Annotated in this window: 100 protein-coding genes, 1 tRNA gene, 1 other RNA gene, 2 pseudogenes and 1 CRISPR repeat array (1 of these 105 running past the window's edge); of the genes and pseudogenes, 75 read left to right on the top strand and 29 right to left on the bottom strand. The window is 39.4% G+C overall.

The annotated features are described in order from the left end of the window. The 5 genes from HSP_RS0108690 to rdgB all read left to right on the top strand — a co-directional run. Positions 1-89, top strand: the 3' portion of a protein-coding gene (locus HSP_RS0108690) for an OmpA family protein (protein WP_007524601.1). It extends 763 nt beyond the left edge of the window; the window shows 89 of its 852 coding nt (coding positions 764-852); its start codon lies beyond the left edge, outside the window; it ends in the stop codon at positions 87-89. 92 nt (positions 90-181) lie between these two features. Next, positions 182-1,000: a pyridoxal phosphatase gene (locus tag HSP_RS0108685; RefSeq protein ID WP_007525209.1), complete on the top strand. Its 819-nt coding sequence runs from the start codon at positions 182-184 to the stop codon at positions 998-1,000. Next, positions 1,000-2,727, top strand: a complete 1,728-nt coding sequence (gene narQ, locus HSP_RS0108680) for a nitrate/nitrite two-component system sensor histidine kinase NarQ (protein WP_010129892.1) — start codon at positions 1,000-1,002, stop codon at positions 2,725-2,727. The genes HSP_RS0108685 and narQ overlap by 1 nt, the downstream gene beginning before the upstream one ends. 55 nt (positions 2,728-2,782) lie before the next feature. Further along, the gene (locus tag HSP_RS0108675; RefSeq protein WP_010129891.1) at positions 2,783-3,316 is read left to right on the top strand and encodes a GNAT family N-acetyltransferase; all 534 of its coding nucleotides are present in this window, start codon (positions 2,783-2,785) and stop codon (positions 3,314-3,316) included. Between the two features lie 10 nt (positions 3,317-3,326). Further along, complete coding sequence (rdgB, locus tag HSP_RS0108670) at positions 3,327-3,917, top strand: RdgB/HAM1 family non-canonical purine NTP pyrophosphatase (RefSeq protein ID WP_007524636.1); 591 nt, start codon at positions 3,327-3,329, stop codon at positions 3,915-3,917. 29 nt (positions 3,918-3,946) lie between these two features. Here rdgB and HSP_RS11260 read toward each other — a convergent pair whose 3' ends face one another. The 3 genes from HSP_RS11260 to HSP_RS0108655 are packed head-to-tail and all read right to left on the bottom strand — an operon-like array spanning position 3,947 to position 5,153. Continuing rightward, positions 3,947-4,099 carry a YoaH family protein gene (locus HSP_RS11260; protein ID WP_007525180.1) on the bottom strand — a complete coding sequence of 51 codons (153 nt, stop codon included), beginning with the start codon at positions 4,097-4,099 and terminating at the stop codon, positions 3,947-3,949. After that, positions 4,092-4,838, bottom strand: coding sequence for a tRNA pseudouridine(65) synthase TruC (gene truC / locus HSP_RS0108660; protein WP_007524921.1), 747 nt, complete (start codon positions 4,836-4,838; stop codon positions 4,092-4,094). Before truC ends, HSP_RS11260 begins: the two co-directional genes overlap by 8 nt. Before the next feature lie 3 nt (positions 4,839-4,841). Further along, a complete protein-coding gene (locus tag HSP_RS0108655) occupies positions 4,842-5,153 on the bottom strand; it encodes a YqcC family protein (RefSeq protein ID WP_007525159.1) in 312 nt (103 codons plus the stop codon). Positions 5,154-5,220: 67 nt separating this feature from the next. Between HSP_RS0108655 and trpCF the strand changes: the two genes are divergently transcribed. From trpCF to HSP_RS0108585, 15 genes are all read left to right on the top strand, one after another. After that, entirely contained in the window at positions 5,221-6,639 is a 1,419-nt protein-coding gene (trpCF, locus tag HSP_RS0108650; RefSeq protein WP_007524966.1) for a bifunctional indole-3-glycerol-phosphate synthase TrpC/phosphoribosylanthranilate isomerase TrpF, read from the top strand. Between the two features lie 46 nt (positions 6,640-6,685). After that, positions 6,686-7,062: RNase P RNA component class A (rnpB, locus tag HSP_RS11095), an RNA gene on the top strand. 74 nt (positions 7,063-7,136) lie between these two features. Beyond that, positions 7,137-7,760 carry a DUF1007 family protein gene (locus HSP_RS0108645; RefSeq protein WP_007524347.1) on the top strand — a complete coding sequence of 208 codons (624 nt, stop codon included), beginning with the start codon at positions 7,137-7,139 and terminating at the stop codon, positions 7,758-7,760. Continuing rightward, positions 7,751-8,749: a nickel/cobalt transporter gene (locus HSP_RS0108640; RefSeq protein ID WP_007525362.1), complete on the top strand. Its 999-nt coding sequence runs from the start codon at positions 7,751-7,753 to the stop codon at positions 8,747-8,749. The genes HSP_RS0108645 and HSP_RS0108640 overlap by 10 nt, the downstream gene beginning before the upstream one ends. Positions 8,750-8,849: 100 nt before the next feature. Beyond that, a complete protein-coding gene (locus HSP_RS0108635) occupies positions 8,850-10,295 on the top strand; it encodes an alanine/glycine:cation symporter family protein (RefSeq protein ID WP_007524748.1) in 1,446 nt (481 codons plus the stop codon). Between the two features lie 162 nt (positions 10,296-10,457). After that, entirely contained in the window at positions 10,458-12,251 is a 1,794-nt protein-coding gene (lepA, locus tag HSP_RS0108630; RefSeq protein WP_010129889.1) for a translation elongation factor 4, read from the top strand. Positions 12,252-12,344: 93 nt separating this feature from the next. Beyond that, on the top strand, positions 12,345-13,301 hold the full coding sequence (gene lepB / locus HSP_RS0108625; RefSeq protein ID WP_007524376.1) for a signal peptidase I: 957 nt from the start codon (positions 12,345-12,347) through the stop codon (positions 13,299-13,301). A 108-nt stretch (positions 13,302-13,409) separates the two neighbouring features. Beyond that, positions 13,410-14,081, top strand: a complete 672-nt coding sequence (gene rnc, locus HSP_RS0108620) for a ribonuclease III (protein ID WP_007524262.1) — start codon at positions 13,410-13,412, stop codon at positions 14,079-14,081. 48 nt (positions 14,082-14,129) lie between these two features. Next, positions 14,130-15,035, top strand: coding sequence for a GTPase Era (gene era, locus HSP_RS0108615; RefSeq protein WP_007524849.1), 906 nt, complete (start codon positions 14,130-14,132; stop codon positions 15,033-15,035). A gap of 23 nt (positions 15,036-15,058) precedes the next feature. Beyond that, positions 15,059-15,787 (top strand): DNA repair protein RecO, encoded by a 729-nt coding sequence (gene recO, locus HSP_RS0108610; protein WP_007524640.1) that lies wholly within the window; start codon positions 15,059-15,061, stop codon positions 15,785-15,787. Between the two features lie 128 nt (positions 15,788-15,915). Then, positions 15,916-17,139, top strand: a complete 1,224-nt coding sequence (rhlB, locus tag HSP_RS0108605) for an ATP-dependent RNA helicase RhlB (RefSeq protein ID WP_007524614.1) — start codon at positions 15,916-15,918, stop codon at positions 17,137-17,139. Between the two features lie 10 nt (positions 17,140-17,149). Beyond that, on the top strand, positions 17,150-17,590 hold the full coding sequence (locus tag HSP_RS0108600) for a hypothetical protein (protein WP_029495359.1): 441 nt from the start codon (positions 17,150-17,152) through the stop codon (positions 17,588-17,590). Between the two features lie 27 nt (positions 17,591-17,617). Next, entirely contained in the window at positions 17,618-19,102 is a 1,485-nt protein-coding gene (locus HSP_RS0108595; RefSeq protein WP_007524575.1) for a helicase HerA-like C-terminal domain-containing protein, read from the top strand. Between the two features lie 31 nt (positions 19,103-19,133). Next, entirely contained in the window at positions 19,134-19,892 is a 759-nt protein-coding gene (gene udp, locus HSP_RS0108590; RefSeq protein WP_007524307.1) for a uridine phosphorylase, read from the top strand. Positions 19,893-19,977: 85 nt separating this feature from the next. Continuing rightward, entirely contained in the window at positions 19,978-20,445 is a 468-nt protein-coding gene (locus tag HSP_RS0108585; RefSeq protein ID WP_007524532.1) for a hypothetical protein, read from the top strand. Between the two features lie 40 nt (positions 20,446-20,485). On the opposite strand, the gene HSP_RS0108580 is transcribed toward HSP_RS0108585, so the two are convergent. Next, positions 20,486-20,944 (bottom strand): MarR family winged helix-turn-helix transcriptional regulator, encoded by a 459-nt coding sequence (locus HSP_RS0108580; RefSeq protein WP_007525552.1) that lies wholly within the window; start codon positions 20,942-20,944, stop codon positions 20,486-20,488. A 151-nt stretch (positions 20,945-21,095) separates the two neighbouring features. Between HSP_RS0108580 and HSP_RS0108575 the strand changes: the two genes are divergently transcribed. Further along, complete coding sequence (locus HSP_RS0108575; RefSeq protein ID WP_010129888.1) at positions 21,096-21,935, top strand: ABC transporter six-transmembrane domain-containing protein; 840 nt, start codon at positions 21,096-21,098, stop codon at positions 21,933-21,935. Positions 21,936-22,048: 113 nt separating this feature from the next. Here the strand turns inward: HSP_RS0108575 and HSP_RS0108570 are convergent, their stop codons facing one another. Beyond that, positions 22,049-22,534: a hypothetical protein gene (locus HSP_RS0108570; protein WP_007525212.1), complete on the bottom strand. Its 486-nt coding sequence runs from the start codon at positions 22,532-22,534 to the stop codon at positions 22,049-22,051. Between the two features lie 203 nt (positions 22,535-22,737). Here HSP_RS0108570 and HSP_RS0108565 point away from each other — a divergent pair, with 203 nt between their 5' ends. Further along, on the top strand, positions 22,738-23,415 hold the full coding sequence (locus HSP_RS0108565) for a TIGR02117 family protein (protein WP_007525373.1): 678 nt from the start codon (positions 22,738-22,740) through the stop codon (positions 23,413-23,415). A gap of 114 nt (positions 23,416-23,529) precedes the next feature. Here HSP_RS0108565 and tsf read toward each other — a convergent pair whose 3' ends face one another. The 5 genes and pseudogenes from tsf to ytfE form a co-directional block, all read right to left on the bottom strand. Then, positions 23,530-24,381, bottom strand: a complete 852-nt coding sequence (gene tsf / locus HSP_RS0108560) for a translation elongation factor Ts (protein WP_007524524.1) — start codon at positions 24,379-24,381, stop codon at positions 23,530-23,532. 88 nt (positions 24,382-24,469) lie between these two features. Continuing rightward, positions 24,470-25,180, bottom strand: a complete 711-nt coding sequence (rpsB, locus tag HSP_RS0108555) for a 30S ribosomal protein S2 (RefSeq protein WP_007524596.1) — start codon at positions 25,178-25,180, stop codon at positions 24,470-24,472. Between the two features lie 259 nt (positions 25,181-25,439). Further along, entirely contained in the window at positions 25,440-27,221 is a 1,782-nt protein-coding gene (locus HSP_RS0108550; RefSeq protein ID WP_007525157.1) for an ABC transporter ATP-binding protein/permease, read from the bottom strand. A 128-nt stretch (positions 27,222-27,349) separates the two neighbouring features. After that, positions 27,350-28,702, bottom strand: a pseudogene (locus HSP_RS11005) (TonB-dependent siderophore receptor); the annotation flags it as partial. Further along, on the bottom strand, positions 28,690-29,256 hold the full coding sequence (gene ytfE, locus HSP_RS0108540; RefSeq protein ID WP_010129884.1) for an iron-sulfur cluster repair protein YtfE: 567 nt from the start codon (positions 29,254-29,256) through the stop codon (positions 28,690-28,692). The pseudogene HSP_RS11005 and the gene ytfE, both read right to left, overlap by 13 nt. Before the next feature lie 326 nt (positions 29,257-29,582). Here ytfE and HSP_RS11550 point away from each other — a divergent pair. From HSP_RS11550 to cas2, 10 genes and pseudogenes are all read left to right on the top strand, one after another. After that, positions 29,583-29,783: pseudogene (locus HSP_RS11550) on the top strand (hypothetical protein); the annotation flags it as partial. Between the two features lie 132 nt (positions 29,784-29,915). After that, the gene (locus HSP_RS0108530) at positions 29,916-32,408 is read left to right on the top strand and encodes a CRISPR-associated helicase/endonuclease Cas3 (RefSeq protein WP_010129883.1); all 2,493 of its coding nucleotides are present in this window, start codon (positions 29,916-29,918) and stop codon (positions 32,406-32,408) included. Between the two features lie 8 nt (positions 32,409-32,416). Further along, complete coding sequence (gene cas5c, locus HSP_RS0108525; RefSeq protein ID WP_007524461.1) at positions 32,417-33,148, top strand: type I-C CRISPR-associated protein Cas5c; 732 nt, start codon at positions 32,417-32,419, stop codon at positions 33,146-33,148. Further along, entirely contained in the window at positions 33,145-35,181 is a 2,037-nt protein-coding gene (cas8c, locus tag HSP_RS0108520; RefSeq protein ID WP_007524562.1) for a type I-C CRISPR-associated protein Cas8c/Csd1, read from the top strand. The genes cas5c and cas8c overlap by 4 nt, the downstream gene beginning before the upstream one ends. Positions 35,182-35,203: 22 nt before the next feature. Beyond that, complete coding sequence (gene cas7c / locus HSP_RS0108515) at positions 35,204-36,043, top strand: type I-C CRISPR-associated protein Cas7/Csd2 (protein WP_007524600.1); 840 nt, start codon at positions 35,204-35,206, stop codon at positions 36,041-36,043. 13 nt (positions 36,044-36,056) lie between these two features. Beyond that, entirely contained in the window at positions 36,057-36,713 is a 657-nt protein-coding gene (gene cas4, locus HSP_RS0108510) for a CRISPR-associated protein Cas4 (RefSeq protein ID WP_007524822.1), read from the top strand. Positions 36,714-36,738: 25 nt separating this feature from the next. Continuing rightward, entirely contained in the window at positions 36,739-37,002 is a 264-nt protein-coding gene (locus tag HSP_RS0108505) for a hypothetical protein (RefSeq protein ID WP_010129881.1), read from the top strand. A 3-nt stretch (positions 37,003-37,005) separates the two neighbouring features. Next, positions 37,006-37,947: an LPO_1073/Vpar_1526 family protein gene (locus HSP_RS0108500; RefSeq protein ID WP_007524278.1), complete on the top strand. Its 942-nt coding sequence runs from the start codon at positions 37,006-37,008 to the stop codon at positions 37,945-37,947. A gap of 143 nt (positions 37,948-38,090) precedes the next feature. Further along, positions 38,091-39,104, top strand: coding sequence for a type I-C CRISPR-associated endonuclease Cas1c (gene cas1c, locus HSP_RS0108495; RefSeq protein ID WP_007524424.1), 1,014 nt, complete (start codon positions 38,091-38,093; stop codon positions 39,102-39,104). 3 nt (positions 39,105-39,107) lie between these two features. Beyond that, positions 39,108-39,401: a CRISPR-associated endonuclease Cas2 gene (gene cas2 / locus HSP_RS0108490; RefSeq protein ID WP_007525467.1), complete on the top strand. Its 294-nt coding sequence runs from the start codon at positions 39,108-39,110 to the stop codon at positions 39,399-39,401. Between the two features lie 190 nt (positions 39,402-39,591). After that, a CRISPR array of direct repeats spans positions 39,592-40,424; the repeat unit is 32 nt; unit sequence GCAGCCGCCTTCGGGCGGCTGTGTGTTGAAAC. Positions 40,425-40,520: 96 nt separating this feature from the next. On the opposite strand, the gene HSP_RS0108480 is transcribed toward cas2, so the two are convergent. Beyond that, positions 40,521-41,222, bottom strand: coding sequence for a 3-deoxy-D-manno-octulosonic acid kinase (locus HSP_RS0108480; protein WP_029495358.1), 702 nt, complete (start codon positions 41,220-41,222; stop codon positions 40,521-40,523). Between the two features lie 97 nt (positions 41,223-41,319). On the opposite strand from HSP_RS0108480, the gene folE reads away from it, so the two are divergent. Beyond that, entirely contained in the window at positions 41,320-41,976 is a 657-nt protein-coding gene (gene folE, locus HSP_RS0108475; RefSeq protein ID WP_010129876.1) for a GTP cyclohydrolase I FolE, read from the top strand. A 64-nt stretch (positions 41,977-42,040) separates the two neighbouring features. Beyond that, positions 42,041-42,832: a tRNA pseudouridine(38-40) synthase TruA gene (gene truA / locus HSP_RS0108470; protein ID WP_010129875.1), complete on the top strand. Its 792-nt coding sequence runs from the start codon at positions 42,041-42,043 to the stop codon at positions 42,830-42,832. Positions 42,833-42,888: 56 nt separating this feature from the next. Here the strand turns inward: truA and hpf are convergent, their stop codons facing one another. Further along, complete coding sequence (gene hpf, locus HSP_RS0108465) at positions 42,889-43,173, bottom strand: ribosome hibernation-promoting factor, HPF/YfiA family (RefSeq protein ID WP_007525155.1); 285 nt, start codon at positions 43,171-43,173, stop codon at positions 42,889-42,891. Between the two features lie 161 nt (positions 43,174-43,334). Between hpf and HSP_RS0108460 the strand changes: the two genes are divergently transcribed. From HSP_RS0108460 to HSP_RS0108400, 13 genes are all read left to right on the top strand, one after another. After that, on the top strand, positions 43,335-44,276 hold the full coding sequence (locus tag HSP_RS0108460) for a Kdo(2)-lipid IV(A) acyltransferase (RefSeq protein WP_010129873.1): 942 nt from the start codon (positions 43,335-43,337) through the stop codon (positions 44,274-44,276). Positions 44,277-44,399: 123 nt separating this feature from the next. Next, the gene (gene dapA / locus HSP_RS0108455; RefSeq protein ID WP_010129872.1) at positions 44,400-45,287 is read left to right on the top strand and encodes a 4-hydroxy-tetrahydrodipicolinate synthase; all 888 of its coding nucleotides are present in this window, start codon (positions 44,400-44,402) and stop codon (positions 45,285-45,287) included. Between the two features lie 134 nt (positions 45,288-45,421). Further along, entirely contained in the window at positions 45,422-47,086 is a 1,665-nt protein-coding gene (gene cydC / locus HSP_RS0108450; protein WP_010129871.1) for a heme ABC transporter ATP-binding protein/permease CydC, read from the top strand. A gap of 72 nt (positions 47,087-47,158) precedes the next feature. Continuing rightward, positions 47,159-47,794: a high frequency lysogenization protein HflD gene (gene hflD, locus HSP_RS0108445; RefSeq protein WP_007524721.1), complete on the top strand. Its 636-nt coding sequence runs from the start codon at positions 47,159-47,161 to the stop codon at positions 47,792-47,794. 25 nt (positions 47,795-47,819) lie between these two features. Further along, positions 47,820-49,190, top strand: coding sequence for an adenylosuccinate lyase (purB, locus tag HSP_RS0108440; protein WP_010129870.1), 1,371 nt, complete (start codon positions 47,820-47,822; stop codon positions 49,188-49,190). Positions 49,191-49,322: 132 nt separating this feature from the next. Continuing rightward, positions 49,323-50,132: a formate dehydrogenase accessory sulfurtransferase FdhD gene (fdhD, locus tag HSP_RS0108435; protein WP_007525287.1), complete on the top strand. Its 810-nt coding sequence runs from the start codon at positions 49,323-49,325 to the stop codon at positions 50,130-50,132. A 102-nt stretch (positions 50,133-50,234) separates the two neighbouring features. Further along, a complete protein-coding gene (gyrB, locus tag HSP_RS0108430; protein WP_010129869.1) occupies positions 50,235-52,664 on the top strand; it encodes a DNA topoisomerase (ATP-hydrolyzing) subunit B in 2,430 nt (809 codons plus the stop codon). Between the two features lie 205 nt (positions 52,665-52,869). Next, positions 52,870-53,838, top strand: a complete 969-nt coding sequence (gene mdh, locus HSP_RS0108425) for a malate dehydrogenase (protein WP_010129868.1) — start codon at positions 52,870-52,872, stop codon at positions 53,836-53,838. A gap of 14 nt (positions 53,839-53,852) precedes the next feature. Then, entirely contained in the window at positions 53,853-54,140 is a 288-nt protein-coding gene (citD, locus tag HSP_RS0108420) for a citrate lyase acyl carrier protein (protein ID WP_010129866.1), read from the top strand. Positions 54,141-54,148: 8 nt separating this feature from the next. Then, the gene (gene citE / locus HSP_RS0108415; protein ID WP_029495355.1) at positions 54,149-55,024 is read left to right on the top strand and encodes a citrate (pro-3S)-lyase subunit beta; all 876 of its coding nucleotides are present in this window, start codon (positions 54,149-54,151) and stop codon (positions 55,022-55,024) included. Between the two features lie 12 nt (positions 55,025-55,036). Further along, positions 55,037-56,539: a citrate lyase subunit alpha gene (gene citF / locus HSP_RS0108410; RefSeq protein WP_007524939.1), complete on the top strand. Its 1,503-nt coding sequence runs from the start codon at positions 55,037-55,039 to the stop codon at positions 56,537-56,539. A 26-nt stretch (positions 56,540-56,565) separates the two neighbouring features. Then, complete coding sequence (citG, locus tag HSP_RS0108405) at positions 56,566-57,936, top strand: triphosphoribosyl-dephospho-CoA synthase CitG (RefSeq protein ID WP_007525194.1); 1,371 nt, start codon at positions 56,566-56,568, stop codon at positions 57,934-57,936. Positions 57,937-57,956: 20 nt separating this feature from the next. Further along, positions 57,957-59,411 (top strand): anion permease, encoded by a 1,455-nt coding sequence (locus HSP_RS0108400; RefSeq protein WP_007525284.1) that lies wholly within the window; start codon positions 57,957-57,959, stop codon positions 59,409-59,411. Positions 59,412-59,463: 52 nt separating this feature from the next. Here the strand turns inward: HSP_RS0108400 and HSP_RS0108395 are convergent, their stop codons facing one another. The 4 genes from HSP_RS0108395 to xseB form a co-directional block, all read right to left on the bottom strand. Continuing rightward, the gene (locus HSP_RS0108395) at positions 59,464-59,976 is read right to left on the bottom strand and encodes a hypothetical protein (RefSeq protein ID WP_007525386.1); all 513 of its coding nucleotides are present in this window, start codon (positions 59,974-59,976) and stop codon (positions 59,464-59,466) included. Positions 59,977-60,098: 122 nt separating this feature from the next. Further along, entirely contained in the window at positions 60,099-60,683 is a 585-nt protein-coding gene (gene lpcA / locus HSP_RS0108390; protein ID WP_007524368.1) for a D-sedoheptulose 7-phosphate isomerase, read from the bottom strand. A 36-nt stretch (positions 60,684-60,719) separates the two neighbouring features. Further along, complete coding sequence (gene ispA, locus HSP_RS0108385) at positions 60,720-61,607, bottom strand: (2E,6E)-farnesyl diphosphate synthase (RefSeq protein ID WP_007524174.1); 888 nt, start codon at positions 61,605-61,607, stop codon at positions 60,720-60,722. Positions 61,608-61,609: 2 nt separating this feature from the next. After that, positions 61,610-61,843, bottom strand: coding sequence for an exodeoxyribonuclease VII small subunit (gene xseB / locus HSP_RS0108380; protein ID WP_007524374.1), 234 nt, complete (start codon positions 61,841-61,843; stop codon positions 61,610-61,612). A 182-nt stretch (positions 61,844-62,025) separates the two neighbouring features. Here xseB and HSP_RS0108375 point away from each other — a divergent pair, with 182 nt between their 5' ends. Together HSP_RS0108375 and pgeF are read left to right on the top strand one after the other, a co-directional pair. After that, on the top strand, positions 62,026-62,415 hold the full coding sequence (locus tag HSP_RS0108375) for a RidA family protein (RefSeq protein WP_007524446.1): 390 nt from the start codon (positions 62,026-62,028) through the stop codon (positions 62,413-62,415). Between the two features lie 33 nt (positions 62,416-62,448). After that, positions 62,449-63,198, top strand: a complete 750-nt coding sequence (gene pgeF / locus HSP_RS0108370; protein WP_010129865.1) for a peptidoglycan editing factor PgeF — start codon at positions 62,449-62,451, stop codon at positions 63,196-63,198. Between the two features lie 82 nt (positions 63,199-63,280). On the opposite strand, the gene tadA is transcribed toward pgeF, so the two are convergent. From tadA to pnp, 4 genes are all read right to left on the bottom strand, one after another. Beyond that, a complete protein-coding gene (gene tadA / locus HSP_RS0108365) occupies positions 63,281-63,796 on the bottom strand; it encodes a tRNA adenosine(34) deaminase TadA (RefSeq protein ID WP_050801707.1) in 516 nt (171 codons plus the stop codon). Positions 63,797-63,861: 65 nt separating this feature from the next. Then, positions 63,862-65,682 (bottom strand): DEAD/DEAH box helicase, encoded by a 1,821-nt coding sequence (locus tag HSP_RS0108360; protein WP_010129862.1) that lies wholly within the window; start codon positions 65,680-65,682, stop codon positions 63,862-63,864. A 191-nt stretch (positions 65,683-65,873) separates the two neighbouring features. Beyond that, positions 65,874-66,809, bottom strand: a complete 936-nt coding sequence (gene nlpI, locus HSP_RS0108355; RefSeq protein ID WP_010129861.1) for a lipoprotein NlpI — start codon at positions 66,807-66,809, stop codon at positions 65,874-65,876. A 51-nt stretch (positions 66,810-66,860) separates the two neighbouring features. Then, positions 66,861-68,999: a polyribonucleotide nucleotidyltransferase gene (pnp, locus tag HSP_RS0108350; RefSeq protein ID WP_010129860.1), complete on the bottom strand. Its 2,139-nt coding sequence runs from the start codon at positions 68,997-68,999 to the stop codon at positions 66,861-66,863. A 262-nt stretch (positions 69,000-69,261) separates the two neighbouring features. On the opposite strand from pnp, the gene HSP_RS0108345 reads away from it, so the two are divergent. The 6 genes from HSP_RS0108345 (at position 69,262) to HSP_RS0108320 (ending at position 80,261) form a co-directional block, all read left to right on the top strand. Continuing rightward, positions 69,262-69,897 carry a LysE/ArgO family amino acid transporter gene (locus tag HSP_RS0108345; RefSeq protein WP_010129859.1) on the top strand — a complete coding sequence of 212 codons (636 nt, stop codon included), beginning with the start codon at positions 69,262-69,264 and terminating at the stop codon, positions 69,895-69,897. A gap of 18 nt (positions 69,898-69,915) precedes the next feature. After that, positions 69,916-72,165: a DNA topoisomerase IV subunit A gene (gene parC / locus HSP_RS0108340; RefSeq protein ID WP_029495351.1), complete on the top strand. Its 2,250-nt coding sequence runs from the start codon at positions 69,916-69,918 to the stop codon at positions 72,163-72,165. Positions 72,166-72,293: 128 nt separating this feature from the next. After that, positions 72,294-73,625 carry a chromosome partition protein MukF gene (gene mukF / locus HSP_RS0108335; RefSeq protein ID WP_010129857.1) on the top strand — a complete coding sequence of 444 codons (1,332 nt, stop codon included), beginning with the start codon at positions 72,294-72,296 and terminating at the stop codon, positions 73,623-73,625. Between the two features lie 57 nt (positions 73,626-73,682). Beyond that, complete coding sequence (gene mukE, locus HSP_RS0108330) at positions 73,683-74,399, top strand: chromosome partition protein MukE (RefSeq protein WP_010129855.1); 717 nt, start codon at positions 73,683-73,685, stop codon at positions 74,397-74,399. Positions 74,400-74,468: 69 nt separating this feature from the next. Continuing rightward, positions 74,469-78,965 (top strand): chromosome partition protein MukB, encoded by a 4,497-nt coding sequence (gene mukB, locus HSP_RS0108325; protein ID WP_010129854.1) that lies wholly within the window; start codon positions 74,469-74,471, stop codon positions 78,963-78,965. Positions 78,966-79,079: 114 nt separating this feature from the next. Beyond that, positions 79,080-80,261 carry a sugar transporter gene (locus HSP_RS0108320; RefSeq protein WP_029495349.1) on the top strand — a complete coding sequence of 394 codons (1,182 nt, stop codon included), beginning with the start codon at positions 79,080-79,082 and terminating at the stop codon, positions 80,259-80,261. Between the two features lie 39 nt (positions 80,262-80,300). On the opposite strand, the gene HSP_RS0108315 is transcribed toward HSP_RS0108320, so the two are convergent. Continuing rightward, positions 80,301-82,022, bottom strand: a complete 1,722-nt coding sequence (locus tag HSP_RS0108315) for a DUF3413 domain-containing protein (protein ID WP_010129852.1) — start codon at positions 82,020-82,022, stop codon at positions 80,301-80,303. A gap of 9 nt (positions 82,023-82,031) precedes the next feature. Beyond that, positions 82,032-82,259, bottom strand: coding sequence for a YejL family protein (locus HSP_RS0108310; RefSeq protein ID WP_010129851.1), 228 nt, complete (start codon positions 82,257-82,259; stop codon positions 82,032-82,034). 194 nt (positions 82,260-82,453) lie between these two features. Here HSP_RS0108310 and HSP_RS0108305 point away from each other — a divergent pair, with 194 nt between their 5' ends. From HSP_RS0108305 to HSP_RS0108285, 5 genes are all read left to right on the top strand, one after another. Further along, positions 82,454-82,888, top strand: a complete 435-nt coding sequence (locus HSP_RS0108305; protein ID WP_010129850.1) for a MarR family winged helix-turn-helix transcriptional regulator — start codon at positions 82,454-82,456, stop codon at positions 82,886-82,888. Positions 82,889-83,054: 166 nt separating this feature from the next. Continuing rightward, positions 83,055-84,251 (top strand): efflux RND transporter periplasmic adaptor subunit, encoded by a 1,197-nt coding sequence (locus HSP_RS0108300; protein ID WP_010129848.1) that lies wholly within the window; start codon positions 83,055-83,057, stop codon positions 84,249-84,251. A 12-nt stretch (positions 84,252-84,263) separates the two neighbouring features. After that, positions 84,264-87,386, top strand: coding sequence for an efflux RND transporter permease subunit (locus HSP_RS0108295; protein ID WP_010129846.1), 3,123 nt, complete (start codon positions 84,264-84,266; stop codon positions 87,384-87,386). Positions 87,387-87,563: 177 nt separating this feature from the next. Continuing rightward, complete coding sequence (glmU, locus tag HSP_RS0108290) at positions 87,564-88,931, top strand: bifunctional UDP-N-acetylglucosamine diphosphorylase/glucosamine-1-phosphate N-acetyltransferase GlmU (protein WP_010129845.1); 1,368 nt, start codon at positions 87,564-87,566, stop codon at positions 88,929-88,931. 165 nt (positions 88,932-89,096) lie between these two features. Beyond that, positions 89,097-90,608: a glycosyltransferase family 9 protein gene (locus HSP_RS0108285; protein WP_244263566.1), complete on the top strand. Its 1,512-nt coding sequence runs from the start codon at positions 89,097-89,099 to the stop codon at positions 90,606-90,608. Positions 90,609-90,643: 35 nt separating this feature from the next. Here the strand turns inward: HSP_RS0108285 and msrB are convergent, their stop codons facing one another. Further along, entirely contained in the window at positions 90,644-91,039 is a 396-nt protein-coding gene (gene msrB, locus HSP_RS0108280; protein WP_007524291.1) for a peptide-methionine (R)-S-oxide reductase MsrB, read from the bottom strand. Positions 91,040-91,286: 247 nt separating this feature from the next. Here msrB and gapA point away from each other — a divergent pair, with 247 nt between their 5' ends. From gapA to yedE, 8 genes are all read left to right on the top strand, one after another. Then, complete coding sequence (gene gapA, locus HSP_RS0108275) at positions 91,287-92,291, top strand: glyceraldehyde-3-phosphate dehydrogenase (protein ID WP_010129843.1); 1,005 nt, start codon at positions 91,287-91,289, stop codon at positions 92,289-92,291. Positions 92,292-92,487: 196 nt separating this feature from the next. Beyond that, entirely contained in the window at positions 92,488-93,540 is a 1,053-nt protein-coding gene (locus HSP_RS0108270; RefSeq protein ID WP_010129842.1) for a rod shape-determining protein, read from the top strand. 99 nt (positions 93,541-93,639) lie between these two features. After that, entirely contained in the window at positions 93,640-94,701 is a 1,062-nt protein-coding gene (gene mreC / locus HSP_RS0108265; protein WP_010129840.1) for a rod shape-determining protein MreC, read from the top strand. A 2-nt stretch (positions 94,702-94,703) separates the two neighbouring features. Continuing rightward, positions 94,704-95,189, top strand: coding sequence for a rod shape-determining protein MreD (gene mreD / locus HSP_RS0108260; protein WP_010129838.1), 486 nt, complete (start codon positions 94,704-94,706; stop codon positions 95,187-95,189). Positions 95,190-95,193: 4 nt separating this feature from the next. After that, positions 95,194-96,534, top strand: a complete 1,341-nt coding sequence (locus HSP_RS0108255) for a replication-associated recombination protein A (RefSeq protein WP_029495345.1) — start codon at positions 95,194-95,196, stop codon at positions 96,532-96,534. Between the two features lie 20 nt (positions 96,535-96,554). Beyond that, positions 96,555-97,340 (top strand): zinc ABC transporter permease subunit ZnuB, encoded by a 786-nt coding sequence (znuB, locus tag HSP_RS0108250; protein ID WP_007524645.1) that lies wholly within the window; start codon positions 96,555-96,557, stop codon positions 97,338-97,340. Positions 97,341-97,481: 141 nt separating this feature from the next. After that, positions 97,482-98,282 (top strand): class II glutamine amidotransferase, encoded by an 801-nt coding sequence (locus tag HSP_RS0108245; RefSeq protein WP_007524100.1) that lies wholly within the window; start codon positions 97,482-97,484, stop codon positions 98,280-98,282. A 243-nt stretch (positions 98,283-98,525) separates the two neighbouring features. Then, positions 98,526-99,587, top strand: a complete 1,062-nt coding sequence (yedE, locus tag HSP_RS0108240) for a YedE family putative selenium transporter (protein WP_010129835.1) — start codon at positions 98,526-98,528, stop codon at positions 99,585-99,587. A gap of 99 nt (positions 99,588-99,686) precedes the next feature. Here the strand turns inward: yedE and ushA are convergent, their stop codons facing one another. Further along, positions 99,687-101,336, bottom strand: coding sequence for a bifunctional UDP-sugar hydrolase/5'-nucleotidase UshA (gene ushA / locus HSP_RS0108235; RefSeq protein WP_010129833.1), 1,650 nt, complete (start codon positions 101,334-101,336; stop codon positions 99,687-99,689). Between the two features lie 45 nt (positions 101,337-101,381). Then, complete coding sequence (locus HSP_RS0108230) at positions 101,382-101,747, bottom strand: diacylglycerol kinase (protein ID WP_007525465.1); 366 nt, start codon at positions 101,745-101,747, stop codon at positions 101,382-101,384. 244 nt (positions 101,748-101,991) lie between these two features. Here HSP_RS0108230 and sstT point away from each other — a divergent pair, with 244 nt between their 5' ends. The 3 genes from sstT to apaH all read left to right on the top strand — a co-directional run bounded on the left by sstT (position 101,992) and on the right by apaH (position 106,191). Beyond that, positions 101,992-103,206, top strand: coding sequence for a serine/threonine transporter SstT (gene sstT, locus HSP_RS0108225; protein ID WP_010129831.1), 1,215 nt, complete (start codon positions 101,992-101,994; stop codon positions 103,204-103,206). Positions 103,207-103,351: 145 nt separating this feature from the next. Then, positions 103,352-105,328: an exoribonuclease II gene (locus tag HSP_RS0108220; RefSeq protein ID WP_010129830.1), complete on the top strand. Its 1,977-nt coding sequence runs from the start codon at positions 103,352-103,354 to the stop codon at positions 105,326-105,328. Between the two features lie 50 nt (positions 105,329-105,378). Further along, positions 105,379-106,191 (top strand): bis(5'-nucleosyl)-tetraphosphatase (symmetrical) ApaH, encoded by an 813-nt coding sequence (gene apaH, locus HSP_RS0108215; protein ID WP_010129828.1) that lies wholly within the window; start codon positions 105,379-105,381, stop codon positions 106,189-106,191. Between the two features lie 44 nt (positions 106,192-106,235). Here the strand turns inward: apaH and HSP_RS0108210 are convergent. The 4 genes from HSP_RS0108210 to HSP_RS0108195 form a co-directional block, all read right to left on the bottom strand. Beyond that, a tRNA-Val gene (locus tag HSP_RS0108210) sits at positions 106,236-106,312 on the bottom strand. A gap of 193 nt (positions 106,313-106,505) precedes the next feature. After that, positions 106,506-107,294, bottom strand: coding sequence for an enoyl-ACP reductase FabI (locus HSP_RS0108205; RefSeq protein WP_007524796.1), 789 nt, complete (start codon positions 107,292-107,294; stop codon positions 106,506-106,508). Between the two features lie 133 nt (positions 107,295-107,427). Beyond that, complete coding sequence (cmoA, locus tag HSP_RS0108200) at positions 107,428-108,153, bottom strand: carboxy-S-adenosyl-L-methionine synthase CmoA (RefSeq protein WP_010129827.1); 726 nt, start codon at positions 108,151-108,153, stop codon at positions 107,428-107,430. Continuing rightward, positions 108,153-108,941: an alpha/beta fold hydrolase gene (locus HSP_RS0108195; RefSeq protein ID WP_010129826.1), complete on the bottom strand. Its 789-nt coding sequence runs from the start codon at positions 108,939-108,941 to the stop codon at positions 108,153-108,155. The genes cmoA and HSP_RS0108195 overlap by 1 nt, the downstream gene beginning before the upstream one ends. Positions 108,942-109,058: 117 nt before the next feature. On the opposite strand from HSP_RS0108195, the gene seqA reads away from it, so the two are divergent. The 4 genes from seqA to aroC form a co-directional block, all read left to right on the top strand. Beyond that, a complete protein-coding gene (gene seqA, locus HSP_RS0108190; RefSeq protein WP_010129824.1) occupies positions 109,059-109,634 on the top strand; it encodes a replication initiation negative regulator SeqA in 576 nt (191 codons plus the stop codon). 2 nt (positions 109,635-109,636) lie between these two features. Further along, positions 109,637-111,055 (top strand): o-succinylbenzoate--CoA ligase, encoded by a 1,419-nt coding sequence (gene menE, locus HSP_RS0108185; RefSeq protein WP_010129822.1) that lies wholly within the window; start codon positions 109,637-109,639, stop codon positions 111,053-111,055. Continuing rightward, entirely contained in the window at positions 111,052-114,399 is a 3,348-nt protein-coding gene (gene mscK, locus HSP_RS0108180; RefSeq protein ID WP_010129820.1) for a mechanosensitive channel MscK, read from the top strand. The genes menE and mscK overlap by 4 nt, the downstream gene beginning before the upstream one ends. A 9-nt stretch (positions 114,400-114,408) precedes the next feature. Next, the coding region (gene aroC / locus HSP_RS0108175; protein WP_010129819.1) for a chorismate synthase at positions 114,409-115,343 on the top strand (935 nt) is incomplete at its 3' end.

Below are 115,343 nucleotides of genomic sequence, written 5' to 3'. Positions count from 1 at the left end.
TAACACAACAAGAAGGTGCTAACGTTGCAGGTCCTAATGGTCCAGCGCCACTTTACCAAACTCCGGCTTACAACAACGGTAATAAATAATTTACAGGGTATTGAATACTCAGTAGAATGAGAAGGGTAGCGAAAGCTGCCCTTTTTTATTTCTTGTTAACTATCAGAATAAGGAACGATTTATGCAATATCAGGCTATCGCATTTGACCTTGACGGCACTCTACTTTCTCCGAATGCCACAATTTTAGCTTCTAGCAAAGAAGCTATTGAGAAAGCGCGAGCTAAAGGCATTAAGGTCTTTTTTGTGACAGGACGCCATCATACGGCTGTGCGACCTTATTATGCAGAAATTGATTTAGATACACCGGTTGTTTGTTGTAACGGCACTTATCTTTACGATTTTAAACAAGAAAAAGTATTAGCAGGCAATCCGCTTTCACCTACACTTGCCTCCTCCTTAATTAACAGTGCGCAAGCACAGGGCATTCATACAGCAGTTTATTTTCGTGATGCAATGACCTATGAACAGTTAAATCCACATTTTACCAAATTCCAAAAATGGGTTGCGAGTTGCCCTGAAGCGGTTCGCCCAGATGTCCATCAAGTAGAAAAATTCCAACAAGAAATTGATAAAGGTATAACAGTTTGGAAAGTGCTGATTAGTGATCCTGATTTAGCTAAAATGCGTGCTTTTGTTGAAACCTTGCCAACCGATCAAGTTAGTGCTGAATGGTCTTGGGTTGATAGAGTTGATATTACCGCGGTTGGTAATGGCAAAGGCACGCGATTATTAGAATTGTTAGAAATGGAAAATATTGATCCGCAAGCGGTTGTTGCTTTTGGCGATAACTTTAATGATATTTCTATGTTACAAGCGGTCGGATTAGGAATTGCAATGGCAGGTTCTGAAACCGATGTTCAAGCTGCTGCTAAACAAACTATCGGACCAAATAGTGAAGATAGTATTGCTCAAACCTTAAAAACGCTTTTTGATCTCTAATGCGTAGCGTACTTACTCAGTCTAAACACTCGATTGCTTATCGCATTGGGCGTTATTTCTTTATTATGATTGCCTTTGCTACACTGATTAGTGTCATCTCTTTTGGCATTATGTGGAGCAACCAATCCGATGCTAGCCTGATAAACTTATCAGGCTCTTTGCGTTTCCAAAGCTACCGTTTTTTATATGAAATGGATCAATACCCTGCACGGTTACCTGAACGCTTAGCTGATTATCAAAACGACCTTCAACAATTAGAAAAACGTGCCTTTTCCTCAAGTTGGCTTGTTTCAAGTGAAATGCAAGAGAGCTATAAAGAGCTTAAAGCAGACTGGCAAGAAATGGCAGATTATATTCTTAAACAGGATAAAGCCAGTTATTCTGCGAATATTAGCAATTACGTGGATAAAGCCGATCAATTTGTTGTGGCATTACAAAAACAAGCAGAGCGCAAACTAGATATTGCGATTGGCATTATCGTGCTTTCTATGTTGCTGATTGTCGCGCTCGCTTATTATGGCGTATGGTACACACGTCGCCACGTTATTCGACATTTAGATAAATTAGTTACAGCCAGCCAACAGGTGCAAAATCGAGATTTTAACCACATTCAATTAGCAACGGATGAACCGAATGAATTGGGCGTTTTTTCTCGCGCATTTACTGAAATGGCCGATGAACTCAGCCGTTTTTACACCTCATTAGAAGATAAAGTGCAGGATAAAACTCGTCGTCTTACGGCAGTAAACCGTTCATTGATGGTGCTTTATCATTGTTCCCAAATTTTAACTTCTAAACCAATTAACCAAAGCTTATTGAAACAGGTATTAGAAACGGTTTTAAATAATGAGCAGCTTATTGGAATTGGTATTGATGTTTATGGCGCAGATTATTGGAATGTTGAATTAGATAACGATCTGTTAAAAGCATGGCGTTATCATGAAATTGCGATTGAGAATGAAAAAGTTGCGATGTTGCGCTGGAAATCCTCATTGCTTTGTCCAGATGAGCGTTTAATTCACAGTGTCGCAGAAATGATTGGACGTAGCATTTATGTAGTACAAAATCATAAACAGCAACAACAACTGATTTTAATGGAAGAGCGGGCGATCATCGCGCGTGAGTTGCATGATTCTTTAGCACAATCGCTTACGTTCTTGAAAATTCAAGTGAGTTTATTAAAACGAAATTGTGAAGACCCGCAAAAGTTAGCGAATCAAAAAGCAATTTTGTCAGACTTAGAACAAGCGTTAAATGGTGCTTATAGCCAATTAAGAGAGCTACTTTCTACATTCCGATTAACGATTGAAGAAGCAAATCTTACACGGGCATTAGAAAATGTTTTGGATAGCTTACGAAGCCGAACATCAGCAAAAATAGTGCTAGATTGTCGATTGCCATCGTTAATGTTTAATGCTCAACAACAAGTGCATGTGCTACAAATTGTTCGTGAAGCCGTTACCAATGCAATTAAACATGCAAACGCTTCATTGATTGAGGTTATCGCAGAGATTAACGCTGATGGAGAACCTTGTCTGATTATTCGCGATAACGGTAAGGGAATTGGCCAAGCGATTGAGCCTAGTGGACATTATGGGCTCATGATTATGAAAGAGCGCGCTTCAGAGCTTAATGGTGAGTTAAGTATTGGTGATCGTCCTGAAGAAGAAGGCATATCAGGCACGATGATAAAAGTTGTCTTGCCAAATTTAGCGAGCAAGCGGTAGGATTTTTTTGGATTTTTGCAAATTGAGATAAAAGAGATAAGGAGAGAAAATAACCATGCAAATTCGCAAATCAACAGAAGCGGATTTTGAAGCCATTTTAGCTATTTATAACTTAGCGATTCCAACTAAACAAATCACGGCGGATTTAACTTTCGCGACCAAAGAAAATCGCCGTGCGTGGTTCGATTTTCATTTAACCAGTGAGAAATATCCTATTTGGACAGTGGAAGATGAAACTGGTGTTGCAGGTTGGTTTAGTTTTTCTCCGTTTTATGAGCGCGCAGCATTTGCACCAACTTCAGAAATCAGCATCTATTTGGCTGAAGAGGCTAAAGGCAAAGGCTATGGCTCTCAAATTATTGAATTTATGCAAGCAGAAATGCTTAACCATGGCATCCATACTTTGATGGCATATGTGTTTGAATTAAATGAAGTCAGTCAGAATTTGATGAAAAAGCATGGTTTTGCTGAATGGGGGCGTTTTCTCAATATTGCAAATATGAAGCAAACAGAGCAAGAACCTGATTGCTGGCGAACATTATTGATGATGTCTTACCAAAAAGGCATTGAAACTCAGAAAAATGAATAAGGAAAATCCAATGGATAAAATGAAAGTAGTACTTGCCACAGGAAACCAAGGCAAAGTCAAAGAGATGGCAGATGTGCTAGGAAGTTTTGGCTTTGAAGTGTTGGCACAAAGTGAATTTAACTTAGATTCGCCAGAAGAAACCGGGTTAACTTTTGTAGAAAATGCATTATTAAAAGCACGTTATGCTTCTAAAATGACTGGTTTACCTGCGATTGCCGATGATTCCGGCTTAGCTGTTTTGGCATTAGGTGGTGCACCAGGGCTTTATTCTGCGCGTTATGCAGGTGAAGAGGCCGATGATGCACAAAATCGTCAAAAACTTTTACGAGAAATGACAGATAAAACAGATCGCCAAGCAAAATTCGTCTGCTGTTTAGTTTTCTTACGCCATGAGACAGACCCGAACCCAATTATTGCATTAGGCGAATGTCAGGGTGAAATTTTGTATGAAGAACGCGGCGAAAATGGCTTTGGTTATGACTCTCTCTTTTTCTATCCACCTAAAGGATGCACTTTTGCAGAGTTGTCATCGGCAGAGAAAAAATCGGTGTCTCACCGTGGGAATGCCTTAGCTTTATTAAAAGCACAATTAAGCCGTTAATCAAAAACGCCGTTTATCGGCGTTTTGTTTTATGGCTTATTCGCTTGATGTTGCTCGCGTAAGCGATTGGCAATAATTTGAATTGCTTCGCCCATTGGAATGCCTTGTTGGGCAAGCTTTTGAATCTCTTCTACGGCAGCTTGTTGCTGTTCATGTGTGAGTGAAAGTAACGCGTCATCCATTTAATGCTCCTGATAAAATATGCTGAATCGGCCAATTAAAATGTTGGCAAAGTTGTTGCCATTGTTCATCTAGTGGGGCGCAAATTGTAATTACTTGTTGCGTTTTGGGGTGCTTAAAACTTAGCTGATAAGCATGCAACATTAAACGTGAGCATCCAGTATGTGTAGTTAATGCGCGATTTTGGTGTAAATCGCCATATTTACTGTCGCCCATAATCGGATGAAACAGATGTTTCATATGCCGTCTGAGTTGATGTTTTCGTCCAGTTTTTGGGAAAAGTGCGACCAAACTATAACGAGCAGAACTATGTTTTCCCGCTGGATAAGGCATTTCGACTTTTGCAAGTTGTCGATAAAAAGTGACCGCTTGCTGAGCCTCTTTCTCTTGGCTGAATTTATCCGCAATCTTATCTAAAATCACTTTCAGCGGATAATCAATTTCGCCTTCTCCCTCTAAATAGCCACGCACAACCGCCAAATAACTTTTTTGTGTTTGATGCTGTTCAAATTGTTCGCTCATTAAGCGTGCCATTTCACTATTTAGCGCAAAAAGCAATACACCTGAGGTTGGGCGGTCTAAGCGATGAATCGGAAAAACATGCTGACCAATTTGATCGCGCAATGTTTGCATGGCAAATTGGGTTTCATGCTTATCTAACCAACTGCGATGAACCAACATTCCCGCCGGTTTATTGATTGCAATCAGCTCCTCATCTTGATAAAGAATATCTAACAGCATGGCTTAATCTTTCAGCAATAATTCAATGGCTAGCACAGGTTGTGTAATCGCACTTAGATAGATTTCGTTTTTTAATGCTTCTTCCAAATAAGGCGTAATAGCAAAATTACGAGGCAATGTGGCTTTAGCTTCTAATAAAGCATGCATGCGAGGAATAAAGATCCATTGTAGCCATTGTGTTGGGCTTAATGATTCTACACAAAACGGTTGAGTACTTGCTAAAGCCTCTGCGCTTGGGGCAATCGACTCCCATTGTTTATGCGCTTTTAAGGCTGTTTCTAAATCAATTAAATGTTGTTTTAAACGAGATTCCATATTTTCTATTTTAAATGAGTAAGGTAATATTGAACGCAATTTTAACACTTTTAAGCAGGTTCGACTAATGCAACAATTACAAACACAACCAACAATCTTACAAAAAATTGTGCAAGATAAAGCGATTTGGGTAGCGCAGAAGCAACAAGCATTCCCGCTTTCCGAATTTCAAGCGAAAATCACAAAAAGTGAACGTAACTTTTATGCGGCAATGAAGCAAGGCACGCATGATGTACCCGCGTATATTTTAGAGTGTAAAAAAGCTTCACCGTCAAAGGGCTTAATTCGTGCTGAATTTGATTTAGATGCGATTGCGCAAGTGTATAAACATTATGCTACTGCAATTTCCGTACTGACCGATGAACAATATTTCCAAGGCGATTTTGCTTATTTAAACCAAGTTAGTGCGCAAACCAGCCAGCCGATTTTATGCAAAGATTTCATGATTTCTGCTTATCAAGTCTATTTAGCGCGTTTTCATCAAGCCGATGCGATTTTATTGATGCTTTCAGTATTAGATGATGAAACTTATCGTGAACTAGCAGACGTAGCACACTCATTAGGTATGGGCATTTTAACGGAAACCAGTAACGAAGCCGAATTTGAACGGGCATTAGCATTAGGTGCAAAAGTCATTGGGGTAAACAATCGTGATCTTCATACACTAACCATTGATATGAATCGCATTGTACAGCTTGTTGAAAAATATCAAGCACAAATTCCGTCTGATGTTTGTTTAGTCTCGGAATCGGGGATTTATGATCACCAACAAGTTAAAACAATCAAGCCATTTGCCAAAGCATTTTTGATTGGCAGTAGCTTAATGGGAAGTTCAGATCTCAATAATGCAGTAAGAAATGTGATTTATGGTGAGAATAAAGTTTGCGGGCTTACTCGTATTGAAGATATTCAAGCGGTTTATCAGTTAGGTTATTTATATGGCGGATTGATTTTTGCAGAAGGTTCACCGCGTCAGCTTTCACTACGCCAAGCACAAGAGTTAGTTGTGCATGCACCACTGCGCTATGTGGGCGTATTCCAAAATCAAGCGGTCGAATTTGTTGAGAAAATTGCAAAACAACTTTCGCTATTTGCGGTGCAGCTTCATGGTGATGAAGATGAGATCTATATTGCCGAATTAGCCGAAAAATTAGGCGAAGGTATTCAAATCTGGAAGGCATTATCAGTATCAACAGAAGCTGGCCAAATTCACTTTACGGAAAACCCTCGCGTGAGTCGTTATGTTTTAGATTCACAACATGGCACACAACAGGGGGGGACGGGCAAAACGTTTGATTGGTCGCTTATTCCGCAAAGTCTTAAAAATAAAGCTTTATTAGCGGGCGGAATTTCGCCTGATAATATTGAGCAAGCCTTAGCACAAGGCTGCTTAGGGGTTGATCTCAACTCTGGAATTGAACAAAATAAAGGCGTAAAAGATCTGGTTAAATTGACCGCTTGTGCAATTCAACTTTTGAAAGCTTAAAAATCTACATATAGCTATTTCAATCTAGATTCGCTATACTAGCGCCCGAGTTGGTTAGACAATCGCTGGTTTATTGAAGCCCTTAACCGTGTTCGCACGACCTAGTGGGACAAGTAAACGAGAGGAAAGTCCGAGCTACACAGGGCAGAGTGCCAGATAACGTCTGGGCGGCGTGAGCCGACGACCAGTGCAACAGAGAGCAGACCGCCGCGTAAGCGGTAAGGGTGAAAGGGTGCGGTAAGAGCGCACCGCGTGAGTGGTAACATTTCACGGCAGGGTAAACTCCACTCGTAGCAAGACCAAATAGGAACTCAATGGATGGCCCGTCCAGAGTTCGGGTAGGTTGCTTGAGCACAATAGCGATGTTGTGCCTAGAGGAATGATTGTCCACGACAGAACTCGGCTTATCGACCAACTCACTAGATTTCAGCGAATCGTTTTTAAACGGTTCGCTTTTTTCTTATCTAGCCGATTAAAATCACCAAATGGGAATAAAAATGAAATTTCGCGCAATTTTTGCATTATCTAGTTTATGGTTTGCTACAGAGGCAAGCGCCCATCCTCATTCGTTTTTAGATATTCAAACAAAAGCACTCATGCAAGAAACTCAACTCACAGGGTTTCAGATGCATTGGACTTTAGATGAAATTGCTTCCGCTGAATTAATTTACGAAGTAAAAAGCAGTAAAAATCCAGAGGAAACCAAAAAGAAGATCACTCAAGAGATGATTGATACGGCAAAAAATGAGCATTATTTTAGCTATCTTTATAATGCTAACGGAGAGTTGCAGAAATTTACGGATAAACCAACAGACTATGCATTTGAGATTGCGCAAAACCGCATTGTGTTTAGGGTGAAATTTTATTTAGAAACGCCGCAAGAATTAAAAAATGCGCCAGCCACACTGATGAGTTATGAGCCAACTTATTACATGGGCATTGAATATAATCGCCATAGTGATGTCAGTATTAGTAATAGCGCATGTCAGATTCGTATTGAACAGCCAAAAGTCGATCAATCGCTGCGCCTTTATGCGTCTAATTTAGATAAAAATGAGACACCTGATGATCTTTCATTAGGGCGTCAATTTGCACAACGAGTAATAATGGTATGCGAGTAAAAACAGGATTAAGCGTCATTTTGTTATTGATAATAGCTGTCGGGCTTTATTGGCTCTATCCGACATTACTTTATCAGGTGATGGAATGGCAAAAAAGTTTTAACTTAAGCTTATCTTCCGCCTTACATGCCTTAAAAGCGCATGAGCAGCAAGCAGGCTGGACATTAGCTGGAATTAGCTTCCTCTATGGCGTTTTTCATGCGGTTGGACCTGGACATGGTAAGGTAATTTTAAGTAGCTATTTATCATTGGAAAATACAGCAATCAAACATGCCATGAAAATTAGTTTAGCATCAGCGTTGGTGCAGGGCTTAGTTGCGGTTTCATTGGTTTCTGTGATTGTAGTGGTATTTACCTTATCTAGACAGTATTTTAACTTAACATTGCTTTGGGTTGAGCGGATGAGTTTTGCTCTGATGTTACTTTTCGGGCTTTATTGGGTTTATCGCGCTTATCAAGCTCAGCGTAAAGCGAGCACTCCTAAAATGCAGTTCCGTCATTTCACGCCTTTGCAAAAAAATGTGCAAAATCGACCGCTTGTAACACGCTCTTCTTTGAATATATCGTCATCTCATGATAGTTGTGGTTGTGGCCATCAACATTTGCCTTCTCAAGCAGAACTTCAGAAGCCACAAGACTGGCGGACATCATTAATGTTAATTTTCAGTATTGGTATTCGCCCTTGTTCTGGTGCCATTTTAGTCTTATTTTTGGCCTACACATTAGATATTTATGCTTGGGGAATGCTTTCTGCGATGGCCATGGCGTTAGGCACTGGTATCACACTTTGCTTGTTCGCTTTATTGGTATTGGGACTTAGACAAAAAGCTGTTTCTTTAAGTCGCTTTTATTTTTCCACAAAAACAAACCGCCGTTTGCTTTCGATAATTAAGTTTGGACTAGGTTTATTACTTGTTGTCATGGCAATATTGTTACTGCATAGCAGCTTTTTAACAGAAAATGTACCAAATACGTTTTTTAAACGCTAGCTGACTTTTTTATGAATTAGATTTAAAAAACTTTTCAAATGTTGAAAATTCGTTACAATGCAAAAAGTTCATTTTTTAGCATTTAACATAGTGAGGTCTTATGGATACCATTATTTCAGGGTTTGAAAATCTATTAACCTGGTTCGTAAATACCGTAGATGGGCCACTTTGGGATATAACTATTTTGTTACTCCTTGGTGTGGGAATGTTCTTTACCATTACGACCGGCTTAGTGCAGCTACGCTTGTTGCCTAGAAGTATTCGTGAGATGTGGGGGGGGCGCGCTGCAGAAGGCGATTCGTTAACACCATTCCAAGCTTTCGCAACAGGGCTTGCTAGCCGTGTAGGTGTGGGTAATATTGGTGGGGTAGCGACTGCTATCGCATTAGGTGGGCCAGGTGCGGTATTTTGGATGTGGGTTACGGCATTTATTGGGATGAGCTCAGCATTTGCAGAATCAACTTTAGCGCAGCTTTATAAAACGCGTGATCCGAATGGGATGTTTCGTGGTGGGCCTGCTTACTACATCACTCGTGGTTTAAAATTTAAACCGATGGCAATTGCTTTTGCGGTAACTTTAATTTTTACTTTCGGTTTTGCATTCAATGCAGTGCAATCTAACTCCATTGTTGCCGCAACAACCAACGCATGGGGCTGGAAAGGCGAATATGTTGGTGCTGTTTTAGTAATCTTAACTGGCATCATTATTGCTGGTGGGGTAAAACGCATTGGGCAAGTTTCTTCTAGAGTTGTTCCTATGATGGCGCTGTTTTATTTAATTATCGCAGTGATTATTTTAGGAATGAACATGAGTCGTGTGCCTGCTATGTTCAGCTTAATTATTGATAGCGCTTTTGATTTCTCTGCGGTAGCTGGTGGAATGTTCGGTAGCTTAGTTTCTAAAACGATGCTGATGGGGATTAAACGTGGTTTATTCTCTAATGAAGCGGGTATGGGTTCTGCACCAAACTCAGCAGCAACTTCAGATGCAAAACACCCAGTAAGCCAAGGCTTAATCCAAATGCTTGGTGTATTTGTGGATACGATGGTCGTTTGTAGCTGTACTGCAGTCATTATTTTAATGTCAGATAACTATGGCAGCCAAACCTTAAAAGGGGTTGAGCTTACCCAAACGGCATTGCAATATCACTTAGGTGATTTCGGCGTACACTTCCTTGCTTTTATTCTCTTACTATTCTGCTATACCTCAATTATTGGGAACTATGCTTACGCAGAAACCAACATTCGCTATATCAGAAACAAAGCATGGTTTGTTTGGAGCTTTAGAGCAGTTGTATTATTCTTCGTTTACTTTGGTGCAGTACGTGATGGCGGGATTGTTTGGGCATTTGCTGATACCATCATGGCATCAATGGCTGTTATTAACCTCATTGCGATTTTAATTTTGTCACCATTAGTTTGGCGTGTATTAAAAGATTATCTACAACAAGCTAAAAATGGCGAAGAACCAGTCTTTAGAATTGAAGAACATAAAGATCTAATCCATCGCGGCGTTGACCCGTTAGTTTGGAAATCTAAAGAATAATTTTATCAAGCGGTTAATTTGCAAAAAAATCTGACAAATTAACCGCTTGTTTCATTTCTCCCCTTACTCTTCCTTTCCAAAGCCTTTAATTTCAAGTAAAATCACCCGATTAAATTTTTGGCTTATTAAATAATTAACAGGACATTTTTTGCCCTTATGAACATGAAAAATATTCGTAACTTTTCAATTATCGCGCATATCGACCACGGTAAATCAACTTTATCAGACCGTTTAATTCAAACCTGTGGTGGTTTATCTGACCGCGAAATGGCAGCGCAAGTATTAGATTCAATGGATCTTGAGCGCGAACGTGGTATTACCATCAAAGCACAAAGCGTAACCTTAAATTATAAAGCGAAAGATGGTGAAACCTATCAGCTTAACTTCATCGATACTCCAGGACACGTGGACTTTTCCTATGAAGTATCTCGTTCATTAGCGGCTTGTGAAGGCGCATTATTAGTTGTTGATGCAGGGCAAGGGGTAGAAGCGCAAACCTTAGCAAATTGCTATACCGCAATTGAAATGGATTTAGAAGTGGTGCCAATTTTAAACAAAATTGACTTACCTGCAGCCGATCCTGAACGTGTAGCGGAAGAAATTGAAGACATCGTTGGAATTGATGCAATGGAAGCGGTACGCTGTTCGGCAAAAACAGGTGTTGGTATTGAAGATGTGTTAGAAGAAATTGTTCACAAAATTCCTGCACCAGAAGGTGATCCAGAAGCACCATTACAAGCACTGATTATTGACTCTTGGTTTGATAACTATTTAGGCGTGGTGTCATTAGTTCGTGTGAAAAATGGCGTGATTAAAAAAGGCGATAAGATCAAAGTGATGAGTACAGGGCAATCGTACAATGTTGATCGTCTTGGTATTTTCACACCTAAACAAGAAGATACCACCGAACTTAAAACTGGTGAAGTGGGCTGGGTTGTTTGTGCAATTAAAGATATTTTAGGGGCACCAGTAGGGGATACCTTAACCCATCATCACAATTCAGCAACAGAAGTCCTGCCGGGCTTTAAAAAAGTTAAACCGCAAGTTTATGCAGGTTTATTCCCAATTAGCTCAGATGATTATGAAGCTTTCCGTGATGCGCTTGGCAAATTAAGTTTAAATGATGCTTCATTATTCTACGAACCAGAAAACTCCACGGCATTAGGCTTTGGTTTCCGTTGTGGTTTCTTAGGCTTATTGCATATGGAGATCATTCAAGAGCGTTTAGAGCGTGAGTATGATTTAGATCTCATTACAACAGCACCGACCGTAGTTTATGAAGTCCTACAAACCAATGGCGAAAAGGTGTATGTCGATAGCCCAGCAAAATTACCACCAATTAGCAACATTAGTGAAATTCGTGAGCCGATTGCTGAATGTAATATGCTTGTGCCACAAGAGTTTTTAGGTAATGTGATTACGCTTTGTGTGGAAAAACGTGGTGTACAAACCAACATGGTTTATCACGGTAACCAGATTGCGCTAACGTATGAAATTCCAATGGGCGAAGTGGTATTAGATTTCTTCGATCGCTTAAAATCTACCTCTCGTGGTTATGCTTCGTTAGATTATGGTTTCAAACGTTTCCAAACGGCGGATATGGTTCGCGTAGATATTATGATCAACGGCGATCGTGTTGATGCATTAGCGCTGATTGTGCATAAAGATAATGCACCATATCGCGGACGCGAATTGGTGGAAAAAATGAAAGATTTAATTCCACGCCAACAATTTGATATTGCGATTCAAGCGGCGATTGGGAACCATATTATTGCGCGTTCAACCGTAAAACAATTACGTAAAAACGTATTAGCAAAATGTTATGGTGGTGACGTAAGCCGTAAGAAAAAACTCCTTCAAAAACAAAAAGAGGGTAAAAAACGCATGAAATCACTCGGTAACGTAGAAGTTCCGCAAGAAGCGTTCTTAGCGATTCTTCATGTTGGTAAAGATTAGTGATTTAATCTGGAATTTCCCCTTATGCAAGCGGTCAGATAAGATGCAAATTTTGCAAATTGACCGCAATTTTTTGATAAAAGGAGACCCATTATGGGAGTAGTTATACCGGTAGTATTTATTGGTGTATTGTATGGAATTTGGAAATGGTTGGATTCACTACAAATTCCAAACGGCATTTCGATTATCCTTGTTGGCCTCGTGATTATTTGCGGTGGTTGCTGGTTATATGAGAAATGCAGTAGCGCTAAAGAGAAGAAAAACGGCATCAGCGAATTTTTTAGTTCGCTGTTTGGGGTGTTAACGTTAGTCACCATTTTACGTTCTTTCATTTTTGAACCCTTTCAAATCCCAAGTGGTTCAATGGAGCCTACGTTGCGTGTCGGTGATTTCTTGGTTGTGAATAAATTTTCTTATGGCATCAAAGATCCCATTTGGCAAAATACGCTAATTGAAACAGGACGTCCCGAACGTGGCGATGTAATTGTTTTTAAAACACCTAAACAAGCTTTATTAGAAAGTTCTCCACAGCAACGTTCAATTATAGCGAAAGAATTGGATGCGAAAGGCGATAATATGTCGGGTGTGGATTACATTAAGCGTATTGTCGGAATCGGTGGCGATAGAGTTAAATATGATGAAGCGAATCAATCTTTAACTGTAACGCATAAAGATGGTACGGTTAAAGTATTCCAATACGAAGGTGCAAAAGCTAATCCAGATTTCTTCTATCGTGGCGAAATGCAAATTGAGAAAACTGAAATTGGCGACATTACACATCAAATTCTCAACCACCCTAACGCATTCCATTACGCGCCTTACTTCTTCCAACAAGAAGGCCAGCCAACGAATGAATGGTTGGTGCCGGAAGGATATTATTTTGTGATGGGCGATAACCGCGATAACAGTGAAGACAGCCGTTTTTGGGGATTCGTACCAGAGAAAAATATTGTAGGTAAAGCGACATTTATTTGGTTAAGTTTAGATAAAAAACCAAATGAGTTCCCGAAAGGTTTACGTTTTGAGAGAATGTTTACCTCAATTCAATAATTAACAAGCGGTTAAATTTGCAAAATGTTTTGCAAATCTGACCGCTTTAAACCTTTGAAGGGCAAGCAATGCCCTTTGTAACAAAAACTTGGGAAATCCCAAAAAATTATGCAATTAGAACGATTACAGAAAAAATTGGGTTATCAATTTGAAACCCTTGATTACCTCACTCAAGCCTTAACCCACCGCAGTGCGGCATCAAAAAATAATGAGCGTCTTGAATTTTTGGGCGACTCCATCCTGAATTTTGCTATCGGCAAAGCGTTATTTGACCAATTTCCAAAAGCTAATGAAGGCGAGTTAAGCCGAATGCGTGCGACTTTAGTGCGTGAACACACTTTAGCAATGATTGCGCGTGAATTTAACTTAGGAGAATTTCTAAAATTAGGGCCGGGCGAGTTAAAAAGTGGAGGCCATCGTCGAGAGTCCATTTTAGCGGACTGTGTAGAAGCCATTATTGCTGCGATTTATCTTGATAAGGGAATTGAGCAAGCCATGCAGAAGGTATATGACTGGTATGCGGGATTCCTTGCAGAAATTAAACCGGGCGAAGCACAGAAAGATCCTAAAACGCGTTTACAAGAATTTTTACAAAGTCGGAAACAGCCTTTGCCAATCTATGAAGTGATTGATATTAAAGGCGAAGCGCATAATCAAACTTTTAAAGTAAGCTGCCAAGTTACCCAGCTTGATATGCTATTTATTGGTAGTGGGACAAGTCGCCGTAAAGCGGAACAAAATGCGGCGGAACAAGTGCTAGCGGCAATTACGAAAAAATAATCCATAATTGCCCGACTAAGTGGGCAATTGAATGAATAGGAATACAAAATGACAGAAAATCAAAAAACTTATTGTGGCTTTATTGCCATTGTTGGGCGTCCTAACGTAGGGAAATCGACCTTATTAAATAAAATCCTTGGGCAAAAGATCTCAATTACTTCACGTAAAGCACAAACGACTCGCCACCGTATTGTCGGCATTCATACTGAAGGCGCTTATCAAGCGATCTATGTGGATACGCCAGGGTTACATATTGAAGAAAAACGTGCAATTAACCGTTTAATGAACCGTGCAGCCAGTTCTGCTATTGGTGATGTGGATTTGATTATCTTTGTGGTTGAAGGAACCAAATGGACTGAAGATGATGAAATGGTACTAAACAAATTGCGTGCAGCCAAAGCGCCTGTTGTGTTAGCGATCAACAAAATCGACAATGTAAAAGAAAAAGATGAATTATTGCCACATATTACCGAATTATCACAAAAATTTGATTTTGTTGAGATTCTGCCGATTTCAGCTCAACGTGGTAAAAACGTTCATATTCTGCAAAAAATTGTGCGTGATTCTTTACGTGAAGGCGTTCATCATTTCCCAGAAGAATATGTAACAGATCGTAGCCAACGCTTTATGGCATCGGAAATTATTCGTGAAAAATTGATGCGTTTTACAGGAGAAGAATTACCTTATTCTGTGACGGTAGAAATTGAACAATTCAAAGTTAATGAGCGTGGTGTTTATGAAATTAACGGCTTGATTTTAGTTGAGCGCGAAGGGCAGAAAAAAATGGTGATTGGTGCTAAAGGGCAGAAGATCAAAACCATCGGTATTGAAGCGCGTGCAGACATGGAACGTTTATTTGATGCTCAAGTACACCTTGAACTTTGGGTAAAAGTAAAATCTGGTTGGGCAGATGATGAGCGTGCTTTACGTAGCCTTGGTTACATGGACGAATAGTACCCTCTGAATCGGAACTTGGTATGAATGAAAGCATTCCGTTAGAACGTGCTTTTGTGTTGCATCGACGAGAATATAGCGAAAGTAGCTTGCTCGTCGATTTCTTTACGGAGCATCATGGGCGTTTAACTTTATTGGCTAAAGGGGCAAGACGAGGGAAATCTCCGTTAAAAGCCGTATTGCAGTCTTTTACGCCTCTGCTTTTGCGTTGGACGGGAAAGGGCGAGTTGAAAACGTTAACCAAAGCGGAAGCTATTTCAATGACACTGCCGATGATGCCAATGGCTTTATATAGTGGTTTTTATGTCAATGAAGTGCTCACTCGGGTGCTAGAAAATCAAACGCCTTACCCGCAGTTATTTCAGCAGTATTTGCAATGTTTAACGAGTTTAGCGGTGCAACCTAATCAACTTGAACCGACTTTACGAACTTTCGAATTTCATACGTTAAAAGCGTTAGGCTATGGCGTTGATTTTACGCATTGTGCGGCGACTGGCGAACCTGTTTTAGCGAATATGTGGTATCAATTTCGAGAAAACGAAGGATTTATTGCTTCACTTTTACAGAACAATTTGAGTTTCTTAGGTAAAGATTTATTGGCTTTTGAAGCCTTAGATTTTAGCGAGAAATCCACACAACAAGCAGCAAAGCGGTTTACCCGAATGGTATTAAAACCTTATTTGGGCTCACAGCCATTAAAAAGTCGAGAGCTCTTTCAAACTATTTTGCCGAATAAGTTAAAAAGCGGATAACAACAGGCTTTCTAAAGCGTTTAAAAAGCGGTCTGATTTGCAAAAAATGTTGCAAATTCGACCGCTTTTTTCGCTTTCTGTGGCGCTTTGTGGTATCTTTCCAAGAATGATATTAAGAGGAAATATTTATGTCTAAACACCTCACTGAAACACGTTTTTCAGATTTACCGATTCATGAAAAAATTGTCGCTTCACTGAATCAAAGCGGCTTTGAATTTTGCACACCGATTCAGGCGAAAACATTGCCTATTACTTTATTAGGCAAAGATGTCGCAGGACAAGCGCAAACTGGTACGGGAAAAACCATGGCATTTTTAATTGCCACCGTCCATTATTTATTAACGCATCCTATTGAGAAAAAAGCCAATCAACCGCGCGCGATAATTATGTCGCCTACTCGTGAGCTGAGTATTCAAATTGCGCATGATGCTGAAAAATTACTACGTGATACTGGGCTACAATTAGCACTTGCTTATGGTGGGGAAGGGTATGATCAGCAAGTGAATACGATTACGCAAGGGGTTGATATTTTAGTAGGGACAACTGGACGCATGATTGATTATGTCAAACAAGGGATTATTAACCTTGATTGCGTACAAGTTATTGTGCTTGATGAAGCGGATCGTATGTTCGATTTAGGTTTTATTAAAGATATCCGCTATTTAATGCGTAAATCACCGAAGCCGGAACAGCGTTTGACTTTACTTTTCTCAGCTACACTTTCACCAAGAGTTAGAGAGTTAGCTTATGAAGATATGCATGAAGCGCAATATGTTGAAGTCGAACCATTGCAGCGCACAGGGCATCGCATTAAAGAAGAATTATTTTATCCATCTAATGAAGACAAAATGGCGCTTTTGCTAACCCTTTTAGAAGAAGAATGGCCAGAACGTTGTATTATTTTTAGTAATACGAAACATAAATGTGAAGAAATTTGGCGTTATTTACAAGCAGATGGGCATCGTGTTGGATTATTAACGGGAGATATCCCTCAGAAAAAACGTGTAGCGATCTTGGAAGGATTTACCGCGGGCAATGTTGATATTTTGGTTGCAACTGATGTCGCTGCGCGCGGATTGCATATTCCGCAAGTAACTCATGTATTTAACTACGATTTACCAGATGATCGAGAAGACTATGTTCATCGTATCGGGCGAACAGGGCGAGCAGGCGAGAGTGGTCATTCAATTAGTTTTGCTTGTGAACGTTATGCCGTGAACTTACCGGCGATTGAAGAATATATTGGCCATGCCATTCCGGTTAGTCAGTATGATAGCCAAGCGCTATTACATTTACCGAAAGTTTCACAACCACGGACAAGAAGTTATTCTCCAAATAAACGCAAACGTTAATAACCGCTTTATGCTTAGAAAAAGATGGATTTTAGGGATTTTGTTCTCTTTCTTGCTTAGTGCATGTGGAACAGCCAATTTGGATACTGTGTTAGAAGATTTAAATAACTTAGATAAGTTATTCGAACCAGAAGAGCGTCAAGGTGTCCCTGTTTTGAAAGAAAGTCCGCAACAAAATGCGCTGGTGAAAAAATCAAAGAAAACTCGAGCCAAACGAGTTCCTAATACGACAACAGAAAATATGGTAACAACGGTCAGATTAAATACTGCCCAATGCAGTGAACCAGATGATTGGTATTTAGACGGCTATCGGGTAGGGAAATCTTTCCGTTATCAAAAAGAGGCAATGTATCAACAGCGTGTGAACTATTGTCGCAATACGCTTTCTCATACGCATCAATACCAACAGCAGTGGGAAAACGGCTTTAAATATGGCATTAAAAAGGCATAGCCTTTTAAAACTACAAGAGAATCAATTATGGCACACTATGGCATCGCTCAAAGTAAAAATGGGCAAATTATTTCATTAAATTCTAAAATGGCAAACCGTCATGGTTTAATTACTGGTGCAACAGGAACGGGTAAAACAGTCACGTTACGCAAATTAGCAGAGGCTTTTAGTGATGATGGCGTACCAGTTTTTTTAGCAGATGTGAAAGGTGACCTTTCAGGCCTTGCACAAGCGGGCGGATTTAGTGGAAAAGTTGCAGAACGTATTAACCAATTTAATTTAGGCGGAGAGGATTATTTAAGCGGTTATCCAGTCTCTTATTGGGATGTATTTGGTGAAACAGGTATCCCATTAAGAACAACGATTTCTGAAATGGGGCCGATGTTGCTTTCTCGCTTACTTAATTTAAATGACACACAAGAAGGTTTATTAAATTTAGTTTTCCGTGTAGCTGATGATAAAGGCTTATTACTCATCGATCTGAAAGATTTGCGATCAATGCTTAAGTTTGTTGCAGATAATGCTAAAGCGTTCCAAGTGGAATATGGCAATGTTTCAGCCGCGAGTATTGGTGCGATTCAACGTGCATTATTAACCCTTGAAAATGAAGGTGCAGAGAAATTATTTGGCGAGCCAGCATTAAATTTGCAAGATTGGTTACAAACCCGAGATGGCAAAGGCGTTATCAATATTTTAAATTCAGAAAAATTAGTGAACTCTACGCGTATGTATGGTGCGTTCTTGCTTTGGTTTATGGCTGAGTTATTCGAAACGTTGCCGGAAGTAGGCGATTTAGAAAAACCGAAATTTGTACTATTTTTTGATGAAGCGCATTTATTATTTGACGGTGCGCCAAAAGTATTGGTAGATAAAATTGAGCAAGTTGTTCGCTTAATTCGTTCTAAAGGTGTGGGTGTTTATTTCGTAACACAAAATCCGCTAGATTTACCTGAATCAGTATTAGGTCAATTAGGTAACCGTATTCAGCATGCGTTAAGAGCCTTTACTCCACGCGATCAAAAAGCAGTAAAATCCGCTGCCGAAACATTCCGTGCAAACCCTGGCGTGAATGTTGTAGAAGCGATTACCACTTTAGGTGTTGGTGAAGCGCTTATCTCAATTTTAGATGAAAAAGGAATGCCAACACCAGTAGAAATTGCTATGGTTTACCCACCGAAAAGTCAGTTGGCACCATTGAGTAATGAAGAGCGAAATGCCTTAGTAAAACAAGATGATTTATATGCATATTACAGCCAATATGTTGATAATGAGTCTGCTTTTGAAGTATTAAATGGTCAGCAACAAGTGGCAACAGCAGAGAAAGTGGAAGAAGAGGATGAAGGATTCTTAGGTGGCATGCTTTCTTCAATTTTTGGTACCAAAAAGAAAAAAGAACAATCGCTAGCGGAACAAATGGTAAGTCAGGTAGCCCAACAAGTAGGACGTAATTTACGTAATCAGGTTACTAAACAGATTATGCGTGGAATTTTAGGCGCAATTACTAAGAAATAATTTTAATCGATCGAAAATAAGGAGATTGACTATGTCAGATGTATTTCATCTTAATTTAACTAAAGCGCAATTAAAAGGTGCAACATTAGCAATTGTTCCTGGAGATCCAGCTCGTAGCGAGCGCATTGCTAAACAATTAGATAATCCTGAATTTTTAGCGAGCACTCGTGAATATAACTCTTGGTTAGGTTATATCAATGGTCAGCCGATTGTGGTTTGCTCAACGGGTATTGGTGGGCCTTCAACCTCAATTTGTGTGGAAGAATTGGCTCAACTAGGTGTTCGTACTTTCTTACGTATTGGAACTACTGGTGCCATTCAACCGCATATTAACGTAGGGGATATTTTAATCACTACTGCTTCAGTTCGTTTAGATGGTGCAAGTCAACATTTTGCCCCATTAGCGTATCCAGCGGCGGCAAACTTTGAATGTACAACGGCACTCTACCAAGCAGCAAAACAAAAAGGCGTAACGCCTTATGTTGGTATTACAGCATCATCAGATACATTCTACCCAGGTCAAGAACGTTATGACACTTATAGTGGTAAAGTTTATAAAGACTATCAAGGCTTGTTAAAACTGTGGCAAGATCTCAACGTAATGAACTACGAAATGGAGTCTGCAACTTTATTTACGATGTGTGCGGCTTTAGGCTTAAAAGCGGGTATGGTTGCAGGCGTGATTGTTAACCGTACTCAGCAAGAAATCCCAAATGAAGCGACAATGAAAGAAACTGAAGAAAAAGCAGTTTCTGTTGTTGTAGAAGCTGCAAAACAGCTATTGGGTTAACTTGAAATAACCGTTTGCAGTTTATTGCAAGCGGTTATTTTTTTCTTAAAATTTGCAAAAGGAATTTATTGATTAAGGAATGAGCATGAAAAAGAATTTAATATTGGCTTTGATCACAACCGTTTTATCAGCGACATTTGTTACAGAAGTATCAGCGATGTCAAGAGACACTCCAGAGATTATCCTCTCCGTTTTTGATAAAAGACAAAATCCCTCTCCAGATTTACATAAAAAAGAAATTTCTCGTTCAAATAAAAATGAGTTAGTGTGCTGGGTGGCGACAGGGATATTTGATGAGCAGGAAATTGTCACTGAAACTCTTGAAGCTGAAGGAATACATGAATTGTCTACAGATGATTTGAAAAACGCCAAATTGGTTTCATCTCCAGATAAAAAAGTCAATTCAGTTACTTATACTAATCCAAGAAAGACTCCGAATACAATGTCAAATTGTTGGGAATTTGAGCCGCAAGATCCGATTGGTAAATATGTTCTTACTGTGAAAATTGGTAAACATGAATTGGAAAAACAAGTTTTCTATGTTGGGAAATAATTTCTACCATTACAACTGCCATGTTTTAGATTTTCACAATCTATACATGGCTTTTTTTATTATCTTTCTTTAAGCGTAGTATTTCACTTTGGCAGATTTGGCTAAATTCATGCATTAGCGTAAATAATTGGGTCGTTTTTTCTTCACCAAAAGTTGCTAGTGCATTATCACACAATAGATTAGTATTCTGCATGACAGGTTCAGCTTGTATTTTACCTGAATCAGTTAAGCACATGATTCGTTCACGTTTGTCTGTTTCACTTATTTTAAATTCAATCCAGCCTCTTTCTCGATAATCTTTACAAATATTAAATACAGTTTGTTTTGGGAGGTAGTGAATATCGCAAATTTCCTTTTGTGTACATTGCTGATTAGGGGTAGAAGCAAGCGTATAGAGTACAGCAAAATGTGCATAGCTTAGTCCTAATTCGCTAATCCAACTGTCCATTACAGCATCTATTTCCCCAATATGTTTCCCGATAAGATCAAAACTATACATTAACATTCCTTACTCTTTTTGTATTCAATAAAATTGTAGCATGTTTATATAATCAAATAAATAGTCTTAAAATTTACTTGTTTTTGATTTTCAAATGGATTAGACTTTTTGGATTAGTAATTTTTAGGACTTTTATGGCGTTATGTGGAGAATGTTAACAAATATAGCTAAAACTCATCAAAGAAAATTATTGGTGACTTTGGGCTTAGTTGGAGCAGAAAATCTATTATTAATGATTTATCCAGTTTTTGGTGGATGGGTTATTAATGCGGTTATAGACGGCAATATTTTTCAATCATTAATGTATGGTTTAGTTGTGCTATTGATGTGGATGATAGGTGCATTACGGCGGGCAGTAGATACCCGCACTTTTACAAAAATCTATACTCAAATTGCTGTTCCTGTAGTATTAGAACAACGAGAAAAGCAAATATTACATTCGGCAATTACTGCTCGGGTAGCGCTGTCTAGAGAATTTGTTAATTTCTTTGAAGAACATTTACCAATTGCAGCAACGTCTATTGCTTCTATTTTGGGTGCTTGTGTAATGTTACTTGTTTTAGAGTTCTGGGCAGGTGTATTGGCTTTAATTATTTTGGCATTGTTTAGTTGGTTACTCCCTAGTTTTGTAGCAATGAGTGAATCACTTTACTTTCGTTTAAATAATCGATTAGAAAAAGATAATTACTTTATTAAGGAAGGAAAATCTAATCAGCTTTGGCGGCATTATGATTTAATGGCACGTTTTCGGATATTGATTTCTAATCGAGAGGCAATCGGGTATTTAGCTGTTGGCATTGCCATGAGTATACTTTTTGGATTTGCTTTTTCATGGATGGCGATTCAAGGCAATGTAAATGCTGGGCATATTTATTCAGTTAGCACTTATCTATGGATGTTTGCGATGAGCTTAGATGATGTCCCGAGATTAGTTGAACAATATTCTAACTTAAAGGATATTAGCGAAAGAGTGAATTTAGTAAAAGAATAAAAGAAAATAACCGCTTGAGATTATTTATATAGCTGTTACTGGTAAAGCAAAATAGAATATGACCATGTTAGAGAAGGCATATTCCAGAAACATGGTCATTTTAAGATGAAAAATTATTTTTTAACGTAGAAAACTTGTTTTTCTAATTCTTTTTCACCAATTTTAACGGTAAGAACATATTTACCGATAGGATCTTGATTGTCTAATAACCAACAGTTCATCATATATTTACCGTTTTCTATTGTTGGGCGAGTATAGGTGATGGTATGAACTTTTTTATCTGATGATGAAACTACTTTAGCGCCCTCAATGTTGTTTATGGTAAATTTCATTTTTGCTGGCGAGTGGAATATTTCTTTTACGGTTTCTTGTTCTGCAAATGTGCCCGTTGCCACCCAGCAGATTTGCTCATTTTTATTTGAACGAGAGAGTTCTTTTTTGTTTAAATCTGGAGATGGATCTTGTGTTTTATCGAAAACAGAGAGATAAATCGTTGGCAGAGCAGCATTTTCTGATTTATCTTCTTGAGTTGATGTTGATGCGGCAAAGGTTGCTGATGAAATCATTGCGACTAAAGCAAATGTGGAGATTTTTTTCATGTTAATTCCTTAGTTAATGAATAGATTTATTAGCCTACATATTATACCGATACAATTCATTTCTGCTACTATTAAATAGTCATTTTTGCTAATAGGAGAAACTAAGTAAATTGAATAGCAACTAGGTAAAATTTAATGAAAAAATGGCTAATTTGATGGAGAATAACAAGATGAAATCGTTAATTTTTTATAAAACCTAAATAATGTGTTTTTTAACTAAATTGCTTAAAAAAATCGGTAAGTGGCTGCTAATCTTTCTACTTTTTGTTTTCTCTTATCTTTTAGCCGCTTGGATTTTCGCTTCGTTACCGGTTAATCAGGCGCAGCCAAAAGGGGAAATTACGCTATTTTTAGTCAGTAATGGCGTTCATACTGATGTGGTTATGCCCTTGAAAAATGAGATTTTTGATTGGACTAGTGTTGTAAATCCAGTCGATACTATTACTGATGATGCCAATGTAGCCTATGTCGGGTTAGGATGGGGGGAGCGTAATTTTTATTTGTACACGCCAGAATGGAAAGATTTAAGTGTATCTAATGCACTTGGGGCATTAAGTGGGTTAAATCGCACACTGATTCATATCACATATTATAACTTTGAACCAAAAGAAGATGATTATATCGTGAAATTTTCTGCTACTTCTGAGCAATATCAACGGTTAACAAAATTGCTATCGGAGAGTTTTAAGCAAGAAGATGGGAAAACTATCTTACTTAAAGGTATTCATTATCAGTCTAATGATGCTTTTTACGAAGCGAAAGGGCGTTATCATTTATTTAATACTTGCAATACTTGGTTAAATGACCGATTAGTAGAAAGTGGGCTGAAAGGTGTTTATTGGACGCCATTTTCCTCACCATTGCTAGATTTGTATCGGTAGTTTCTAGTTTTCAAGCTAGCCTAATAGACCGAGCTGCTTGTAGTAGAGGTGGAGAAAAAGCAAAATAAAAAAGCAGATCACAATGATCTGCTTTTTTGTATTCTCTAGAGAAAATTAAGCGTTACCGCCAGTGATTTTTGCAACTTCTGCTGCGAAATCTTCTTCAACTTTCTCGATACCTTCACCAACTTCTAAACGGATGAAGTTAGAAACTTTAGTATTTACAGATTTTAAGTAGTCACCTACAGATTGTGAAGGATCCATTACAAATGCTTGACCGGTTAATGAAACTTCACCGGTGAATTTCTTCATACGGCCTTCAACCATTTTTTCTGCGATTTCTTTTGGTTTACCAGAGTTGATTGCGATGTCAATTTGGATTTGACGTTCGTGTTCTACTACATCTGCAGAAACATCTTCTGGGTTAACGAATTCTGGTTTAGAAGCAGCAACGTGCATTGCAACTTTTTTCAATTCATCTTCAGAACCTTCACCAGCAACTAATACACCGATTTTTGCACCGTGTAAGTATTGTGCGATTACTTGGCCTTCTAAGTATTGAACACGGCGGATATCCATGTTTTCACCGATTTTTGCTACTAATGCAGCACGTTTTTCTTCAAATTGTGCTTTTAATGCATCGATAGTGGTGCCTTTGTTTGCTGCAGCAAAATCAACAACTTCGTTTGCTAAGCCTAAGAAGCCAGCATCTTTTGCTACGAAGTCAGTTTCACAGTTCATTTCAACTAATACGCCGAAACCTGCGCCAACGCGTGCAACGATTACGCCTTCAGCTGCTACACGACCAGCTTTTTTAGCTGCTTTAGCTTGACCTGATTTACGCATGTTGTCGATTGCTAATTCGATATCACCGTTTGCTTCTACTAACGCTTTTTTACATTCCATCATGCCAGCGCCAGTACGCTCACGAAGTTCTTTTACTAATGATGCTGTAATTTCAGCCATTTTAATATCCTCAGAATAAATTTAGATAAGAAAACAGGGACGATATTTTGCCCCTGTTTTTGGTAAATGAAGGGCTAAAGCCTCAGAATTATTCAGCTGCTAATTCAGCTTCAACGTTTGAACCTTTACCTTCTTTGATTGCAGCTACAGCTGAATCTAAGTAAAGTTGGATCGCACGAGTTGCGTCATCGTTACCAGGAATGATGTAGTTTACGCCATCCGGTGTAGAGTTGGTATCAACGATAGCAAATACAGGAATACCTAAGTTGTTTGCTTCTTTGATTGCGATATGTTCGTGGTCTGCACCGATTACAAAAATTGCATCAGGTAAGCCGTTCATATCTTTGATACCGCCTAAGCTTAACTCTAATTTTTCTAACTCACGGGTACGCATTAACGCTTCTTTTTTAGTGATTTTGTCAAAAGTACCGTCTTGAGTTTGAGCTTCTAAATCTTTTAAACGTTTGATTGATTGACGAACAGTTTTCCAGTTAGTCAACATACCACCTAACCAACGGTGGTTAACGTAGAATTGTTGGCATTCTACTGCTGCTGCTTTAACTGCTTCAGATGCTGCACGTTTTGTACCAACGAATAATACTTTACCGTTGTTGCTTGAAATGCGAGTTAACTCAGCTAATGCTTCGTTGAATAATGGTAAAGTTTTTTCTAAGTTGATTACGTGAACACCGTTACGCGCACCGAAAATGAATGGTTTCATTTTTGGGTTCCAGTAACGAGTTTGGTGACCATAGTGAACGCCCGCGTTAAGCATATCGCGCATAGAAACTTGTGCCATAAGAATTTTCCTTTTATGTTGTTTGCCTTGCCACTTATGAAAGACAAGACGGGGTTTAGCCTCCACATATCCTAGAAAATCAACGATTTCTCGCACCCCAATCTCTAGCTGATGATATGTGTGTGTTTTAGTGTTAAAAAATAAATCCTGTTTAACGTCTATTAGATAGACGAAAAACGGGCGAAATTATGCCAAAAAAACAACCAAAAATCTAGTATAAATTTGCAAGCGGTCGAAAAAATTTGACCGCTTGTAAAAACTAAATCGCATAAGCGCATTCATAACGAGGCTTACCTAACATGAGCTGTTTATTATGGAAACTTTGTAAGGTACCACGATGACCAACACTGATGATAATACTCTCCGGCAACCAATGTTTTACGGTTCGATAAAGCACCGCCTCAGTTGGTTCATCTAAGGCAGAAGTGGTTTCATCTAGGAAAATCAATTTAGGTTTCGCTAGAATAATACGCACGAACGCAACACGTTGTAATTCACCGGGAGAGAGTGTTGCTTGCCAATCAGTCTCGATATCAAGTGCGTGTGTATATTTATCTAATGCACACACTTCCATCGCTTGCTTAATTTCAAAATCAGTTGCTTCAAGGTGAGGGTAGCAAATTGCCTCACGTAAGGTGCCTTGTGGCATATAAGGTCGCTGAGGTAAGAACAATTGCGAATCAGTACAAGTATGTTCAGCCTCACCAAACGTTTCAAACGGGTAGATACCTGCAAGTGCCTTTAACAAGGTCGTTTTACCGGCACCTGAGGCGCCTTGAATCAGCAATGCATCTCCTGCTTGTAACTCAATATTGATATCTTGTAGTAGCACTTTACCTTCAACATCTTTTAACCCAAAATTTTTAAGATGGAAGCCATTTGCACAAGGCATAGGTTTCTTTTCTGGTAGTGCATCTAGGTTATCTAAGGTTGTAAAAAAGCCATAAAGACGATTTAACCTGGCTTGATAAAGGGTAAATTCCTCATAAAACAGGCGGAAAAATGAGAGCGCGCGCATTAAACGGTTAAATGATTGAACCGTTTGGTGCATATCCCCAAGGCTGGCACTACCTGCAAAGAAGCGCGGCGCTTGTAGCATCAGCGGCAGGATCATTGCGATTTGCGTGACCCCAGTATTAAATCCATCTAATCCCAACATTTTGCGCACAATTTTCCAACGATTTTGAATAATTGCCTCAAATTTATGTTGCAAATGCGTCTGTTCTTTCTCTTCGCCTGAATAAAACGCGATACTTTCAGCGTTATCTTGAACACGAATCAGAGAATAACGATAATCCCCTTGTAGTTTTTCTTTATTAAAGTTGAGATTGATCAGTGGGCGACCAATCCAAATTGACAAGGTAGTAGCAATCAAAATAAAAAGATAGATAAAGAACACGACGCCTTTTGGTATTTCAAGGCCAAATAGCGGAAGAATACCTGAAAGCCCCCAAAGAATAATGGTAAATTCAATTGTCGCAACCACCGAATTAACGACACCGCGCACCATTTCAATGGTTCCTGAAATGAATGCTGTGGCATCTTGTTCAATACGTTGGTCGATGTTATCTGGTAATTCTTTCTCATATTGAACACGAAAGTAATTTTTGTTGTTTAACCAACGCAATAACATCTCTTTATTTAAACTTTCCAGCCATCGAATTTCAACCATTTGGGTCAGAAAATAGTTGAGAATAGAGTGAATGATTTTAGTGATGACTAAAAGTGCATTGATGCCCGCAAAGAACCAAAAGGCACTGGCATCTTTGTCTTGCAAGGATTTATATAATCCGTTGTAAAAAAAAGAATTAAGCACGCTAATGCGCACTTCAAGTAACACCATTAAGAGAAGTAATAATGCCAAGACGATGGCTTTAGGTTGATTAGCTTTTTGCCAACAAGGGCGGGTAATATGCCAGAATTTCTGCCCGAAGGGTGTTTGGCGGATTAGATAAGCGCTAATCACTAGCCCACATGAGGCATAAATAAGCGCCATTATCAGCCAAGAAAAACTTTGGTTGAGTTCAGTTTGCCAATTCATGAATGGTAGAATGTTAGATAAAATCTCTATGACAAAAGGTGCGCGCGAGGCACACCTTCTTGATTACGATGCAAGCGGTCGAATTTTCGTAAAAATTTACCAAAATGAGACCGCTTGTTTTTTTATGTTTAGAATGAATATTCCATATTTGCCCAGTAAGTACGTGGCATACCTAACACCGCAAAGCTGCGGTCATATTGTCCACGTTGAACTTGCCAGTAGTGTTTGTTGAAGGCATTTTCAACGCCACCACGGAAAGTTAGGCTTTGTTTATCACCCATTTTTACTACATATTTTGCGCCGAAATCTACAGTGGTGTAAGAAGGCAATTTGTAGTTTGCAGCTGTATCTTGGTAAGAGCTACCGTAGTATTGTAGTGCTGCATTTAAGGTTAAGTTTGGTACAAATGCAGGATCCCATTCAATAGCAGATTTCGCAATCCAGCGTGGGCTGGTTACTTGTACACCGTTAATAATCGTGTCTTTAAAGGTTGGGAAATCAAATACTTTCGCTTGGTTATATGCCATGCCGATAGATGGACGTAGGCTATTGTTTAACAAGCTTGCATAGGCATTGAATTCTACGCCACGATTACGTTCTTTTCCGTGTTCTTTACCTGCCAGTGATTTCATCGCCTTGGTATTACCACGAATGATGCCTGGACGACGGATTTCATAAACGCTTAAAGTGGTGGTTAGCCATTCATCCCAGTTTTTACGTACACCGACTTCAAGTTGTTTACTCACGCGTGGGCTATTCATTTCCCCAGTTTCTGGATCGGCATTACCTGGTTCTAAATCTTCTAAATAGTTACTGTAGAAAACGGTATCTGGATTTACACTATATGCTAATGCCACCATTGGGCTGAAACGGTTAGCTGTTAATTTTGTGCCATCAGTTTTGTCTAATTGCTTAATCCATTGGAAACGTCCACCCAGGGTTAAGCGAAGGCTATCTTCTATAAAACCAAGTGTGTCAGCAAACGCAAAGCTGCGAGCGGTAAGTTTGCTGTCGGTGTTTTGAGTGGTTGGCGCTAAACTAAAGCTTGAAGCAAGATTGCCAAAAGTTGGTGAATAAATAGAACCGCCAGAAATACGACCATTGGTTTTTGCACTATTATCGTGGTCACGTTGACGAACCACTTGATCATAAGAAAGGTTCCAGTTGTGAGAAACTAGGCCCGTAGCTAATTCACCTTGTAATTTCAGGTTGCCACTGGTTGTGCGGGTGCGGAAATCAAAGCCACGAATACCCGTTACATCAAAATTACCATTTTGTTTAATTGAAGTGATTTGACCAAATGCACCATCGTATCTTGATTCCATATGACCTAAACCACCTGAAAGCATCATGTTGTATGGTAAATCATATTCAAAGGTTCCCATCACAGTTTCATCACGCGTTGTTTGACCAATCCATGCTGGGTTTAAGTTAGTTTTGCCATTAGGGGCAGAAGGTACGGTATAGCTTAAGTATTGCAAGCACCTTCTGGCGGAGTAAGGTTATTCGTTAATTTTTGAATATCCTCTAAATCTCGGCCGGCTTCATCATGCTCAGATTCCATCACTGAAATTGGCATTGCAGCCATTGGGCCTCGACCAGATTTAATCAATGGGAATAACACTTGCTCTTCTTTCATCATATGATTTGTTAAATCATCATAAACTTTACGCACAATATAAGCTAAACCTTTCGGGCAGTTAGGATGATCTTGATGTACGCTTTCTACTTTTTCCGCCATCATAATCAGATCCGGTAATTGCTCACGGTGCGTGTTGTGATAACGCGGAATAATAAAATCAACAATTTCCGCTAACGGAGCTTCAGACCAGTTACGGGTTGATTCACTTGGCTGTTCCGCAATTACAGCAAGAGAAGCTTCAATCACGCTTACATCTAATCCTTTAGCTTGCGCTGCAGCAGCTAAAGTTTGTTTTCCACCACAGCAGAAATCCAACCCTAATTTTAAAAATAGAGAAGTTGAACGAGGTAATTTGGTGGCAATTTCACCTAAAGTTAAATCTTGATAGGACATAATCAGCTCCATAAAAGAAAGGAAAAATAGTTGAGTTATATATAAGGATTTTACGCCGAGAGGAAGAAAGAGAGAATAATCAAAAATGGGTATGTGTTCGTATTCTTTATTGACTAAAACGGATAATTTTGGAGTGAAATTCATAAACTTCAAACAATTTTAGAATTGCTATTGTCATTTTAATCTTAATGTTATATAAATTTGACTTAGACAATTACTATAATAAAAAATTCATGTTTAACGTATATTTTAAGGATTAAAATATGGACGAAACTTCTTCTTGCTATATTCAAACTCAATCATACTACGCCCATTCTGCGCAAGATAAACATCTTGACGGCACGTTCCACCTAACCATCCTAATGTGTGCCAAACACCGCAGCCAAAAGTTCGATGAGAGCCGAGGTCGTCTGAAAAACGGTAAATCCTACCGCGTCATCGCCACTTCATTAATTGAAGCCGGTGTGGATGTGGATTTCCCGCTGGTAATGCGTGCCGAAGCAGGCTTAGACAGCGTTGCCCAAGCCACCGTTATGCGCTTGACCGCTGACAACTTTTCAGACGACCTCATTCCACAGATTTTCGACTTTTCAACACTTCAAGCTAATTTATATAGCTTGTTCGTTAAATTTTGCGCGTTTTGAATTTGGAGAATCGATGTGAATTTCAACTATATAGCCCATGTCCGCAAAGCAGACGGGCAACCGCAATCTTTGCAAACCCATCTGACGGAAACCTCCGAGATCGCCAAATTATTGGCAGCCAAGCTGGATTTGGAGCAGGAGGGCGAGTTACTCGGACTCATGCACGATTTCGGCAAATATTCTCACAAATTCCAAAAATATATCCACGATGAAACTGGGTTGTTCAATCCTGACTTGGATGATGAAGAAAGTACGCCGAACGGCAGTAAAGTGGATCATTCCACCGCCGGTGCACAATGGGTTTACCGCGAATTGAGAAAAATTGGTGCAGAGCAGGGCATCGGCGAATTGTTCGGACAAATGCTGGGTTTATGCATAGCATCACACCACGGTGAAGGCTTGATTGACTGTTTGGATGGAGAGGGTAATCCGAAATGGATTGAGCGGTTTAATAAAACTGATGAACTGACGCATTTGGCAGAATGCGAGCAAAATGCCGATGAAGTCGTTCAGCAAAAAGCACATGAATTGGCAGGAGAAAACCTGATTCGCAACCTGCTCAAAGCAGTAAAACTGATACTTTCCGATTCAACGACTAATGACAAAATTAAAGAATTCTATCTCGGCTGCCTGACCCGCTTTTTATTCAGCTGCCTGATTGATGCCGATCGTATCAACAGTTCGGATTTTGAACGGGAAGCGCAAAAAGAAGTCCGTCGCTTGACGGAAAAACCTGATTGGCAAATGGTGATTGATCAAGTGGAAGCCAAATTAGCAGGTTTTCAAAACCGTTATCCTATTGACGAAATCCGCCGTCGAATTTCCAGCGACTGTCTAAAAAGAGCGGTCGACCCTCAAGGTATTTATACACTCACAGTGCCGACCGGCGGCGGTAAAACATTGGCCAGTCTGCGCTATGCCCTTCATCATGCGCAAAAGCACAATCTAGATCGCATCATCTACATCATTCCCTATACTTCCATCATCGATCAAAACGCCCAAGTCGTACGCGAAATTCTTGGCGAAGATTGGGTACTGGAACATCATTCTAATCTAGAACCCGAAAAGCAAAGCTGGCAGGACAAACTGCTGTGCGAAAACTGGGATAAACCCATTGTCTTCACCACGATGGTGCAGTTTCTAGATGCGTGGTTCGGCGGCGGTACGCGCGGCGCGCGCCATATCCACCCCATGACCAATAGCGTTTTGATTTTTGATGAAATTCAAACTTTGCCGGTGAAATGCGTCCATCTGTTTTGCAACGTATTAAATTGGCTAACGAAATTCGGTAAAAGCACGGCGGTTTTGTGTACGGCGACGCAGCCTTTGCTCGGCGAATTGGGTTTGCAGAATTTTCCTGAAGATAAAAGGGGAGCCATTACCGCACGTGGTTTGTTAAGATTGCCTGAAAACGCTGAAATCATGGGCAAGTATCAGGATTTAGATAAATTATTTGCTGATTTATCACGCGTAGAAATCCGATTCAACGAAAAATCAGGCGGTTGGAATGTGGAAGAAGCAGGCACATTTTTGCTGGAACAATTTCAGACGACCCCAAGCTGCCTGTTTATCGTCAATACAAAAAAATGGGCGCAGGAGCTTTATCAATATTGCCAAAAGCAGAATGTGCCGCCAGAGGCCTTGTTTCATTTAAGCACCCACCAATGCGCGGCGCACCGCAAAGCGATTTTTGACACTATCAAAGCTCGTCTAGAAAACAAAGAACCAGTTATCTGCATCAGCACCAAGTTGATTGAAGCAGGCGTGGATATTTCCATGGCTTGCGTGATTCGTGCTTTGGGCGGATTGGACAGCATTGCCCAAGCGGCGGGGCGTTGCAACCGGCATAAAGAAGTAGATAAAGGATTGGTTTATGTATTGAATTTACAGGAGACAGATTTCTCACAGATACTTCCTGACATTGCAGTTGGGAAGGAAAAAGCGGCAACTATTTTCAGAGAGTTTGAAGAAAAAGATATATTACAGCCCAAAGCCATGAGTCGATATTTTGAGCTTTATTTTTATAATCGTAGCGATGAGATGGTATATCTCATAAATGAAAAAGACAAAAATGATGGTTTACTGCACTGGTTAAGCGATAACTGCTTCAATGCCGGAGCAAAATTTAAAGGCTATTTCAAGAATGATATTTTGAGAAAGCGTGATTTATATCCGTTACTTATGCAGTCCTTTAAAAGTGCAGGACGTATTTTCCAAGTTATTGATGCTCCAACCCGCTCCGTGATTGTGCCGTATGGTAAAGGCAAGGAATACATCACTACTTTATGTGGGGCGTGGGATGTAAAAGAGATGAGTGAAGCAAAGAAAAAAGCCCAGTCTTACAGCGTGAACGTCTTTCCAAAAGTGTGGAATAAGTTACAAGAGAAAAAAGCTCTGCATGAAACCATTAAAGGTTCGGGCATTTATTATCTAGATGAATGCCATTACAACAATGAATTCGGCTTGTCTTTAGATAAGATAAGCGAAATGACTTGCTATATATCTTAAGGAGTAATATGGACTATAACAACCATAAATTCAGTTTCCGTGTCTGGGGGCGGCAAGCCTTGTTTACCGACCCCGTCACCAAAATTGGCGGCGAAAAATTCAGCTACCAAGTGCCGACATACGAAGCCATTAAAGGCATCGTTAAGAGCATCTATTGGAAACCCACCTTGATTTGGTATATCGACCGCATCCGTGTGATGAAACCCATCCGCACCCAAAGCAAGTCCACCAAGCCACTGGATTGGAACGGCGGCAATACTTTGGCGATTTACACCTTTTTGCAGGACGTGGAATACCAAGTAGAAGCCCATTTTGAATGGAATGATCATTGGGAAGAATTGGCAGGCGACCGCAATTTCGGCAAACATATCGCCATTGCCAGAAGAATGTTGGAACGTGGCGGGCGGCAGGATATTTTTCTTGGCACGCGCGATTGCCAAGGCTATGTCGAGCCATGCACTTTCGGCGAAGGCGAAGGGTTTTACGATGAAATCGATAATTTAGATTTTGGCCTGATGTTCCATAGTTTCGGCTATCCCGAAGAAACTGGAAAGCCTGAATTGGTCAGTCGTTTTTGGATGGCGAATATGCAAAATGGTGTGATTGAATTTCCAAGCATCAATGACACAGAAGGTCGTCTAAAAACTCGATTTATCCGTAAAATGAAGCCTGAAAAACCGTTTAAGCGCGGCGAGAATGTGGAACTGGTGGAAGATGAAGCCAAGGAGCTGGGGTTATGAGCTGGATGCAGAAACTTTATCAGACGTATGAATATGTCCAAGAACAAGGTTTGGATGATGAAGACTTGGCATTGCCGTTTCATATGTCTAAAGCGGTTCACTTAAGAGTAGTTTTAAATGACAAAGCGGAGCTTGTTCATGCAGAATCAATTAAAAGACAATTACCTATTCAGGCACCTGAAAACGTATTAAATAAAGCAGGTTCAACAATAGCTCCTAGTGCACTTCATGATAGTTTGAAATATATTGCTAAAACGGCAGAAAAATATCTGACTATTGAATATATTAGCGAAGTGGCAAAGAAGAGAGCTCCACAAAAAGGCGGAAAAAAATGGCAAGAATTTTTAGTAGGCTCAGAAGATAAGAAGCGACAATTTCTAGATAAACAAAAGCAAGAATATAAGGAAAGTTTTATAGCTTATGAAGAACAATTATTCAATTGGGTTCAATTTAGTAACCTACCAGAATTAAAAATTGTTTTGCAATATATTCAAAAAGGCTCATTGATTGAAGATTTGTTAGCGAAACAGATTTTTTCTTTCAAAGACAATATATTGTCGTCTGGAAAAAATGATCCTTTTAGCTTGACTGTTATATGGGCTGTTGAAATACCTAACGATCTACATTCTGATCTATGGAATAAGCCGCGGATACAGAATCAGTGGATTGAGTATCAAGAAAGTCTGATACAAAAAGGTCGCCATAAATCTTTATGTTGTATTACCGGAGATTTAGATTATCCGACTGAAGCCTATCCGAAAATAAACGGTAATGCCAAATTGGTTTCAGCTAACGATGATACCGGATTTACCTTTAGAGGAAGATTTTATGGTGATAAAGATAATGGAGCTAAATCAGAATTAGGCAGTCAGGCTGTGATACTAGGAAAAAATGCTTCACAGAAGGCATTTAGCGTATTGAAATGGATGATTAATCGACAAGGAATACGAAATGGTAAGCAAGTAATTTTAGCTTGGTCGAGCAATTGCATATCGGATGAAGATAAACTTCTATCAGATCTTTATCAAGACGATGTCGTTTATACTTCTTTATTTGCGAAAGATAATATTGATCATTCAGCTGATCTTGGTCTAAAAACTGTGGAACAATTAAAGAAAAAATTCCATGGCTATAAAGAAAAGCTGGCAGCTAATGAGCAGATTTCTTTATTAATGGTTGATGAGCCATCGAAAACGGGTGGCAGAATGTCTTTGACATTTTATCAAGAGAAATTAAGGGATGATTATTTCCGAGATTTAGACGAATGGCAGGATGATTTTGCTTGGTATCAAAAATATAAATCCTCTTGGATTTTTGCTGCACCGTCCTTAGAACGTATTGCAGAAGTAGTGTTAACCAAGACGGAGTTTGGAGATAAGGACAGAAAATCGAGAAGACAGCTTTATGCCCGCCTTCTGCCTGTGATTTCAGGTGGTAAATCGGTGCAGATCCCTTATGACTTGGTGCAAAAAAGTTTTCAGGTAGCCTGTAATCCTTTTGCAAATCATCGCCCCGAAGACGGAGAAAAAATCCGCTCTGAAAATTGGCAAAGAAACATCGGCGTCGCCTGTGCCTTATACAAAGGTTGGTACGCCCGTAAATATACATTACAACGGAGATATTCTATGAGTTTAGATACTAAAAACCGCTCGCGCGATTATTTGTATGGTCGATTAATTGCACAAGCAGAAAGCATGGAGTGGTATGCCTTATATTTGCAGAATGGCAAAAAAACACCGACTCGAGCAACTAATGCAGAACGTTATTTCCAGCAATTTGCACAAAGACCATATAGCACATGGAGAAATCTTGAAAGTGAGAAGTTGGTACCGTATAGAAATTATTTAACGAGTCAAGGAAAAGATTTCTATAAAGACGCCATTAGTGAAATTGTCGAGTTATTTGAAGTCAATGATTTCACCCGAGACGACAAATTAAGCGGTGAATTTCTTTTGGGCTATCACTGCCAAAAAATGGAAATAGCCCGCCGTATTGCCGAGCTTTCCGCCAACAAATCCAAAACTGATGAATAATCCAACTTAAAGGAAAACCAAAATGAGCTTAACCAAAAAAATCGACTTCGCCCTCATTCTGAAAGTAACCAACGCCAACCCTAACGGCGACCCTTTAAACGGCAACCGCCCGCGTGCTGATTTCCAAGGTTTCGGCGAAATGACCGATGTGTGCTTGAAACGTAAAATCCGCGACCGCCTGCAAGACGGTGGCGAGAGCATTTTTGTACAATCGGACGAAAAGAAAACCGATGGCATGACCAGCCTAGCCAACCGTGCTAAAGACAAAGATGTCGGCTTGGGTGCGGATGCCTTTAACGCCAAAAAAGCCAACAAAGATGATACCGCCAAGAAAGCCTGTGAAAAATGGCTGGACGTACGTAGCTTCGGACAAGTCTTTGCATTCAGCGGCGACGGCAGCAGCGGCATATCCATCGCCGTGCGCGGCCCCGTTACCATTCAATCCGCATTCAGCGTTGAGCCGATAAACATTACCAGCACCCAAATCACCAAAAGCGTCAGCGGCGAAGGCGATGGCACGAAAAAAAGCTCCGACACCATGGGCATGAAACACCGCGTCGATCACGGCGTGTACATTGCCTTTGGTGCGATGTCGCCGCAGCTTGCCGAGCGCACCGGCTTTTCAGACGACGATGCCGAAAAAATCAAAGCCGTACTCACCAAACTCTTTGAAGGCGACGCATCATCCGCCCGCCCCGAAGGCAGCATGCAGGTGTTGAAACTCATCTGGTGGGAGCACAACAGCAAATCAGGACAATACTCTTCCGCTAAAGTGCATGGCAGCCTGAAAGTGAATGCCGATGGTAGCTATGAACTGGAAAAACTTGATGGTTTAACTCCGCAAGAAATCGACGGCTTCTAAAATATTTAAAAAAATGACCGCACTTTCAACCGAAAGCCAAGGGGACAATCAGGACACGCGTCTGATTCCCCTTTCCGCCCTGCAACACTACGCCTTTTGTCCGCGCCAATGCGCGTTGATTCACAACGAGCAGGCGTGGGCGGAGAACTATTTGACCGCGCAGGGAAAGGCGCTGCATGAGCGGGTGGATTCGGGCGAGCCGGAAACGCGCAAGGGCGTGCGCTTTGAGCGGACGGTGCATGTGTCGGCGGAGAAGCTGGGCATCAGCGGCGTGTTGGATTTGGTGGAAGTGGATACAAAAACAGGCCGTCTGAAACCCGTGGAATACAAACGTGGCAAGCCCAAACCCGACCCGATGGACGAAATCCAGCTTTGCGCCCAAGGCTTGTGCCTGGAAGAAATGACGGGGCAAATCGTCTCTGATGGCGCGCTGTGGTATATGCAAACCCGCCACCGTATCCCCGTCGTGTTTTCAGACGACCTACGCACCCAAACTCTCGCCACCATCGCCGCCGTGCGCGAACTTCTAAACAGCGGACAAACTCCGCCGCCCGACTACGGCAAACGCTGCAAAGCCTGCTCGCTGGTGGAGATTTGCCAGCCGGAGTTGCTGGGGAAACGGGATAGGAGTGTGGGGTATGTAGCGGAGTTGTTTGGTAAATGCTTTTGATTTATTGGTATTTTTAGGAGAATATATGAAAATATTTTTCGTTATTGTTTGGTTGCTTTTGGCTTTTATTACAAATATTTTTGATAAGTCTTTTCTGGGATTGAATCCTAATAGCTGGTCCATGATATTTGGTGCTTTGTCGTTATTATTTGGAGCTAGTTACATGAGAGATAGATTTGTTAAAAATAATATAAGTGCTAATTTAAATGGAGATAATATACAAAATATTCAAAATTCTGGAAAAATTAATGGCAACATAAATATTAATCAAATAAACAAAAAGGATTAAAAAATGGTTTTGGGAAAAAAATTAACATTATCTCAGGGTGAAAATTCTGTATCTTTACAAAATCAAGGAGACATCACTGGTAATATAAATATTGGGCTTTCAGTTTCTGAAATTCAAAATCTATTTGAGGAACTATTTTCTGATAAGTTACCTAGCTTGATAGAAAATGCAAGATCTGAATCATATAGAGCCATTGCAGATTTAGCATTTAAATTCCATGAAAAGCTAAATTCAACTGTCGATGAGGCTGTAAGTGGTCGAATTGATGAAGAAATGGAGAAAAGATTTGCTTCTTCTGAAGTACAAAGTTTAATTAGTGAAATGGTTAACCAAGTTGGGACAAAGAATGATATTTCATTAAATGAGGTATTGGCAAATTTGTTAATGGATAAACTAAGTAGTAATAATAATGATTATTTAATCAATCAAGCTATATCATATCTAAAATACTTAAACAAGGATCAGGTGTTTTTCTTGTGTTTCATCAAATGCCTTAGAAAGCCTCTTTATGTTTCGGTTCAGCATGATGATGGAGAGTTTTATAGTGATTTTTTTAACGTTTATCAAAAGATTGTTAGTAATGTTAATTCAAAAGAATCCCAAACTAATTTAATACAACAGGCAAAGGAACTTTACAAGAAATATATAAACGGTATTTCAAAATTCTTTATGGAGAATATTTCTTCCCCTGTAAATATTGATTTACTCGCTTTGAATAATATGGTTTTTTCTGATAAATCTTATAAGATTAATACGTTAAAACTTTTGGGTGATTCTCTAGGCGTAAATAATTATAAAACAGAAAATATAAAAACTGACTTCCCAGATCTTATTGAGTTTATTGAATTTATGAAAATAGATGTTTCTGAATTTGACGCGTTAATTAAGCCATTAACTCCATTTGGAGAATGTATTGCGAAAAATTGCAATATAAAAATTGATTAAAAATCGTAGTGTGTATTTAGGCATGTATATTGATGGATTATTTGCTTTTTATTTCAAGCTATCTACAAGTATGATTTTTTAGACAGTCTAAATTGACAAGCCGGTTCAAAACAAAACTGCTGTCAAACCTTAAGGAGTTCTACATGCGCAAACTGCAAAACACACTCTATATCACCACCCAAGGCAGCTATCTGCATAAGGAGCGGGAGACGCTGGTGGTGGAGCAGGAGCGTAAGAAGGTGGCGCAGTTGCCGGTGCATTCCATCGGGCATATTTTCTGTTTCGGGAATGTGCTGGTATCGCCGTTTTTGTTGGGATTTTGCGGTGAAAATAATGTGAATTTGGCGTTTTTTACCGAAAACGGACGTTTCCTGGGACGGCTTCAGGGGCGGCAGAGCGGCAATGTGCTGTTGCGTCGGGCGCAGTATCGGGTGTCGGAGCAAAATCCCGTGCCAATTGCACGCAATATCATTGCGGCGAAGATTCAGGCGAGTAAGCGGGTGCTTCAGCGGCAGATTCGCAATTACGGCGAGAATGCGGCGATTCAAAGTGCGGTCGATGCTTTGAATATTTCGCTGCGGCAGTTGAAGGGCGCGGCCGAACTAGACGTGGTGCGTGGTATTGAGGGCGATGCGGCGGCGCGTTATTTCGGCGTGTTCGGGCAGCTTTTGAGCGAAAAAAGCGGTTTTTCTTTTGACGGGCGCAACCGCCGTCCGCCCAGAGACGGGGTGAATGCGCTGTTGTCGTTTGTGTACAGCATTTTAGGTAAGGATATCAGTGGCGCGCTGCAAGGCGTGGGGTTGGACCCTCAGGTGGGCTTTTTGCATGCCGACCGACCGGGGCGCGATAGTTTGGCGCAGGATATTTTGGAAGAATTCCGCGCGTGGTCGGCAGACAGGTTGGTGTTGTCGCTGATTAACCGAGGACAAATCAAACCGCAGGATTTTGTTACCGAGGCGAGTGGCGCGGTGAGCCTGAAGGCCGATGCGCGTAAGCTCTTGTTCCAAGCTTTGCAGGCGAAGAAGCAGGAGAAAATCGTTCATCCGTTTTTAGGCGAGGAAGTGGAAATCGGGCTGCTGCCGTATATTCAGGCCATGCTGTTGGCGCGGCACTTGCGCGGAGATTTAGCGGAATATCCGCCGTTTTTGATGAGATAAACTATGTTAATGCTGATTACTTACGACATTTCTTTTGACGATCCAAACGGGCGAGCACGATTGCGCCGCATCGCAAAACATTGCTTAGATTACGGCGTGCGGGCGCAATATTCGGTATTTGAATGTGATGTCACGCCCGACCAGTGGGTCATATTGAAAAACAAACTGTTGGAAACCTACGACCCCACATGTGACAGTCTGCGTTTTTATCATTTAGGCAGTAAATGGCGTAATAAAGTGGAACATCATGGCGCAAAACCGGCTGTTGATATATTTAAAGATATACTTGTCATTTAGTTCGCTAACCTATTGTTCTCATTAAAACCCTGATGGGATAGCGATCCTTATTTTCTTTAACAATTTGAATAAGTTAATAATTTGTGTAACAACTAAATGTTAGTTATACTTCCTGATACTCCTTATATTTTAAAGGATAGCGAAATACAGTAAATAACTTACTGATTTTTATCATCTTTTTATATAGGGAGCAGCCGCCTTCGGGCGGCTGTGTGTTGAAACTATAGCGAGCTACAAGAAAATACGAAAATCCCGAACGCAGCCGCCTTCGGGCGGCTGTGTGTTGAAACATTAAAAAAGCGGCTTGCCTCCGCTTTAGTCTCAAGCAGCCGCCTTCGGGCGGCTGTGTGTTGAAACACTTTACACCAGTAGTTGCTGGCGCTGGCGCAAAAGCAGCCGCCTTCGGGCGGCTGTGTGTTGAAACGATAGGGATGCAAAAAAGGCCACCAATACTCCGCACGCAGCCGCCTTCGGGCGGCTGTGTGTTGAAACTTTTAAATGGTAAACAAGGAGAATCCATATGGAAGCAGCCGCCTTCGGGCGGCTGTGTGTTGAAACCGTCATATAGCGATCACGCGCGTAAGAAGTTACCCGCAGCCGCCTTCGGGCGGCTGTGTGTTGAAACCGGAAACAATTAACGCTACTCTTGATCAAGATGCGCAGCCGCCTTCGGGCGGCTGTGTGTTGAAACTTCAATAACAACAGTTGTGATACGTTTTTGTTGGCAGCCGCCTTCGAGCGGCTGTGTGTTGAAACCGTATGAATGGGCTTTATCTGAATTAGTCAAAGCGCAGCCGCCTTCGAGCGGCTGTGTGTTGAAACTGGTTAGGCTATTACCATAGCCGCGCCCCTTGCTTGCAGCCGCCTTCGAGCGGCTGTGTGTTGAAACTTTATATCTTGCTCGCATCCAATCAATATGGGAAAGCAGCCGCCTTCGAGCGGCTGTGTGTTGAAACTTTGAGTAATGTCGAGCGTGCAAAGTTTGTCTCGCGCAGCCGCCTTCGGGCGGCTGTGTGTTGAAACTTGCCGATCAAGAGAAATTAAAAGCAATGTTTGATGCAGCCACCTTCGGGTGGCTATTTTTACTTAATTGATTAAGAAAGGAAAAACTATCTATATTTATTCCCCATACCCTTCACAAATTGCTTGCCAATCGGTTTCATTAAAATGAATACCTAAGCGGGTTTGCTCTTTGTGAAAAGAGCGAAGAAGGCGGTTGAGGTTGTCTTTTTTCCAAGCATCATTAGGTTGAATTTTACATTTGTCAAAATCAATCAGCCAACATTGACCTTTCTCATCAAGCAAGATGTTATGAATATTTAGATCAGTATGACAAACTTGGCGATCATGCATTGCACGAATGACCTTTCCAATTTGATGATATTGCGCAAGAGGAAGAGTAGCTTGTTGTAATAATTTGCTTAGGTCTTGCGTATTAGGAATCTTTTCAATCATAATTTCCGCACGATAATAGCAGTGATGTTTTTCAATTTGAAAAGCTATAGGCTGTGGAACAGGTAGCCCCCATTGGTGCATTTGTTTAAGTAAATCAAACTCTTGCGCTGCGCGAGTTTGAGCAAATGAGTGGAACCAATACTGATCTTTAACTAATTTACCAAATAATCCACCTCGATAATAATGACGTAAAACGATATCTCGCCCTAATTCGGGTTGCGCATTTAAAAACCAAGTAATACCGCGTCCTTTTGAATAGCCTAACAAGCGGTCAGATTTTTCAAAATTTTTGCAAGCAAAGAGTTGTTCGATAAATGACTGTTCGGCAGTGGGAACTAAATCTGAATTAAAGTGCGTGTAAATCATGTTATTAATATTATCTAAGCTGAATGAGCGCATTTTAGTGCTATTTTTTTTGATGTCAATTTGCTAGAATTCCGCTCTCAAATTTAGAGGAACCTGAATGAACATTATCTCCACTGAGGCGCAAAAAGTTCGCCAAGCATTGTTGGCTAAGGGCATTGAAACCCCAACAGTTGAATTAACTCAAGATAAAGATACTCGTCGTGCAGAAATTCAATCTCATATGCGACAGGTAATGGAATTACTTGGGCTGGATTTAACGGATGACAGTTTGGAAGAAACGCCACATCGCCTTGCAAAAATGTATGTTGATGAGATTTTCAGTGGGTTAGATTATGCAACATTCCCCAAAATTACGAATATTGAAAATCGCATGAAAGTAAGTGAAATGGTGTTGGTTGATGATATTACTTTGACTTCTACCTGTGAGCATCATTTTGTGACGATTGATGGTAAAGTTGCGGTGGCATATTACCCGAAAAAATGGGTAATTGGGCTGTCTAAAATTAACCGTGTGGTGCAATTTTTTGCACAACGTCCGCAGGTTCAAGAGCGTTTTACTGAACAGATTCTTACCGCATTTCAAACGATTTTAGAAACTGACGATGTTGCGGTTTATGTTAAAGCAACACACTTTTGTGTGAAATGCCGCGGGGTAAAAGATACAAATAGTTATACGATAACCTCGGCATTCGGTGGTGTTTTCTTAGATGATCGAGAAACCCGCAAAGAATTTCTTCAGTTAATTCAAAAATAATTTTGCAAGCGGTCTGATTTCGTTAAAAAATGACTAAATTCGACCGCTTGTTCGTTAAATAAAGATGAAAATAGCATTAGGCATAGAATATGATGGCGCGCGTTATTTTGGTTGGCAACGCCAAGATGAGGTTGAAAGCGTACAACAAACATTAGAAACGGCACTTTCAAAGGTTGCCAATGTACCCGTTGAGGTATTTTGTGCAGGTCGAACCGATTCTGGCGTGCATGGTACAGGACAGGTGGTGCATTTTGAAACCGATGCGATTCGTCCAATGCAAGCTTGGTGTTTTGGTACAAATGCTAATTTGCCAGATGATATTGCCGTGAAATGGGCAGTGGAAGTAGATGACTCATTTCATGCAAGATTTAGCGCAACGGCAAGACGTTATCGTTATATTATTCTAAATCAAAAATTACGCTCAGCCATTTTACCTAAAGGGGTATCGCATTATCATGTCGATTTAGATCATGAAAAAATGTATGAGGCAGGGCAGTATCTATTAGGTGAAAATGATTTTACCTCATTTCGTGCTGCGAAATGTCAATCACATACGCCGTGGCGAAATGTACACCATCTTCAGGTAAGCCGCCGTCAGAATTATATTATTGTCGATATTCAAGCTAATGCTTTTGTTCATCATATGGTCAGAAATATTGTCGGCAGTTTAATTGAGGTGGGTCAAGGTAAACAACCGCCTATTTGGATAAAATGGCTACTAGAGCAAAAGGATAGGACATTAGCGGCACCAACGGCAAAAGCTGAAGGGTTGTATTTAGTTGATGTGATTTATCCTGAACATTTCGGCTTACCACATAGTTCACTCGGTCCGTTATTTTTGCCCGATGAAGCATAAAAAACAGCTAATTAAGTAAACTCAATTAGCTGTTAATCAATTAGTTTAATGAGAAATTAATGTTCTTTTTTCTCTTTTAAGCGAATTAGTTGAGATTCTAATTTGGTTTGAACTTCATTGATTGCTGTATAGAGATCAGCATGCGTTGCTTTTGCAACTAAATCACCTAATGGAGAACCGATAGTTGCCTCTACTTCATAGTCATTAGGTTGTTTATGAATCATAAAGTGCGGATTGATGAGCTGGGTATGGAATTTATCCAGTTTTGCCAAACGATCTTCAATATGACTACGAATAGCAGGGGTAATGTCCATTTGTTTACTAGAGATATTGAGTGTCATAATGTTGCCCTCTTTATGATTAGGTTGTGTTTTGGTTTAGTTTTAAAGTATGCTTTTCATAAGAAAATATCAAGGCTGATTACTGAATAAAAGTGAATTTTGTGATCAAGTTAACATTTTTAAATGCCCTTAGCTGATAATCTGAACAAAAAGAGGGAATAATGGACAGCAAGAGTAAATTTCCGCCATTTCAATGGCATTTTCTTCATCCTCGTTATTGGGGATTATGGATTGGATTAGTTTTTTTCCGTTTGCTACTTTGCCTACCTTATCCAGTATTAGTCTTTATAGGTAAAGGATTAGGCAAGATCTTTGCTGCATTGGGATTTGGTAAACGTCGTATTCGTATTGCGCGCCGTAATCTTGAACTTTGTTTTCCGCATTATAGTCAAGCAGAAATTGATCGTCTGATCGACCAAAATATTGAATCTGTCGGCATGGCGATTATTGAAACTGGGATGGCTTGGTTTTGGTCCGATAAACGAATTCTTAAATGGTCTCGTATTGAAGGGTTAGAGCATCTGAAAAATCAACCTGAAGAAACAGGGATTATTTTTGTTGGAGTCCATTTTTTAACACTAGAATTAGGTGCAAGAATTGTTGGGTTACATCATCAAGGAATAGGCGTGTATCGCCCTAACGATAATCCGTTATTAGATTGGATTCAATTTCGCGGACGAGTGCGTTCAAATAAATCGATGTTAGATAGAAAAGATCTACGTGGCATGATTAAAGCGTTGAAAAAAGGCGAAACCATTTGGTATGCACCGGATCATGATTATGGTCGTAAAAATAGCGTGTTTGTTCCGTTTTTTGCAGTAAAGGATGCGTGTACAACGACAGGTAGTTATATGCTACTGCGTTCAGCACCAAATAGTGTAGTGGTGCCATTCTCTCCAATTCGTCATGCGGATTATTCTGGCTATACGGTAAAAATTTCCCCAATGGTTGATTTTAGCAATTGCCAAAATGAATATGATACGGCTATAAAAATGAATCAGCTCGTTGAGCAAGAAATTTTACAAGCACCAAGCCAATATATGTGGCTACATCGTCGCTTTAAAACTAGACCAGATATGGATTCACCAAGCCTTTACGATTAAAAATTTAGCACATCAATATTAATTGATGTTTGAAAAACATTTTTTAATAAAAAATACTTGCATATTTCAAATGAATTGCGCAAGCTATTGAACACACAAGCATCATAAAAAGAGGAAAATATTATGTCTATGCCTTTATTTCATGGCAGTATTGTTGCACTCGTTACGCCAATGACACATGGTGAAGTAAACTACACAGAATTAAAAAATTTAGTAGATTATCATGTAAAATCAGGTACGCACGCGATTGTCTCAGTGGGAACAACAGGAGAATCAACCACTTTAAGCATTGATGAAAATGTGAAAGTGATTAAAAAAACCGTTGAATTTGCTGATGGACGAATTCCGGTGATCGCAGGTACAGGCTCTAATGCAACAAGTGAAGCTATCACGCTGACTAAATTATTAACAAATTCAGGCGTTGCAGGTTGTTTAAGTGTTGTTCCCTACTACAATAAACCAACCCAAGAAGGCATGTATCTGCATTATAAAGCAATTGCGGAATCAACAGATTTACCTCAAATTTTATATAACGTACCAGGACGTACTGGTAGCGATTTAAAACCAGAAACGATTGCTCGTTTATCTAAAATTGAAAATATTGTGGGCGTTAAAGAAGCGACGGGTGATTTAAGTCGCTTACCGCTTATTAAGCAACTTGCAGGCGAAGATTTTATTTTCTTAAGCGGTGATGATGCAACCGGCTTAGAATCTATGAAATTAGGTGGGCAAGGCGTGATTTCTGTTACGAATAACGTTGCTGCAGCTGATATGGCAAAAATGTGTGAACTTGCATTGGCTGGTAAATTTGAAGAGGCAGAAGCGATTAACCAGCGTTTAATGGCACTTCATCACGATCTGTTTATTGAAGCAAACCCAATTCCAGTTAAATGGGCAGCTTATAAATTAGGGTTAATTAGTGAGCCGAATTTACGCTTACCATTGACAACCTTATCAGAATCGGCACAACCAGTGGTATTAAAAGCATTACAACAAGCTGGATTGATTTAGTCTTTTTCAACATAAAAGCTCAATATGGATAATATTGAGCTTTTTTTGCGTTTTCTTGGTACAATCAGACATAATCTCGCGAACAAGCGGTTAAAATGTTACAATTTTTTGCAAATATTTAATTAGATTCCTCAATGAAATCACTGATACCTTTTCTTTCCTTATACCGTACCCACTGGGGGCGTTTACTTCTCGGCGTTATTTTAGCGATTACCAGCCTTTCTGCTAGCATCGGTTTGTTAAGTTTATCTGGTTGGTTCCTTGCCGCTTCTTTTCTTGCTGGTTCTGCACTGGTTTTTAACTTCTTTTACCCATCTTCTGGTGTACGTGGTTTAGCGATTGGACGGACTGTTTCTCGTTATTTTGAACGTTTAGTGACTCATGATGCGACTTTTAGAGTGCTCGCTAATTTACGCGTGACTATCTTTAAAAAATTGATTCCATTAAGTCCAAGTGGATTAAAGCGTTATCGTAATAGCGAATTATTGAATCGCTTAGTGGCTGATGTAGATACGTTAGATACGCTTTATTTAAATTTGGTTACGCCATTTGTGAGTGCCTTAATGGTGATTGCCTTTATAGCTATTGGCCTTTCTTTTGTTTCTGGCTTACTTGCAGTCATTATTTGCGGAACGTTATTAGCCTTATTAGCGATTTTTCCAACCGTTTTTTATCATTTAGGCAGAAAATTAGGACAGAATAGCGTACAAAGTCGTGCGCAATATCGTGCACAGTTTATTGAATGGATTCAATTACACGCAGAATTCTTGTTATTTGGTTTAGTGCCAGAAATGACATCGAAGCTGCAAAAAACTGAAGAACAATGGCTTGAACAACAAAGTAAAGAGAGTCATCTCACAGGCTTATCAAATGCTTTATTAGTTTTTTCAAATGGTATCTTGTTGTGCGTAGTCATCTATTTAATTTCTAGCGCAATTCATGCCCCTACGGCAGATTATCCACAAGCGTTAATTGCGTTAGTGATTTTCTGTGTGATGGCATCAACTGAAATTTTAATGCCGATTGGCGTGGCATTTTTACACTTAGGTCAAGTCATTGCAGCGGCTGAGCGCCTTAATGAAATTACTGAACAGCCCGCACAAGTGAGTTTTAATGGTTCAGCAACTTGGCAAGAAGTTGTATTAAATCAGCCTTTAATTGAATTTGATTCAGTTTCATTTTGCTATCCAATGCAATCAGAAATGGCAACTAAATCGATCTCTCTATCCATTAAAGCAGGTGAAAAAATTGCGATTGTAGGAAAAACGGGAAGTGGGAAATCCACCTTATTCCAACTACTTAATCGAAATTATGCACCTACAAGCGGTCGAATTTTGTTGAATCATTGCGAAATTGCGGATTATCCGGAAGCGGTGTTACGTCAACATTTAGTCACATTAAGCCAGCGTGTCCATATCTTTAATGCCTCATTAAAGCAAAATTTATTGATGGGGAATCCAAATGCTTCAGATGCACAATTACTTGAGGTGTTAGAAACAGTTGGTTTAGCTTATTTGAGCGAAGAGGGGCTATCTCTTTGGTTAGGCGAAGGTGGTCGACCGTTATCTGGCGGGGAGCAACGTCGTTTAGGGTTAGCACGAGTGTTATTAAGTCAGGCTGATGTGATCTTATTAGATGAACCAACAGAAGGGTTAGATCGTGAAACCGAGCAGCTCATTTTACGATTGATTTTATCGCATTGTGCAAATAAAACCCTATTGATGATTACACATCGCTTAAAAGGTTTATCTGAGTTTGATCGCATTTATCAGATAGATAATGGACAATTAGTCAATTAACCTGTTGTCAACCTTAATTTAAAAGAAAACGAAAAAATGGTATATTTTCACGAAATTGTGAAATGGTAGTATATGGCAAATTATTCAGAAATTAGTATGGCTTATGCAGGTGTCTGCCAAGCTGCAAAATTAGTGCAAGAGCTAGCACATACAGGTCAAGTAGAGCAGAAAGAGGCTTTTGAAACTTTAATTAAAAGTTTGTTGGTCACTTCTCCAGAATCTACGCTTAATGTTTATGGCGATAGCCTTGCTAATTTGAAAGTGGGATTTGAAACCGCTATGGCGCAACTTAGCAGTGGCCAAGGTAAGCTAGATACCGAAATTGGGCGTTATTGGATTAGCTTATTAGCGCTTGGGCGTAAATTGAATCAAAACAGTGACGCAAAAACACAGTTAGCACAGCGTTTGCAGCAAATTAAACGTCAGCTTTCACTTTATGATGATAATGTGATGGCAGATCAGATGATTGCAAATTTAGCCGCTATTTATAGTGATATTATCAGCCCGCTTGGACAAAAAATTCACGTCTTTGGATTACAAGATTATTTAGTTCGCCCAGACATTCAACACAAAATTCGTGCGGTATTATTAGCTGGTATTCGTTCAGCGATTTTATGGCAGCAAGTGGGCGGTACCCGTTGGCAATTTTTATTTTCACGCCGTAAAATTTTTGACCATGCACGTGAACATTTTCAATCAATTTATTAACCATTGAATATACGGAGAAATCTTAATGGAACTGACAGCCTTAACCGCATTATCGCCAATTGATGGGCGCTATCAAGACAAAACAGCCGCGCTGCGCCCAATTTTTAGTGAATTCGGTTTATTAAAATATCGTGTGACAGTGGAAGTACGCTGGTTACAAAAACTAGCCTCACACGCACAAATCAAGGAAGTTCCAACCTTTTCTGAAAAAGCAAACGATTACCTTGATCAGATTGTTGCTAATTTCTCATTAGAAGACGCTAATCGCATTAAAGAAATTGAACGTACTACCAATCATGATGTAAAAGCGGTTGAATATTTCTTAAAAGAAAAATGTGAGGCATTACCAGAATTACAAGCAATAAATGAATTTATTCATTTTGCTTGCACCTCGGAAGATATCAATAATACTTCGCATGCGCTTATGCTTAAAACGGCGCGTGAAGAGGTGTTATTACCAGAATGGAAAAAAGTGATTGATGCAGTAATTGAGTTAGCAAAACGCTATCAGCATATTCCATTACTTTCTCGTACGCATGGTCAGCCAGCTAGCCCAACGACGATTGGTAAAGAGATGGCAAACGTAGCTTATCGCCTACAACGCCAATATAAACAATTAGAAAATGTAGAAATTCTAGCGAAAATCAATGGTGCGGTAGGTAACTATAATGCGCATCTTTCGGCATATCCAGATGTTGATTGGCATACCTTTAGCCAAGAGTTTATTGAGCAATCTTTAGGTGTGACTTGGAATCCATATACCACACAAATTGAACCACATGATTACATTGCTGAATTCTTTGATTGCGTAGCCCGTTTTAATACGATCGTGATCGATTTTGACCGTGATATGTGGGGCTACATCGCATTAAATCATTTCAAACAACGTACCATTGCAGGGGAAATAGGCTCTTCAACTATGCCGCATAAAGTTAACCCAATTGATTTTGAAAACTCTGAAGGTAACTTAGGGTTAGCAAATGCGGTGATGAGCCATTTAGGGCAAAAATTACCAATTTCTCGTTGGCAGCGTGATTTAACCGATTCTACGGTATTAAGAAATTTAGGCGTAGGATTAGGTTATGCGTTAATTGCTTATGCTTCAACTTTAAAAGGCATTAGCAAATTAGAGGTAAACGAACAGCATTTACGCGATGAGTTAAATCAAAACTGGGAAGTGTTGGCCGAACCTATTCAAACTGTGATGCGTCGTTATGGCATTGAAAAACCGTATGAAAAACTCAAAGAGTTAACGCGTGGTAAACGTGTTGATGAGGCGGCAATGCGTGCCTTTATCGACAGTTTAGCTATTCCAGATGCAGAAAAAGCACGCTTAAAAACAATGACACCGGCAACGTATATTGGATATGCGGTTGAATTGGTTGAAAAACTATAAACCGAAATTTGTAAAATTTAATCAGAAAATGACCGCTTGTGAGCAATATAAGGCTTGCAAGCGGTCTGTTTTATTAGATAATTTACCATTATTTTAGGCAATGATTGCCGTTATCTGGAAATTGAGAAAAGCATGCAGACAAAAATCAAAACTGCCGCAATTAAATTGCAATTAACTAACGAAGCGCTTGTTCAAACAAAAGTGGAAGATAATGTAATCGCTGAAGTGCCAGTGGCTTTAGTGTATAACGGTATTTCCCATGCGGTGATGATGGCAACGCCGCAAGATTTAGAGGATTTTGCGCTTGGGTTTTCTTTAAACGAAGGCATTATTTCGAATAAATCTGAAATTTACGGCATGGATATTGTTCCTCAGTGTGAAGGGGTGGAAGTCCAAATTGAAATGGCAACCCGTTGTTTTGTTGCATTAAAAGAAAAACGCCGTGCGATGACTGGCCGAACAGGGTGCGGCATTTGTGGAGTAGAGCAGCTAGAACAGGTAAACCAAAGTCGCCAATTAGCACAAAAAAATGATCGCTTGAAACAAGTAAACCCGCATATTTTGGCAGAATGTTTAGCGCAATTAGAACAAGCTCAAACATTAGCGCAAGAAACTGGCGCGAGCCATGCAGCAGCCTTTTTCTCCTTAGACGGTAAGCTTCTGGCAATTCGAGAAGATGTGGGGCGACATGTCGCTTTAGATAAACTTATCGGTTGGTATGAAAAAGCAGAACGACCAGTTGGATTTGTCTTTGTGACTAGTCGGGCAAGTTTTGAAATGGTGCAAAAGTGTCTAGCTGTTGGCATTGAAATGCTGTGTGCTATTTCTGCAACAACGGAAATGGCGGTAAATTTAGCAAAAGAAAATCAATTTACGTTATTGGCATTTGCAAGAAAAGGGCGAGCCACAATTTATGCGGGAGAGCATCGTTTAGCGATTTAGTCCCTTTTTATCTTATATTTCGCCTTTTAGTGTTTTTCTGCTATAATTCCAACAATTTTTGGCATAAATGCCACCATTTTTTTGTTATGTTAGGAACAACGAATGTCTGAACTCAATCAACCGAATTACGATTCTTCAAGTATTAAAGTTTTACGTGGTCTGGATGCAGTAAGAAAGCGCCCAGGGATGTATATTGGTGATACCGATGACGGCACCGGTTTACATCACATGGTATTTGAAGTTGTTGATAACGCGATTGACGAAGCGTTAGCGGGTTATTGTAAAGACATTATCGTTACGATTCATTCAGATAACTCAGTTTCAGTGCAAGATGATGGCCGTGGTATTCCTGTTGGGATTCACCCAGAAGAAGGTGTGTCTGCAGCTGAAGTTATCATGACTGTACTTCACGCAGGTGGTAAATTCGATGATAACTCTTATAAAGTGTCTGGCGGTTTACACGGTGTAGGTGTTTCTGTAGTTAATGCACTTTCATCTAAATTGCAATTAACTATTCGCCGTGAAGGTCATGTTCACGAACAATTCTATAGCTTAGGTGAACCTGACGCACCATTAAGCATTATTGGTGATACTGAAAAAACAGGTACCATGGTGCGTTTTTGGCCAAGCCTAGAGATTTTCAAAAATAAAACTGATTTTGAATATAAAATCCTTTCAAAACGTTTGCGTGAACTTTCTTTCTTAAACTCTGGCGTATCTATTCGATTGGTTGATGAGCGTTCAGGTCAGGAAGAACATTTTAAATATGAAGGTGGGATTAAAGCCTATGTTGAGTATTTAAATGAAGGCAAAACGCATATTCATAATACGCCTTTCTATCTTTCTACTGAAAAAGATGGCATTGGCGTTGAAGTTTCTTTGCAATGGAACGATAGCTATAACGAAAACGTATATTGCTTTACCAATAATATTCCACAGCGTGATGGTGGTACGCACTTAGCAGGCTTCAGAGCAGCATTAACTCGTGCATTGAAAAACTACATGGATAACAGCGGTGTGCTTAAAAAAGCAGATGCGAATATTGATGCTTCAGGTGATGATGCGCGCGAAGGTTTAGTCGCAGTGATTTCTGTAAAAGTGCCTGATCCAAAATTCTCTTCACAAACAAAAGATAAATTGGTTTCTTCTGAAGTGCGTGGTGCAGTAGAAAGCACCATGAATGAAGCATTAGCAGAATATTTAGCTGAAAATCCAGATGATGCGAAAAATATCGTGACCAAAATCATTGATGCCGCACGTGCACGTGAAGCTGCGCGTAAAGCACGTGAAATGACACGCCGTAAAGGTGCGTTAGATTTAGGTGGATTACCAGGTAAATTAGCGGATTGTCAGGAAAAAGATCCAGCACTTTCAGAATTGTACTTGGTGGAGGGGGACTCTGCGGGTGGTTCAGCAAAACAAGGTCGTGATCGTAAAAACCAAGCGATTTTGCCATTGAAAGGGAAAATTTTAAACGTAGAGAAAGCACGCTTTGATAAAATGCTTTCTTCTCAAGAGGTTGCAACGTTAATTACCGCATTAGGAACGGGAATTGGTCGTGAAGATTATAACGTTGAGAAGTTGCGTTATCATAAAATCATTATCATGACCGATGCCGATGTCGATGGTGCGCATATTCGTACTTTATTGCTGACTTTCTTCTATCGTCAAATGCCAGAATTGATTGAAAACGGCTACATTTATATTGCGCAACCGCCACTATATAAAGTGAAAAAAGGTAAACAAGAGCGCTATATCCAAGATAATGATGAAATGGCGCAATATGAAGTTGATATTGCTTTAGAAGGTGCAGGGCTTTATGTTAGCGAAGATGCGCCAGCATTAAGTGGTGTGGCATTAGAAAGTTTAATTGGTCAGTATAATGATGTACAAAAACGTTTTGAACGCTTAGTTCGCCGCTACCCACAGCCATTATTGAATGAATTGATTTATACACCAGCACTTTCAGCTGAATTAGTGAAAGATCAAACAAAAATGACCGCTTGGGTAGAACAATTTGTCAACGCATTAGTGTCTAAAGAAACCAGTGGCAATTTCTACCGTGGTAATCTGTTCTTCAATGCTGAGCGCCAAATTTATGAGCCAGAAGTGATTGTTACTACACATGGTATGGATACAACTTATCGTATCGATTTTAATTTCATTTCTAGCCAAGAATACCAAAGCATTGTGGCATTAGGCGAACAACTAAACGATTTGTTAACCCCAACGGCCTATGTAATGCGCGGTGAACGACGTCAAGCAATTAGCAGTTTTGCAGAAGCTTTAGACTGGTTAGTGAAAGAATCTCGTAAAGGCTTAACGATTCAGCGCTATAAAGGATTAGGTGAGATGAATCCGGAACAGTTATGGGAAACAACGATGGATCCGGTTTCGCGTAAGATGTTACAGGTAAATATTACAGATGCTATTGCGGCAGATAAATTATTTAGCACGTTAATGGGCGATGAGGTAGAGCCACGACGTGATTTCATTGAAAGCAATGCATTGTATGCACAATTAGATATTTAACAGAGAAAAGAAAGATGACGAAAGTTATCTTTCTTTTTTTTTATGGGAATGTGATTTTTGGGTTAGCGATAATTTTCTTGAAAATTTGCAAAAATAGTCGTTGATTTATGTCAAGCATAACTATTTTTAATTAGATTTTTCAAAAAATTACGTTAAAATGTAAATTAGTTGAAATTTATTCATATTTATTTAAAGAGGTGATGTTATGAAACTAACGCTTTTAGGTGCAGCTGGTGGTATTGGTCAAACTTTAGCTTTGTTATTAAAGCTAAATTTACCTGCAGAATCAGAGCTAGCTTTATATGATATTTCTCCAGTAACCCCAGGTGTTGCGGTGGATATTAGCCACATCCCAAGTGCTGTAAAAGTGAAAGGTTATGCTGGTGATGACTTAGATAAAGCATTAGAGGATGCACATATGGTGCTAATTACTGCAGGGCTTGCACGTAAACCAGGTATGACTCGTGCAGATCTCTTTAATATCAACGCGGGAATTATTAAAAACCTTGTAGAGAAAGTGGCGGAGATTTGTCCTAAAGCTTGTATCGGTATTGTCACGAACCCAGTAAACACTTTAGTACCGATTGCTGCACAAGTATTACGCAATAAAGGCATTTATGATAAAAGAAAGCTTTTTGGTGTAACAACCTTAGATGTTGTACGTGCGAAGAGTTTTGTTTCCGAGCTGAAACATCAAAATCCAACTACTGTTAAAGTTCCTGTTGTTGGTGGGCATTCTGGTCCAACCATTCTACCTCTCCTTTCACAAGCCCTTTCTCGTGGTTTAAAAATTGAATTAAGAAAAGAAGAAATTGAGTATTTAACTCATCGTATTCAAAATGCTGGTACAGAAGTTGTTGAAGCAAAAGCAGGTGGCGGTTCTGCGACTTTATCAATGGCTGAATCTGGTGCACGTTTTGCGATTGCGGTATTTAAAGCTCTGTTAGGTGATGGCTGTGTTCGTTATGCTTATGTTCAAACACCAGAAGGAAGTGGCTTACCAGAATTCTTTGCTTGCCAAGTACGTTTTGGCTTAGAAGGTGTAGAGGAAGTATTGCCATTAGGTGAGTTAAGCGCTTATGAAAAAGCTAAATTACAAGAAATCGATAGCATTTTAAGAGATGATATTCAAAAAGGTTTAGATTTCGTGAACAATGAATCTGAAAAAGCGTAATTGGAGAATAGTCTATGCAGATAACTAAAGATGCCGTCGCAGGTACATTAGAATCTAGCGATGCACAAATTCGTATCGCGCCACATAGCTCACTTGAAATTGAGTTGAATAGTTCTGTGGGTAAACAATTTGGTGATGATATTTTAGCGACTATCAATGAAGTGCTAGCGCAGTTCAACGTCACTGCCGCAAAAATTATTGTTGAAGATAAAGGCGCATTAGATTGTGTATTACGAGCAAGATTAAAAGCAGCACTTTTGCGTGCAACCGATGAAGCTATTGATTGGGAGAAAGTGCTATGAGTGAGCCGATTAAATTAAGAAGAAGTATGTTATTCGTGCCGGGTTCTAATGCGGCAATGATTAGCAACACTTTTATTTATAAGCCAGATTCAATTATGTTCGATCTTGAAGATGCGGTGGCATTAAAAGAGAAAGATTCTGCGCGTATTCTAGTGGCACACGCACTGCAACACCCACTTTATCAAGAAATTGAAACAGTGGTACGTGTAAACCCACTTGATTCGGAATTTGGGTTAAATGACTTAAATGCGGTTGTCAGAGCGGGCGTTGATGTAGTACGTATGCCGAAAACTGAAACAGCACAAGATGTAGTGGATATGGATTTAGCCATTACAGAAATTGAAAAAGCGTGCGGACGCGAAGTCGGCTCAACCAAAATGCTAGCAGCGATTGAATCTCCATTAGGGATTACTCAAGCGAATCAAATTGCTACGGCTTCAAAACGGTTAATTGGTATTGCACTTGGTGCGGAAGACTATGTGCGTAACTTAAAAACCGAGCGTTCGCCAGAAGGGATTGAATTATTATTTGCGCGTTGCTCTATTTTACAAGCTGCACGTGCAGCTGGTATTCAGGCTTTTGATACAGTTTATTCTAATGCGAATAATGAAGAAGGCTTCTTAAAAGAGGCTGCATTGATTAAACAGTTAGGCTTCGATGGTAAATCTTTAGTTAACCCTCGTCAAATTGAGCTTTTGCACAATCTTTTTGCACCAACACAAAAAGATGTAGATCAAGCAGAGAAAATTATTGCGGCAGCAGAAGAAGCTGAACGTAATGGTTTAGGTGTCGTTTCACTTAACGGCAAAATGATTGATGCGCCAATTATTGACCGTGCAAGATTAGTGCTTGAGCGTGCAAAATCAGGCATTCGTGAAGAGTAAGGGAGAAAGAAGATGACAACCAGAGAACAACGTGTTGCAAAATTTAATGCCAATCGCCCAGTTTACCAAGCTGTACCAAAAGCTGAATCTCTCGCTCGCACTGCAAAAGATCGCAAAATTTGTGAAAGTTTAGAAGAGGCTATCCGCCGCTCAGGCTTAAAAGATGGCATGACAGTTTCTTTCCACCATGCATTCCGTGCTGGGGATTTTGTGGTAAATATGGTCATGAATAAAATCGCTGAAATGGGGTTTAAAAACTTAACTTTAGCGTCAAGTTCATTGATTGATAGCCACTATCCAATTATTGAGCATATTAAAAATGGTGTGGTAACCAAAATTTACTCATCAGGATTACGTGGTCAATTAGCGGATGAAATTTCAAAAGGTATCTTAAATGAGCCGGTTAATATTCACTCTCACGGTGGCCGTGTGCATTTAGTGAAATCCGGTGAGCTTAAAATTGATGTCGCATTTTTAGGCGTACCAATGTGCGATAAATTTGGTAATGCTAACGGCTTTAGCGGCAAAAGCAAATGTGGCTCACTGGGTTATGCCAAAGTAGATGCGGAATATGCAGATAAAGTGGTGTTATTAACCGAAGAATTTGGAGAATACCCATTAAATCCAATCAGTATTGGGCAAGATCAAGTTGATTTAATCGTACAAGTTGATGAAGTGGGCGATCCGAAAAAAATCGGTGGCGGCGCAACACGTATGACGACCAATCCGCGTGAATTGTTAATTGCCCGTAAATGTGCGGAAGTTATTTTCAATTCTGGCTATTTTAAAGATGGCTTTTCATTACAAACCGGCTCAGGTGGTGCAGCATTAGCAGTAACACGTTTCTTAGAAGAAAAAATGCACCGTGAAAATATTACTGCAAGTTTTGCCTTAGGTGGTATTACCTCAAGTATGGTGGCATTACATGAAGCAGGGCTCATTAAGAAACTGATTGATGTGCAATCTTTCGACAAAGATGCCGCAGAATCGTTAGCTCGCAATCCAAATCATATTGAAGTTTCAGCTAACCAATATGCAAACTTTAGCTCAAAAGGCGCATCAGTTGAACGTTTAGACGTGGTTATTTTATCCGCATTAGAAATTGATACGAAATTTAATGTGAACGTATTAACGGGTTCTGATGGTGTGATTCGTGGTGCCTCTGGTGGTCACTGTGATACGGCAGCCTCTGCACAAGTGGCAATTATTGTTGCCCCACTCGTGCGTGGACGTATTCCGACGGTAGTTGAAAATGTGATTACTTGTGTAACCCCTGGTGAAAATATTGATATTTTAGTGACCGATCATGGCGTTGCTGTAAACCCTAAACGTCCAGACTTGATCGAAACTCTAACTAATGCAGGAATTGCCTTATTCACTATAGAACAGCTTTGTGAGCGTGCTTATAGCATTACTGGCAAGCCAAAAGATATTGAATTTACAGACAAACCTGTGGCGGTTGTACGTTATCGTGATGGCACAGTTATTGACACGGTTTACCAAGTAAAAGCGTAAGATAGAAAATAACAAGCGGTCATATTTTGCAAAAGATTTCCAAAACATTCTCGACAGAAGGTGTAGATATTTCACTTGAAGCACTACTTCAAGCACGTGAAGATCGCGCTTTCTTGCAACAACAATTGTTAGCGAAGCATCAACAAACCTTGCTTTCATTCACGTTAACGGCAGTCGGTGGCGTGAAAAAAAATGAATTGTATGATTATCTTTTTGCAAAAGGATTGGAAAATCTGACCGCTTGTTTTAATCGGCTCAACATTAAACCTATTGAGGCATTGATTCGTCCACTTGAAACCGGGCATGAAGCGCTTTTTGTGTTAGCTATTGAAGCGACAACACTGAAAAGTGAAATGATTGCTTTGGAAGATAGTTCACGGTTATCTAGACTGTGGGATTTCGATGTAATAGATAAAAATGGAAAGTTGTTGAGTCGAGCTGAATTTGACTTTCCTCCAAGATCTTGTTTGCTTTGTGAACAAGAAGCAAAAGTATGTGCAAGGCATCGTACACACACAATTGATGAGATTTTGGCGGAAATGCAAAATCGTGCGCAAGCGGTTTATTTTGCAGAACGGATTGCAGAATTAGCCTATAAGGCATTATTAAAAGAGGTTTATCTTAGCCCTAAACCTGGGTTGGTTGATTTAGAGAACAATGGTTCGCACCAAGATATGACCGTGCAAACCTTTGAGCAAAGTGCAGAAGCCCTTCGTCCTTATTTTTTGCAATTTGTGCTAAAAGGGATGACAACTTATAAAGTCGATATTTCGCAAATTTTATCGCAAATTCGACCGCTTGGAATGCTCGCTGAAAAAGCGATGTATCAAGCGACTCAAAATGTGAATACGCATAAAGGCGCGATTTTTGCTTTTGGCTTAGTTTGCACTGCGATTGGTCGGCTATATGCGCAAAATAAGCCGTATGATGTAACAGCGATTTGTCATCTGGTAGCAGAAATGACGCAAGGCATTTGTGATGAACTGAAGCACTACCCGAAAGATCAACCTTTAACGGCGGGTGTGCGTTTTTATCAGCAGTACGGCTTAACAGGTGCAAGAGGGGAAGCTGAAAGTGGTTTTATTCTCGTGCAACAAGCGTTAGCAATGCTTCAATCGTATCAAGATAAATCTTTCGAACATCAATTACAAATTGCATTACTTTTCTTTATGCAACACAACCAAGATACAAATGTAGTCAATCGCGCAGGGATGAGTGGCTTAAGTTTTGTTCAAACTGAAGCTGTCAAGCGGTTAGAAAATAAAGAAATTTTACAAAATGCGACAGCGTTAACACAGAGTTTAAGGGAATTAGATCAGGCTTGTGTTAAACAGAATATCAGCTGTGGCGGAAGTGCTGATTTAGTCGCATTAACGGTTTTTTTTCTATCATTATAACTTTCATATAGAGGTGAAATATGGCGTTATCTAAAACGCAGAAACTAGCAATACTGGTCGCGATTCCAGTGCTATTTTTCTTAATCCCTGCGCCAGAAGGGCTTTCTTTGATTGCTTGGCGTTTATTAGGTATTTATATTGCAACTATCGTGGGGCTTGTGATTAAGCCTTATGGTGAGCCTGTTATTTTATTAGCAGCTGTTGCAGCATCCGCAGCAACGATCGGTAATACCGCAGGTGCTGAAAAATTAGTGAAAGTGGGACAAACCCTTTCAGGTTATCAATCCGGCACAACGTGGTTGATTTTCACAGCCTTCACATTAAGCTCTGCTTTTGTGATTACTGGTTTAGGTAAACGAATTGCCTACTATATGATCGGATGGATTGGTAATACAACCTTACGTTTAGGTTATGTTACGGTATTCTTGGATTTACTATTATCGCCAGCAACCCCTTCAAATACCGCACGTGCGGGTGGGATTGTATTCCCAATTATCAACAGTGTGGCGGTAGCACTAGGTTCTGATCCTGAAAAATCACCAAAATTAGCTGGACGTTATTTATTATTAAATGTCTATATGACGGTAAAAACAACCAGCTATCTTTTCTTAACCGCAATGGCACCTAATGCATTAGCGCTTTCTATTATGGAGCCGGTATTAGGTTTTAAAGTGAACTGGATAGAATGGTTCTTAGCGGCATCTGTACCAGGTCTACTTTGCTTATTTTTAATTCCGTTAATTTGCTATTTCATCGCAAAACCGGAACTTAAACATGTAGATAACAAAAATATTGCGAAAAAAGGCTTAGAAGAATTAGGCCCAATGAGTATGCGTGAGAAATCATTAGCGGTGTTATTTGTGTTAGCGCTTTTTGGCTGGATTTGTGCTGATTTCCTTGGCGTAAACTCAACAACCGTTGCACTTATTACTATGGTGCTTTGTATCGTATTAAATATCGTTTCTTGGGATGACGTACGTAAAAACAAAGCAGGCTGGGATACCTTAATTTGGTACGGCGGTATTATCGGGATGTCAAAAATCCTTGAAAATGCGAAATTCTTTGAATGGTTAGCGGATACTTTAAATAAACATTTAGATTTCGGTGACCACGGTATGTTGGCACTGGTTGTTATCTTAATCTTAAGTGTTTCTGTCCGTTACTTATTTGCTTCTGGTGGTGCTTATGTAGCAGCGATGATCCCAGTATTTGCAACAGTGGGGAAAGTGGCAGGTGCGCCAGTTGAATTATTGACGTTAGGTTTACTATTTGCTAACTCGTACGGTGGTTCGGTAACGCACTACGGCGGTGGCCCAGGTCCAATTACTTTTGGAGCGGGCTATAACGATATCAAATCTTGGTGGACTGCAGGTTTCATCATTGCCTTTGGTAGCCTATTAGTACATACCACTATTGGTTTCGGTTGGTGGAACTTCCTGATGAGTATGGGCTGGTTACCAACAGCTGGACACTAAACTAAAATAGAAAAGGCTGAACAATTGTTCAGCCTTTTTGCGATTTTGAAAATTATTTATTAGCAATAATTTTTGAGCCATCTGCAAATTCAATGCTCATTGGTCCAATGATCGTTTGGATATTACTGTTAGGATTTTCAACCGTTGAGCGGAATTCAGCAGGAATATTTTCTAAGGCTGTGGTTTCATTAAATATTGCTTTTGCTTTTACTGGAATAGCATCTGCAAAATCTAATGGTAAATTTGCTACGTAAAGAATTTTACCTTCAAATGAATAAGCACTAATCCAGTGAATTGCTTTAATTGCTTTATCTCCAGTATTTTCAATGTCATAGGTAACGGAAACTGTTGCATTACCTTTGGCATCTTTTGTTAAAGCACGTTTAGTCGCCGTGATTTTTACAGCTTGCTCAAACTGTGTTTTTGCATCTTGAGCATCAACTTTTTTCTCTTGGGTCGCTTGTGCATTATTTGCTGGTGCTACTTTTTTCTCCTCGTTGCAAGCTGTTAATGCAACTGCGCTGGCAATTAAAGTAGTAAATAAAATAGATTTATTAAATTTCATTTAGCGTTCCTTCATTAAAATATGTAATAGCCTTAATCCTTAATAATGACATTAAGTTTTTGCATTATACGAGGAAGAGCATGGCATACACAGTATTTAAAGGTAAATTTATTAAAATCTAATTAAGCAACTTTTGCCATTTCAAATTCAATTAACATCATTAAAATATGGATAACTTTAATGTGGATTTCTTGTGTGCGGTCAGCATAACGGAAATGCGGTACACGGATCTCAACATCTGCTAATCCAGCCATTGCTCCACCATCTTTACCGGTCATTGCAATCACTTTCATGCCTTTTTCTTTAGCCACTTTAATAGCATTTAACACATTCTTAGAGTTACCTGAGGTAGATAAGCCAAAGAGTACGTCACCTTTATTTCCAACCGCTTCTAGATAACGAGAGAAAACATAATCGTAACCAAAATCGTTACTGACACAGCTTAAATGGCTAACATCTGAAATCGCGATTGCTGGGTAACCTGGACGATTTTCACGGTAACGACCAGTAAGTTCTTCAGCAAAGTGCATTGCATCGCAATGTGAACCACCATTACCACAAGAAAGCACTTTACCGCCTTGTTTAAAACTGTTTGCAATAAGTAGAGCAGCATCTTGAATCAATTGAATGTTTTTTTCATCATTCATGAATTTATCAAGTAGATCTGCTGCTTCTTGTAATTCTGCTTTAATTTCTGCTAAATACATAAAATTTCCTTAACTTAAAAAGAGTAGCGAAAGAAATTAACTTTCGCGGTGAATAATAAAATCAGCTAATGCTTTTAAAGCGCTAGTGTCAAAAGAGAGTTGCGCTAACGCATCTAAGGCTTGCTCATACAAATCTTGTGCTTTTTGTTTTGCGCCCTCTAACCCTAAAAGTTTTGGATAAGTACTTTTATGGAGATATTCATCAGCACCAACCTGCTTACCAATTTTTTCGGTTTCGCCAATAACATCTAAAATATCATCTTGTACTTGAAAAGCTAATCCAATAGCTTGCGCATAACGTTGTAATTGTATCCGGATATGCATATCGTTTGCGGATTGAGAGAGATTGAGTCCCATCATGACCGATGTTTCAATTAGTGCACCTGTTTTATTCCGATGGATTTGCTCTAATTCCGCGAGACTGACCGATTTATCTTCGGCAATCAAATCTAAACTTTGCCCGAAGCACATACCTTTCGCCCCAGCAGCGGTTGCAAGCGCGCTAATTTGTGCAACTTTTTGCGAATCGGTTAATTTCTCATCATCGCTAATCAACGAGAAAGCCATACTTTGCAATGCATCGCCAGCCAAAATAGCGGTGGCCTCATCAAAAGCAATATGGCATGTTGGATTTCCACGGCGAAGCGCATCATCATCCATTGCGGGTAAATCATCATGCACTAGAGAATAGGCGTGAATGGATTCCATTGCCGCCGCGCTAGTGTCTAATTTATCTAGCGAGACACCGAGCATTCTGCCAGTTGCATAAATTAAAAATGGACGTACGCGTTTTCCACCTAACAATACGGCATAAGCCATCGCTTCAGTTAAACGAGCATTAGGATAATGTTTTAATGCTGATTGAATAAAATCGTTAATTCGTTTTTGGAAAAATGCGAGATCGTCAGAAAGCGTATAATTCATGATTAGTTATAATCCGTTAATTCTGCTTGTTCGTTTTTATTTAAAAGAATTTGAATGCGTTGCTCCGCATTTTGTAAGCGTTCTTGTCCTTGCTGAACTAATTTTACAGCATGCTCAAATTCATTTAGCGCTTCTTCAAGTGGCAATTCACCAGATTCTAATAAACTGACAATATTTTCTAATTCTTTCAGCGTTGCCTCAAAGGATGGCGGGGCCGTTACACTTTTTTTAGCCATAAATTTTGCTCAATATTGAGAAATACCAATATGGCAAGTTTACCTGTCGAATAGCGGATTTGCAAATAACTTGCATTGCTAAATAAAGAAAAATGATTGAAGCAAGAGGTAAAAAATTCTATGATGCGATTACTTTATTGACTTTATTGACTTTATTTTACTTAGAGAAAAGGAATACAAACATGACAAAAGTGATTCACACTGAAAATGCACCAGCAGCAATTGGCCCTTATGTACAAGCGGTTGATTTAGGACAATTAGTGTTCACATCAGGACAAATTCCAGTCGATCCGAAAACGGGCAATATTCCTAGTGAGATTACCGCGCAAGCTCGCCAATCGCTTGAAAATATTAAAGCGATTATTGAGCAAGCAGGACTTTCGGTTGCAGATATTGTGAAAACCACGGTTTTTGTTAAAGATTTGAATGATTTCGCAACCGTAAATGCGGAATATGAAGCGTTTTTCCGTGAAAATGCGCACCCTAGTTTTCCAGCCCGTTCTTGTGTGGAAGTCGCTCGCTTACCAAAAGATGTTAGCTTAGAAATTGAAGCTATTGCGGTAAGAAAATAAACAAGCGGTCATTTTTTAAGATTTTTTTGCGAAATGAAAAAGAAACCTAAAGCGATTTTACCAACTTGGCAAGTTCCAGATTCAATTCATGCTTTCACGACATTGCGTACAGGTGGGGTAAGCCAAGCCCCATTTGATAGTTTTAATTTGGGCGATCATGTGGGAGATAGCGTTGATGATGTTATGGAAAATCGACGATTATTAACAGCACAGTTTGGTTTACCGCAACCACCACTGTTTTTAGCGCAAACGCATAGCACTAAAGTGATTCGTTTGCCTTATTCAGGTGAGTCGGTTGAAGCTGATGCGGTTTATACCAATCAAGCAAACCAAGTCTGTTTAGTCATGACAGCAGATTGCTTACCTGTATTATTCGTGAGTCAAAATGGCCAAGAGATTGCGGCCGCACATGCTGGTTGGAAGGGGTTATGTGATGGAATTTTAGAAAATACTATTGCAGAATTTACTTGCCCGACATCAGAAATTCAAGCTTGGCTCGGACCTGCTATTGGTGCAAAAACTTTTCAGGTTGGTCAAGAAGTGGTTGATAAATTTGTAGCACAGAATGCTCAAGCGATAAATGCTTTTGTGCCAGATGAAAAGCAACCAGGAAAGTATTTAGGCGATATTTATCTTCTGGCTAAACAGCATTTGAATAAATTGGGCATTACCTCAATAAGTGGCGGAGAGCATTGTACGGTTAGTGAGCCGGAAAAATTCTTTTCTTATCGAAGAGAAAACCGAACGGGAAGAATGGCGACGCTTATTTGGCGAAGTGAATAAGCAAAGAGGCTTTATGATTATTCATAAAGCCTCTTTTTGTAAAACTTTTAATCAAAATGACCGCTTGTAAATATTGAGATGTCTATTTTTGACTTTTCTTGAACGCTCTTCGTTTTTTAAAAAAATCACTAATTTGTTGGCTGCAAAGAGAACCTAATACTCCACCTTGAATATTGAGTAAATGATTCATCTTAAAATCTTCAAAAAGATGAAAGCGAGAGCCAATTGCACCGGTTTTATAATCACTAGCACCAAAGACCAAACGACCAATTCGGCTATGCAAAATAGCACCAGCACACATTGCACAAGGTTCAAGGGTGACATATAAGGTGCAGTCAGTTAAGCGATAATTTTGCAGAGATTGTCCCGCCATGCGAATGGCCATCATTTCAGCGTGAGCGGTAGGATCATGCATGAGAATAGATTGATTCCAACCTTCACCAATGATTTCACCAGCAGGGCTCACTAATACCGCACCGACAGGAATTTCACCAAGTGCTTCAGCTTTTTGCGCCAGTTTAATAGCATATTCCATCATGGTAATGTCCATTTCAGATGGGATAATTTGGCAATCAGTATAGGATTTCTTAATAAACATAATGGAGCATTTTTAAAATTAAAGGTGGAGAAATCTCCACCTTTAGCTTTACATATTAAACCAGATTAGCGACGACCGCGGTCATTAAAGCGTTTTTCTTTAAAGCCACCTTTACGATCTTTGTTAAAACCATTATCACGTTCGCCACGGCGACGGTCGTTGCGGCGGTCATTACGACGATCATCACGGCGTCCACGATCTTCAAATGATTGACCTGATTGGCTACCAGCTGGACCTAATAATGACATTTGCATTTGTTTATTTAGCACACGAGATTTTTGTGCAAAATGTTGTACTAAATGGTTAGGCATGCCTTGCGGTAACTCAATTGTAGAGTAAGTATCATATAGCTTGATATGTCCGATATAACGGCTGTTAATATCGCCTTCATTTGCAATAGCACCTACAATATGACGGACTTCTACACCATCTTCACGGCCGATTTCAATACGGTATAAATCCATAGCCACACCGTTATTTTCACGATGTTCACGACCACCACGCTCACTACGACGATCATCACGATCACGACGTCCACGTTCTTGACGAGCAGGGCGAATTGCAGGGTCTGGTGGCAGAATCAGTTTTTGTTTCTCTTGTAACATCATCATCATTGCTGCAGCTAATTCTTCATGATCTTGATCTGCTGTAAATAAATCTTCAAGCAATTCACGATATTTTTCTAAATCATGATGTTCTAATTGTTTAGCAACGCGTGCTTTGAATTTCGCCCGGCGTTTTTCCATGAGCATTTCATGGTTTGGAATCGAAACTTCATCAATTGGCTTTTTCATCAAGTTTTCGATGTTGCGCAATAAACGGCGTTCGCGTGGTTCTACAAATAATAATGCACGACCAGAACGACCAGCACGGCCCGTACGACCAATACGGTGAACGTAAGATTCTGCATCAAGTGGAATATCGTAGTTTACCACTAAGCTGATGCGTTCAATGTCAATACCGCGAGCGGCAACATCAGTCGCAACTAAAATATCTAAGCGACCAGATTTTAATTTATCTAAGGTTTGCTCACGCGCTTGTTGGGTCATATCTCCGTTTAATGCTGCAGTACGGAAGCCATTACGTTCGCATAATTCAGTAATATCAACCGTACCAGTTTTTGTGCGAGTGAAGATAATCGCTGCATCAAATTCTTCTACTTCTAAGAAGCGTAATAAGGCATCATTTTTACGGAAGCCATTGACTAACCAATAGCTTTGAGTAATGTCTGGCGCAGAACGTTGCGTAGCTTTAATTTTTACCTCTTGCGGGTTTTTCATAAAACGTTTAGTGATGCGACGAATTGGCTCTGGCATGGTTGCAGAGAAGAGTGCAGTTTGGTGATCTTCAGGTAATTCCGCCATGACGGTTTCAACATCATCAATAAAGCCCATACGTAACATTTCATCAGCTTCATCTAATACGATAGATTGTAAGGCTGAAAGATCTAATGTGCCACGGCGAATATGGTCAAGAATACGACCAGGCGTGCCCACAACGACTTGTGAACCTTGTTTTAATGCACGTAATTGGATGTCATAGCGTTGCCCACCATAAACGGTTACAACACGCACACCTTTCATATTTTTAGTAAATTGTTCACAGGCATCAGCAACCTGAATAGCTAACTCACGAGTAGGCGCCATAACTAACATTTGTGGATGGCGAGCGTTTGGATCAATTTTTGAAAGTAATGGGAGAGAGAACGCTGCGGTTTTACCACTACCAGTTTGTGCCATACCTAAAACATCGCGACCTTCTAGTAGGTGCGGAATAGTTTCTTGTTGAATAGGCGATGGGGTGACGAAACCGATTTGGTTAACGGCATCAAGAATAGATTGAGGAAGACCTAAGTCTGCGAAAGTAATTTGTGATTCAGTTGTCATAAAAATCCAATAATAAGCGTGTTGAACACGCAACAAATAATAGGGTGCCGAGCACCTAAAAATTGCTAGGTAAATAGAAAAGAAAAAGTGAAGCAAACAAATGCCTAAACGATATCCCGTGAGTGCAAGCGGTCGGATTTTAGCTGTGTTTTGCAAAAAACAGATTAATTTGACCGCTTGTTCGTTCCTAATTATTCCCCAACAATAGCCGGAGTTGTTTGAAAACCTGTCAACGCATCCTGATTACGAAGTTGTGACAGTTCAAACAAAGCAAAACGATACTCAACGAAGTTAAACACTTGGTTTGCTAAAGCAAGACGAAAGAGGGTAATGGCTTCTTCTCTTTCATTTGATTTGAGTTTTTGTTTTGCAAGATAAAAATACGTTTCGGTTAAAAGTTCTGCATAATGTGCGCTATTCGGTTGCGCCATCGCATCAATTTTTGAACGTAATTGTGCAAGTGAAAGTTCCCCTAAGAAATAGCGAACAACATTGGTTCCCCAAAAATCAGGTGATAAATTTTTTGCACGTTTCATTAAATTAGCTTTTGCCTCAAGGGGCATCAATTCTAATTCATTGAAATAAAGCCATAATGCACGATAAGGATCTTTCGGTTCATCTTCGTAAAAACGAGTTAAATCTCGTTCTGCTTCAGAGTAACGTCCACTGTAATAAAAAGATAGACCTCGATTTAAATAGGTATAACTATAAGTGGAGTCTAATTCTAAAACGGCATTAAAGGCGTCAATAGCACTATCGTAATCATCATCTAATAGTAAATAAAGCCCCATATAATTGTAGGCTGCTACCATTTTCTGATTAAGAGATAATGCTTGTGAGAAATCATAACGAGCAAGAGACCAAAGACCGAGGCTATCGTAAAGAACACCTCGTTCAAAATAAAGATCTGCACGTTCTGAATTGCTTAGTTTCGCTTCCTCTAAAACTTGGCTTAAACGAACCACCATAACTTCTTGATCGAAGCGTAATTGTGGGTTAAGTTCTGCCAGTGCTAACTTATCGCTAGAAATCATTTCAGATGTACTTCTACTCATACAACCTGAAAGCAAGAATCCCGCTAATAAATTAAGAAAAAAGAATCGAAAAATTTTAGTCTGTAGTGACATGCGTAACACAGCCTTGGGAAAATCAGCCTCAAAAGAGGCTGATATTATTCACTAGATTTCAGCCTGTTCGGTTAATTCTGCAGGCGTTTCTTCAGGAGTTTCTGAGGCAACATTATTCAAGTCTTTCATTGTTAAGCGGATACGATTTTGACGATCGATTTCCACAACTTTCACTTGAACTTCTTGACCTACAGTTAGGTAGTCAGAAACACGTTCTACACGAGCATCAGTAATTTGAGAGATATGTACTAATCCCTCTTTACCGCCTAAGATAGAAACGAATGCACCGAAATCTACAACACGGGTAACTTTACCGGTATAAATTGCATTTACTTCAACTTCTGCCACGATATCTTCAATACGCGCCATTACTGCTTTAGCAGCATTATTATCCGTTGCTGCAATTTTTACAGTACCATCATCATCGATGTCAATAGAAGTACCAGTTTCTTCAGTTAATGCACGAATAGTTGCACCACCTTTACCGATAACATCTTTGATTTTCTTCGGATCAATTTTCATGGTGTGGATACGCGGTGCGTAGTCTGAGATATCTGCACGCGGTGCAGGAATGGCTTGTTCCATTACACCTAAAATGTGCATACGAGCACCTTTAGCTTGGTTTAACGCAATTTGCATAATTTCAGGGGTGATACCTTCAATTTTAATATCCATTTGTAGTGCAGTTACACCTTCACGTGTACCAGCTACTTTAAAGTCCATATCACCTAAATGGTCTTCATCACCTAAAATATCAGAAAGCACAACAAAGTTGTCATTTTCTTTTACTAAGCCCATTGCAATACCTGCAACAGCTGCTTTAATTGGCACACCCGCATCCATGAGCGCTAAAGATGCACCACAAACAGAAGCCATTGATGATGAACCGTTTGATTCTGTAATTTCAGAAACCACACGTACAACATATGGGAATTCTTCTGCACTTGGCATCACAGCTAATACGCCACGTTTTGCTAAGCGACCGTGACCAATTTCACGACGTTTTGGAGAACCAATACGACCAGTTTCACCTACAGAGTATGGAGGGAAGTTATAGTGGAATAAGAAACGATCTGATTTCTCACCTGTTAATTCATCAATAATTTGTGCATCACGCTCAGTACCTAATGTTGCAACCGCTAATGCTTGGGTTTCGCCACGTGTGAAGATAGCAGAACCGTGAGTGCGTGGTAATACACCTGTGCAGATGTCTAATGCACGAACTGTGTCTTTAGTACGTCCATCAATACGAGGTTCACCTGCTAAAATACGACCACGCACGATTGAGCTTTCTAATGCAGTAATAATATCGATGATCGCACCTTCAGAAACGGTTTCGTCTTCTGCAGTTAATGTTGCAATTACTTCTGCCTTGATTTCATCAATTTGTGCGTAACGAGCTTGTTTTTCAGTAATACGGTAAGCATCACCAATACGCGCTTCTGCTAAAGCTTTTACTTTGTTGATTAAATCTGTATTTGGTTCTGGTGCAACCCAATCCCAGCGAGGTTTGCCAGCTTCACGAACGAATTCTTTGATGTTTTCGATTACAACTTGTTGTTGTTGATGACCGAATACTACAGCTGAAAGCATTTGTTCTTCGGTTAATACATCTGCTTCAGACTCTACCATTAACACAGCTTTGTCTGTACCAGCAACAACTAAGTCTAAACGGCTTTGTTTTTGTTCTGAAATGGTTGGGTTTAATACGAATTGATCGTTGATGAAACCAACGCGCGCTGCACCGATTGGGCCGTTAAATGGTACGCCAGATAAAGAAAGTGCAGCTGATGCACCAATCATCGCGACTAAATCTGGGCTAATTTGTGGATTAACAGAAACCACGGTCGCAATAACTTGAATTTCGTTGAAGAAACCTTCAGGGAAAAGAGGACGAACTGGGCGGTCGATTAAACGAGCAACTAAGGTCTCGCCTTCAGATGGACGGCCTTCACGTTTGAAGAAACCACCAGGAATCCGACCTGCTGCGTAAGTACGCTCTTGATAATCTACAGTTAATGGGAAAAAGTCTTGACCTTCTTTTACATCTTTTTTAGCAACGACAGTAACAAATACTGTAGTGTCGTCCATGCTTGCCATAACGGCCGCGGTTGCTTGGCGTGCGATTGCGCCAGTTTCTAAGGTAACGGTATGTTGACCGTATTTAAATTGCTTGACGATTGGAGTCATAAAAAATCCTTTATGCTAATAATATCTATACTTATGTTTATTTCTAAAATTGCGACTAGCAGAAAGGTTTTGCTGTCAAAGCATTTCTGATAGCCGCCTCTCAATATAAGAAATAAACGGAAGGCATTATACAGACTTTTTCGGCTAAAAGCGCCGATTTCTTATGAATTTACAAAAAAATCCCCAAAATTGACCGCTTGTAACGGAAATCCACAAGCAATTGACAAAAGTTTTGCTATACTTTGACATTTTTAAGAATAGTATGGAAATTATCCTAAAAGGTTTTATCGTCTCTTTTGGCTTAATTGTCTCAATTGGCGCACAAAATGCTTTTTTACTTAAGCAAGGCATTATTAGGCAGCATGTTTTTTGGATTGCCCTCATCTGTTTTGTCGGTGATGTATTATTGATGGGGTTAGGTGTACTAGGCTTAGGTTCAATTTTGGCTGAATTGCCTGTGTTTAGTTTAGTCATTGCGCTATTGGGCTCGGTATTTTTATTGACTTATGGTAGTCGTTCATTTATTACGGCATTCAAAAGTGCTGATGTATTAGCGATGAATGGGCCACAATCAGCTAGTTTCAAAAAAGTATTATGGATTGCCTTTGCCATCACTTTTTTAAATCCTCAAGTTTATATTGATACGGTGATGATTTTAGGTGGCATTGGTGGGCAATTAGATTTTAGAGGCAAGATAGAATTCCTCATAGGCGCCTTATCTTGTTCGTTACTGTGGTTTTTTGGGCTAGGGTATGGGGCACAATTTCTTTCCCCCTATTTTAAAAAACGTCGCACTTGGCAGATTTTAGATATACTTACCGGGCTAATCATGTATGCCATCGCTGCAAGTTTATTGTTCTACGCATTTCATCTTGCGAAACAGATTTTGGATTTTTAATCGATAATTTTTTAAGTTATGACTACAGAAATAATTAACTACGAAGGCGTTGAGCAAATGCCGATTAAGCGTTTTACTGAAGATGCTTATTTAAACTATTCGATGTATGTAATTATGGATAGGGCATTACCGTTTATCGGTGATGGCTTAAAGCCTGTACAGCGCCGTATTATTTATGCGATGTCTGAATTAGGCTTAAATGCTTCGGCAAAATATAAAAAATCGGCTCGTACTGTCGGAGATGTGTTAGGTAAATTCCACCCACATGGTGACAGCGCTTGTTATGAAGCTATGGTGCTGATGGCACAACCATTTTCTTACCGATATCCACTCATTGATGGGCAAGGAAACTGGGGTGCACCAGATGATCCTAAATCATTTGCAGCCATGCGTTATACCGAATCTAAACTGTCTAAAATGGCAGAGATTTTGCTTGGCGAGTTAGGGCAAGGTACAGTTGATTACCAGCCTAACTTTGATGGAACATTAGAAGAGCCAAAATATTTACCTGCACGTTTGCCGCATATTTTACTTAACGGTACGATGGGGATTGCTGTGGGAATGGCAACCGATATTCCACCGCACAATCTTAATGAGCTAGCAGACGCCTGTGTCATGTTGTTAGATAATCCGAAAGCAAGTTTAGCGGATTTACTTGAAGTGGTACAAGGGCCAGATTATCCAACAGAAGCAGAAATTATTACGCCAAAAGCAGACATTGCAAAAATGTATGAGCAAGGTAAAGGCTCAATAAAAATGCGCGCAACTTGGCGTAAAGAAGATGGCGAGATTGTGATTACAGCGTTACCACATCAAGCTTCGCCTTCAAAAGTGATTGAGCAGATCGCCACTCAAATGCGTAATAAAAAATTGCCGATGGTAGATGATATTCGTGATGAATCTGATCATGAAAATCCGATTCGCTTGGTCATTGTGCCACGTTCCAATCGGATTGATTTTGATGGTTTGATGGATCACCTATTTGCCACTACCGATCTAGAGAAAAACTATCGAGTCAATATGAATATGCTTGGGCTAGATGGTAAGCCGGCAGTCAAAAACTTAGTAGAAATTTTAACAGAGTGGTTAAGCTTTAGACGTACTACAGTGACTCGTCGTTTAAATTATCGACTGGATAAAATTTTAAACCGTTTACATATTTTAGACGGTTTACTGATTGCGTATTTAAACATTGATGAAGTGATTGAGATTATTCGCAATGAAGATGATCCAAAAGCAGAATTGATGGCTCGCTTTAATTTAAGTGAAATTCAAGCGGAAGCAATTTTAAATTTACGCTTACGTCATTTAGCAAAATTAGAAGAGCATGCACTACAAGCAGAGAAAAGCCAGCTTGAAAAAGAGCGCGATGAATTGCAATTAACGTTAAGTTCTGAACGTCGCCTTAACACGTTAATTAAAAAAGAAATCCAGGCGGATGCCAAAACCTTTGCTAGTCCTCGCCGTTCTCCATTAGTTGAGCGTGCTGAGGCAAAAGCTATTTCAGAAAGTGAGCTTACCCCGACCGAAGATGTGACGGTAATCCTTTCTGAAAAAGGTTGGGTGCGTTGTGCAAAAGGCCATGATATTGATGTGCAAGCATTAAGTTATCGCGCGGGTGATGGATATTTAGCTCATGTGCGTGGACGTAGCAATCAGCCAGTTGTTTTCTTAGATAGCACGGGGCGCGCTTATACATTAGATGCCAATAGCTTACCATCAGCACGTTCGCAAGGGGAGCCAATTACTGGCAAAATCAGCTTGCCAGAAGGTGCAGCCGTACAACATGTGTTGATGGCTAATATGGATGCGCAAATTTTAATGGCTTCTGATTCTGGTTATGGTTTTATCTGCCAATTTGAAGATTTAGTTTCGCGTAATAAAGCAGGTAAAGCGGTAATTAGCTTAACTGAAAACGCGCAAGTATTGGCACCGCAATATATTGAAGCGAATGAGGATATATCACTTGTGGCGATGAGTAATGTAGGGCGAATGTTAGTCTTCCCAATTACCGAGTTACCAACACTTTCAAAAGGTAAAGGAAATAAGATTATTAACATTTCTGCGGCAGCCGCTAAAGCGGGGACTGAATTATTAACACGCTTATTGCTGATTAAACCAACCAACTCTCTCGTCTTTATTTCAGGTAAACGTAAAATCACTTTAAAACCAAGTGATATTGACAATTATCGTGGTGAGCGAGCAAGAAAAGGATCACAATTAGTCCGTGGATTAAGTACGAATGCGACAGTAGAGATCGTAGACTAGGCTAACAAGCGGTGAGATTTTGCGAAAGATTTGCAAATCCTCACCGCTTTTTTTTTCGTCTCATTTCTTGTACAATGAGCCACTTTATCAGCCTATTTACTTACCTAATCGAAGCGGATGACAGCGTTATGCAAACCGAACTGGCAAAAACCATTCCAGAACTGATCAATTGGACCAAAGAGAGAGAATTTTCGCTTTCGTTATCCAGCGATCGCCTCGCGTTTCTATTGGCGATTTCCATTTATAATAATGAACAAACGGATGGAGAATTGCTTGAAAGCGATTTAATCGATCTATTTCGTTATGTTTCCCAAACATTTGAGCAATCAGAAAGTAGCTTGAGTCAACGTGCGAATAATGCGATCAATGATTTGGTTAGACAACGCTTTTTAAACCGTTTTTCTAGTGAGTTTACCGAAGGGCTAGCGATTTATCGCTTAACCCCGCTTGGCGTAGGTGTAGCAGATTATTACGTTCGCCAGCGTGAATTTTCCACCTTGCGTTTATCGATTCAATTATCGATTGTGGCTGATGAGATCCAACGTGCTTCAAATTCTGCAGAAGAAGGCGGAGATGAGCGTTTTTGGCGTAACAATGTTTTTGCGCCATTAAAGTATTCGGTGGCAGAAATTTTTGACAGCATCGATCTTTCACAACGAATGATGGATGAAAATCAGCACCAAATTCGTGAACGAATCGCAGAATTATTAAGCCAAAACTGGCATGAAGCGATTACGAGCTGTGAACGTTTGTTAGATGAAACTTCTGGCAACTTACGTGAATTACAAGATACCCTCAATGCCGCGGGCGATAAACTTCAATCGCAATTATTACGTATTCAAAGCTGCCTAATTGGGCGTGAAGATTTAGATTTTATCGATCAGCTCATTGTGAATTTGCAGAACAAATTAGACAGAATTATGAGTTGGGGACAACAGGCGATAGATCTTTGGATTGGTTACGATCGCCATGTGCATAAATTCATTCGTACTGCGATTGATATGGATAAAAACCGTGTGTTTGGTCAACGCTTACGCCAATCTATTCAAGATTACTTTGAATCGCCTTGGTTATTACATATTGCGAAAGCGCAATCTCTTCTTGATTTACGTGATGAGGATGCCGCATTAAATGAAGCAGAGGCTGTCGGTGAGTTGCCAACAGAATTGGAATATGAATCACTTTCTGATGTACAAGAGCAGATCATAGCAATAATGCAAGCACAGCTTGCGCCATACCGTGATAAAGGCAAACCAATGGATTTAGGTGCAATCTTGCGTGAACAGCTTGCTCGATATCCACAAACCCGACATTTTGATGTAGCGCGTATTATTGTGGATCAGGCTGTTAAATTAGGCATGGCAAGTCTAGATAGCCAAGCAGTTTACCCAGAATGGCAAGCGATTAACGACACTGGCGCAGAAGTTCAAGCGAACGTGATTGACCAATATAACAAATAACAAGCGGTAGAATTTTTCTCCCAATTTGCAAATAAAATGACCGATAGAGAATTACAGATGACAGAGCAGACCCAAGACCTTATCTCGCCAAAATTGGCATTGGCTATTGCTAATCCAATCTTCCCGCAGTTAGACAGCCAATTACGTATTGGTAAACACATCAATATTGAACAGCTAGATGAGCATGCTTTTTTAATGGATTTCCAAGCAGAGCTAGAGCAATTTTATCGTCGTTATCATGTTGAATTGATTCGTGCACCAGAAGGCTTTTTCTATTTACGCCCGAAAGCATCTAGTTTAATCAATCGTGCTGCAATGTCTGAAATGGAAATGCTAGTGGGGAAAGTGTTGTGTTATCTCTATTTAAGTCTAGAACGTTTAGCCCAACAAGGGATTTTTAGTCAAGATGAGGTTTATGAAGAACTGCTTAATCTTGCTGATGAAGCTAAATTACTTAAAGCAGTAAACCCTCGTTCTACCGGCTCTGACTTAGATCGCGCAAAATTAGTAGAAAAAGTTGGGGGGGCATTACGCCGCTTGGCTCGTATCGGAATTATTACTCGCGTGGGTGAGCAAAATAGCAAAAAATTTATTATTGCTGAATCGGTATTCCGCTTTGGCGCAGATGTTCGTAGTGGCGATGATCCGAGAGAAGCGCAATTACGCTTAATTCGTGAAGGGGAAGCGACAACACCGGCGCTACTTGCTGAACAAAATGTTGACTTAATGAAAGAGTCAGATAACCCAGACGAAATCGAAGAGAACGAAGAATAATTATTGAGTGGGATTTATCCTGTGAGAAAGTATGTGGTGCTATGAAAGCCACCCTACGAGAGAATCAAAATGACAGAAATAAACGAATTATTTGATGAGCCAAGTATGGCAGATTCGCAAAACGTAACAGAAATCGCACCGCTTGCAGTTGGGGCGAGTCATCATGTGGCACGCGGTAAATTCCGCTCATTAACGCTCATTAACTGGAATGGCTTTTTTGCCCGTACTTTTGATTTAGATGATCTCGTGACCACCCTTTCAGGGGGAAACGGTGCAGGTAAATCAACCACCATGGCGGGTTTTGTAACAGCGCTAATTCCAGATCTTACGCTTTTAAACTTCCGAAACACCACTGAAGCAGGTTCAACCTCAAGCTCTCGTGATAAAGGTTTATACGGTAAATTAAAAGCGGGTGTATGTTATGCCGTATTAGAGTCATTGAATTCACGTGGGCAACGTGTTGTGACTGGTGTTCGCTTACAACAAATTGCAGGGCGTGATAAAAAAGTGGATATTCGTCCATTCTCATTACAAAACATTCCAGCAACTCAGTCGATTATTAGCGTATTAACCGAACAGGTTGGCGATAAAGCGCGTGTGCTAGCGTTAAATGAGCTAAAAGAACAGTTTGAAGGCACAGAGATTACTTTTAAGCAGTACCATGCGATCACTGATTACCACAGCTTTATGTTCGACTTGGGTGTTTTACCAAAACGCCTACGTTCACCGGCAGACCGTAGCAAATTCTATAAATTAATTGAAGCCTCGCTATACGGCGGGATCTCTAGCGTGATTACCAAATCTCTGCGCGATTACTTATTGCCAGAAAATACTGGTGTACGCCAAGCTTTCAAAGATATGGAATCGGCATTACGCGAAAACCGTATGACATTAGAAGCAATTAAGGTTACACAATCTGATCGTGATATGTTTAAGCGTTTGATTACTGAATCAACCAATTATGTATCAGCAGATTATATGCGTCATGCCAATGAGCGTCGTGGTAATGTTCAGTTAGCATTAGAACATCGCCAAGCGTGGTCGCAAACTAAATCGCAACTTACCCTTGAGCAACAACGCTTAGTCGAATTTAGCCGTGAAGTGGCAGAAATTACTGAAAACGAGCAAGGATTAGAGGCAGAATATAATTCTGCGAACGATCATCTCAATTTAGTGATGAATGCATTACGCCATCAAGAAAAAATCGAACGCTATCAAGATGAAGTTGAAGGGCTACAAGAAAAATTAGAAGAACAGCAAATGGCGTTGGAAGAAGTGGCCGATAATATGGATCACGCTCAAGCGCAGGCTGATGAGGCTGATGATCAAGTAGAAGCTTTACGTAGCCAATTAGCAGACTATCAACAAGCGTTAGATGCACAACAAACGCGAGCTTTACAATATCAACAAGCGATTGCTGCGTTAGAAAAAGCGAAACAATTATGTGGTTTACCTCATTTAGACTTACATAATGTGGAAGACTACCATGCTGAATTTAATGCTCAAGCAACAGAATTAACAGATGCCGTGTTCGATTTAGAACAGCGTTTGTCGGTTTCTGATATGGCAAAAGATCAGTTTGAAAAAGCGTATGAATTAGTTCGCAAAGTTTCTGGCAAGATTGACCGGGCCCAAGCATGGGATGAAGCCCGTCAATTATTAAGTGCTTTCCCAGAACAGAAAATGCAAGCAGCACAAGCGGTCACTTTACGTCAAAAATTAGCAGATTTAGAGCAACGCTTAGCGCAACAAGTGCAAGCTGAAGCTTTATTAGCGCAGTTTAATCAAAAAGCACAAACCGCATTTAGTCAAGCAGCAGAATTACAAGATTACGCAGATAGCCAACAAGCGCAACTTGAAGAGGTTGAAGCGGAGTTGGCAGAATTGGTGGAACAACGTTCTGAGCAACGTCAACAACGTGAACAGCTTAATCAGCAATATGCCCAATTAGCTAAAAATGCACCGGCATGGCATGCGGCACAATCGGCACTCACACGTTTAGAAGAACAGTGTGGTGAGACGTTCGAAGCAAGCCAATCTGTAATGCGTTTTATGCAAAATATGCTGACCAAAGAACGTGAGGCAACGCTTGCGCGTGACACGCTTGCGCGACAAGAAGCGGAGTTAGATGAGCAAATTAGCCGATTAAGCCAACCAGATGGTGCTGATGATCCTCGTCTAAATCAATTAGCAGAACGTTTTGGCGGTGTATTACTTTCTGAATTATATGATGATGTATCGATTGAAGATGCTCCTTATTTCTCCGCACTTTATGGTGAAGCGCGTCATGCGATTGTTGTGCGAGATTTAGAAGCAGTTAAACATCAGTTAGAAAAATTAGAAGATTACCCAGAAGATCTTTATTTTATTGAAGGCGACCCAGCAGCATTTGATGATGCGGTATTTTCTAGCGAAGAATTTGGCGAAGGCGTAATTGTTAAAGTCTCTGATCGTCAATGGCGCTATTCTAAGTTCCCTGAAGTTCCGTTATTTGGCCGTGCGGCTCGTGAAAAACATTTAGAAACTTTAAAAGCGCAGCGTGATGAGATTACTGAAAAACATGCTGAGCAGGCATTTGAAGTACAAAAATGTCAGCGCTTACAGCAACATTTAAGCCAGTTCGTGGGAACGCATTTGAGTTTAGCATTCCAAGATAATCCGGAATCACAAATGCAAGCATTAGCGGCAGAGCGTGCGGAAATTGAGCGTGCTTTAAATCAGGCTGCAGGTGAAGAACAGCAACTTCGTCAGCAATTAGAGAGCTTAAAAGCGCAATTGCAAATGTTAAGCAAAATTCTACCGCTTGTAGGCTTACTTGCGGATGAAACTTTAGCAGAACGCGTAGAAGAGTGTCGTGTACAATTAGATGAAGCACAAGAAGATGAGCAATTTATCCGTCAATTTGGTGCGACATTAACTCAATTAGAGCCGATAGCAGCCGCGTTGAAGAGCGATCCTGCAAAATTTGAACAGTTAGAAGCCGAATATGCAACGCAAAAAGCGATGCAAAAACAAGCTCAACAAAAAGTGTTTGCCTTGTCTGATGTTATGCAACGCCGTGTGCATTTTGGCTACCACGAATCTATTAGTGCTGAAGGTTCTGCATTAACTGAACAATTACGGTCACAATTAACGCAAGCACAGCAAATGCGCGAACAAGCGAAAGAGGCACTTCGTCAAGCACAAGCGCAATTTAGTCAATACAATCAAGTATTAACAAGCTTGCGTAGTGCTTATGAAGCGAAAAATCAGATGTTAGAAGAGCTGATTCGTGAAATTGATGATCTCGGCGTTCGTGGTGATATTGGTGCGGAAGCGCGTGCAAGAGATCGTCGCGATGAATTACAACAACGTTTAAGCCAACAACGAGCAAGAAAAGGCTATTTAGATAAGCAATTAGGCACAATCGAAGCGGAAATTGAAAATCTTAATCGTTTGTTGCGTAAAGCAGAACGTGATTATAAAGCACAACGTGAATTAGTCGTTCAAGCCAAAGCAAGTTGGTGCTTGGTATTAAAACTTTCTCGCAATAGTGATGTGGAAAAACGTTTGAATCGCCGTGAATTGGCATATCAATCTAGCGATGAATTACGGTCAATTTCAGATAAGGCTTTAGGTGCATTACGTACAGCTGTTGCAGATAACGAATACTTACGCGATAGTTTGCGTGCTTCTGAAGATAACCGTAAACCAGAAAATAAAGTGGCATTCTTTATTGCGGTTTACCAACATTTACGTGAGCGAATCCGTCAAGACATTATCAAAACCGATGATCCAATTGATGCGATTGAGCAAATGGAAATTGAGTTGGCTCGCTTAACAAATGAGTTGACAAGCCGTGAGAAAAAATTAGCAATTAGTGCAGAATCGGTTGCGAACATTTTACGTAAAACCATTCAACGTGAACAAAACCGCATCTTGCAACTTAACCAAGGCTTGCAAAACATTGCCTTTGGTCAGGTTAAAGGTGTTCGTTTAGTGGTGAATATTCGTGATACGCATGCGATTTTGCTTAACGCGTTAAGTGAAGATCGTGAAGCGCATAAAGACTTGTTTGATAGTCAAAAACTAAGTTTCTCAGAAGCTTTAGCGATGTTATACAAACGTGTCAATCCGCATATTGAAATGGGACAACGCACACCGCAGACCATTGGTGAGGAATTATTAGATTATCGTAACTACCTAGATTTAGAAGTTGAAACCTTACGTGGTGCGGACGGTTGGATGCGTGCGGAAAGTAGTTCACTTTCAACCGGTGAAGCGATCGGTACGGGGATGTCGATTCTCTTGATGGTCGTTCAAAGCTGGGAAGAGGAATCTAGACGTTTACGTGCGAAGGATATTCTTCCGTGTCGCTTGTTATTCCTAGATGAAGCAGCACGTTTGGATGCGATGTCTATCAATACCTTGTTTGAGCTTTGTGAACGATTGGATATGCAATTATTGATTGCCGCACCAGAAAACATTAGCCCAGAACGTGGTACAACTTATAAATTGGTACGTAAAATTACCAATAACCAAGAGTATGTTCATGTGGTTGGATTAAAAGGTTTTGGGCAGCAATAAATAATCTGTTACTAGAACAAGGCAAACAAGCGGTGATTTTTTCAGTTCTTTTTGCAAAAGAATGAGAAAATTTGACCGCTTGTTTTTTTACAACAAAAGGAACAAATAATAATGATGATTTCAAGAACAGAGTATCGGCGCCTTGCGCTATTACGGGTGTTAGCTTTTTCACTCTCTGCTTTTATTTTTAATACCACGGAATTTATTCCTGTGGCATTACTTTCCGATATTGCGCAGAGCTTTGAAATGGAAACATCTACTGTAGGGTTGATGATTACCGTTTATGCTTGGGTAGTATTTTTAGCTTCTTTACCGTTGATGTTATTTTCAGCAAAAATAGAACGTAAAAAACTGTTAATGCTACTGTTTACGGTATTTATTATCAGCCATGGCTTATCCATTATTGCTTGGAATTTTGAGGTTCTGTTGATCTCACGTATTGGCATTGCGTTAGCTCATGCCCTATTTTGGTCGATTACAGCTTCTTTAGTGATTCGTGTTGCACCTAAAGATAAGAAACAGCAAGCATTAGGTTTATTAGCTTTAGGAAGTTCATTGGCAATGATTCTTGGTTTGCCGCTAGGCAGAATGATTGGACAAGCGTTAGATTGGCGTTCTACTTTCGCAGTAATTGCAGTGATTGCTTGTGTAATTATGTTGGTGATGTGGAAATTATTACCGCACTTACCTAGCCAAAATGCAGGTTCATTGAGTAGTTTACCTATTTTAATAAAACGTCCGATGCTAATAGGTATTTATTTAACAACTGTCATTGCGATTTCAGGACATTTTACGGGGTATAGCTATATTGAGCCATTTATCGTTAAAATCAGCCAAGTTAGCGCAGAAACCGGAACAGCCATTTTATTAGTATTTGGCTTAGCAGGCGTAATGGCCAGTTTTATTTTTGGACGCTTATATAAACGTATGCCAAATAAATTTCTTATGGGATGCCTTGGGCTAATTATTTTAATGCAATTTAGCTTATTGCCATTTAGTGAACATATTTGTGCGATTTTTATTGTGGTGTTCTTATGGGGGATGGGTATTACTGGCCTGAGTATTGCCTTGCAGATGAAAGTATTGGAATTAGCACCAGATGCTACAGATGTGGCAACCGCGATTTATTCTGGTATTTATAATATGGGAATCGGTGGCGGCGCGCTTATTGGAAGCCTTGTGATTCAACATCTTAGTTTGGCTCAAGTAGGCAATGTTGGGGGTGCATTTGTTTTAGTCGCATTGCTTTGGCTGGGCTTCCTTTTTATGCGATTTGCTAGCAATCAGAAAAACTAATTTAGCTATAAAAAATATGCCCTCAAATGAGGGCGTATTTTATTTCTCAATAAATTGATTACTTTGTTTAATCAGCTGTAAGAAGATTGGAAGTGGAGGGCGCTCCACTTTTTCTTTCTCACCTTGTGCATTAAATTTCTCAAATTTGCCTTTACGATTAAGATGATATTGTTCTCCATCTGGCAGTATTGCAACATTCCAATCTAAATTAGTCGCTAAAATAAATACACGTTCGTTTGCTTCACTTAAATCAACACCTTGTGCATAGGATTTAATTGGTGTAGTGACTCCAAAGAATTGACGTAAGATCGTCGGCATAAAATCAAGGTGGCTAGAAAGTTGATGGTATTTTTTCGCATCACCTTGCCAATAAACAATAAATGGCACTCGAATATGCGCTTGGCTAAAGTCATTTTTAAGTTGCTCTGATGGTGCTAAGTCAGAGGTAATCACTACTAGGGTGTTTTTTAACGTGCCTTGTTCAGCTAATTCTTGCCAAATTTGGTTGAATAATCGTTGGTCTAAATCAATTAGGTTTTCAGAAGCCGTGAGTTCTAAATAGCTAAAGAACGGTTTTGTGATATCTCTTTGCACAAACCATTTATACCAAGCATTCAGCGTGTTTTCATTCCCTGTTGTTTTGGGAAGCTTGAATTCTTTTAGCATCGCACGTTGATAAATTGGTGCTTTAAAGCTGTTATAAGAGAACAAGCCAAATTGATATTGTTCTTTTTGGAATACCTCAATAAAAGGCGAGGCAGTTTTTTCGCTTAATACAGAATCAAGATATTTGCCACTTAGGCTGTAGAATAAGCCAAGCGTACTTGCTGTTGGGTTATCTGCAGCCGCATAGTGATTAGTAAATTCATGCGAGTTTAAGCTAATCGCTTTTAATGATGGCATGAGCTGCGTATTGATCTTTTCAGGTGCTAATCCACTAATATTGACTAATAACAGATTGACTTTTGCTGATTTCGTTACCTCTATTGCTTGTTTTGGATAATTCAAATAGAAACTATCAACTCGCCCCATGTTCTCAGCTTGTTGTTCTAGTTCTTCAATATCAATTAGCCCATGTTTTTCCAAGAAACTACGTGCGGTCATTGGGTAAGAAAGTGGATAATTTGCTTTTTGTGAGGCAATTGGGCGGTTTAGGTTAGTATCGGCCCATGCATAAATTAAGTGAGTTGCAACAAAGCAACTTAAGAAAAAGCTCGCAACATATTTCCCCCAAGTTTGGCGATTAAAACTACGTAGTTTCTGCCAACACCAACGGGAGTAAAGCATTTCCATTAACAAAATAAGTGGCATGGGAACGAAAAGTAGCTGCCATTGGCGTGCTAGTTCGCCGTTATCTGGATTGACTAATAAATCCCAAACTAAAGGAGAAAGATGGAGATAGAATTGTTTGAAAACTTCGGTATCAAGTAGTAATAATGTTTGCCCGAATGTGGCAAAGATTACCGAAAATGCACGAAAACCACGGACATTTTTGATCACAAAACTCAGTGGAAAAAGAAGCAGCAAGTAAAAGGCAAAAACAACAAAACTGAAATGGCCAAATAAGCTAATAAAGAAATAAAGTTTGCCAGAAAGGGTATTAGGCCAATCGGCATTAAAGGCATAACGAGAAGCAATTAAAATCGCCAGAATAATATTAAACAGCGCAAACCAATGCCCCCATGAAATCCGGTCAGCGGTTTCTTCACGGTATTGGCGGGTATTGGCAGGCAGAGTAGCTTCTTTCAGGCGATTTAACATAGCTTTAAATTATTGTTTGGTTGGCGCGAGTGCGTTTTGAAGCGTATTTCCGAACGCTTGAGCTAAACGCTCACGTTGCACATCATCTTTAGCATTATTGCGAATAATGTTCGTCACTAAATTACCTAATGCCATTAACGCAAGATCATTCGGTGCTTTATGTTGTTCAAGAACAATAAAAAGATCTTGGATTAAATTATCAAGTTGTTCGCTTTTATATTTGGATTGAATTGCCATAGGGATTCCTCTAAAAACTGGCGTGATAGTAACATAAATTGGAGAAAAAATAGAGGGCAGAAAGGGCAAAAAAATGGAAAAGCGGATCGAAAAAAGTAAAAAATTCAGTTGAATATAGTCTGTTATTTTACTAAAATGCCTGCCATTAGTAAAATTTCAGACTATTGGTTGGAGGATAAAAACGCATGGTAAGGATGGAACAGTTAGGACATTCCATTACATATATCAAACAAATGTACACCCTTTGGGCAAAAAATGAAGGGCTAGATAACGTCCATGTATTGTGGATTCTTTGTAGCCTTTTACGACATCCACATCGTAGTCAACAAGAAATTTGCACAGATTTTTTTATTCAAAAACAAACATTATCGCCAATTTGTAAGAATTTATTAAAAGAGGGCATTATTGAGCCCGCCGCAGTTTGTTTAGATAAAAGAGAAAAACGAATTCAGTTAACTGAAAAGGGTAGAGCATTTGCTGAACCTATGATGGCACGTTTAAACATGCTAGAAAATAAAGTGTTTACTCGGTTAGGAGAGGAAAAAAGCGAGGTATTGATTACATTAACTCGCCAATTAAGTGAATTCTTAGGTGAAGAAATTCTAAGCGACATTGATGCTGCCAAATAAATTTGCAAAAGTTTGAGAAAATTAAACCGCTTGTTTTCTAGTTTAGGCATAGCCTATTTATCACAACTTTAAGAAGTAGAATGTTCTGCTTCAGTATTAAATAAAACATGATTGCTTTGTTAAAAAGTGATGGATGTTGAAAGTTTATTAGTCTTACGGAGAATCTATGACAACAGATAATAAAAAAACCTCCACAGGTAGAAAAGTACTGATTGTAATCACTTTGATTATTGTATTAGTCCTTTTTGCTGGTGTGACAGGAATGCAAAAATTTATCTCATTTAAAAAGAGTGAAGCGGCAGCCAATATGCCTGAAAAGGTTAGTCAAGTTACTGCAATGACGGTGAAAACACGTGAATGGACACCGCAAATTGCTGCAGTAGGTTATATTCGCCCTAATCAAGGTGCAATGCTAAGTGCGCAAGCTTCTGGTACGGTTACGCGTGTAAATGTGAAATCAGGTCAGCGTGTTAATAAAGGGGATTTATTGGTAGAGTTAGACGATGCAGTTGAAGAGGCAACATTAAAAGCTTCTCAAGCACAATTACCAAACGCGAAAGCAACGCTTGATCGTTATCGTACTTTAGTAGCATCCAATAGTGCCTCAAAAGCAGAGCTAGACAATGCGCAATCAACTTACAATCAATTGCTTGCGAACATTGAATCTCTAAAATCTTCAATTGGTCGTCGTAAAATCTATGCGCCATTTAGTGGTGTTGCAGGTATCGTGAATGTGAACTTAGGCCAATATATTTCTACAGGAACAGAAATTGTGCGTGTGGAAGACCAAAGTTCAATGAAAATTCGTTTTACTTTGCCACAAACTGATGTAGAGAAAATTGCGGTAGGTCAGAAAGTTACAGCAGAAATTGATGCGCTCCCAGGTCAGACATTCCCTGCGAATATCATCGCAATTGATCCTGCTGTTGACCGTAATACTGGTTTAATCAACCTAGAGGCAGTGATTACTGAAGGTGGTGAAAAATTACTTTCAGGTATGTTCGCTCGTTTAAACGTGGCATTACCGACTAAACAAGAACAAATTGTGGTACCTCAAATTGCAGTTACCTATACCATGTATGGTGAAACCTTATATGTATTGCAACCACTTTCAGATGAAGATAAAAATAAATTATCGGCACAAAATCCTGATAAAGATTTAAGCAAGATGTATCGTGCAAAACAAACGGAAGTGAAGACTTTAGATCGTAATGGCATTTATGCATTATTATCAAAAGGCGTTAAAGCTGGAGATTTAATTGTTACTGGCGGTTTCCAACGTTTAGAAAATCATGCATTAGTCGAAGTTTCTGATCAAGAAGCTGTAGGGGTTATCCAACCGGCTAAAGATTCAAAACTTTAATTGGGGTTTTTAATGAAATTTACTGATATTTTTATTAAACGACCGGTTTTGGCGATATGTATTAGCTTGCTGATTACAATTCTTGGCTTGCAATCTATCAACAAATTACAGGTGCGCGAATATCCGGAGATGACGGTCTCCATCGTTACCGTTAGTGTTAACTATTCGGGGGCTGATGCTAGCCTTATGCAGGCATTGGTTACCTCCCAACTAGAGGAAGCTGTCGCGCAAGCGGATAACATTGACTATGTGACTTCTTCAAGTAGTCCAAGTACTTCAACTGTAACTATTAAGATGAAGCTGAACACTAACCCGCAAATGGCGTTAGCTGATATTTCAGCTAAAGTAAATGCGATTCGTGCGAAATTACCGAGTGGTATTGACGATCCATCAATTAGTGTTTCATCTGGTTCAAACGATGCGTTGATGTATATTCGCTTTGTTTCTGATGAGTTAAGCACACCACAAATTGCAGACTATATTAACCGTGTTGTAAAACCGCAATTCTTTACGGTCAATGGCGTTTCTAGCGTAGATATTTTTGGTGCATCAAACTTTGGTTTACGAATTTGGTTAGATCCAGAAAAAATGGCAGGGAATAACCTTTCTGGTGCTACTGTTTTGGCTGCTTTAAGTGCGAATAACTTGAGTACAGCAGCTGGTAGCGCAAATGGTTATTACACGGTTTATAAAAACAAAGTGGAATCAACTACGCCTTCTGTTGCCGAATTAGAAAATGTAACGATTTCGACAACATCAGATGGTCGTACTATCAAATTAAAAGATATTGCAACAGTTGAATTAGATAAATACCAAGATGCCTCACGAGCAGTAGCTGATGGTAAAGATGCAGTGGTATTAGCGGTTTCAGCAGCAACAACTGCAAACTCACTAACTGTTGCAAAAGATATTTACCCAACCTTTAAGCAAATTCAACGGAACTTACCGGATTCGCTTAATGGGGAAATTATGTATGATAAAACCATTGCAATTGATAGCTCAATTAAAGAGGTTTATAAAACCATTATAGAAGCAACGGTTATCGTATTAGTGGTGATTATCCTCTTCTTAGGCTCATTACGTGCGATGATCGTGCCAGTTGTGACGATTCCAATTTCATTGATTGGGGTATTATTCTTCTTACAAATGTTCGGCTTCTCAATTAACTTGCTGACGCTATTAGCCTTGATTCTTGCTATCGGCTTGGTGGTGGATGATGCGATCGTTGTACTAGAGAACGTGGAACGCCATGTGAAAGAAGGGAAATCACCATTCGATGCGGCAATTATTGGGACACGTGAAATTGCAATTCCCGTTATTTCAATGACAATTACTTTGGTGGCAGTATATTCACCGATGGCATTGATGGAAGGCGTGACTGGCTCACTGTTTAAAGAGTTTGCACTTACGCTTGCTGGTGCGGTATTTATTTCAGGGATTGCTGCATTAACGCTTTCGCCAATGATGTCTAGCCGAGTATTAAAAGCATACAGTGAAGAACATGAAAGTGGCTTTGCAAAATGCGTTAATGGCATGCTAGATAAAATGACAAGCTGCTATACCAATATGTTAAGGGGCGTAATGGCAGTCCGTTGGTTTGTTGTGGTGTTTGCTATCGGTATTTTTGCAACGTTACCAACGTTATTAACATCTTTATCTAGTGAAGTTGCACCAACTGAAGACCGTGGTTTCATTGTTGGTATCGGAAATGGTCCATCTAATACAAACTTAGACTACACGCAACAAGCAACTGAGCAGTTCAATGAAAAAGTTAAAGCGCTTCCAGAAGTGGCAGCAATGATGACAGTTTCTGGTTTTAACGGTACCAACAGCGCGCTTTCAATTATTTCATTAAAAGATTGGAATGAGCGTGATCGTGAACGTGCCGCGATTGCTGCTGATGTCGCAAAAATTGCTAAACAAATTGTTGCAATGGATATCAATGCGATTTCGTTTCCAGAAATTTCAACTGGTGAAAACGGCTTACCGTTCTCATTAGTGATTACGACAGCGGATGATTACAATAAGTTAGCGCAAGTTGCCGGTGATGTGTTGGCAAAAGCACAATCTTCAGGTCAATTTTTCTTTGCAAATTTAGACTTAAAATTTGATACGGTAACAATGAAATGGAAATTTGATCGCGAAAAAATGGGAAGTTATGGTATTACTATGCAACAGGTGAGCCGAACATTAGGCGCATATTTATCTGGTGCAATTATTACGCGTGTAGATATTGACTCTCGAGCTTATCCGATTGTTTCTCAAGCAATTCGAAAAGATCGCCTAAATCCAGAAGATTTAATGAAATTCTATGTGAATACCGCAAGTGGTGAAACGATTCCGCTTGGTTCGATCGTTACATTAGAATTAGCGACAGAACCAGCTTCATTAAATCGAATGAGCCAACTTAACTCGGCTACTATTAGCGGTGTTGTGTCAGGTTCAATTGGTGATGCAGTAAATTGGGCAAAAGCTGAATTAGACAGAACATTGCCACAAGGTTACCAATACGATTTTAGATCTGAAGCACGTCAATATGTTCAAGAAGGCAGTGCAATGGCAATGACTTTTGCTTTAGCGGTGGTGATTATCTATTTAGTGCTTGCAATTCAATTTGAATCTTGGCGTGATCCAATGGTTATCTTAGTTTCTGTTCCATTAGCAGTGAGTGGAGCATTGTTGGTATTAAATGTTCTTGGTATTGGCAAAGTAGCTGGGGCAACCTTAAATATTTATTCACAGGTTGGTTTGGTAACGTTAGTTGGGTTAATTACGAAACACGGTATTTTGATGTGTGAAGTAGCAAAAGAAGAGCAATTAAATCACGGATTATCTCGTTTTGACGCCATTGTTCATTCAGCAACTATTCGTTTACGTCCGATTCTAATGACAACAGCTGCGATGGTAGCGGGCTTAATTCCATTACTATTAGCTTCTGGCGCAGGTGCGATTGCCCGTTTTAGTATGGGGATGGTGATTGTGGCTGGTTTAAGTATCGGTACGCTCTTTACCTTATTCGTATTGCCAGTGATTTATACCTTCTTAGGAGAACGTCACAAACCATTACGTGAATTTGATGAAGAAAAATATGCGAAACCCGCACTAGAAAAAACAGATATTGAACAACAAGCATAATCTGTATTGACTGACAAGCGGTTAGATTTTTGCAAAGAATTGCAAGAAACTAACCGCTTTTTCTATTGTCAATTTCTGTTAAAATAGGCATATTTTGATGATTATGCAGGCATCAACTTGCTGATTTTCATTACAGCAAGTCAACTCTTTTAATTATTTTTAAACAAGGATATTCAAATGACCAAACCTTTAAGTGTGGTAATTCTAGCAGCAGGAAAAGGCACGCGTATGTATTCAGACTTACCAAAAGTCTTACATCCAATTGCGGGCAAACCTATGGTAAAACATGTTATTGATACGGTAAAACAGCTTAATGCACGCCAAATCAATTTAATTTATGGCCATGGTGCTGATTTATTAAAAGAAAGATTAGCTGATGAGCCAGTTAATTGGGTTTTCCAAGCAGAACAATTAGGCACAGGTCATGCGATGCAACAAGCAGCGCCATTTTTTGCAGATGATGAAAATATTATGATGCTTTATGGTGATACACCGTTAATTCAGCAATCGACGCTTGAGCGTCTTATTGCGCAAAAACCAGAAAATGGTATTGCACTATTAACAGTTAAGTTAGAAAACCCAACGGGTTATGGTCGTATTATTCGTGAAAATGGCTCGGTGGTTGCGATTGTTGAACAAAAAGATGCTTCGGCTGAACAGTTAAAAATCCAAGAAATTAATACTGGTGTGATGGTTGCTAGCGGTGCAAGCTTCAAAAAATGGTTAGGCAATCTCAATAACAATAACGCACAAGGCGAGTATTACATTACTGATGTAATTGCGATGGCAAATGAAGATGGATTCCAAGTACAAGCGGTGCAAGCTGATGAATTTATGGAAGTTGAAGGGGTTAATAATCGTCTTCAACTAGCGGCACTTGAACGTTTTTATCAGAAAAAACAAGCAGAAAAATTATTGCTTGCTGGCGTAACTTTAAGCGATCCAAGTCGTTTTGATGTACGTGGTACCGTTGAACATGGAAAAGATGTGTCTATTGACGTTAACGTAATCTTAGAAGGGAATGTTAAACTAGGTAACAATGTTAAAATTGGTGCAGGTTGTGTCTTAAAAAATGTGAGCGTAGGTGATAATGTAGAAATCAAACCATATTCTGTGTTAGAAGATGCAGTGATTGGTGAAAAATCTGCAATTGGACCATTCTCTCGCTTACGTCCAGGCACTCAATTAGCGGAAGGTGCGCATGTAGGTAACTTTGTTGAGATTAAAAACGCACAAGTAGGTAAAGGATCTAAAGTGAATCACTTAACTTATGTTGGTGATGCTGAAGTTGGTAGCAATGTGAACATTGGTGCGGGTGTGATTACTTGTAACTACGATGGCGCAAATAAATTCAAAACTATTATTGGCGATGATGTGTTTGTTGGCTCAGATAGCCAATTAGTTGCACCAGTTGAGATTGCTAATGGTGCGACCATTGGTGCGGGTTCAACCATTACTAAAAATGTGGCTGAAGGCGAATTAGTGATTACACGTGTTGCACAAAAACATATTCAAGGTTGGCAGCGACCAACAAAGAAAAAATAATGTAAAACATATGATTTTGTTTTCATGAATAAATTAGCTCCGATTTAGGTTGGGGCTATTTTGTTGTTTGGGGTTCTAGCCCCTCAATGCTAGAATAAATTGACTATAATGGAATATAGGTAAGGCAATATGAAGAAGGCTTTGGTTATTGCAAATGAAGCTTTTATGGATAATTTTCTTCCAGATTGGAAAGCCCAATTTGAGTTTGAGTATTACAGTGAAAAAATGGGGCAGAAGCAGAGTTTACCTGCGATTCAACAGAACGCTTATGATGCGCTTTTTGTAGATGATGAAGGTCTAAGTTATGACGAAGACACCTTCTTTTGTTGGTTACGCGTGCTGAAAGAAGAGGGGGTTTTAGCTTTAAAATCGAAAGCGGGTATTTCACCTTTGGCATTACATCAACCATTTAGTCAAGTTGTTAGCTATCAAGAAAATACTAATGTGAATGTTTGGCTTTATTTTAAAGACACCAAACGTTTAGGTAAGAGCTATATTGATATTTATGTTGATTTTAATAATGCTCTATTGCGAAATGATTTAATGAGTGCGCTAGAGTCCTTAGAAAATATGGCACTATTGGATCCAGATTCTCCAGCTGCTTTTTTAGCAAAGGTGCAAACCTTGCAAAAAGCAGGAGTTACCAATCAAGAAGAAACGGTTTTTCAGCGTTATTTACGTTATAAGATAAATATTTCTGCTCATCTTTTCAATGTATGTAGTATTTTATTAGCTGGTAATTATCAAGAAGGGTTTAAAGCACGTGAGAAGCTTTTTGAGCTTGTTGAAGAACTATTTCCTGAACGTCGCAGCCCATTTCCACCAAAAGATGAATGGCTTAAAGAAAAGCGCTGGAAAGGAGAGTCTTTAGCTAATAAACATTTGGTCATTTGGAGTGAGTTTGGTTTGGGCGATGAGATTATGTTTGCTCAACTAGCGCATATGCTGAAATTGCAAGGCACTAAAAAAATTACATTAGTGGCACAAAAGCCAATAATTTCATTATTACAAACGCATCCAGATATTGATGAAGTCATTATTCGCGAGAATGCTAATGCCGAACTAACGCATTTCGACTATTGGGTTTATCCTCATGCAATTTTAGCTCATGTGGCAATGCCTTTTCAGCTTCAGCCGAAAAGAATACCTTATCTATCTGCAATACCAGAGAAACAACAACTGTTTTGCAAAAAAATCATTAAAAATGACCGCTTGAAAGTCGGGATAGTATGGCGAGGCGATCCGTCGCATGAAAATGATGCTAATCGTTCTATTCATGATTTGGGGCCGATAGAGAAATTATTTAATAGCGATAATGTTGATTTCTATTGTTTGCAAAAAGAACAAAATGAGGCTGAAAAAGATTTATTAGCACGTTATCAAGTGACGGATTTATCCGCTGATTTACATGATATGGCGGATACTGCTGCGGCAATTAGCTTGTTAGATTGTATTGTGACGGTAGATACATCAGTGGCACATGTAGCTGGCGCATTGAATAAGCCAACATTGTTGATGCTTTCTTACGTTGTTGATTGGCGTTGGGGAAGCTACCAGCGAGAGAATTTATGGTATCCAAATATGCAGTCTATTCGCTGGCGTGCGATGATTGAAGATTGGCATTATGTGATTGATGAAGTAAAGCAAGCTTTAGCTAAAATCTCAACAAGTCGATAAAATGAAACAGGCGCTAAATCAGCGCCTGTTTTGCATTAACCATCAAATTCTTCGCCAGTTTCGTCCCATTTAAAATTCAGCGCGACGGAGTTTAAACAAAAACGTAAGCCAGTTGGGGGTGGTCCATCATGAAAAACATGACCAAGATGAGAGTCACAATTACTACAACGAATTTCAACTCGATGACGGCCTAAAGAGTAGTCGTCTAGATAACGTAGTGCTTCATCTGAAACTGCCTCATAAAAACTTGGCCAGCCGCATCCTGCATCAAATTTTGTATCAGAACGGAATAGTGCTGAATGACAACGTGCGCAACGATAAGTGCCCACACGGTTTTCTTCTAAAAATTTACCCGTAAATGGCATTTCCGTGCCGTGGTTAATGAGAATTTCAACTTGTTCTTCCGTGAGTTCATCAATATCTTTAATCATTTTATCCTCTAAAATTTCACTTAAAAGATAGCTAAAAAGTTCCTAAAAGCAGAGATGTTTTTTACCTAAAAAGCGTTATTTTTATCAAATTTGACATGGATCATAAAAATAGAATCTGATATAGTGATTACGTTCTTTAGGCGTGTTTGCTGCATAAAAACATATGCTATAATGTAAGCATCTTTACAGAGATAGTCTTTCAAGTAAAGAACAATTTTGTTTAACTTTAATATAGGTGAAAAAATCTATGGCTATTAAAATTGGTATTAACGGCTTTGGTCGTATCGGTCGTATTGTATTCCGCGCAGCTCAACTTCGTGATGATATCGAAGTTGTTGGTATCAACGACTTAATCGATGTTGATTACATGGCTTACATGTTAAAATATGACTCAACTCATGGTCGTTTCGACGGTACTGTTGAAGTTAAAGATGGTAACTTAGTGGTAAACGGTAAAACAATCCGTGTAACTGCTGAGCGTGATCCAGCTAACTTAAAATGGAACGAAATCGGTGTTGATATCGCTGTTGAAGCAACTGGTTTATTCTTAACAGACGAAACTGCTCGTAAACACATTACTGCAGGTGCGAAAAAAGTAGTTTTAACTGGCCCATCAAAAGACGCTACACCTATGTTTGTAAATGGTGTTAACTTTGATAAATATGCAGGTCAAGATATCGTTTCTAACGCTTCTTGTACTACAAACTGTTTAGCGCCATTAGCGAAAGTAATTCACAATAAATTCGGTATCAAAGATGGTTTAATGACAACTGTTCACGCAACAACTGCAACACAAAAAACTGTTGATGGTCCATCTGCAAAAGACTGGCGTGGTGGTCGTGGTGCATCACAAAACATCATTCCATCTTCAACAGGTGCAGCGAAAGCAGTAGGTAAAGTCTTACCAGCATTAAACGGTAAATTAACTGGTATGGCATTCCGTGTACCTACACCAAACGTGTCAGTAGTTGACTTAACTGTAAACTTAGAAAAACCAGCTTCATATGAAGAAATTTGTGCAGAAATCAAACGTGCTTCAGAAAATGAAATGAAAGGCGTTTTAGGTTATACCGAAGATGCAGTAGTTTCAACTGACTTCAACGGTGCAACTGAAACTTCTGTATTTGATGCTGCAGCAGGTATCGCATTAACAGATACTTTCGTGAAATTAGTTTCTTGGTACGATAACGAAACCGGTTACTCTCACAAAGTATTAGATTTAGTTGCTCACGTTTATAACTACAAAGGTTAATTGCAACTTGCTATGAAAAACGCCACTCAATGAGTGGCGTTTTGTTTTGTTTAAAGTTAAATGGTTGAAAAACTTTGGCTAAATTAAATTAGTCATTGAAGTAGAGTGGGTTTTTTTGATATATTTATACGCAATTTTTTCACATCATTATTCATGCAAATGCATGAGCAAATTAGTTAATTGACGGATATTCAATATGTTTAAAAAATTTTTAGGATTGTTTTCTAACGATCTTTCAATCGATCTCGGTACAGCAAATACGCTAGTTTATGTAAAAGGACAAGGCATCGTACTTGATGAGCCATCTGTAGTGGCTGTCCGTCAAGATAGAATTGGTTTATCAAAAAGCATTGCGGCGGTTGGAACAAACGCTAAATTAATGTTAGGCCGTACCCCAAGAAGCATTACTGCAATCCGTCCAATGAAAGATGGTGTGATTGCGGATTTCTTTGTAACGGAAAAAATGTTACAACACTTTATTAAGCAAGTTCATACTAATAACTTTATGCGCCCAAGCCCACGCGTGTTAATTTGTGTGCCAGCTGGTGCAACGCAAGTTGAACGTCGTGCAATTAAAGAATCTGCAATGGGAGCAGGTGCGCGTGAGGTTTACCTTATTGAAGAACCTATGGCTGCAGCGATTGGTGCTGGTTTACCAGTACATGAAGCAACAGGTTCAATGGTGATTGATATCGGTGGTGGTACAACAGAAGTTGCAGTGTTATCATTAAATGGTATTGTTTACTCAACTTCAGTGCGTATTGGCGGTGATAAATTAGATGATGCAATTGTTGCGTATGTTCGTCGTCATTTTGGTTCAGCAATTGGTGAAGCAACTGCTGAACGTATCAAAAAAGAAATTGCATTAGCAACGATTCGCGATGAAGATGAAGTTAAAACTATGGATGTACATGGACATAATATTGCAGAAGGTGCACCGCGTACATTTGAATTAAATTCAAGACATGTATTAGAAGCGATTGAGCAGCCATTAGATGGAATTGTTGGCGCAGTAAAATCTGTGCTAGAACAATGTCCTCCAGAATTGGCTGCAGATATTTTTGAACGTGGTATGGTGTTAACTGGCGGCGGTGCTTTATTACAAAATTTAGATATTTTGCTTTCAGAAGCTACAGGTGTACCAGTAATTGTTGCAGATGAACCATTAACTTGTGTTGCAAGAGGTGGTGGTCAAGCATTAGATATGATTGACATGCATGGTGGAGATGTATTTAGTTCAGATGAATAATTTCAGCATCTAATCTAATAAATACTGAATGGATAATGGTTTTGCCATTATCCATTGCCTTTTTCTAGTTCTATTCTTTTAATTCATTCTAAAGAAACAATGAAGCCTATTTTTGCTAAAGCCCCTTCTCCTGGCGTTCGACTTTTCTTAGCTATCTGCTTTTCTATTGCGTTGATTGCTTTTGATGGAAGAAGCTCTGCGTTGATTCATTTTCGTAATATGCTTGAAACGGCTGTTAGCGGATTGTATTACTTTGCCAACACGCCTCGTTCAGTATTAGATGGGGTCAGTAATAACTTTATTGATAACAATAAGCTTCAATTAGAAAATAAAGTTTTAAAAGAGCAGTTACGTGAAAAAAATGCAGATTTACTTTTATTAGATCACCTTAAAGTGGAAAATCAACGATTACGCTTGCTATTAAGTTCACCCTTGCGCCAAGATGAATATAAAAAAATTGCAGAGGTGCTAACGGCAGAGATGGATAGCTATCGCCAACAGGTGATTATCAATCAAGGGCAGGACACAGGCGCTTATGTTGGACAAGCTATTATTGATGAGCGTGGTGTAGTTGGACAAGTTATCTCAGTAGGAGAAAAAAGCAGTCGAGTATTGTTGATTACAGATATTACTCATGCAATTCCAGTGCAAGTATTACGCAATGATGTAAGGGGTATAGCGAATGGTACAGGTCATAATGATGAGTTAATTATTGATAATTTACCTCGTTCGGTTGATATTGTTAAAGGAGATGTATTAGTAACCTCAGGGTTAGGTGGACGTTTCCCTGAAGGATACCCAGTTGCGATTGTAGAATCTGTGGCAAACGACACCAAAAGCCAGTTTGCGCGTATTGTCGCTAAACCACTAGCTTCGTTAGACCGTTTACGTTACCTATTATTGCTATGGCCAACAACAGAAGAGTTACGTAAACAAAAAAGTTTATCACCACAGCAGGTGCGAGATGTTGTTGAAGAACGTAGAAATAGCACAAATCCGATTGAACGTTTGCGCTCCTTAGCTCAGAAAAAGGAAGAAGTAACAGAAGAAAATAGTAAAGAAAACGTTACTGAACCGAATGAAGAGTCTGCAGAAAACCCAGCAGCTTTGCCGGAAAAAGATAGTGATGAAAATCATCATACTGACGTGGGAGCAGAATAGTCATGAGACAAACTTTTTTTCAGATTTTTATCTTAGCCTTTATTTTCATTGTGGCATTTGTGCTAGAAATTATGCCATGGCCTAATGATTTTCAGGGGTATCGCCCAACGTGGGTAGTATTAGTTTTGCTTTATTGGGCGTTAGCGTTACCAGATAAAGTTAGCGTAGGTACAGCATTTGTTGTTGGTATTATTTGGGATCTTGTAGTTGGTTCGATTTTAGGGATTCATGCATTAGTACTGTCTATTGCCATTTATATCATTACTAAGAACCACCAAATATTGCGTAATTTATCGCTTTGGTTACAAAGCTTATTAGTGATGCTATATGTTATTTTAATTCGTTTTATGATTTTCTTTATCGAAATGGTATTAAATAACGCAGAGTTTAATAACCAACAAATCGTGGGTGCAATAATTAGTGGTATCCTTTGGCCATGGGTTTTTTTATTGATGCGCCAAGTAAGACATCAATTACGATTACATTAAAATGATAAGTAGCCTTTCTTTTGATTTTTCCGAGGATTATCGCCCATTAGCTGCCAGAATGCGTCCGCGCACGTTGGCAGAGTATATAGGGCAAAGCCATTTATTGTCTGAAGGAAAACCACTTTATCGTGCAATTCTTGCAGGGCATGCACACTCAATGATTCTTTGGGGACCTCCAGGAACCGGTAAAACAACTTTGGCTGAGATTATTGCTGGGCATTTTAATGCTGAAGTTAAACGGCTTTCGGCTGTAACTAGCGGCGTAAAAGAGATTCGAGAGGCAATTGAACGCGCTAAAATCAATCAACAAGCAGGGCGCCGAACCTTATTATTTGTTGATGAAGTGCATCGTTTTAATAAAAGCCAGCAAGACGCCTTTTTACCATATATCGAAAATGGCACAATTATTTTTATTGGCGCAACCACTGAAAATCCTTCCTTTGAATTAAATAACGCGCTACTTTCACGTGCGAGAACTTATATTCTCAAGCCTTTGCAAGCGGTCGAAATTTTAAAAATTTTGCAAAATGCGTTAGCAGATAAAACCCGAGGATTAGGTTCAGAATCCTTTGTATTGGAAGATGATGTGTTATCGCTTCTCAGTGATTATGTAAATGGTGATGCGCGTTATGCACTAAGCTGTTTAGAACTTATGGCTGATATGGCGCAAAGTACTTCAAAAGGAAAGCTATTAAATAAAACATTGTTAACGGAAATATTAGGCGAGCGTCAAGCTCGATTTGATAAGGGCGGTGACCGCTATTACGATCTTATTTCTGCGTTACACAAATCTATTCGAGGTTCTTCACCAGATGGCGCTTTATATTGGTTTACTCGCATTCTTGCAGCAGGTGGTGATCCACTTTATGTTGCAAGACGCTTGCTAGCGATTGCTAGTGAAGATGTGGGGAATGCAGATCCTCGAGCAATGCAAATTGCATTGGCTGCTTGGGATTGTTACACTCGAGTTGGTGCTTATGAAGGCGAGCGGGCAATAGCACAAGCGGTTATTTATTTGGCGGTAGCACCAAAAAGCAATGCGGTTTATACGGCTTTTAATCAAGCAAAAAAATTAGTCAAAGAAACAGCTGATTATGATGTGCCTGAGCACTTACGAAATGCACCAACTGCGTTAATGAAATCTTTAGGATATGGTGAAGAGTATCGTTATGCGCACAATGAACCGAATGCTTATGCTGCTGGCGAAAATTATTTTCCACCTGAATTATCTGAAACAGTGTTTTACATACCAAGTGAACGAGGAATGGAAAAACAAATTAAGGAAAAAATGGCTTGGCTAAAAGTGCAAGATGAACAGAGCCAACAAAAACGCTATAAATCATAAATGAGTTTGCAGAGAAATCTATGTTTGATATTTTACTTCCCGCCTGGCTTGCCGGATTACTCCTTGCCTTTATAACAGCGCCATTAGGTGCTTTTGTTGTTTGGCGAAAAATGGCCTATTTTGGAGATACACTCTCTCATTCCGCATTATTAGGCGTTGCTTTAGGCATCTTTCTTGAAGTTGATCCTTATATTGCTGTAATTGTGATGACTATATTGCTGGCTTTAGCATTAGTATGGTTGGAGCATAAAACGAATTATTCGATTGATACTGTGCTTGGTATTATTGCTCATGTTAGTCTCTCTTTGGGCGTTATTACTATCAGTTTGCTTGATAATGTTCGGGTTGATCTGATGTCATATTTATTTGGCGATTTGTTAGCCATTGATTATCAAGATGTCATTTTCATTGGCATTGGCGTTTTCGTGATTGCTATTGTAGTCAAATTATTTTGGCAGAAGCTACTCTCAATTACGATTAGCCCTGAACTTGCTCAAATTGAAGGATTAAACGTTGCACGCCTTCGCCTTTTATTGATGACTTTGACAGCATTAACTATTGCATTAAGCATGAAGTTTGTTGGTGCACTCATTATCACTTCTTTATTGATTATTCCCTCTGCAACAGCGCGTTTATTTGCTAGAACACCTGAAAAAATGGTGGGCTATGCCATTTTATTTACTATTTTGGCCATTTCAGGTGGGTTATCTCTTTCTTGGTGGAAAAATACGCCGGCCGGTCCTTCCGTGGTGTTATGCGCAGGAATTTTATTTTTACTTGGACTAACACGCCGAAACCGAAATTAGCGCAGCTTGGCTTTAGATTTAGATCAAAAAGCATTGAACTATTACAATCGGCTATAAAATTATTCGGATTTGCCTATTGAATTCGGGAAGGGTTTCTCCGAAAATAACAAAAAATAACCCTATTATTTTAAGAAGAAAATTATGTGTCAATTACTTGGAATGAATTGTAACACGCCAACCGATATTACTTTCTCTTTTGAAGGTTTCCGACGGCGCGCTGGTATTTGCGATCAGCATACAGATGGTTTTGGAATTGCTTTTTTTGAAGGAAAAGGTGTCCGTATTTTTAGAGATAATCGCCCTGGTGCATCCTCACCTATGGCAGATTTAGTCAGCCAATATAAAATTAAAGCTTATAACGTTATCTCTCATATCCGTAAGGCGACACGAGGCGATGTTAATTTAGAAAATACTCATCCTTTTATTCGTGAGCTGTGGGGAGAAAACTGGGTTTTTGCCCATAATGGCACGGTAGAAGGTGTTAAACCTTGTCCAGATTGTCACTATCAGCCAATTGGTACCACAGATTCTGAAGCTGCATTTTGCTGTTTGCTTTCAAAATTAAAAGAAAAATATCCAGCTAAACCATCAGATAAAGAAATTTTTGATGCAGTAGTAGAGATTACCTCTCAAATTGCAGAAGCCGGCGTATTTAATTTTATTTTATCAAATGGGCATTGGATGATTGCTCGTTGTTCAACCCGTTTATATTATGTTAGACGTAAAGCTCCATTTAGCAAAGCATTGCGTGATGATGATGTGGAAATCGATTTTAGCCAATATACCACTCCAAATGATAAGGTAACGATTATCGCAACGCAGCCATTAACCAAAAATGAAAAATGGCAAAAGATGAAAAATGGCGGTTATGTGATGTTTAAAGATGGTGATTTGGTTGAAGAAATCGAAGGAACACTACCAGATAACCAATCACACGTTTAATTCAAAAATATAAGAAATAGACTGTACCTTAAAAGTTAGACTAAATCATTAACTGACTAGGTGCAGTTTTTTTATAACTAAATATAATCAATTATTCTTTCAATAAGTCAGAAAATTTTTGATCCTGCTCACAATTTCAAAAGAATCGCCTTTCTTTATTTTTAAGCTCTTCTACAATAGTCTCGTTTTTAGTATTAAAAACATACAATTCAATTTAACTTCAGATATCACAAGGGTCTTTTTATGAAAATTTTAACTTGGCCTGTGGTTGCAGGTGCTGCACTTGGTATCGTTGCGCCACTCCTTACTTATAATGGCAATCCCGGAAATATGGGATTTTGTGCGGCTTGTTTCTTACGCGATACGGCAGGATCGCTAGGCTTACATCATGCATCGCCATTACAATATCTTCGCCCAGAACTCATAGGATTAGTGTTAGGTGCATTAGCTAGCGCTTTCTTATCTAAAGAATTTAATCCACGTGGTGGCTCAGCACCACTTGCTAGAATTAGTTTGGGTTTTTTTGCTATGCTTGGAGCACTCATTTTCCTAGGTTGTCCATGGAGGGCTTATTTGCGATTAGGTGGTGGTGATCTTACGGCAATAGCGGGTATCGTAGGATTATTTGTCGGTGTATTAGGCGGCATTTTCTTCGCTAATCGAGGATTCTCATTAGGTAAGTCTAAGGAACAAAGCCAATCTTCAGGTTTAATTGGTCCAATTTTTACCGTGATTTTGCTTGTTTTAGCCTTAACTCAATTTAAATTTGGTGAAAACCTAGCAATTTACACCTCTGAAAAAGGCCCAGGTGCACAACATGCGGCAATTTGGATGTCACTTGCTGGTGGATTACTTCTCGGTGTGCTGATGCAAAAATCGCGTTTTTGCACAATTGGGGCATTCCGAAACTTTATCCTCTTCCGTGATGCGCATTTATTAAATGGTGTGATTGCATTGATCGTTTTTGCGGCAATAACCAATGCCTTATTAGGTCAATTCCATTTAGGCTTTGAAAAACAACCTATCGCGCATAACGATTATCTCTATAACTTTCTTTCTATGGCGCTTTGTGGGCTTTGTTTTGCATTAGGTGGTGGTTGTCTGGGTAAACAATTAGTGAATATAGGTGAAGAAAATAATGATTCAGCACTATTTGTATTAGGTATGGTACTTGGTGCTGCGGTTGCGCATAACTTCGGTTTTGCAGCCTCTCCTACAGGTGTTGTAACCTTCACACCTTATGTTTTAATAGCTGGTTTTGCAGTTTGCCTATATATTGCTTTAACTAATAAATCTGAGGCTTAATAGGTTTATCAGAAAAATAAAAGGACTGAATGAAATCAGTCCTTGAATTTAAATATGTAACCTAACGTTTAGGGGCTCTATTCAGAGCCCCTATTTTTATTATTTGAAGATGATGTCATCTTTTGGATCGTAATCTGTTGCGTTTAATACTTTCTTCTCTTCAAAGTATTTTTTCAACATTTCCGCATCAATAAAGCCTGTATTTACATAAGTTGGGTGAGTTTTCATAATTGGATAACCATCACCACCCGCAGTTAAGTAATCAGGGATAGAGATTTTGTAAGATTTGTTCATATCTAACGGAGTACCGCCAACTTTCACATCAGAGATAGTTTTAGCTTGGCGATCAACTACCATAGAGATATTGGCAAATTGTGGATAGCCACCAGTATCAGTTTCTTTTAATGCAACTGTTGTTAAGAAATCCACTAATTCTTGGCCTTTTAACTCAATAGTAGAGATCATATTACCGAAAGGTTGAACTGAAAGAATTGAACGATAAGTTACATCACCTTCAGGAATTGAAGTACGGATACCACCACCATTCATAATCCCAATATCAGCTTTCACGCGTGTACGTTGAGAATCTGCAATTAAGCGACCTAAGTTGCTTTGATGGAAACGAACTGTTTCACGACGACCATCAAAAGTTCCGCCTTTTACTTCACCAACTTTGATACCAAGAGTTTTGTCACCTTCATCTTGGTATTTTTTCAACTCAGCATATAGCGCTTCGTCAGCTTTAATTTCTGGTTGATAGAGTTCATATTCTTTTGAGCCATCTTCTTTCTTAATGGTTTTTTTCAAGTTAATTGGAATTAACTCATATTTTACTAATGTAGTTTTGCCATCTTTAAATTCGAAGTCTGCACGGCCTAAATATTTACCCCATTCACCCGCTTGCATAATCCAAGTTCCGTTTTGGAAGTCTGGTTTACAAGCTGAACCTGGAATGTATTTTTCGATAAATTTACCTTGCTCATCAAAACAAACCGTATCATGTGTATGACCACCGATAATCATATCAAATGCACCTGCTGGTAATGCACGAGCCATAGAAACATCGCCAGGTGCATTGGTACCGTGTTTACCATCTAAATACCAACCCATATGTGTTAATGCAATGCGCACATCTGGTTTTTCTTTGCTATCGTTAAGCGTTTTTAAGACTTCTTGAGCAGTTTTAGTTGGATCTTTAAATTCCACATTTCCTGTTACATCAGGGTTACCTAATTTTGCAGTATCTTCAGTTGTTAAACCAACAACAGCCACTTTCAAACCACCTTTATCTAATAAAATATAAGGTTTAACTAAAGGTTGGTTTGTCCGTTTGTTGATTACGTTTGCTGATAAGAATGGGAATTTAGCCCATTGTTCTTGCATGGTAAGAATTTGAAGTGGAGAATCAAACTCATGGTTACCTAAAGTCATTGCTTCATAACCGATTGCATTTAACCCCTCAACATCAGGGCGAGCATTTTGCATATCGGATTCAGGCACGCCAGTGTTTAAGTCACCTGCGTTTAATAAAATCACAGAACCGCCTTTTTCGCTGACCTCTTTTTTAATGGCATCGATCATCGTTTTTTGCGGAGCTAAACCAAATTCACCTTTGTTATTATGCCAAAAGTGACCGTGAATATCATTGCTGTGCAATACAGTAAAAGAATAGGTTTTACCTTGTTCGTATGCCATAGCTGATGTTGCAGAAAGTAATGCAACTGAGATAAGCGTTTTTGAGAATTTCATGATTTTCCTTATATAGTGAGTAACGAAGAAATGAGAATATCGGCGTTATGCAAAAAATAGCACTAATAGCCAAGTCATTCCGGCAAGAACCATCGCCATAAAAACAGCTGCAGATCCGATATCCTTGGCTCGACCAGAAAGTTCGTGGAATTCAGAACCGATACGATCCACGACCGATTCCACTGCACTGTTTAGCAACTCAGCCACAAGAATAAGCAAAACGGAGCCGGCAAGTAGTGTTTTTTCAACGCCGGTATTGCCTAAATAAAGACCGATAGGAATAAGTACACAAGCCATCCAAACTTCTTGACGAAAGGCTGCTTCATGTAAATAGGCTGCTTTAAGCCCTTTCATGGAGTAACCTGCAGCACGAAAAACGCGTGCAAGGGTTGCTTTGTTTTCTGGTTTCATAAAATTATCCTGCAATAAAATATTGCCTTATTCTAGCCTAAAGGGAGCAGTTGGGCTAAAAAAATTTTCAATAGACACCATAAAAATTGAACTGTTTTGTAAATTTTTGCAAAAAAAATAGCAAAAATGACCGCTTGGCTATTCCATATAATCTATTTTTAAGCTAATCTCAAGCTCTCAAATTTTTAGGTGGATAGACGGCTAAACCGCTATCTTTTAGTTGTTATATAAAAGTGAACATTTTATGAGTACTTCATTTACATCAAAATTACTTGGCGGTAATTTGGTATTGCGCATTGCAATCGGGTTAGTGCTAGGGCTTGCATTGGCACGCTTGAACCCAGAATGGGCAAAGGCAGTGGGCGTTTTAGGTCAATTTTTCGTAAAATCATTGCGTGCAATCGCACCAATTTTGATTTTCTGCATTGTTTTATCCACCATTGCGAATAAAGAAGTGGGTTCTGACAGTAAAATCAAACCGATTTTAGTGTTATATCTTGTTGGTACCTTTGTTGCTGCGTTAACTGCGGTCATATTAAGCTTTATCTTCCCAACCAAGTTAAAATTGGTTGCCGCAGCTGAAAATATTGCACCACCAGAGGGCATTGGTGAAGTGATTAAATCAGTCGCATTTAACTTAGTCGATAACCCATTACAAGCTTTAGCGAATGGTAATTTTATCGGCATTTTAGTTTGGGCAATTGGTTTAGGTCTTACTTTACGCCATGCTTCACCTTCAACTAAAACTTTCTTAGCTGATTTTTCTGAGGCTGTTTCAGGCGTAGTGAAATTTGCGATTGCGTTAGCACCAATCGGGATTTTCGGTTTAGTAGCAGAAACTTTCGCAACCAGTGGTTTTGAAGCATTTAAAGGTTATGCACGTTTATTAGGTGTATTATTAGGTGCAATGGCGATTGTTGCATTTATCTTAAATCCATTACTTGTATACCTCAAAATTCGCAAAAATCCATTCCCACTAACTTTCATTTGCTTACGTGAAAGTGGCGTAACTGCATTCTTTACGCGTAGTTCTGCGGCAAATATTCCAGTAAATATGGGATTATCAAAACGTTTAGGTTTACGTGAAGAAATTTACTCATTAGCAATTCCGCTTGGCGCAAACATCAACATGGCTGGTGCTGCAATTACAGTAAGTGTTTTAACTTTAGCAGCAGCTTATACACAGGGCATCGTACCAGATTTCTCAACAGCATTATTATTAAGCGTTGTAGCATCTATTTGTGCTTGTGGTGCATCAGGTGTTGCTGGCGGTTCATTATTGTTAATTCCTTTAGCATGTAGCTTATTTAACATTCCAAATGATGTGGCAGCACAAGTAATTGGTGTAGGCTTCATTATCGGTGTGATTCAAGACTCTGCAGAGACTGCATTAAACTCATCAACTGACGTGTTGTTTACTGCAGCAGTAAGTATCGCTGAAGATCAGAAAGCAGCGTAATTATTAGCGTATAACAAGCGGTAAGATTTTGCCTTTATTTTGCAAATCTTACCGCTTTATTTTTTGGTAAGTATCAGAAAATTCGCTATAATCCCTCCGTTTTATCGGCGCATCCAGTGCCGATGTTTTTTATATAAGAGAAGATATGTTTCAAAATAACCCCCTATTAGCGCAGTTAAAGCAACAAATTGAAGCCAGTAAAGAATATGTAGAAGGCCGTGTAAAAGCTTCTGATAAAGCATTTGGTTTTTTAGAATGTGAGAAAAAAGCTTATTTCATTCCCCCAGTGGAAATGAAAAAAGTAATACATGGCGATATGGTTAAAGCAGTGGTTAAGCGTGATGGCGATAAAGAATCGGTAGAAATTGATTCATTGCTAGAACCTATGCTAGATCGTTTTGTTGCGCAAGTTCGCTTTAATAAAGATGGAAAATTACAATTAGCCGTAGATCATCCAAGCATTAAACAAAATGTTAGTGCCAATACGCATAAAAAGGTAACCGAAAAATTAGAAAGTGGCGATTGGGTGGTCGCACAATTAAAAACGCATCCGTTACGTGATGAGCGTTTTTTCTTCGCGCAGGTAACGCAATTTATTTGTAAAGCGGATGATAATTTTGCACCTTGGTGGGTAACATTAGCTCGACATGAACAACCACGCGAACCGGTAAGCAATGAACCGAATTATACTTTGCATGATGAGTTGGATAGAGAAGATCTTTCTTCACTCTATTTCACGACTATCGATAGCCCAAGCACACAGGATATGGATGACGCACTCTATATTGAACCTGTAATGCAAGCAGAAACTCAAATAGGTTGGCGTTTAGTGGTGGCAATTGCAGATCCAACGGCGTATATTCCATTAAATTCAAACATTGAAAAAGCTGCACGCCAACGTTGTTTTACTAACTATTTGCCGGGCTTTAACATTCCAATGTTACCGCGCGAATTATCTGATGATCTTTGTTCTTTGGTGCCAAATGAAAAACGCCCAGCATTAGTGGCTTATATTATGACGGATTTAGAAGGGAATTTAACGCAAGAAGCGACCTTTACTTCTGCATGGGTCGAATCTAAAGCTAAATTGGCTTATGACAACGTTTCGGACTATTTAGAAGGCGTAGAGAATGCGTGGCAGCCAGAATCGGATGAAGTTAAACAACAAATTGATTGGTTGCATCAATTCACTCAAGCACGTATTCAATGGCGTGCAAAAAATGCCTTATTATTTAAAGAATCGGGCGATTATAAATTTGAGTTAGCTGAAGATGGCGAAGTAAAAGATATCCATGTTGAATATCGTCGCATTGCTAACCAAATTATTGAAGAATCGATGATTATCGCCAATATTTGCTGTGCGAGATTTTTAGCAGAACACGCTAAAACCGGTATATTTAATACCCATTCTGGTTTTGACCCGAAAAATTATGAAGCGGTGAGAGCTTTCTTATTGAGTACGTTAGGCACAGAAGAAAATATTGCTGAACTAACGCAACGATATAGCCCTGAACGTTTAGCAACATTAGAAGGCTATTGCGATATGCGTCATGATATTGAGTCTTTCCCTGAAAATTATTTGGAATTACGCTTACGTCGTTATTTGACTTTTGCTGAGTTTAAAGCTGAAGTTGCACCGCATTTTGGTTTAGGAATTAGCCATTATGCGACTTGGACATCTCCAATTCGTAAATATGGAGATATGGTTAACCATCGTTTAATCAAACAAGTGTTATTGAATCAGCCAATTCAGGCGGTAGAAGAGAGCGTATTAGCGCGTTTACAAGAAGCTCGTCGCCAAAATCGTTTAGTTGAGCGCGATATTGCTGATTGGTTGTATGCACGTTATTTACAACCAATGGTTGAGCAAGCGGTCGAATTTGAATGTGAAATTGCAGATGTTTCTCGTGGCGGATTACGTGCGAAAGTGATTGCAAATGGTGCTCAGATCTTCGTGCCATTTTCGACTATCCATTCAAACAAAGATGAAATTGAATTTAGAGCGGAAGAATTAGCGCTTTATATTAAAGGTGAAAAAGCTTATCAAATTGGACAGGCTGTTAAAGTTAAATTAACAGAAGTAAGATTAGATACCCGTTCAATTGTGGGTAATCTTATTTAGTTGACAAGGCGGAGTGAAAAAGTAGCTCCGCCTTTTTACAAGGAGAAATCATGGCAACCTATATTGTGGGAGACTTACATGGCTGTTTTGAAGAATTTCAACGGCTATTAGAAAAAGTTGCTTTTGATCCAGCCAAAGATGAGATTTGGTTAACGGGAGATTTAGTCGCAAGAGGGGAAGATTCTTTAGCTTGCTTACGTTTTGTGAAATCATTAGGTAGCAAAGCGCAAATGGTGTTAGGAAATCATGATTTGCATCTATTATCGACATTGCTTGGGATCAAACGTGTGAAACCAAACGATAAAGTTGATGCTATTTTCCAAGCTGAAGATCGTGAAGATTTGCAAAATTGGCTTAGAAATCAACCGCTTGTTGCGCAACATCCAAAACATGGTTTTTTATTAGTTCATGCGGGAATTAGCCCTCAATGGGATTTAGCTACCACTCTAGCCTGTGCAAGAGAAGTAGAGAAAACATTACGAAGCGAACATTATGCAGATTATTTAGCACAAATGTATGAAAGCCAACCTGATTATTGGCGAGCAGATTTAACAGGAATTGCGCGTTGGCGTTACTGCGTGAATGTGTTTACTCGTATGCGCTTTTGCTATGCGGATGGGCGATTAGATTTTGCTTGCAAATCACCAATAGAAGAAGCTCCTAAAGAATTATTGCCTTGGTTTGCACTTGATAACCCGCTCTATGAACAAACGCCAATTATTTTTGGACATTGGGCAAGTTTAATGGGAAAAGCTAACCGAAAAAATATTTATGCTTTAGATACTGGTTGCGCTTGGGGACAATATTTAACAATGCTACGTTGGGAAGATAAACAGCTTTTTACTCAACCAAGACTTAAATAGTATAAATAAAAAATCCCAGTTCAAGGAACTGGGATTCAGAATAATGGTGCAACTAGCTGGACTCGAACCAGTGACCCCCACCATGTCAAGGTGGTGCTCTAACCAACTGAGCTATAGTTGCAAAATATGGCACTATTTTAACGAAAAAATAAAAGGCTGGCAAGGCAGAATACGTTGTTTGCTTTTATTTTAAACATAAAAGAGTGCTAAAAATTAGCAGTAAACCAAAAGTTGTTAGGCAAACGGTTTAATTCTAGAATTTTTTTACAAAAAAGTCAGGGCAGCGCCTGACTTTTTCTTTTTACTAAAGCAAATTATTCTTCGCCTAATTCACCCATTGCAGTAATGCTAAAACCGGCATCAACATGCAATACTTCACCAGTTACGCCAGAAGCAAGGTTTGAACATAAGAATGCTGCTGAGTTACCTACATCTTCAATGGTTACTGTACGACGTAGTGCTGCAGTTTGCTCGAAAGCGGCTAACATTTTCTTGAAGTTTTTAATGCCAGATGCTGCAAGTGTACGAATTGGGCCTGCTGAAATTGCGTTTACACGGATACCTTCTTTACCTAAATCTGCTGCCATTACACGCGTTGCTGCTTCTAATGATGCTTTTGCTAAACACATTACGTTGTAGTTTGGAATCGCACGCTCTGCGCCTAAGTAGCTTAAAGTTAATAATGAAGCATCTTTATTTAAGAATGGACGAGCTGCTTGTGCCATTGCCACAAAGCTGTATGCACTGATATCATGTGCAATGCGGTAGCCTTCACGCGTTGCTGCATTAACATAGTCGCCATCTAATTGGTCACCTGGTGCGAATGCGATTGCGTGAACAAAACCGTCAAATTTTTCCCATTTTTTGCTTAATTCGGCAAAACAGTTTTGGATGCTTTCATCAGTTGCAACATCTAAAGGTAATACGATATCTGAACCGAATTCTTTTGCAAATTCTTCAACGCGTGGTTGTAATTTATCGTTTAAATAAGTGAAAGCTAATTCTGCACCTTGTGCTTTCATCGCTTTTGCGATGCCGTATGCGATAGAACGGTTGCTTGCAAGACCAGTGATTAAAATGCGTTTGCCTGCTAAGAAGCTCATAAAATTTCCTCTTTTAAATAAATCGGGGTAAAAAACCTTGCAAATTATACCTAAAAAATGACCGCTTGAGCAAATCTCCCTTGGGGGAAATCTACCAACAAGCGGTCTGATCTGACCTGATTTTTACAAAATGCTATTTTATTGCAATCATAGAACCGAAGTTAAAACATTGGAACCAAAGCTCAACTTGTGAGAAACCAGCATTTTTCAAGCGGATCTTATGGGTTTCAATACTATCGGTTAGCATTACGTTTTCTAGCGCCGTTCTTTTTTGACTGACTTCTAATTCACTATAACCGTTAGCGCGCTTGAAGGTGTGGTGTAAATCAATGAGTAATTCGTTCATTTGTGTATTCTCAAATGTGAATTTTTCTGAAAGTACCACTATGCCGTTTGGATTGAGACCTTGATAAATTTTATCTAAGAGCGCAAGACGATCTCTTCGTGGTAAAAATTGCAGCGTAAAGTTGAGCACAACCATAGAGGCATTTTTGATTTCGACTTCGCGAATATCTGCACAATGAATTTCCACAGGCACATCTGAATGATAAGCCTGAATATGCGCACGACAACGCTCAACCATTGGCAGTGAGTTATCCACGCCAATGATTTTAACATTTTCCGCTTGAATATTACGGCGCATAGATAAGATCCCCGCACCACGAGAGCAGCCTAAGTCATAAACTTGCGAATTCGGTGTGACAAAGCGCTGTGCTAACATGCCAATTGCGGTAATAATGTTGGAATAACCTGGTACAGAACGTTGGATCATATCCGGAAATACTTCTGCGACGGATTCATCAAAGGTAAAATCGCCTAATTTTTCAATTGGCATAGAAAAAAGGGTATCTCGATTCATTATTCTTCCTTATCAATAAATTTTTGAATAGCTCGTACAACGGTTTCAGGTTTTTCTGCGTGAACCCAATGTTGCGCATTCGCTACAACAAATACTTGCGCTTTAGGGCATTGTGCTAACACGGCTTCGGTATCTTTTGCTTGAATATAATCAGATGCGCCACCTTTAATAAATAAGGTTGGTTTTTCAAAGAAAATTGGCTGCCAGCCCATTAAATTTGCATAATTGGCTTGAATAGCGGTTAGGTTAAATTTAAAACTGTCAGGCTTCTTCGGATCAAAGGCTTTAAGCATAAATTGCTGTTCAGCTTCATCTTTTACAAATTCACTTAGAATCGCTTTCGCTTCTTGTCGAGTTTGTGGCGCTTGTTCTTTCACAGCAAAGAGTCCTGCAAAATTATTATTATGTCGATGAGTGGGATTATTAACCGGTACAATATCAATCACGACCAGTTTTTCAACTAAGTCTGGGGCAATGTGCGCTAATGTCATCGCAGTTTTCCCGCCCATAGAATGACCGATAACGATGCAATCTTTCAGTTGTAGATGAAGCAGGAGATCGCGCAGATCTTCAGCCATTAAAGTATAATTCATCTCATCAGCATGAAAAGAGAGCCCATGATTGCGCAAATCGACTCTGAGAATGTTAAATTGTGCAGCAAAAGATCGGGCAATAATTCCCAAGTTATTCATATCGCCAAATAGTCCATGCAGGAAAACCATTGTTTTTGCAGAATGGTTTTCTGTCGCGGCTTGGTACTGATAATGTAGAAGCGTTTGTTTAGTCATAATATGATGATTTTGTATTATTTTTTAAATAAGAATCTATAAAAAGATCTGTGAAGTGTATTATAATGCCTAGAATTTTTTGAAATCAAATAATAATCCGTGAATCGGGGAGATCAGATGAAAAACATTGAAGTCGATGATGAATTATACCAGTATATTGCCAGTCGGACACAATCAATTGGTGAAAGTGCTTCTGATATTTTGCGTCGTTTATTGCGTTTGCCTTCCTCTCCACAACCTTTTGTATTGGTGCAACAAAATACGCTAAATGAACTTAAAGAATTGGTTACTGAGAAATCGTTGAAAAAGCCAGTAAAAAATGATCCTGAAACTAATTTGGAGAAAACAGTTCAGCGAGTAGAAAAAGTCTTAAAATCAGAAGCATTTACGCAAGAGAGCAAAAATGTCGTTCGTTTTTTGATGTTGCTAAGCGCATTACATAAAGCAGATCCTGAAACTTTTTCTCAAGCAACAGAATCTATCCGAGGCACGGAACGTACCTATTTTGCTAAAACAGAGCAAGCATTATTGAGTCATGGTAGTAGTGTGAAAGCTAAACAGATCCCAGATTCACCATTTTGGGTGGTAACCAATAATAACACTAACCGTAAAGGTTTAATTGTTACGGGTGTGATGGAGTTTATGCAATTACCAAAACACCTGATTGAACGCGTTAAAATGTTATTCGTGTAATTATGCTAAACGTTGATTGTTTTCTTCCTCAATATTGGGCTAATCAACAACCTGAGCGAACTGCCTTAATTTGGAATAAAGGCAGTTCGCCTTTTTTTCCACAGTTACAAAGCCAGTCGATGACATGGAGTCAATTAAATAAGTTAATTACGCAAATTGTGGAAAAATTTCGTGGCAATGTCACGAAAAATAATATTATTGCCTATTGTGGTGAATCTCGTTTTTGTGGATTGCTTAGTTATTTGGCGGTAATTGCGTTAGGTGGGCGTATTGTGATGCTGAATTCAGCATTAAAAACATCCCAGAAAAATGCCATTTTAACTGATATCGGCGTAGATTTTTTGATAACCGATCAGGATTTCTTATCTCTTGAGAATATTAATAATCTTGGTTCTGTTGATGATGATAATGTCTCTCAAGCATTAACTTTGACCTTAACTTCAGGTTCTTCAGGAAAGCCTAAAGCGGTAGTGCATACCGTTGCAGACCATCTTGCAAATGCAAAAGGCGTTTGTGAGCTGATGGCGTTTTCTGATACAGATAGCTGGTTGCTGAGTTTGCCGTTGTTTCATGTTTCTGGGCAAGGCATTGTTTGGCGTTGGTTATTACAAGGCGCAACTTTACAAATTTGCGAAGATAAATGTGATTTTATGGACGGGCTTGATGAGGTTTCTCATGCATCATTAGTGCCGACACAATTACAACGTTATCTTGAACAACGCCAACAGCCATTAGCGAAGCCGAAATCTATTTTATTGGGTGGCGCATTTATTCCGCCTGAATTAGTTGAATTAGCTAAAAAGAGAAACATCGTCACGTTTTCTGGCTATGGTATGACAGAAATGGCATCCACTATCTGTGCGGGAAGAAATGAATCTCATAATGTTGGCTATCCGTTATTAGGTCGAGAAGTTCGATTAGTTAATCAAGAAATTTGGGTAAAAGGTGCAGGGCTTGCTCAAGGCATTTGGCAAAAAAATGGTGAAATTCGACCGCTTGTAAATGCAGAAGGTTGGCTACAAACTAAAGATAAAGGCGAATGGAATGCCAAACATCAATTGATGGTATTAGGACGATTAGATAATATGTTTATCTCTGGCGGAGAAAACATTCAGCCAGAAGAAATTGAGCAACAAATTTATAGTTCAAATTTAGTCTCGCAAGCTTTTGTATTACCGATTGATGATAAAGAATTTGGTGCTAGACCTGTAGCCTTTATTCAATTTAAAGAAAATCATTTTGAGGCTGAAAGCACTAAACTTCAGTGTTATTTAGCCGAAAAACTTGAAAAATTTAAACAACCTATTCGTTATTTTCCATTAGATATAGCTAAATGGCAGGCACAAGGTACAATTAAGATTTCAAGAACATTACTTCAACAACATTTAATTGAATTATTAGAAGCAGAAAAAACAATATGATAAAACAGATTTATATGCCATTTATGTTGGCATTTGCCGTGCTTTCTGGTGTGAGTTTATCCGCATCAGCTGCGTTACCCTCTGAAAAAGCCCTACAAACGGCAATTGAAAATACTAAAAAACTTGAACAAACAGAAGAGAATAAACAGCAACTTCAGTTATTGGAAGATACGCTAGCGTTTATGACTCAAACTGAAAAAGTGAAAGCAGATAATGATGCGCTAGTGGCAGAGATCACAGGCGCGCATAAAGCGATCGCAGCGAGTAAAGCAAATTTTGAGAAACTAAAAGCGCAAACTTTACCAACTTCAGAAAAATTAGCTGAACAAGACATCAGTGCGCTTCAAGCCTTGCAAGAAGAAACACAAGCAGCACTTGAAAAAGCACAAAATGAATTAACGGCAACGAATACCAAACTCATTGCTCAAAATGCTGCGCCTGATAAAGCTCAAGCTTCACTTTCAGCAAATGCAAAGCGTAAATCAGCATTAAATACCGAATTAGCTAATTCGGCTCTTTCAGATACAGCTAAAAATAAGATTGAAGCAGAACTAGCTTTATTAGATGCGCAGAATAGCTACAGCCAAACTTTATTGCGTGGCAATGAAGAATTGAGTTCGCTATATAACGCTAGATTAGATGAGAAAAAGCAAGCACAACAAAATCAACAACAACTTCTTAGCCAAATTCAGGAAGCACTTAATATCAAATTAGTACAGGCTTCTAAAAATAAGGTGGAAGAGGCGGAAAAATCTCAACAAAAAAATAAAAATACTAATCCGGTCATTAGTAAAGAGTTAGATTTTAACACTTCTATTAGTGAAGAATTACTGAAAAAAACAACAGAAATTAGCCAGTTATCACAAGATAATTTACGTATTAAAAACGTATTAGATAATCTCCAACAAACGCAGCGTAATATTGAAGAACAAATTAGTTCTCTTCAAGGTACGTTGGTGCTATCTCGTATTATCAATAAACAACGCCAGTCTTTACCGCAAGATAAGGTAATTAAAGGTCTATCAAAGCAGATCGCAGATTTGCGCGTCCGCGTTTTTGATATTTCAGAATTTAAAGATAGTTTAGTAGATACGCAAGCTTATATTTCAAAGTTAGAAAGCCGCGAAAAAACAACATTCACTGATGCAGAAAAAGCTCAGCTAGAAGAAATTCTACAAACGCGTAGCAAAACTTTATCTGAATTGCTGAAGCTACTAAATAATCAATTGAATTTATCAATTAACATTGAGCTGAACCAACAACAAGTTAAAACAATCAGTGATGCACTACAACAAAAACTCCAACAGCAGAGCTTTTGGGTAAAAAGTAATAGTGAAATGGATCTTGAGTGGTTTACTCGTTTCCCTGGATTAGCAGGTTATGAGTTAACCGAGATTTCGAAAAAATTAGATTTCTCTAATTGGAAAGATAACCTCGGTTTAGCTGGCTTACTGATTGGCGGATTAAGTTTATTAACCTTCTTTATTCGTCGTCAGCATGATCGTATTAAACAGAAGCTAACGAAAATCAACAACAGCATGTTAACTGTTCCAACGGATAGTCAATGGAATACACCAATGGCTATTTTCTGGACTGTGGTGTTGTGTTTACCAAGCACATTCATGTTCTTAATTGTGTTTGTATTGGTCACCTATATTTGCTTCCTTGACCCAACGGAAGTTTGGCCTTGGGGCTTAAAAATGGCGTTTTATTGGCTTTACTTTGCCTTCATGCTAGCAATGTTACGCCCAAATGGGATTGCTTATCGCCATTTCAATATGCCGCAAAGTAGTAATGCCGTATTTAGAAAAATTCTCAAACACTCGGTTTGGGTAATCGGTTTATTATTAAATACATCAATCTTTAACAATGCGACAGAATATGGGATTGCCTACGATGTGATTGGTCAGGCAATGACTGTATTAGTTCTAATTAGTGTGTTATTTGTGGTTGTACCAGGCTTTCGAATGGGAATCGCAACTTATCAAAAAGCAGCATCTTATAGACGTGATGCAAAACCAATGTTGCTAGGACTTGTTCGTATATTATTAGTTTTAGCACCGATTGCGTTAATTGTTTTAATCGTTATGGGCTATTACTATACTGCCTCACAAATTATTGAACATCTTGTTGCAAGTTATTTTGCAATTGTAACTTGGATTATTATCCGAAATATGGTCTATCGTGGCTTTAATGTCTCTTCTCGTCGTCTTTCTTATCGAAGATTACAGGAGAAGCGCGCATTAGCTCAGGCAAAAGCACAAGCACAGCAGAATGGGCAAGAGCAAACAGTCGAGACTGAAGATAGCGCCTTAGTATTGCAAGATGATGCGATTTCAGTGAGTGATATTAAAAATCAAATGCTCAAAATCACAGATTTAGTGCTTTGGACTGCATTATTTGGTTTGCTTTATTGGGTTTGGTCAGATCTTGTTACAGTGGCGTATTATTTGAAAGAGATCACATTGTGGCAACAAGCAACGACAACTGAAGCAGGTACGGTAATGGAGTCCATTACCTTGCTTAATCTGTTGGTAGCAATGATTGTATTGATTGTGACCTACATCTTAGTGAAAAACTTAGGTGGTCTGTTAGAAACCTTAGTATTCTCTAATTTGAATCTCTCACAGGGTACGCCTTATACAATTACAACAATCTTTACCTATTTATTGATTATTATTGGTGCAAGTATTGCGTTTGCATCATTAGGGATGTCTTGGTCTAAATTGCAATGGCTATTTACCGCATTATCCGTTGGTTTAGGTTTCGGTATGCAAGAGATCTTCGGTAACTTCGTTTCAGGGATTATTATCTTGTTTGAACGCCCTGTACGAGTGGGGGATATGGTAACCATTGGAAGCTTTAACGGTACTGTATCAAAAATTCGTATTCGTGCTACAACTTTAATTGATAATGACCGAAAAGAGGTTATCGTACCAAATAAAGCCTTTATTACTGAACGTGTCGTCAACTGGGCATTAACTTCAAGCATGACCCGCTTGGTAATTACAGTAGGTGTAGCTTATGGTTCAGATCTTGAATTAGTTAAACGCTTACTACTTCAAGCTGCGGAAGAAAATGAGGCGGTATTAAAAGATCCTGCACCAGCAGCATATTTCTTAAGCTTTGGTGCAAGTACCTTAGATCATGAATTGCGTGTTTATGTAGGACAATTAAGTGATCGAGTCAGAACCATTGATGCACTTAACCGCAGAATTGATGAGCTATTTATGGCAAATAATATTGAGATTGCCTTTAACCAACTAGATATTTTTATTAAAAATCAAGCGACGAACGAAGAGGTGAAGTGGGGAACTGAACCGCTTGTTCCCGTAAAAAAATAAGGACACAACATGGCAGGCAACAGCATTGGACAACTTTTTAAAGTCACGACGTTTGGGGAATCTCACGGCATTGCATTAGGATGTATTGTCGATGGTGTGCCCCCTAATATGGCATTATCAGAAGCAGATATTCAACCTGATTTAGATCGCCGTAAACCCGGAACATCTCGTTATACCACACCACGCAGGGAAGATGACGAGGTGCAAATTCTTTCTGGCGTATTCGAAGGAAAAACGACAGGAACAAGCATTGGGCTGATTATCAAAAATGGCGATCAGCGTTCAAAAGATTATGGCGATATTATGGATAAATATCGACCAGGTCATGCTGATTTTACTTACCAGCAGAAATATGGCATTCGTGATTATCGCGGAGGTGGTCGTTCTTCTGCACGAGAAACAGCTATGCGTGTGGCGGCTGGTGCGATTGCGAAAAAGTATTTGCGTGAACAATTTGGTATTGAGGTAAGAGGTTATCTCTCTCAAATTGGCTCAGTAAAAATCAACCCTGAAACGGTTGCAAGCATTGAGCATATCAATTGGCAATATGTGGCTGAAAATCCATTCTTTTGCCCAGATCCAGTTGCTGTAGAACAGTTTGATGCATTGATTCGTGAGCTTAAAAAAGAAGGTGATTCTATTGGAGCAAAACTCACAGTGGTTGCCGAGAATGTGCCAGTTGGCTTAGGCGAACCTGTATTTGACCGATTAGATGCTGATCTTGCCCATGCGCTGATGTCTATCAATGCTGTAAAAGCGGTTGAAATTGGTGATGGTTTTGCAGTCGTTGAGCAAAAGGGCAGTGAACACCGTGATGAAATGACACCAAATGGCTTCTTATCAAACCATGCTGGCGGGATTTTAGGCGGTATCAGCTCAGGCCAACCGATTATTGCCAATATTGCTTTAAAGCCAACTTCAAGCATTATGGTGCCAGGAAAATC

Source organism: Haemophilus sputorum CCUG 13788 (assembly GCF_000238795.1).
In the GTDB taxonomy this organism is placed as follows: domain Bacteria; phylum Pseudomonadota; class Gammaproteobacteria; order Enterobacterales; family Pasteurellaceae; genus Haemophilus_A; species Haemophilus_A sputorum.
This window is presented reverse-complemented; position numbering and strand designations above follow the sequence as displayed.

What these genes read in the sequence shown, in the direction of transcription:
- HSP_RS0108685 (WP_007525209.1), top strand. Translation starts at nt 182, where the DNA reads ATGCAATATCAGGCTATCGCATTTGACCTTGACGGCACTCTACTTTCT.
- narQ (WP_010129892.1), top strand. Translation starts at nt 1,000, where the DNA reads ATGCGTAGCGTACTTACTCAGTCTAAACACTCGATTGCTTATCGCATT.
- HSP_RS0108675 (WP_010129891.1), top strand. Translation starts at nt 2,783, where the DNA reads ATGCAAATTCGCAAATCAACAGAAGCGGATTTTGAAGCCATTTTAGCT.
- rdgB (WP_007524636.1), top strand. Translation starts at nt 3,327, where the DNA reads ATGGATAAAATGAAAGTAGTACTTGCCACAGGAAACCAAGGCAAAGTC.
- HSP_RS11260 (WP_007525180.1), bottom strand. Translation starts at nt 4,099, where the DNA reads ATGGATGACGCGTTACTTTCACTCACACATGAACAGCAACAAGCTGCC.
- truC (WP_007524921.1), bottom strand. Translation starts at nt 4,838, where the DNA reads ATGCTGTTAGATATTCTTTATCAAGATGAGGAGCTGATTGCAATCAAT.
- HSP_RS0108655 (WP_007525159.1), bottom strand. Translation starts at nt 5,153, where the DNA reads ATGGAATCTCGTTTAAAACAACATTTAATTGATTTAGAAACAGCCTTA.
- trpCF (WP_007524966.1), top strand. Translation starts at nt 5,221, where the DNA reads ATGCAACAATTACAAACACAACCAACAATCTTACAAAAAATTGTGCAA.
- HSP_RS0108645 (WP_007524347.1), top strand. Translation starts at nt 7,137, where the DNA reads ATGAAATTTCGCGCAATTTTTGCATTATCTAGTTTATGGTTTGCTACA.
- HSP_RS0108640 (WP_007525362.1), top strand. Translation starts at nt 7,751, where the DNA reads ATGCGAGTAAAAACAGGATTAAGCGTCATTTTGTTATTGATAATAGCT.
- HSP_RS0108635 (WP_007524748.1), top strand. Translation starts at nt 8,850, where the DNA reads ATGGATACCATTATTTCAGGGTTTGAAAATCTATTAACCTGGTTCGTA.
- lepA (WP_010129889.1), top strand. Translation starts at nt 10,458, where the DNA reads ATGAAAAATATTCGTAACTTTTCAATTATCGCGCATATCGACCACGGT.
- lepB (WP_007524376.1), top strand. Translation starts at nt 12,345, where the DNA reads ATGGGAGTAGTTATACCGGTAGTATTTATTGGTGTATTGTATGGAATT.
- rnc (WP_007524262.1), top strand. Translation starts at nt 13,410, where the DNA reads ATGCAATTAGAACGATTACAGAAAAAATTGGGTTATCAATTTGAAACC.
- era (WP_007524849.1), top strand. Translation starts at nt 14,130, where the DNA reads ATGACAGAAAATCAAAAAACTTATTGTGGCTTTATTGCCATTGTTGGG.
- recO (WP_007524640.1), top strand. Translation starts at nt 15,059, where the DNA reads ATGAATGAAAGCATTCCGTTAGAACGTGCTTTTGTGTTGCATCGACGA.
- rhlB (WP_007524614.1), top strand. Translation starts at nt 15,916, where the DNA reads ATGTCTAAACACCTCACTGAAACACGTTTTTCAGATTTACCGATTCAT.
- HSP_RS0108600 (WP_029495359.1), top strand. Translation starts at nt 17,150, where the DNA reads ATGCTTAGAAAAAGATGGATTTTAGGGATTTTGTTCTCTTTCTTGCTT.
- HSP_RS0108595 (WP_007524575.1), top strand. Translation starts at nt 17,618, where the DNA reads ATGGCACACTATGGCATCGCTCAAAGTAAAAATGGGCAAATTATTTCA.
- udp (WP_007524307.1), top strand. Translation starts at nt 19,134, where the DNA reads ATGTCAGATGTATTTCATCTTAATTTAACTAAAGCGCAATTAAAAGGT.
- HSP_RS0108585 (WP_007524532.1), top strand. Translation starts at nt 19,978, where the DNA reads ATGAAAAAGAATTTAATATTGGCTTTGATCACAACCGTTTTATCAGCG.
- HSP_RS0108580 (WP_007525552.1), bottom strand. Translation starts at nt 20,944, where the DNA reads ATGTATAGTTTTGATCTTATCGGGAAACATATTGGGGAAATAGATGCT.
- HSP_RS0108575 (WP_010129888.1), top strand. Translation starts at nt 21,096, where the DNA reads ATGTTAACAAATATAGCTAAAACTCATCAAAGAAAATTATTGGTGACT.
- HSP_RS0108570 (WP_007525212.1), bottom strand. Translation starts at nt 22,534, where the DNA reads ATGAAAAAAATCTCCACATTTGCTTTAGTCGCAATGATTTCATCAGCA.
- HSP_RS0108565 (WP_007525373.1), top strand. Translation starts at nt 22,738, where the DNA reads ATGTGTTTTTTAACTAAATTGCTTAAAAAAATCGGTAAGTGGCTGCTA.
- tsf (WP_007524524.1), bottom strand. Translation starts at nt 24,381, where the DNA reads ATGGCTGAAATTACAGCATCATTAGTAAAAGAACTTCGTGAGCGTACT.
- rpsB (WP_007524596.1), bottom strand. Translation starts at nt 25,180, where the DNA reads ATGGCACAAGTTTCTATGCGCGATATGCTTAACGCGGGCGTTCACTAT.
- HSP_RS0108550 (WP_007525157.1), bottom strand. Translation starts at nt 27,221, where the DNA reads ATGAATTGGCAAACTGAACTCAACCAAAGTTTTTCTTGGCTGATAATG.
- ytfE (WP_010129884.1), bottom strand. Translation starts at nt 29,256, where the DNA reads ATGTCCTATCAAGATTTAACTTTAGGTGAAATTGCCACCAAATTACCT.
- cas5c (WP_007524461.1), top strand. Translation starts at nt 32,417, where the DNA reads ATGGACTATAACAACCATAAATTCAGTTTCCGTGTCTGGGGGCGGCAA.
- cas8c (WP_007524562.1), top strand. Translation starts at nt 33,145, where the DNA reads ATGAGCTGGATGCAGAAACTTTATCAGACGTATGAATATGTCCAAGAA.
- cas7c (WP_007524600.1), top strand. Translation starts at nt 35,204, where the DNA reads ATGAGCTTAACCAAAAAAATCGACTTCGCCCTCATTCTGAAAGTAACC.
- cas4 (WP_007524822.1), top strand. Translation starts at nt 36,057, where the DNA reads ATGACCGCACTTTCAACCGAAAGCCAAGGGGACAATCAGGACACGCGT.
- HSP_RS0108505 (WP_010129881.1), top strand. Translation starts at nt 36,739, where the DNA reads ATGAAAATATTTTTCGTTATTGTTTGGTTGCTTTTGGCTTTTATTACA.
- HSP_RS0108500 (WP_007524278.1), top strand. Translation starts at nt 37,006, where the DNA reads ATGGTTTTGGGAAAAAAATTAACATTATCTCAGGGTGAAAATTCTGTA.
- cas1c (WP_007524424.1), top strand. Translation starts at nt 38,091, where the DNA reads ATGCGCAAACTGCAAAACACACTCTATATCACCACCCAAGGCAGCTAT.
- cas2 (WP_007525467.1), top strand. Translation starts at nt 39,108, where the DNA reads ATGTTAATGCTGATTACTTACGACATTTCTTTTGACGATCCAAACGGG.
- HSP_RS0108480 (WP_029495358.1), bottom strand. Translation starts at nt 41,222, where the DNA reads ATGATTTACACGCACTTTAATTCAGATTTAGTTCCCACTGCCGAACAG.
- folE (WP_010129876.1), top strand. Translation starts at nt 41,320, where the DNA reads ATGAACATTATCTCCACTGAGGCGCAAAAAGTTCGCCAAGCATTGTTG.
- truA (WP_010129875.1), top strand. Translation starts at nt 42,041, where the DNA reads ATGAAAATAGCATTAGGCATAGAATATGATGGCGCGCGTTATTTTGGT.
- hpf (WP_007525155.1), bottom strand. Translation starts at nt 43,173, where the DNA reads ATGACACTCAATATCTCTAGTAAACAAATGGACATTACCCCTGCTATT.
- HSP_RS0108460 (WP_010129873.1), top strand. Translation starts at nt 43,335, where the DNA reads ATGGACAGCAAGAGTAAATTTCCGCCATTTCAATGGCATTTTCTTCAT.
- dapA (WP_010129872.1), top strand. Translation starts at nt 44,400, where the DNA reads ATGTCTATGCCTTTATTTCATGGCAGTATTGTTGCACTCGTTACGCCA.
- cydC (WP_010129871.1), top strand. Translation starts at nt 45,422, where the DNA reads ATGAAATCACTGATACCTTTTCTTTCCTTATACCGTACCCACTGGGGG.
- hflD (WP_007524721.1), top strand. Translation starts at nt 47,159, where the DNA reads ATGGCAAATTATTCAGAAATTAGTATGGCTTATGCAGGTGTCTGCCAA.
- purB (WP_010129870.1), top strand. Translation starts at nt 47,820, where the DNA reads ATGGAACTGACAGCCTTAACCGCATTATCGCCAATTGATGGGCGCTAT.
- fdhD (WP_007525287.1), top strand. Translation starts at nt 49,323, where the DNA reads ATGCAGACAAAAATCAAAACTGCCGCAATTAAATTGCAATTAACTAAC.
- gyrB (WP_010129869.1), top strand. Translation starts at nt 50,235, where the DNA reads ATGTCTGAACTCAATCAACCGAATTACGATTCTTCAAGTATTAAAGTT.
- mdh (WP_010129868.1), top strand. Translation starts at nt 52,870, where the DNA reads ATGAAACTAACGCTTTTAGGTGCAGCTGGTGGTATTGGTCAAACTTTA.
- citD (WP_010129866.1), top strand. Translation starts at nt 53,853, where the DNA reads ATGCAGATAACTAAAGATGCCGTCGCAGGTACATTAGAATCTAGCGAT.
- citF (WP_007524939.1), top strand. Translation starts at nt 55,037, where the DNA reads ATGACAACCAGAGAACAACGTGTTGCAAAATTTAATGCCAATCGCCCA.
- HSP_RS0108400 (WP_007525284.1), top strand. Translation starts at nt 57,957, where the DNA reads ATGGCGTTATCTAAAACGCAGAAACTAGCAATACTGGTCGCGATTCCA.
- HSP_RS0108395 (WP_007525386.1), bottom strand. Translation starts at nt 59,976, where the DNA reads ATGAAATTTAATAAATCTATTTTATTTACTACTTTAATTGCCAGCGCA.
- lpcA (WP_007524368.1), bottom strand. Translation starts at nt 60,683, where the DNA reads ATGTATTTAGCAGAAATTAAAGCAGAATTACAAGAAGCAGCAGATCTA.
- ispA (WP_007524174.1), bottom strand. Translation starts at nt 61,607, where the DNA reads ATGAATTATACGCTTTCTGACGATCTCGCATTTTTCCAAAAACGAATT.
- xseB (WP_007524374.1), bottom strand. Translation starts at nt 61,843, where the DNA reads ATGGCTAAAAAAAGTGTAACGGCCCCGCCATCCTTTGAGGCAACGCTG.
- HSP_RS0108375 (WP_007524446.1), top strand. Translation starts at nt 62,026, where the DNA reads ATGACAAAAGTGATTCACACTGAAAATGCACCAGCAGCAATTGGCCCT.
- pgeF (WP_010129865.1), top strand. Translation starts at nt 62,449, where the DNA reads ATGAAAAAGAAACCTAAAGCGATTTTACCAACTTGGCAAGTTCCAGAT.
- tadA (WP_050801707.1), bottom strand. Translation starts at nt 63,796, where the DNA reads ATGTTTATTAAGAAATCCTATACTGATTGCCAAATTATCCCATCTGAA.
- HSP_RS0108360 (WP_010129862.1), bottom strand. Translation starts at nt 65,682, where the DNA reads ATGACAACTGAATCACAAATTACTTTCGCAGACTTAGGTCTTCCTCAA.
- nlpI (WP_010129861.1), bottom strand. Translation starts at nt 66,809, where the DNA reads ATGTCACTACAGACTAAAATTTTTCGATTCTTTTTTCTTAATTTATTA.
- pnp (WP_010129860.1), bottom strand. Translation starts at nt 68,999, where the DNA reads ATGACTCCAATCGTCAAGCAATTTAAATACGGTCAACATACCGTTACC.
- HSP_RS0108345 (WP_010129859.1), top strand. Translation starts at nt 69,262, where the DNA reads ATGGAAATTATCCTAAAAGGTTTTATCGTCTCTTTTGGCTTAATTGTC.
- parC (WP_029495351.1), top strand. Translation starts at nt 69,916, where the DNA reads ATGACTACAGAAATAATTAACTACGAAGGCGTTGAGCAAATGCCGATT.
- mukF (WP_010129857.1), top strand. Translation starts at nt 72,294, where the DNA reads ATGCAAACCGAACTGGCAAAAACCATTCCAGAACTGATCAATTGGACC.
- mukE (WP_010129855.1), top strand. Translation starts at nt 73,683, where the DNA reads ATGACAGAGCAGACCCAAGACCTTATCTCGCCAAAATTGGCATTGGCT.
- mukB (WP_010129854.1), top strand. Translation starts at nt 74,469, where the DNA reads ATGACAGAAATAAACGAATTATTTGATGAGCCAAGTATGGCAGATTCG.
- HSP_RS0108320 (WP_029495349.1), top strand. Translation starts at nt 79,080, where the DNA reads ATGATTTCAAGAACAGAGTATCGGCGCCTTGCGCTATTACGGGTGTTA.
- HSP_RS0108315 (WP_010129852.1), bottom strand. Translation starts at nt 82,022, where the DNA reads ATGTTAAATCGCCTGAAAGAAGCTACTCTGCCTGCCAATACCCGCCAA.
- HSP_RS0108310 (WP_010129851.1), bottom strand. Translation starts at nt 82,259, where the DNA reads ATGGCAATTCAATCCAAATATAAAAGCGAACAACTTGATAATTTAATC.
- HSP_RS0108305 (WP_010129850.1), top strand. Translation starts at nt 82,454, where the DNA reads ATGGAACAGTTAGGACATTCCATTACATATATCAAACAAATGTACACC.
- HSP_RS0108300 (WP_010129848.1), top strand. Translation starts at nt 83,055, where the DNA reads ATGACAACAGATAATAAAAAAACCTCCACAGGTAGAAAAGTACTGATT.
- HSP_RS0108295 (WP_010129846.1), top strand. Translation starts at nt 84,264, where the DNA reads ATGAAATTTACTGATATTTTTATTAAACGACCGGTTTTGGCGATATGT.
- glmU (WP_010129845.1), top strand. Translation starts at nt 87,564, where the DNA reads ATGACCAAACCTTTAAGTGTGGTAATTCTAGCAGCAGGAAAAGGCACG.
- HSP_RS0108285 (WP_244263566.1), top strand. Translation starts at nt 89,097, where the DNA reads ATGGATAATTTTCTTCCAGATTGGAAAGCCCAATTTGAGTTTGAGTAT.
- msrB (WP_007524291.1), bottom strand. Translation starts at nt 91,039, where the DNA reads ATGATTAAAGATATTGATGAACTCACGGAAGAACAAGTTGAAATTCTC.
- gapA (WP_010129843.1), top strand. Translation starts at nt 91,287, where the DNA reads ATGGCTATTAAAATTGGTATTAACGGCTTTGGTCGTATCGGTCGTATT.
- HSP_RS0108270 (WP_010129842.1), top strand. Translation starts at nt 92,488, where the DNA reads ATGTTTAAAAAATTTTTAGGATTGTTTTCTAACGATCTTTCAATCGAT.
- mreC (WP_010129840.1), top strand. Translation starts at nt 93,640, where the DNA reads ATGAAGCCTATTTTTGCTAAAGCCCCTTCTCCTGGCGTTCGACTTTTC.
- mreD (WP_010129838.1), top strand. Translation starts at nt 94,704, where the DNA reads ATGAGACAAACTTTTTTTCAGATTTTTATCTTAGCCTTTATTTTCATT.
- znuB (WP_007524645.1), top strand. Translation starts at nt 96,555, where the DNA reads ATGTTTGATATTTTACTTCCCGCCTGGCTTGCCGGATTACTCCTTGCC.
- HSP_RS0108245 (WP_007524100.1), top strand. Translation starts at nt 97,482, where the DNA reads ATGTGTCAATTACTTGGAATGAATTGTAACACGCCAACCGATATTACT.
- yedE (WP_010129835.1), top strand. Translation starts at nt 98,526, where the DNA reads ATGAAAATTTTAACTTGGCCTGTGGTTGCAGGTGCTGCACTTGGTATC.
- ushA (WP_010129833.1), bottom strand. Translation starts at nt 101,336, where the DNA reads ATGAAATTCTCAAAAACGCTTATCTCAGTTGCATTACTTTCTGCAACA.
- HSP_RS0108230 (WP_007525465.1), bottom strand. Translation starts at nt 101,747, where the DNA reads ATGAAACCAGAAAACAAAGCAACCCTTGCACGCGTTTTTCGTGCTGCA.
- sstT (WP_010129831.1), top strand. Translation starts at nt 101,992, where the DNA reads ATGAGTACTTCATTTACATCAAAATTACTTGGCGGTAATTTGGTATTG.
- HSP_RS0108220 (WP_010129830.1), top strand. Translation starts at nt 103,352, where the DNA reads ATGTTTCAAAATAACCCCCTATTAGCGCAGTTAAAGCAACAAATTGAA.
- apaH (WP_010129828.1), top strand. Translation starts at nt 105,379, where the DNA reads ATGGCAACCTATATTGTGGGAGACTTACATGGCTGTTTTGAAGAATTT.
- HSP_RS0108205 (WP_007524796.1), bottom strand. Translation starts at nt 107,294, where the DNA reads ATGAGCTTCTTAGCAGGCAAACGCATTTTAATCACTGGTCTTGCAAGC.
- cmoA (WP_010129827.1), bottom strand. Translation starts at nt 108,153, where the DNA reads ATGAATCGAGATACCCTTTTTTCTATGCCAATTGAAAAATTAGGCGAT.
- HSP_RS0108195 (WP_010129826.1), bottom strand. Translation starts at nt 108,941, where the DNA reads ATGACTAAACAAACGCTTCTACATTATCAGTACCAAGCCGCGACAGAA.
- seqA (WP_010129824.1), top strand. Translation starts at nt 109,059, where the DNA reads ATGAAAAACATTGAAGTCGATGATGAATTATACCAGTATATTGCCAGT.
- menE (WP_010129822.1), top strand. Translation starts at nt 109,637, where the DNA reads ATGCTAAACGTTGATTGTTTTCTTCCTCAATATTGGGCTAATCAACAA.
- mscK (WP_010129820.1), top strand. Translation starts at nt 111,052, where the DNA reads ATGATAAAACAGATTTATATGCCATTTATGTTGGCATTTGCCGTGCTT.